This is a genomic window from Kushneria sp. Sum13 (assembly GCF_052692355.1).
This window is the reverse complement of sequence record NZ_CP199847.1, coordinates 3,267,494-3,381,544: the sequence shown is the minus strand read 5'-3', so window position 1 is coordinate 3,381,544 and position 114,051 is coordinate 3,267,494. Positions and strand designations below refer to the sequence as shown.

Genomic DNA, 114,051 nt, shown 5'->3' with positions numbered 1-114,051 from the left:
GTCCCAGCAGCGCAATATCGGCGACTTCGAGGAAGAGTCCCTGCAGGCCGGCGAGCAGCGCCAGACGGTTGCGCCTGAGCGCCTCGTCATCGCTCATCACCATGACCTGATCAAAGAACGCATCCACCGGCGCCTTGAGTTCGGCCAGCGCGTCCAGCGCACTGGCATAGTCGCGTTGGGCGATCAGCGGTGCGGTCTCCTCGCGTTTTCTCGAGACGGCTTCAAACAGCGCCTTCTCGGCCGGTTCGGCAAGATGCGCGGTATCGACTTCGGCCGGCACATCGCCGGACTGCTTGGCGAGGATATTGGCGACACGCTTGTTGGCCGCGGCCAGCGCCTGGGCTTCCTCGCGATGGGTGAAGCCATGAACGGCGCGCAGACGTCGCTCGAAATCAAACGGACGCGTGACAGGGCGGGCTCGCACGGCCAGATAGGTCTCGGCGCTCATGCCGGCCTCCAGCGCCCAGGCGCGGAAACGGTCGAGCATGTAGTCCTGCACCTCATCCACCAGCGCTGTGACGTCAGTGACGCTGTCGTGCTGGCCGGCGGCTACGGTCAGAAGCTCGCGCAGGTCAAGATCCAGCTCGGCCCCCACCATGATGCTGAGCACGCCAATGGCGGCGCGACGCAGGGCAAAGGGGTCGCGCGTGCCGGTCGGGCGCTGACCGATGGCAAAGATCCCGGTCAGGGTATCCAGACGGTCGGCAATGGCCAGTGCCTGCCCGATCGGTCCCGAGGGAATCTCGTCACCGGCAAAGCGGGGCAGGTACTGCTGATAGATGGCGCTGGCGACGGCCTCGTCTTCGCCATCAAAGCGCGCGTAGTAGGCGCCCATGATGCCCTGAAGTTCCGGGAACTCAAGGACCATTTCGGTGACCAGATCGCACTTGGCAAGCGTGGCGGCACGCGCGGCCTGCTCGCCGCTGTCGCCCAGGCTGTCAGCGATGGTGCGCGACAGCACTTCCACGCGCGCGCTCTTGTCAGCCAGCGTGCCCAGCTTTTGCTGAAAGACCACGCTTTCAAGCGATTTGATGCGCGCGGCCAGCGGGCTTTTGCGATCGGTTTCGAAGAAAAACGCGGCATCGGCCAGGCGCGGGCGAATGACGCGCTCGTTGCCCTCGATCACCTGACGCGGGTCGCGGCTTTCGATATTGCTGACGGTGATAAATGCCGGAATCAGGTTGTCCTGCTCATCAAGCAGGTGGAAGTATTTTTGGTTGGCCTTCATCGACGAAATCAGACACTCTGCCGGCACCTCCAGAAAACGCTCGTCAAAACGCCCGGTCAGCGCCACCGGCCATTCAACCAGGCCTGTGACCTCATCCAGCAGAGTGTCTTCGATGACCGCTTTGGCACCGAGTACGCGAGCCTGCTCGCGGACCTGCTCGACGATCATGCTGCGACGCCTGACCATATCGACGATCACGTAACCCGGATTTTCGAGTCTTTCGACATACTCATCGGCATGAGCCAGCTCGATGGGCTGATTGTAATGATAGCGGTGGCCGCGGGTGGTCCTTCCAGACTCAAGCCCCAGCAGTTCACAGGAAACAACCTCGTCACCATAGAGCATGACCAGCCAGTGGACCGGGCGCGAAAATTCGACCCGCGAAGCACCCCAGCGCATGCGCTTGGGTACCGGCAGGGCGTCCACGGCGCGGCGCACGATGTCAGGCAGAAGCGCCGTAGTGGCTTCCCCCGGCTGAGTATAGCGATGGCCCAGGCGCTCGCCCTTGTCGGTTTCAAGGCGCGACAGCTCGCTCACGTCCAGGCCCAGCGAGCCGGCAAAGCCCTGGGCGGCCTTCGTCGGGTTGCCTTCCTTGTCAAAGGCGGCCGCCACGGCCGGGCCAAGACGCTCGATCTGTTGATCGGGCTGGTATTCGGCCAGACGGGTGATGCTGACCGCCAGACGGCGCGGCGTGGCCAGCGGCAGCACTTCGCCGTACTGGACGCCGGCATCAGACAGGGCGTTTTTGACGCCGAGGGCCAGCGCGTCGACCAGCTCGGCCAGTGCGCCAGGCGGCAGCTCTTCACAGCCCAGTTCGATCAGAAGCGTGCGCGTGGGTGCCACAGCGTTGTTGGAGGCCATCGTGTTGTCAAAAGCCATCAGATCACTTCCTTCTGACCGAGAATTTCAGCGCGCACGTCAGGTGAGGCCAGCGGGAAGCCGGCTGCCTCGCGTGAGGCGTAATAGGCATGGGCCACGTCGCGGGCCAGGGTGCGCACGCGCAGGATATAGCGCTGACGCTCGGTCACCGAGATGGCATGACGGGCATCGAGCAGGTTGAAGGTATGCGAGGCCTTGAGCGTCTTTTCATACGCCGGCAGCGGCAGATTGGCCTCCAGCAGCGCCCTGCAGTCGCGCTCAAGGTGGTCGAAATCGGCAAACAGCGTCGGCACGTCGGCATGTTCGAAGTTGAAGGTCGACTGCTCGCGCTCGTTTTGCAGATAGACGTCGCCATAGGTGATCGTCGAGCCGTCGGGGGCGCGGGTCCAGATCAGGTCGTAGACGCTGTCGACGTCCTGCAGGTACATGGCGATGCGCTCGAGCCCGTAGGTCAGCTCGCCCATGACCGGGTAACACTCGATGCCGCCGGCCTGCTGGAAATAGGTGAACTGGGTCACTTCCATGCCGTTGAGCCAGATTTCCCAGCCCAGCCCCCAGGCGCCCAGCGTGGGCGATTCCCAGTTGTCCTCGACAAAGCGGATGTCGTGGATGAGCGGGTCGAGTCCGAGATGGGCAAGCGAGCCCAGATAGAGCTCCTGGAAGTTCTCCGGCGACGGCTTCATCACGACCTGAAACTGGTAGTAATGCTGCAGACGGTTGGGATTTTCCCCGTAGCGGCCGTCGGTCGGACGGCGCGAAGGCTGCACATAGGCCGAGTTCCAGGACTCCGGGCCGATGGCGCGCAGGAAGGTCGCCGGGTGAAAGGTACCCGCGCCGACCTCCATATCCAGCGGCTGCATGATGACGCAACCCTGCTGCGCCCAGTACTGTTGCAGGGCCAGAATCAGGCCCTGAAAGGTTTTTACGTCTGGCGTCGACGCATTCGTGGATGAAACCGTCATCGGGGAACCACCGTTGGCCCATGAATTCAATAGCCCACAAGTATACAATCAGCGCCATGCGGGTTATAGGGCTGCGTCGATTCGGCGATGCCCGGGCCATGGCAGACAGGCCGGATAGAGCGTCCAGAAGACGCTACGCTTGTTACCAACCGACAGGCGTCTTCGGCGCCGCTGCCCCTTGAATTCAATGCAGGAGTACGTTTCATGATCGTCGTTACCGGCGGTGCCGGCTTTATTGGCGCCAATCTGGTCAAGGCACTCAATGCGCGCGGTCGCGAGGATATTGTTGTCGTTGACGACATGACCGAGGGCACAAAATTTCGCAATCTGGCCGACTGCCAGATTCAGGACTATCTCGACAAGGATGACTTCCTTGAGCGGGTCCGACGCGACGCCCGACTGCCGCGCATCGAAGCGATCTTCCACGAGGGGGCCTGTTCGGCCACCACCGAGTGGAACGGCAAGTACATGCTGGAGAACAACTTCGAGTACTCGAAGGTGCTGCTCGATTACTGCCAGACGCATCAGATTCCCTTTCTCTACGCCTCCTCTGCCGCAACCTACGGCGGCAGCGAGGTCTTTGTCGAGGCCCGCGAGCATGAGAAGCCGCTCAACGTGTACGGCTATTCCAAGCTGCTGTTCGATCAGTACGTGCGCGCCCGCTGGGACCAGCTGACCACTCAGGTAGTGGGCTTTCGCTACTTCAACGTCTATGGGCCGCGCGAGCAGCACAAGGGGTCGATGGCAAGCGTGGCCTGGCATCACTACACCCAGGTCATGAACGGCGAAAACCCGAAGCTGTTCGGGGCGTATGACGGCTATGAGGCCGGCATGCAGAGCCGGGATTTCATTCATGTCGATGACGTGGTGGATGTGAACCTGTGGTTTCTCGACCACCCGGATCAATCCGGCATCTTCAACCTGGGTACCGGGCGCGCCGAGCCCTTCAAGACGATTGCCGAGACGGTGATCGAGATGACCGGGCGCGGCGAGATCGAATTCATCGACTTTCCCGAGCACCTCAAGGGGCGCTATCAGAGCTACACCTGCGCCGACATTTCGCGTCTGCGCGAGGCCGGCTATGACCGTGAATTCCGCGGCCTGGCCCAGGGCGTTCAGGACTACATGCACGCGCTTGGCGTGACGGGGAACCGCGATTCGTGAGTGATCTGTCACAACGCGGTGAGCGCATCCTGGTCGTCGGTCCCTCGTGGGTCGGCGACATGGTCATGGCCCAGAGTCTTTTTATCACGCTGAAAGCGCATGACCCTGACTGTGTAATCGATGTCATGGGGCCAAAGTGGTCAGCGCCGATGCTTGAGCGCATGCCGCAGGTGCGCCGGGCCATCGTGCTGGAAACCGGTCACGGTCAGACCGGCCTGCGCACGCGCTGGCGGCTGGGACGGTCACTGAAAGGTGAATATGACCGGGCAATCGTTCTACCACGTTCGCTTAAATCGGCGCTGGTGCCGTTTTTTGCCGGTATCCCCCGGCGGGTCGGTTTTACCGGCGAGCAGCGCTATGTGGTATTGACCGAACGGCGCCGGCTCGACAAGGCGGTGCTGGATCAGACCGTCAAGCGTTTCGTGGCGCTGGGGCTGCCGGTGGAGGGGACTTCCGATGCGATCCCCGAACCGCACCTGCAGGTGGATGCCGCGCGACAGCAGACGCTTCGGGAGGCACATGGTCTCCATCAGACGCTGATTGCGATGATGCCCGGCGCCGAATATGGCCCGGCCAAGCAGTGGCCGCTGGCGTATTTTCGTCAGGTGGCCGAGGCGGTAACCCGCCACGGCTATCAGGTCATCGTGCTGGGTGGGCCAAAGGATACGGAGGCCGGAGAGGAGATCAGTCAGGGACTCGAGGGCGTTTTCAATCTGTGTGGTCAGACCACGCTGACAGATGCCGTCGACCTGCTGGGCGCCTGTGAGCAGGCGGTGAGCAATGATTCCGGGCTGATGCACGTGGCGGCGGCCGTGGGCACCCATATCCAGGCCATCTACGGCTCCTCCACGCCCAACTACACGCCACCGTTGACGCAGGCCCGGGATATCCACTGGCTCAACCTGTCCTGCTCACCGTGCTTTGAGCGCACCTGCCCGCTGGGGCATACGCGCTGTCTCAATGATCTCGAACCGGCACGGATCATTGAGACGCTGGCCGTCGACTGATCAGGTCAGACGTCAGCGGGTCACGGTCAACAGGCGTAGTCCCAGGCCAATAAAGACCGTGCCCAGCAGATGATCCATCCATTTTGTGAGGCGTTGTCGCCGGCGCAGCCAGTCGCACAGCCGCGCCGCGCCCAGAATGATGCCAAGCTCGATCGGAATCGCCACGGCCACCGTCAATGTGCCCAGCGCCAGAAGCTGCGCGGCCACCGGGCCGGCCTCGGGCCGCACGAACTGGGGCAGAAAGGCCATGAAAAAAAGTGCCGTCTTGGGGTTGAGCAGGTCTACCAGCACGCCCTGTCGAAAGGCGCCCCATGCCCCGTGAGCCCGTCCGCTCGTGGCGGGCGCCTGAAACTGGCTGCCGGCGCTGCGGATCGCCTGCACACCGAGATAGAACAGATACAGTGCGCCTGCCAGCTTAACGGCGGTAAACGCCGTGGCGGAGGCCATGACAATGGCGGAAAGCCCCAGCGCGGCGGCCAGCACATGCACCATCGCCCCGCACCAGAGACCGGCGCCGGCGGCCAGCCCCTCGCGTCGGCCGCCGCTGGCACTTCGCGCCATGAGATAGAGCATGTCCGGTCCCGGCGTCAGATTGATCATCAGCGCCGCGCCCAGAAAAAGCCCCCAGTAGGTCATGTCCATGGCCGTCCCCGGTGATGGCCCATCAGGCAGGCCATTGCCTGTTCATGTCTCAGTCGTGGCGGTTGCTGTCCAGCGCCTGATCGCGGGCGTGACGCTCAAGGGCCAGCTCGATCAGGCGCGTGACCAGCGCCGGATAGGCCATGCCGCTGGCCTGCCAGAGCTTGGGGTACATGCTGATGCGGGTAAATCCGGGGAGCGTGTTGACCTCGTTGATGATCACGCGGTTGTCCGGCGTCAAAAACACATCCACGCGGGCCAGACCCTGACACTCCAGCGTTTTGAAGGCCTCCAGCGCGATGCGGCGAATCTCGTCGCTGACGGTGGCGTCAATATCAGCCGGTACGGCAACGGCCGCCCTGGACTCGCTGATGTATTTGGTGTCGTAGGAGTAGAAACCGTCATCGTTGAGCACGATCTCGCCGCACACGCTGGCCTCGGGCGTGTCATTGCCGAGAATGGCGCACTCGATCTCGCGGCCCTGAATGGCCGACTCCACCAGCACCTTGTGGTCAAAGGAGAGCGCCAGTGCCAGCGCCTTTTGCAGCGACTCGGCGCTGTCCACGCGGCTGACCCCGACCGAGGAGCCCTGATTGGCCGGCTTGACGAACAGCGGCGTCCCCAGCTGCTTGCGCAGGGCGTTAAAATCGGCGCTGGCGGCACTCTGGCGGGTGAGGGTGACAAAGGGGGCCACGGCAAGGCCGGCGTCACGCAGCAGACGCTTGGTGACGTCCTTGTCCATGCTGACCGCCGAGCCCAGCACGCCACTGCCGACAAAGGGCAGGTTGGCCATGCGCAACAGCCCCTGCAGCGAGCCGTCTTCGCCGAGCGTGCCGTGCACGATCGGGAAGACCACATCAAGCTGCTCCAGCGCCTTTTGCTGATCGGGCTCGATCAGCTGATCACGCTCGCGACCGGGCATGACCGCCAGATCACGCTGCGAGTGATGCAGTGCGATGCGGGCCGGGTCATCGGCATGGTTCAGGTAGCGGTCGGCGTCATTGACGTGCCACTGCCCCTGCTTGTCGATGCCGATCAGTGTGACGTCAAAGCGCTCGCGATCCAAGGCGTCGACGATATTGCGGGCAGACTGCAGCGACACTTCATGCTCGGCCGATTTGCCGCCAAAGATGACCCCAACCCTGATGTTTTCCATGACCCCTCCCGATAAGCCTTCGTCTTTAGTGCGCGCATGATGCCACGTTCAGGCATCGGTGTGCGTGTTCGGCGCGTGCACGCCGTCTCAGTCCGTGTCGGTGTCGAGCAGCCGCGCATAAAGGGTGCGGTACTGGCTGGCCATGGCCTCGGGGGTAAAGGCTTCCAGCCGCTGACAGGCACCGCGGGTCAGACGCGCGCCACGGCCGGGGTCGTCTTTCATGGCCAGTACCGCGTCATGCAGCGCCTCGGCATCGTTGGGCGCAATCAGTACGCCGCTCTCATTGTCGATGACAATATCGGGAATGCCGTCCACATTGCTGGCAATGATCGGCACCTCGGCGTCCATGACGTCCAGCAGCGTCGAACCCAGCCCTTCGTTGCGTGAGGGGAAGACAAACAGGTCCATCGCGGCCAGATAATCGCCCACGTTGGACTGAAAGCCTTCCCAGATGACGTTGTCGAGTCCCTCGCTTTCACGCTTGAGACGCTGCTCATCCTCACCGCTGCCCAGCAGCAAAAACACGATGTCAGGATGGGTATCGGCCAGCCGGCGGGCGGTGTCGATGATCAGGCTCTGGCCCTTGTGACGATCCACCAGCGCGCCCACATGGCCAACCACGTAGCGCCCTTCAAAGCGCTGACGCAGCGTCTCGACCACGGTCGTATTGCGGGTGAAGTGCGACAGGGCGCTGGGAATCCGCGTGACCGGGCACCAGTGGCGCGTCTTGAGATGCGCCTCGATGGGTGAGGAGATCGCCACCGCCGTCGCCGCGCCTCGATAGGTCTGGCGGTTGAACCACTTGTCCTTGACGGGCTGCGGCACGCGACGGGTCAGAATATAGGGCGTGCCGTTGAGCCTTGCGTGCAGCCAGGCCCAGTGGACGGCGCGTGCCTCGTGGGCGTGTATCAGATCCACTGGCGGCATGCGCCGGTGGCCGACCCACATCTGATCGGCGGCCACCAGGTCGAGGTTTTCAACGCCGGACAGGGCCTGACGCAGGGGGGAGTCCTGGCGGCATACCAGCGTCTGGACAATGTCATGGGCGGCCAGTTGCTCGATCAGCAGCTGAGTCTGGCGCTCGCCGCCGCGAAAGTTGCGCGCCAGATTGACGTGACAGATATGCAAGGGATCACTCACCTGTAAGGAAATCGATGGGCCAAGGGTGGCGCATGAAGGGGCAGCAGGGCCAGTGATGATGCAAAAGTCGACGTCGGCGCGGGGGGGAGCCATCGACGCCGTCATGGGTTTACCAGACCCGGTTGAAGTCCTCACGCTCGCGCACCTGCGGGTCGCGCTGAAACTCCAGAAGCTTGGCGTATTTCAGGTAGGCATTGATGGCGGCCGAGAGCGAGACCGACAGGCCATCCAGCCCCGCCAAAAAGCCGCGCTGAAACAGGTATTTGCGCATGAAGGCGTTGGCACCGTGGATAAACGGTGAGCAGGCGTTCACCTTTTTGCCCTTGAGATACATGATCTTGGCCGCTCGAGTGGAAAAACGGCCGCCGGCCTTGGTGAAAAGCTCGGCAAGGTTTGCAAACGAGTAGTGCTCCAGATCAGCGTCCAGCTCACACGGGGCGCTGGCCTGAACGCTTGAGTGCTGGCGCGAGTCGGAAAAGCCCGTACGCTCGCGGTCAAAGAGTCTGATGCAGTAATCGGGATACCAGCCGCAGCGCTTCACCCAGCGTGAGCCGATAAAATTGCGCCGGCGCAGGGCAAAGCCGTCATGGTCGGTGGTGGCCAGAGGCAATGCCTGCAGGGCGGCGACGGCCTCCTCGGTCAGACGCTCATCGGCGTCCAGCGACAGCACCCAGCGATGGGTAGCGGCCTTTGGGCCCACGTTCTTCTGCGGCCCGTCGCCCAGATAGGGCTGCTCGATCACGCGCGCGCCCGTGGCCCGGGCGAGCGCGCAGGTCTCATCCGTGGAGCCCGAATCCACCACGATCAGCTCATCGCATACGCGCGACAGCGAGGCCAGGCAGGCCTCGATGTTCGCCGCTTCGTTGAGCGTGATCACCACACCGGTGATCGGCGTGCGTGAGGTGGCCTGAGGGGTCATGGGCTCTCCTCGCCATCACCGGGGAGCGTGGAGGTATCGCGTTCGGTCGGATCAACGCTGTCATCGATGGCCGGCCCGTCATTGCGGTCGCGCTGGGTGGCGGCTTCACGGGCCTCGGGCACTGGCGTGGCGGGTTCGCCCATCAGGGCCTGGCTGTCAGTGTCCTTCGAATGAAGGAGCGCGGTCTGATCGGTGTCGGTGGCAATATCGATGCCCACACTGGCGATCAAAAGCGCCGGCATCAGCAGTACCAGACTCCAGACCGGGAACGTGATGCGCCGCGCGCGGGCCATGATGCGCCAGGAGAGCCACAGTTCGACCAGCGCGATCAGTACCACACCACCGCCGGTGATCGCCCACTGGACGATGGACAGCGCCGGCTTGTTGTCACCCGACATATCTGCCAGATGCTCGCCGACGGCGCTAAAGATCTGGGTGTCCATCCACAGCGCACCAAGCCCCAGCGTGCCCAGCACGGCACACGGCCAGATCAGCATGCGACGCTTCAAAAACAGCGACAGCAGTGCCGGCAGCAGCCAGACCGCCACGGCCAGGGTGCCAAAGCCGCCCAGCCAGGCGCAGACCAGCCAGAGGATCCCCAGACCTTCCTGGGGCATCTGGACGATCGGCAGATAGCGTAGCGACAGCAGCCATACGAAAATCAGGTTAAAGAGGGCAAAAAAGGCCGTGGCGCGCAGTCGAAACCGCAGGGAATCTTCACTTGAACGAGGAGGCATGATCTAACTCGATTGGTATCCGTGGTTGATGGGGGCCATGAGGGTTCTGGCCTGTCCGGGCGCAAACTTTTCCAGAGAACGCTCAAGGCGTGCAAGATTGCCTGCCTGCCAGCGGCCTGCACTGCGCAGTCGGCAACGGTCCAGATCGATCAGCCAGGGCGTATCTCGATCATCGATCAGAATATTGCGGGCATTGAGATCAACATGGTCAAGCCCTTCGTCATGAAAACGACGAATCATGCGACCACACGCCGTCAGCAGCGCGTCATGGCGGGCGGCCGCCCTAGGGGCCTGAACCAGCGAGGCCAGCGGTTGCGCGCCCTCGATGCGCCGGGTGATGAGGGCGGCCTGATAGAGTGCTCCGCTGCGCCAAGCACAGGCGCCGATCGGTTGCGGTACCGGCAGTCCGCGCTCAAAAAGCGTGGCCAGCAGCCGACATTCGCGAAAGGCGCGGTTGCGCTCAGGCCCTGTCCAGACATAATGCTCGGCGCTCAGACGTGCAACAAGGCCGCCGCGGCGATAATGACGCAGCACCCATGCCTGATCACCGGCCTGCACGAACAGACTTTCGCCGCGTCCGGGTGCCTGACCGGTGACGGCATGACGCAAGCGCCACCAGTCGCCGGTGAACTGTTCGGGCGTCAGTGCCGGCTGACCGGTTTGTGGGGCCGTTTGAGCATCATATAGAATGTGCGCATTCGCTTTTCGGGACGTAATCATCCGCATGAAGCATCCTTTGCCCGCGCAACCCGCGCATATCTGTGTATTGCGGTTATCCGCACTCGGCGATGTCTGCAATCTCGTGCCGACCGTTCGGGCGTTGCAGCGCCAGTGGCCCGACGCCCGAATCACCTGGATCATCGGTCGGGGGGAGCACAGTTTACTGGCCGGCCTCTCCGGGGTCGAGTTCGTGGTGTATGACAAGTCCACCGGACTCGCCGGCATGCGCGCCATCTGGCGCGAGCTGCGCGAGACGCCCTTTGACGTACTGTTGCACATGCAGCAGTCCATTCGCGCCAGCGTGCTTTCGCTGGGGCTCAAGGCCCGTGTGCGTCTGGGCTACGACCGTGCCCGTGCCAAGGACTGGCAGACCTGGTTTACCAACCGCCAGCTCACGCCACATCCAAAGGCGCACGTGCTCGAGTCCTTCATGGATTTTGCCCGTGAGCTGGGCGTTGACGATGACCGGCTCGAGTGGGGAATCCCGTTGCCGGACGCCGCCCGCGAGGAAGCTCGCCAGTTTCTGGCCGGTCGACCGGCGCTGGTGATCAGCCCGTGTGCCAGCCCGCGTCTGCGCAACTTTCGCAACTGGTCGGCCGAAGGCTACGCCGCCGTGATCGAGCACGCCTGGCGCCACCACGGCCTGACCACCTTCCTGACCGGCGGCACCAGTGCCCAGGAAGTCGAGATGTGCGAGCGCATCGCCGCCGGGCTCAGCGAGGCCGTGCCGGTCAATCTGCTGGGACGCACCTCGCTCAAGGGGCTTTTGGCCATTATTGACGAGGCGCGCATGGTGATTGCGCCCGATTCCGGGCCGGTCCACATGGCCAATGCCATGAACACCCCGGTGCTGGGGCTTTTTGCCACGACCAACCCCGAGCGCGCCGCCCCCTGGTGCTGGCGCGAACACGTCGTCAATCGCTATCCCGATGCCGTGGCCACCTATCTGCACAAGCCTCTGGACGAGATCGTCTGGGGTACCCGCGTACGCCATGAGGATGCGATGTCACTGATTACCCTTGAGGATGTCATCCACCGGCTCGATGCGCTGCTGGCACTGACCGCTGACCATGAAAAGTCGACCCGGGGAGCCTCTCACGATGTTTGATCCTGCCCTGCTGGCCGATGCCCGCGTGATGGTCGTGGGCGATGTCATGCTGGACCGCTACTGGCACGGCCCGACCTCGCGTATCTCGCCCGAAGCGCCGGTACCGGTGGTGCGCGTCGATGACAGCGAGGACCGCCCGGGTGGGGCGGCCAACGTGGCGCTCAACATTGCCGCACTGGGCGCACAGGTCACGCTCTCCGGGCTGATTGGCTGTGATGACAACGCCGCCATTCTGGATGAGCTGCTGGCCCGCGCCGGGATCGCCTCGCGCTTTCAGCGCAGTCCCGAGATTCCGACCATTACCAAGTTGCGGGTGATGAGTCGCAATCAGCAGCTGATCCGGTTGGATTTCGAGTCCTCGCTGGAGGCCGTCAATACCGACGCCATGATGGCGCAGGTCAGCGAGGCGCTCGGTGATACCGACCTGATGATCCTGTCCGATTACGGCAAGGGGACACTGGCGCAGGTGCAGGCGCTGATCGAGGCCGGCCGCCGCGCCGGCAAGCGGGTGTTGATCGACCCCAAGGGCAGCGATTTTCACCGCTATCGGGGCGCGAGCATCATTACCCCCAATTTAAGCGAGTTCGAGACCGTGGTCGGGCGCTGTCACAGCGAGGAAGCGCTGACCTCGCGCGGGGAAGCGTTGCGCGCTGACCTTGAGCTCGAGGCGCTTTTGATTACCCGCAGCGAGCGCGGCATGACGCTGATTCGTGCAGACCATCCGCCGCTGCATCTGCCGACCCGCGCGCAGGAGGTCTTTGACGTGACCGGCGCCGGCGATACGGTGATTGGCGTGCTGGGGCTGGCGCTGGCAGCGGGGCAGAGCCTGCCGGATGCCATGGCGATGGCCAATCTGGCTGCCGGGCTGGTGGTGGCCAAGCCCGGCACCGCCACGGTGTCGGTGGCCGAGATCGAGGCGGCGCTGAGTGCCGATCATGGCGTGGCGGCCGGACACGGCGTGATCGATGTCGATACGCTGACGGCTGCCGTGCGCGCCGCGCAGGTCGGTGGAGAGCGTATCGTCATGACCAACGGCTGCTTCGATCTGCTGCATGCCGGTCATGTCAGCTATCTGGAGCAGGCCCGCGCTCAGGGCGATCGCCTGATTGTGGCCGTCAACGATGATGCCTCGGTCACCCGGCTCAAGGGTGAGGGTCGCCCGATCACGCCGCTGGCACACCGCATGGCGGTGCTGGCTGGCCTGCGCGCCGTGGACTGGGTGGTGGCCTTTGGCGAGGACACGCCGGCCGAGCTGATTGGTACCGTGCTGCCGGATGTGCTGGTCAAGGGCGGTGACTATCGCATCGAGGAGATCGCCGGCGGTGAGGCTGTCATGGCCAACGGCGGCGAGGTGCGGGTGCTGGGCTTTGAAGAAGGGTTGTCCACGACCGGCACCATCAGCGCGATCGTCTCGCGCAGTGCGCGTCGCGGCGAACAGGAGTAGCGCCCTCGTGGGAAGACGTCTCTACTCGGCCCTTTTATACGCCCTGTCTCCACTGATCTGGCGTCGCCTGCGCCGTGAGCGTCTGGAGGGTCATCCTCGCGGCGAGCGGCTGGGACGCATTCCGTCCTATCAGGCAGAGCGTGTGCTGTGGGTACATGCCGCCTCAGTGGGGGAGGTGATTACCGCCCGGCCGCTGATTCGCTCGCTGATCGATGACTACCCCGAACACCGGGTGGTCGTGACTACCATGACGGCCACCGGCGCACGCCAGGTGCAGACGCTGTTTGGTGATCTGGTGACGCACCATTTCGTGGCGCTGGATTTTCCCGGGGCGACCCGACGCTTCGTGCAGCGACTGGCGCCTGAAATCGCCATCATTGTCGAAACCGAAATCTGGCCCAATCTGATTTACGCCTGCGCGATGGCGGGCGTCCCGGTCACCATCGTCAATGCCCGCATTACCGAGCGCGGGTTTGCCCGCTATCAGCGCTTTTCAAAGCTGATGGGGGAAGCAATCCGCCGGCTGGCCTGGGTGGGCGCCAAGTCCGCCGAGGATGCCAAGCGCTTCCGCGCGCTCGGCGTATCGGCCCGCCGGCTCAATGTGACCGGCGCGCTCAAGTATGACCTGCACGTCGACGAGAATATTTTCGATAGGGCCGATGCGCTGCGTGAGCGCATCGGTGATCGCCCGGTCTGGGTGGCGGGCTCGACTCATGAGGGGGAGGAGTCACAGCTTCTGGCCGCCCATGAGCGCGTGCTGGCGCGTTTCCCCGATGCCCTGCTGATACTGGTGCCCCGTCATCCCCAGCGCTTTGATGAGGTCGCCGAGCTGTGTCTTGATCAGGGCATGTCAGTGGTCCGGCGCAGTGAAAGCACGTCCGTCGAACGGGACACCCGAGTGTATCTGGGTGACACCATGGGCGAGCTGATGATGCTCTACGCGGCGGGGGATATTGCCTTTGTGGGTGGCTCACTGGTCGACATTGGCGGGCACAATCTGCTGGAACCGGCTGCGATGGGGCTGCCGGTGGTCAGCGGCCCTTCATTATCGAGTCTGGGCGATGTGGTGGCCACGCTGGATGAGGCCCATGCCCGGGTCGAAGTGAGCAGCGCCGGCATGCTGGGCGAGACACTGGTATCGCTGATGCTCGATGAGACACGCCGTGACACGCTGGGGCGCAATGCCCTGGCGGTGGTGGAGGCTAATCGCGGTGCGCTGGGGCATACCCGGGACTATCTGGGGAAATTGATTCGAGCCCGTGAGCTGCACGAGCCCTGGCCGCTGGCGGATGACCGGCAGCCGGGCAGCGGACGCTAGTGCCGGGGCTGGTGTTTCAGAGCTGAGGCCTGACGCCAGCCGTGCTGCCAGGCGTGGTGACTGAGATATTCGGCCAGCCGGGCACGGTTGCCGCTCATGGGGCGACCGGGGGCGAGGATGGACGTGCGACACATCAGCGTGTACTGGTAACGCTCGACGTTGAACCAGACGCTCATCAGTGGCCTGACCGTTTCGCTGTGGGCCAGTTCGAAATAAAGGGAGTGGTCCGCACCCCTGACCCGTACGCCTTCGATGCCCAGCGCGTCACGGGCGTCCAGCAGCGCGCGGCGCAGCTGATGCAGGGAGGCCGGCGGATTCGACCTGAAGGAAAGATGACTGCTCTGTCGCATGCAAAACCCTCTTTTTATCGTTACACGCTTGAGGTGAGACGCCTTGATGGCCCCCGAGGGTCCGCCATGTCATGACACGTTCACGACAGGTTCACTCAATGTCCCGGCCGGATAGCATTTTGTTAAATGCAGCGTAGCCATGGCGTACAGATAATAGTGATAAACGAGGGTAATATTCTGCGGCTAAAATGTGATCGAGTGTTGTTAAACGGAAATCGGCCGTAAGTTTTCGGTAACTTGCGGCCGGGCAGTGCAGCGATGCGAGAAGCGGTAGGCTCGAGGGCGCTAATGTGAGGGCGTCAGGCGTTGAACACCGTCAGCGGTGCCCAGCAGGAGCAGGTCAGCGCCACGGTGGGCAAACAGGCCATTGGTCACGACCCCCGCAATCTGATTGATCCGGGTTTCAAGGTCCTGCGCGTTATCGATGAGCTGGTCATAGAGGTCAATGATCTGATGACCATTATCGGTCACGACGCCCTGACGATACACGGGGCTAAATCCCAGCTTGACCATTTCACGCGCCACATACGAGCGCGCCATGGGAATGACCTCGATCGGTAGCGGAAAACCGCCCAGCTGGCGGACCAGCTTGGAACCATCTGCAATGCAGATAAACTGTCTGGCGCAGGCCGCCACGATCTTTTCCCGGGTCAGGGCCGCGCCGCCGCCCTTGATCATGGCGAAATCCTTATCGATTTCGTCGGCCCCATCGATATAGACACTCAGCGTGCCGGCCTGATTAAGATCAAACACCTCGATACCGGCGGCCTTCAGGCGGCGTTCGGTTTCCGTGGAACTTGCCACGGCGCCGGCGAACTCGTCGCGAAGCGGTGCCAGGGCTTCGATAAAGAGATTGACGGTCGAGCCCGACCCCACACCCAGTACGATATCGCGGCGCAGGGTCGAACGAATTTCCTGTACGGCTGCCTGTGCCACCGCCTTCTTGAGCTCTGACTGGTCCTGGGATGTCATGGTGTCTCCGAATCTGATGATGTTCTACAGCGGCCCATCAAGCGTATCATGGACAGTACGGCAGGCACTGTCGATTGTCACATGCGCTTTTCCCGCCTCCGGTCTTTTTGTTTCACGTGAAACATCGGGCGCGCGTGCCATGTGACCCGGTGCCCTGCAGCACCGCCCTCAAGTCACTGCCCAGGATATGAGAATGCTGGAAGCCTACGCCAAGAGAATCCTTCAGGCCCGCGTGTATGAAGCGGCTGTTGAAACGCCCCTTTCCGACATGCCGCAGATGTCCAGGCGTCTGGACAACCACGTTCTCCTCAAGCGTGAGGATCTACAGCCGGTCTACTCCTTCAAGATTCGGGGCGCCTACAACTGCATGGCGCAGCTTGATGACGAGCAGCGCGCCAGGGGCGTGATTACCGCCTCGGCCGGCAATCATGCTCAGGGGGTATCGCTGGCGGCCAAACGCATGGGCGTGCACGCAACAATTGTCATGCCGCGCATCACGCCCGAGATCAAGGTGTCGGCCGTGCGTGCCCGGGGGGCGAAGGTGGTGCTCAAGGGGGACTCCTTCAACGATGCCCTCACGCACGCACAGATTCTAATGAAAGAGCACGGTTATACCTGGATTCCGCCCTTTGATCATCCGGATGTGATTGCCGGTCAGGGCACGGTGGCCATGGAGATCCTGCGCCAGCACCAGGGGTCGATTGATGCGGTTTTTGCACCGGTCGGCGGTGGTGGTCTGCTGGCAGGCATGGCGGCCTGGATCAAGTATCTGCGCCCGGACATCCGGGTGATCGGCGTGGAACCCGAAGACGCTGCCTGTCTCAAGGCCGCGCTTGAGGCCGGGGAGCGAGTAACGCTGGATCAGGTCGGGCTCTTTGCCGAGGGTGTGGCCGTCTCCCAGATCGGCGAGGCGCCGTTTGAAATCCTGCGCCATCATGTCGATGAAGTGATCACCGTCAATACCGATGAGATGTGTGCCGCGGTCAAGGATATCTTCGAGGACACTCGCGCCGTCTCCGAGACTTCCGGGGCGCTGTCGCTGGCCGGGCTCAAGAAGTACGCTCAGCGCGAGGGCGTGCGGGACAAGACCCTGATTGCGATCAACTCGGGTGCCAATCTCAACTTTGATCGGCTGCAGCACATTGCCGAGCGTACCGAGCTGGGCGAGCAGCGCGAGGCGATTCTGGCGGTTACCATCCCTGAGCGTCCCGGCAGCTTCAAGGCGTTTTGCAAGGCGCTGGGCCGGCGCATGGTCACCGAGTTCAACTACCGCTACTCCGATGCTGGCCAGGCCCACATCTTTGTCGGCGTGCAGGTGCAGCCCGGTGGCGAGGATCGGCTGGAAGTGGTTCGAAAGCTCGAAGCGGCCGGCTACAGTGTGGAAGACCTTACTGACAACGAGCTGGCCAAGCTGCACATCCGCCATCTAGGGGGAGGGCGACCACAGGAGCCCTTCAGTGAGCGGCTTTATCGCTTCGAATTCCCGGAGCGCCCCGGTGCCCTGATGAACTTCCTGAACCATCTGCCCGGTGGCTGGAACATTTCACTGTTTCACTATCGCAACCACGGGGCCGCCTATGGTCGGGTCCTGATCGGCATGCAGGTCCCGGAGGCAGACTGCGCCACGCTCGAACAACGTCTTGATGAGATTGGCTATCGCTACTGGCATGAAACCGACAATCCGGCCTATCGACTCTTTGTATCTTGAAAAGCAGGTGTCCTGAACAGCAGGTCTCCTGACACGGAATGTCACACGTCAATGACATGAAAATGCAACAGTATGTAATGTCATGGCGTGCGTTATTGTACTGGTTCAGCGGTGCCACTATGATGGCGCCGCTGCGACCTTACCGTGTCGCTCCCTCGTGCGTTTTTCTGTTGTGACGGAGCAGTAATGAGACGTAAACCCGATCTGGTCTTTACCCTGGTACTTATTCTCGGCTTTGGTGTTGTCGCCACGGGTTATGCCCAGACCGTCATGGGGTATTAGTCGTGACGTGATCGCCGGCAGTGCGGTCGCAGGGCGCGGCGCGAGGTTAAGCAAAACGAGGCCGGGCAGAGCTATACGGAAAAGAGAACATCAAAAAAACGCATCCACAGGGATGCGTTTTTTTATGTCAGGGCAGGCGAGATATCCAAGGAATCAGTGACCTGTCGTGCTCGGTCGAAGTACCTGTCGGTCACTGACGATCATGTTGAGGTTCACATCCCACGGCTGATGCGGCAGGCGTTCCACCTGCTGGCAGTGGTGGGCGACCCCGATCAGCGTTGGACGCGGACCATGTTCGCGCCCGGCAAAGGCAAGAGTGCGGTCGTAAAACCCGCCACCCATGCCAAGGCGATGGCCCTGATCATCAAACCCTACCAGCGGCATCAGCACGACATCCATTGCCCAGGGCGCAAGGCGGCGAATGCGATGGCCACTCTGGCGCAGATCGGGCTCTGTAATGTTGAAGCGATTGAGCACCATGCGGGTATCAAAACGCCAGTGGACGAACCACAGACGATTTTCGACCAGCGGGCGCAATACCGGCAGATAGACCTGCGTGCCGCGGCGATGCAGCCAGTCGACCAGTGGCGTTGGGTCAATCTCGCCGTTTTCGGGCAGATACAGGGCCACATGTCGCGCTCGGCGCAGCGAGGTCAGCTGCATCAGCTGACGCACCAGTGCCATCGAGGCCAGACGCTGGGCTCGATCATCAAGCATACGGCGTCGCCTGCGCAGTTCGCGGCGCAGCGCTCGTCGATCATCGGATGTTGGCAGTGGCGCCGGGTTTGATAACACATGACGCGATAGCAGGGGAGAGAAAAAACGTCGCCCGGGGCGAGGGGTGCGCAGGGACAATGCGCGAGGTCTGCGAGTGCGCGGTTGATCCGCGGGAAGTGCGCAGCGCACTGACATGAGGGTTCTCCAGAATGCCGCTGTTGTTCTGGCCCTGAACCTACTGGTTCAAGGTGGGTGACCGCAAGTGGGCCATCAGGCTTTCCGTCGCGCGGACATGCACACAGGCCCACTTATAGTGGCCCCCTGGGTACTGCGCATAGGCTCGAGGGACTATAACAACTGGCAAACACCCCAGAGAACGGATCAATTCTAACAGATATCCCCGGGGGCTGCGCTACCCTGTCCTTCAGGCCCGTCCTTCAGGCGTTCGGCAGATTCTGATCAGGACCTGTTGTTGCGTTCCAGTGCCTTTTGCAGACGCGCGTCGAGTCCGGCAAGCCTTTCTTCAAGCTCCTGACGACGTTTGGTCTCATCGCGCAGCTCATGGGTAATGTTCAGTCCCGCCATCATCGCCACCTTGTCGATACTGATGGTGCGACCGCGGGTCTGTATGCCGGCCATGGCCTTGTCGAAATAGCGGGCCGCTTCATGCAGCGCCTGCTCTTCGCCGGGTGCGCAGCTGACAACAAAATTCTGACCCATCAGGGTGATTTCGGCGGTCTGACGAGGACCTTGCGGCATGACATCACTTCCGATATGGGCCAAGCTCTGGCCGTTACGCTAAGATGGTGGGCAGCCATTCATGGCCTGTCAGTGAGGGTTCAACTCACGACCGGGCCATGGCGCTGCACTCGCAGCACCACTATAGAGAGACGACCGGGGGCGGTCAACGCGCTGCCCCCGGGCGATAGTTCATGATTCCCGCCACGGGAACGACCAGTAAAGGGATGCAGTATGCCGTCCGGTGATAACGCCCTCGACTTCGCCACCATCAGCGATATTTTCCTTGCCCATGGCAGCCTGCAGTCGCCGGCCTTTTTTGACGGCTATCTATGCGCGCGTCTGGCACTTGAAGACATCAGTGCCGAGGACTGGCTGGGTCTGATCTGCGCTGCACTGGGTGTGGAAGAGCCTGCCACCCGCGAAGACGGTGAAACCCTGCTGGCATGGCGAACGCTTGCCAGGGAGCGTCTGGACGCCCAGGAAATGAGTTTTGAGCCGCTGCTGCCCGATGAACTCTTCTCGCTGGCCGAGCGTGCGCAGTCACTGGGCCTGTGGTCTCAGGGCTTTCATGAGGTGGCCGGCGAAGTGGACCATGAACAGCGCAAGGCATGGTCAACGCCGCTTCAGGAAGGTGTGGCCGATATCGAGCAGCTCATGAACATCGATGCCGATATCGAGGACAACAGTGAAAATGAAAACGACCTGTTTGCCCTGACCGAGCATGCTCGAATGACAGCGCTGATGCTGTATGTCGAGCAGCACCCCGGGCGTCCTGACGTCGAAAAGCCGGCGCAGTCGTTTGAAGAGGGCATGAAGGAAGAGGGCCTGAGCGGCGACGGTGAGACACGTCACTGACCACAAGGTATCAGCGACGGACAGACGCCTGAAACAAACGCCATGGAAACAGCGGTTACGGGAGACAGGATTTGGTAGCACAGGCAGAGCAGGAGAGTACGCCGGCCTCCATTACCAGTGAGGCGTACCGAAAGCGCCGGGAACGGCTGATGGCCGAGGTGCCACCGGACAGTGCCATTCTCGTTCCGGCCGCCACGCTTTCGGTGCGCAATCAGGACAGTGAGTATCCGTTTCGCCAGGACAGCGACTTTCACTATCTCTGTGGCTTTCCCGAGCCTCAGGCCTGGCTTTTGCTGTTGCCCGGCCGGGAGGCCGGTGAAAGCGTACTGTTCTGCCTGCCGCGTGACCCGGCTGCCGAAGCCTGGACGGGCCGACGGGTCGGACCGCGCCGCGCCGTCACCCGGTATGGTGTGGATGAGGCCTGGCCGCTGGAGGCACGCGATGAGCAGCTGCTGGATCTGCTGGCAGGGCGTCGGACCATTTACCTGTCGCTGGGTAATGACAGGGCGCTGTCGCTGGCCGGAAAGATGCGCGAGGGGCTCAAGGCGCGTGAACGGCGCGGACCGCCGGCACCATCGGCCTATGCCGACATCGACGTGCTGCTTCACGAGCAGCGTCTGATCAAATCCGAAGACGAGCTGGCCCTGATGCGCAAGGCCGGAAAAATCACTGCCCGCGCTCACGCTCACGCCATGCAGGCTGTCCGGCCCGGCATGTTCGAATATCAGCTGCAGGCCACGCTGGAACACGCCTTTGTCATGGCAGGGGCGCGCGCACCGGCCTATTCCACCATTGTGGGTAGCGGCGCCAATGGCTGCATCCTGCACTATATGGAAAACGATGCGGCGATGGCCGCCGGTGATCTGGTGCTGGTGGATGCCGGCGCCGAATATCATCTTTATGCCGGTGATATCACCCGAACCTTTCCGGTCAGCGGTCGCTTTAGCGAGCCACAGCGCCAGCTCTATGAAATCGTGCTGGGCGCCCAGCAGCGCGCGCTTCGCGCCGTGCGCCCCAGCGCCACGCTCAAGGGCATTCATGACGGCGTGGTGCGTGATCTGACAGCTGGTCTTGTGGCGCTGGGGCTTGTGGAAGGACCGGTTGAAACCGCCGTCGAGCAGGGGTACTACAAGCGCTTTTATCTGCACGGGACGTCTCACTGGCTGGGGCTGGATGTGCACGATGTCGGTGCCTATCAGGTGCAGGGGGCATCACGGGCGCTGGCGCCCGGCATGGTGCTGACCGTCGAGCCCGGGCTCTATATTCCCGATGACCTTGATATTGCCGAGCAGTGGCGCGGCATCGGTATTCGCATCGAAGATAACGTGGTCGTCACGACACAGGGTTGTGAGGTGCTGACCGAGGGCGTGCCCAAACGGGTTCGCGAGATCGAGGCACTGATGGCACAAGGACAGACATGAGCGACACCCCGGTAGACATTGCCATTATCGGCGGCGGGCTGGTCGGTGCCAGCCTCGCCGTGGCGCTGGCGCCGTTGATCGAGCGCCACGGGCTTCGAGTCGCGGTCATCGAGGCCAGCGAATTGAGCGCCACCAGTGCCCAGCCGAGCTTCGACGAGCGCTCCAGCGCCATTTCCTACGGCTCCAGAGCGCACTTTGAGGCCATGGGCATCTGGTCCCGGCTGGCCACCCGTACTGCGCCCATTCATGACATCGAGGTCAGCCAGCGCGGCGCCATGGGGCGCACCCATCTCTCGTGTCGGGAAGTAGGCACGCCGTCGCTGGGCTATGTCCTGCCCAACGCCTTTCTGGGACAGGTGCTTCATGAGCGTCTGGCCAGTATGACGATCGACTGGCACTGCCCGGCGCGGGTTGGGGCCATTGTTCCGACGGTAGACGGTCATCGGCTGACGCTGGACAACGGCTGCGTGCTCCATGCCGGGCTGACCGTGCTGGCCGATGGCGGCCGCTCCGGTCTCAAGGCCTCGCTGGGTATCGACACCGATCGTCGCGACTACGAACAGCACGCGCTGATCGCCAACATTGAAACGGCGAAAGAACATCACGGCTGGGCCTTCGAACGGTTTACCTCGGAAGGCGCCATGGCGCTGCTGCCCTTGCAGGACCGTCGCATGGCGCTGATCTGGACGCGCCCGCCGGAGATGATCGAGACCACGCTGGCACTGGATGATGACGCCTTTCTGCAGGCGCTGCAGTCACGGTTCGGCACGCGGCTGGGGCGTTTTCAGCGCGTGGGCGCACGCCATGTCTATCCCCTGTCGATGTCGCGCGCCCGCGAGCAGAGCCGTCCGCATCTGGCGGTGCTGGGCAACGCGGCACATGCCATCCATCCGGTGGCAGGTCAGGGGTTCAACCTGGCACTTCGCGGCGTCATGGATCTCGAGGCCGCCATTGAGGCGGCGCTCGAGGCCGGGCGAACGCCGGGCGAGGCCCTGACCATGGCGGATTTCGAACAGCGCCGCCAGAGTGATCGAGACCTGATCATGCAGGCCAGCGATACGCTGGTGCGTCTTTTCGGCCTCGAACTGCCCGGCATCGGCAGGGCACGGGGGGCGGCGCTGGGGCTTTTCAATCTTGCCACGCCGCTCAAGCGCGCCCTGATTCGTCGTGCCATGGGCATGGCCCGGCATTAGGCGGGCCCTGTGACACCCATGATCGTCCAATGGAGTATTTCATGAAGCTCGACACCGCACCGTTTGACATGGCCATTGTCGGGGCAGGGCTGGTTGGCGCCACCCTGGCGCTGGCACTGGGCCGGCAGGGACATCGTGTGGCCCTGCTGGACGGTGGCGACCTTCAGGGTACATGGCAGGCCTCGGACATCGATGCCCGCGTCAGTGCCATCACGCCGGTCTCGCAGCAGTTGCTGACCACTCTGGGCGTCTGGTCCGGCATTGTGCGTCGTCGCCTCAGCCCCTATGGCCATATGTCGGTATGGGACGGCGAAGGCACCGGCCATATCGACTTCAGCGCTGCAGAAGTCGGCTGCGAGGTACTGGGACACATCATCGAAAACGGCGTGATTCGCGATGCCCTGCTGGACGCACTGGGCGAGTGTGACCACGTCACCCTCATGTCCAGCGCCCGGGTCACCAGCCTCTCCGGGATGGAACAACACCTTCGCCGCCTCACGCTTGAGGACGGTCGAACGCTTGAGGCCAGCCTTGTGGTCGGTGCCGATGGCGCCAATTCCCGCATTCGTGCGCTGGCAGAGCTGGGCCATCGTGAATATGCCACCGGCCAGCGCGCCGTGGTCGCCACGGTGTGGCATCAGCATGATCACGAGGCCACGGCACGCCAGCGCTTCATGAGTACCGGGCCGCTGGCCTTTTTACCCCTGAGTATCGATGGCCATCAGAAAACGTCTTCCATCGTCTGGTCGGCGGATACCGAGTTTGCCGATGAATTGATGGCCATGACGGATGAGGCGTTCATGCGCGCGCTTGAACGGGATTTCGAGCATCGGTTGGGGCGCGTCGAGCGTGTCAGTCGGCGCCACGATTTTCCATTGATTCAACGTCATGCCAAACGCTACGTCGATGACGGCGTGGCACTGGTGGGCGATGCTGCGCACAATATTCATCCGCTGGCCGGGCAGGGCGTCAATCTGGGGCTGATGGATGTGGCGGTACTGGCCGAGGAGCTGGGACGTGCCGGACGGCGCGGCGCGCCGTTGGGGGATGTTCGCATTCTGTCGCGCTACGCGCGCCGCCGCCGCGGTGACAACACGGTCATGCTGATGGCCATGGACGCCTTTCGTATCGGCTTTGGCGTGACCTGGCCTCTGGTACGGGTGCTGCGCAATCAGGGGCTGACCACCACCGGACGCTGGCCATGGGCGCGGCGACTGCTGATCGAGCAGGCAATGGGGCAGCGCCAGGATCTGCCGCAGAGCATGCGCCCAGCACCGCTCTGACGAACCTCCTGATTCGCTGCAGTGTGTTTCACGTGAAACAGCGCGTCATGATAAAAAAAGGCCCGCCGAAACGGCGGGCCTTTTGTATATCCTGCAGCGATCACTTACATGCCGGACTGGGTATTGCTCGGCATGGTGTCGTTGTTGCTGTCGATGCCACCGCCCGGCGATGTGCCCATGGGGCTGCCATGGGTTGTTCCGGTCGGGGTTTCAGCGGCACCGGACATTGAGCCGGACTGCTGCGAGCCGCTCTGTGTGGTCTGGCCACTTTGTGAGGCACCGCTGTTTTCCGGAGCACCGCCGGAGGAAGAGCAACCTGCTGCCAGCAGAACGGCAGCGGCCAGCGCGCCCATCGTCAATCCTTTCTTCATGTAATGTTTCTCCTTATCAAGGCGGATGGCGTGATTCATATGCCTTCCCAGCGTAGACGCTTTTTACGGGTTTGTGCCATCCGGTGTGTCATCGCCTGGTGTCTGGTCATCATCAGGTGTCTGATCATCACGAGGTGCCGGGTCATCGGGTGAGGTCTGATCATCGTGGCGTCGCATGCCGGACTGCTGAAGCACGTTGATGCCGCGCAGCAGGTTGAGCGCCTCACCCAGCTGATAGTCGTCGGCAGCCACGGGGGAGTCGGGCAGTGACTTCTTGTCCTGCTCGTGCTCGCCGCCTGCATTTAGCAGGTGCCCGCGCAGATTGGACTCACGAATCTCGAACCCGGCCTTTTCAAGGGTCAGCTGGCCGCGCTGCACGGTCACATCCGGTGCGATACCTTCGGCCTGAATGGAACGCCCGCCCGGGGTGTAGTACAGCGCCGTGGTGAGCTTGATGCCGGTATTGTCATCCAGCGGCATGACCGACTGTACCGAGCCCTTGCCGAAGCTTTCGGTACCCAGCAGCACGGCGCGATGATGATCCTGCAGGGCGCCGGCCACGATCTCGGCCGCCGAGGCACTCCCCCCGTTGATCAACACCACCATGGGCGTTTTGGGCAGCGCCGTCTCGGCGTTGGCCTCAAACTGCATGTCAGAGTCCTTGAGACGCCCCTTGGTGTAGACCACCAGACCGCTGTCGAGGAACAGGTCGGACACGTTGACGGCACCTTCCAGCAGCCCGCCGGGGTTGTTGCGCAGATCCAGCACCACACCGGACAGGCCGTCGTCGCCTGCCTGCTTTTTCAATGCCGCGATCGCCTTGCTGGTCTCTTCGGCGGTGTTTTCCTGGAACTGGCTGATGCGCAGATAGCCGTAGCCGGGCGAGAGCATGCGCGAGTTGACGCTGGCGGCCTGGATACTGGCGCGCTCAAGGCTGACATTGATGGGCGCCTCTGCCCCGTCACGCAGCAGGGTCAGGTCGATCTTGCTGCCCGGATCACCGCGCATCATGTCGACCGCTTCTTCCAGCGACATGCCATCCGTGCTCTTGCCGTCGATCTCGATGATCAGATCCCGCGGCTGCAGGCCGGCCTTTGAGGCCGGGGTATCGTCGATCGGCGAGATCACCATCAGCTGGTTGTCTTCCTGACCCACTTCGATACCGATGCCACCGAATTCGCCCTCGGTCATCTCGTGCAGAGTGCGAAAGGCGTCCTCGTCGAGATAGTTCGAATGCGGGTCCAGCCCTTCCAGCATGCCGCGCATAGCGTTGCGCAACAGCGTCTTGTCATCGACATCGTCCACATAGGCCTGCTTGATGCGCTCAAACACCTGGGCCAGCGCCTGAATGTCTTCCAGCGGCAGGCCGCTCTGGGCGGCTGCCTCGCCTTCGCCGTCATTGGCGGCGTCATCGCTGGCGTTGCTGTTACGGCCGCTGGTATCGGCTGGTGTGACAGGGACGCTGTCCGGCGTGCTTTCGGCCGGCGCCTTGTCCGGGGTCGGTTCGGCAGCCGTGGCCGGCAGCGTCAGCAGCAGGGCGGATGACAGGGCAAGCGATAAGGTGACATGGCGCATCAACATGCAAACTCCTTCAGCAGGGTGGGCCGGACGCCACGACGCCCGATACCTTCAATGGGTGATGCGTTTACCGTGCTAGCGCGAGGCCAGCCAGCTCTGTGGATTGATGGTCTTGCCACCACGACGCACCTCGAAATAAAGCGCCGGACGCGACAGACCGCCGGTATCCCCGACATAGCCAAGTGTTGCACCGCGCTCGACCCGATCACCGGGGCTTACGGCAAGGCGCTGCTGGTGAGCATACAGCGACAGTATGCCACCATGATCGATGATCACCAGATAGCCAAAGCCGCGCATCCAGTCGGCAAACACGACCTGCCCCTTCGCCGCGGCATAAATCGGGGTGCCGGCGGGGGCGCTGATCAATACGCCATTCTTGTTCAGACCGTCGCCGCTGCCGTAACCCGAGACCACCGAGCCATTGACCGGCCATTTTGAGCGGCGTGCGCCCCTGTCGGCCTGATGGGTCACCGTCGGACGTGATTCGGCGCGTCGCTCGAGTGCCGGGTCTGCACTGCGAGTCGGTACGCTGTGGGCATTTTTCGGTTTGGCGTTCATCTCGTCGCTGGACAGGCCTTCATCCTCTGCAGCCGTGTCCTGACGTGCCTGCGAGCGCTGCTCAGCCTGTCGGGCCTTTTGTTCGCGCTCGGCTCGTTCGCGCGCCTGACGCTGTTCACGGGCGCGAGCCAGCTGCTGTTCGATCCGGCTGACCATCCTTTCGGCCTCGGCGCGGTCGGACTCAAGTCCCTGCAGGTTGCTTTTTCCGCTTTTGTAACGCGCTTCCACGTGTGCCAGCGCTTTCTCGCGCTCCTGGCGCTGTTCATCGAGGGTCTGCTGGCGGCTCTTGAGCTCGCCCTGCAGTTGATCCAGCGTCTGCTGCTGCTCAAGGGTCTGGGCGCGGTTGTCCTGAAGCTCCTGATTGAGTGACGCAAGGCGGGCAAGCTTTTCGGCCCGGGCCTCGTTGAGCCGGTTGAGATAGTGCTGAAAGCGATCGATTTCGCCGGGGTCCTGATTATCGAGCAACAGCTTCAGACGCGGCTGTTCGCCCAGCTTGTAAAGCGCTCTGACCTGCTCGGCCAGCGCCTGTTGCTGGGCATCGCGCTGCTCGGTCAGGCTTTTCTGGCGTTGATCAAGAGTGCTCAACGCTTCGGTGGTCTGTTTGCGGGCCTGCTGTAGCGTTTCCAGCCGTCGATGGGTCTCGGCCAGCGCCTTTTCAGCCTGCTCGAGCTCCTCTCGGGCATCGCCGCGCTGGGCATCGGTCTTTTCCAGCTGGCGCTGGGTCTGTTCGATGTTCTGGCGAATACTTTCCAGCTCGGCCTTTGAGGCATCCAGGCTGGCGGCGCCGGCAGGCACCGCCAGTCCCAGGCTCAATGCCAGCAGCCAAAACCGGCCCGCAGGCCGGTGTGATGTGAATGACACCAAAAGGCTCCGATCAGCTGTGGTCGATCAGCACGCGACCGGTCATTTCTTCCGGCGGGGTCTGTCCCATCATGGCCAGCAGCGTCGGCGCGATATCGCAAAGGCGCCCGCCTTCCGAGAGCGTTGCCTTGCGCTGACTGACGTAGACCAGCGGCACCTGGAAGGTGGTATGGGCCGTCTGCGGCTTGCCGGTATCGGGATCCACCATCTGCTCGGCGTTGCCGTGATCGGCGGTGACTAGACATTCGCCACCGGCGCGCTCGATCGCCTCGACCACGCGACCCAGACACTCATCGACGGCCTCTATGGCCTTTGTGGCCGCGGCCAGGTCGCCACTGTGGCCGACCATGTCGCCGTTGGCGTAGTTGCACACCACCAGATCAAAGCGGCCGGAATCGATGGCCTCGACCAGTTTGTCGGTCACCTCGAACGCGCTCATTTCCGGCTTTTCATCGTAGGTTTTCACATCGCGCGGTGAATTGACCAGGATGCGCTCTTCACCCTCATAGGTCTCTTCGCGTCCGCCCGAGAAGAAAAATGTCACATGGGCGTATTTCTCGGTTTCGGCGATGCGCAGCTGGGTCAGCCCCTTTGACGAGACATATTCGCCCAGGGTATTGGGCAGATCGCCCGGAGCAAAGGCCACCGGCACGCCCATGTCATCGGAGTACTGGGTCATGGTCACGAAATGCGTTTTCGGGGTGCGATCACGCTTGAAACCGTCAAAGCCCGGCTCGACCAGCGCGTGAGCGATTTCGCGGGCACGGTCGGCGCGGAAATTGGCAAACAACACCGCATCGCCATCCTCGATGGTGACCCGGTCATCATCACCGTCACGCAGGCTGGTGGCCGTCACGAATTCGTCGGTTTCATCGCGATCGTAGGCGGCCTGCAGGGCGCTTTCGACATCGCTTTCAACATGCTCGCCTTCACCGTTGACCATCAGCTGCCAGGCGGCCTGAACACGGTCCCAGCGATTGTCACGGTCCATGGCGTAAAAGCGCCCGATCATCGAGGCGACACGGCCCACGCCCAGTTTGCGCAGCAGGGCATCGGCGCGCTGAAGGCTTTCAAGCGCACTCTGTGGCGCGGTATCACGACCGTCGAGAAACGCATGGATATAGACCCGTTTCGCGCCGCGCGACTGCGCCAGTTCGGCCAGTGCCAAGATGTGGTCTTCATGACTGTGGACGCCGCCCGGTGACAGCAGGCCCAGCACGTGGACAGCACGGTCATCGCTGACGGCCTGGTCGATGGCATCGGTCAGGGCGGTGTTGTCGCCCAGCTCGTTGTCACGAATGGCCTTCGAAATCCGGGTCAGGCTCTGGTAGACGACACGCCCGGCGCCGAGGTTCATGTGGCCGACCTCGGAGTTGCCCATCTGGCCTTCGGGCAGGCCGACGTTTTCACCGTCGGTATTGATCAGGGTATGGGCGTAATCCGCCTGCAGCCGATCCATGACCGGTGTATTGGCGGCGGCCACGGCGTTGTTGGCCGATTCCGGATTATGGCCATAGCCATCGAGAATCAGCAGGGCGACGGGACGTGGTTGCGATGTGGACATGATTTCGCCTCGAGAACACGTACATGTAAGCCCCGATACCGGGTTGCGCTGCTGGCGTGTCGTCACGCAGCGAGGGCGCTATCAGGGCGTCGAAATGGTTGTCATCATAACCCAGCCGGTGCATGCCAGCATTGATCATCGGGGACGGACGACGGCCGGGTGCTTGTGTATACTGGGCGCGCGCCGGATTCCAGCTACCGAGCGGCTTCCCCGAACTCGCAGGGTAGACCAGGCATGACCGCGCGCCGAGCCATTTTAAACAACCAGGGTCAAGATATTTCCATGATCGATCAGCTGCTGGAGTTTGCCCAGAATCACCCCTTGCTGGTAGGCGCCTTTGTGGTGGTATTGCTGGCCTGGCTGGCCTTTGAATCCCGCCGCAGTGCGACCGGCGGTGTCAGCAGCGGTGAGGCGACCAGCCTGATCAACCGCGAGGACGCCATGGTCCTTGATATTCGCGAGATCAAGGAATTCAAGGCCGGCCATATCGCCGGTGCCATCAACGTGCCCGCTGACAAGCTCGACAACAACATGCAGCGCCTTGAAAAGCACAAGGAAAAGCCGATTATCGTGGTGGACAAGATGGGCCAGCACAGCGGCGCCGTGGTCACGAAGCTGCAAAAGGCCGGCTACAGTGGCGCCCGTCGACTCAAGGGCGGTCATTCACAGTGGGTGGCCGACAGCCTGCCTGTTGTGACACGCTGATATCACCTCTTCAAGCGATAGTTATTACCTGTTTAAAGCAGTAGTGATTACTTACTCACAGACCGGGAAACAAGCATGTCAGACAATAACGCCACCAGTGAGCAGGCCAATATCCAGTTCGCGCTGCAGCGCATTTACGTCAAGGACATTTCCTTTGAGGCGCCCAACTCGCCGGCGATCTTTCAGCAGCAGTTCAAGCCGCGGGTCAAGCTCGATGTCGACAACGGCCACAAGCTGATCAGCGAAGGCCTCTATGAAGTCAGCGTGCGGGTGACGGCTCACGTCTACAACGGTGACGAAGAGTCCACGGCATTTCTGGCCGAGGTTCAGCAGGCCGGTCTTTTTGCCATCTCGGGCCTCAGCGATGCCCAGCTTGATCACACGCTCGGCGCCTTCTGCCCCAACGTGCTGTTCCCCTATGCGCGTGAGTGCATCGACAATCTGGTCGGTCGTGGCACCTTCCCGGCACTGATGCTGTCCCCGGTCAACTTTGATGCGATCTACGCCCAGAAGCAGCAGGGCACGCCCCAGGCTGACGCCTGATGCGTCAGGGTCGCGAGTAACCTTATGCGCATTTACGTACCTCAGAAGCTCAGGCCCGGCAACACGCTAAGACTGCCTGACGCCGCAGCCCACCATGTGGCCCGCGTCATGCGCCGCCGTGAAGGCGATGCTCTGGTGCTGTTTGATGGCAAGGGCAGCGAAGTGAATGCTCACATCGTGGCGGTCTCAAAGCGCGGCGATGTGCAGGTCACGCTTGGGCAGCCCCTGCCGGTACTGCCCGAGTCGCCACTGGCCGTGCATCTGGGGCTGGCGGTAGGCAAGGGTGATCGGATGGATTTCGCCATCCAGAAGTCGGTCGAGCTGGGGGTTGCCGCCATCACACCGCTCTACACCGAGTTTGGTGATGTGCGGCTCAAGGTTGAGCGGGCGCAGAAAAAGCGTGATCACTGGCAGGCCGTGGCCGTCAATGCCTGTGAGCAGTGTGGCCGTGCGACCGTGCCCGTCATCCATCCGCCCGTCGCGCTCAATGACTGGCTGGCAGACCGGCAGGAGCCGCTCAGGCTGGTGCTGCATCCCTATGGCGCCACCGAGGCCATGAGTGATGGCGCTTTTGAAGACGCGGCCCTGTTGATCGGCCCTGAAGGGGGCCTGAGCGATCAGGAGGTTGCTGCCGCTCACGCGCATCAATTCACCTCCTGGATCATCGGGCCACGCATCCTGCGCATGGAAACGGCCCCGATTGTGGCCCTGTCACTGCTGCAGGCGCGCTTTGGCGATTTTGCCTGAGCGCTGTTCCTTCCCCTGATGGTGTCTTCATGTTTTCGGGTACGTACCGCAACGGTGCGTACCCGATTCTGTTTTCCGGCCTGCCGCTGGTTTAATCTGCCCTCCATAGCGCCTGTGTATTGGCAGAAATCGCCGTGAGCGTCTGTAATGACGGCCAGGTTTATTGAACCAAAGTTTAACGATCGGCCGGCCGGCGATCGCCATGACATGACGTGTGGCGCGGGCTGCCTGCCGGTTCTGTCAGCCACCACAGGGAGTGTTTCATGGCCGACTATAGTGTTGCCGACATGCTGGTACGCACGCTTTCGCGTGCCGGGGTGGAAAATATCTGGGGTCTGCCGGGAGATTCGCTCAACGGTTTGACCGAAAGCCTGCGCCGGCAGGAGACCATCACCTGGCGCGGCGTGCGCCATGAAGAGGTGGCCGCCCTTGCCGCCAGTGGTGAAGCCGAGGCGCGCAGCGGCCTGACCGTCTGCGCCGGCTCCTGCGGGCCCGGCAACACGCACCTGATCAATGGCCTTTTCGAGGCCAAACGGGCGCACACGCCGATGCTGGCGATCGCCGCTCAGATCCCGTCCAGTGAAGTGGGCCTGGGGTATTTTCAGGAGACCCATCCCGAGCAGCTGTTCAAGGAGTGCAGCGACTACTGCGAGCTGATCTCCAACCCGTCCCAGGCGCAGCGCGTGATCGAAACCGCCATGCGCACGGCGATTCTGGAAAAGAGCGTGGCCGTGATCGTCATCTCGGGAGACGTGGCGCTCTCACCTGCCGTTGAGCAGAAGATGCAGTGGAGCACGCCGGTCGCGCCCGTGACGGTGCCCCCCGAGCCCGAACTCGAGGAGCTGGCCGAACTGCTCAACGACAGCAAAAACGTGGCCATGCTCTGCGGCGCAGGCTGCGCCGGCGCCCACGATGAGGTGATCGCCCTGGCCGAGCGCCTCAAGGCGCCCATCGTGCACGCGCTGCGCGGCAAGTCGCATCTTGAATATGACAATCCCTATGATGTCGGCATGACCGGTCTGATCGGCTTCAGCTCGGGCTATCACGCGCTCAAGGAGTGTGATTTTCTGATCATGCTGGGCACCAGCTTCCCCTACCGGGATTTCTTTCCGGAGCACGGGCGCATCGTGCAGATTGATCTGCGTCCCGGCCATCTGGGCCGGCGCAGCACGTTGCTCAAGGGGCTGGTCGGTGACGTGAAGGCCAGTCTTGAGGCACTGCTGCCCCGCCTTGAGGAGAAAACCGATCGCACCTTCCTCGACAAGGCGCAAAAGCACTATCAAAAGGCGCGTGAAGATCTGGACGAACTGGCCGTGCCGGCTGCCGAGGGCAAGCCGCTGCATCCGCAGTATCTGACCGCTCGCGTCAGTGCGCTGGCCGCCGAAGATGCCTGGTTTACCGCCGAGGTGGGCACGCCCACCGTCTGGGCGGCGCGCTATCTGAAGATGAACGGCAAGCGGCATCTGACCGGCTCGTTCATGCATGGCTCCATGGCCACGGCCATGCCTCAGGCGATGGGGGCTCAGGTTGCCCAGCCGGGGCGTCAGGTGATTTCGCTGTCCGGTGATGGTGGCATCAACATGCTGATGGGCGATCTGATCACGCTTGCCGAGCAGAAGCTGCCGGTCAAGGTCATCATCTACAACAACTCGACGCTGGGCTTTGTGGCCATGGAGATGAAGGCCGCCGGCTACGTGGATGAGGTGACTGATCTGCCCGGCACCGATTATGCCCGTCTGGCCGAGGCGCTCGGGATCAAGGGGCTGACGGTCTCAAGCTCGGAGCAGCTCGATGGCGCGCTCGAGGAAGCCTTTGCCCATGATGGCCCGGTCATTGTCGATGTGAAGGTGGCCAAACAGGAGCTTTCCATGCCGCCGACCATTGAGGCCGCGCAGGCGAAGGGCTTTAGCCTTTATATGTTGCGCGCGGTCATGAGCGGGCGCGGTGATGAGGTGATGGACCTGGCCGATACCAACTGGCTCAGCCGGCTTGGCCGCAAGAAGAAATAGGCATGCATTGCAAGTGAGTACTTGCTCACTTGTTTGCACGTGACAAAAAAAGCCCCGGCATTGCCGGGGCTTTTTGCGTGATCGCCCTCGGGCGATCAGCCCTTCTTGTCGATCAGTTCCTGACGCGCCTTGCGGGCCTGCTCTTCCTCATACGTCGGAAAGTCGACATAGCCGCGCGCATCGCCACCGTAAAAGGTGGACGGATCAAACTCGGCCAGCGGCCAGCCGTTTTTCATGCGCTCGACCAGATCGGGGTTCGAGGTATAGATGCGGCCAAATACTGGCAGATCGATGGTGCCGTCATTGACCAGCTTTTCGGCCTCGGCCTGGTCGAGATTGCCGGCCAGCAGCAGATTGCCCTTATAGGTGTCACGAAACTGCTTGAGATAGTCACGCGGCATCGGCGACATGCCCTGGCCACCCTGATCATGCAGGTGCACGTAGGAAATTCCGCGCTTGTTGAACTCGCGTGCCAGATACAGATAGGTCTCGCCGTTGTCGTCGTACTCCGGCATGTCAAACAGCGTGCCATGCGGTGACAGGCGCACACCGACGCGATGGGCACCGATCAGCGCGCTGACCTCATCGACCACTTCCATCAGCAGGCGACAGCGGTTTTCACGCGAGCCGCCGTACTGGTCATCACGGTCGTTGACGCCGGGATTGAGAAACTGCTCGAAGAGATAGCCGTTGGCCCCGTGAATCTCGACGCCATCAAAGCCTGCCTCGCGCGAATTGACGGCGGCCTGGGCGAAATCGCGCACGATCTCGCGCACCTCAGCAGTTTCAAGCCGGCGCGGGGTGCTGGCCTTGAGCATGTCGGGCGTGCCCTGCTCGTTATAGCCAAAGGCCATGCCGCCGGGCTTGTCACTCGGGCCGACCGGAGCGGCGCCTGCGATCTGTACCGAGGTGTGCGAGACGCGCCCCACGTGCCAGATCTGGGCGAAGAAGACCCCGCCGCGCTCGTGAACGGCACGGGTGGCCTTTTTCCAGCCCTCGATCTGGTCCGGACCATAGATGCCCGGGTTATACAGATAGCCCGTGCCCTGGCGTGATACCGGTGTGCCTTCGGAAATGATCAGCCCGGCGCTGGCGCGCTGGCGGTAATAGGTCGCCCCCAGCTCGGTCGGGATATCTCCCGGTGCGCGCGAGCGGGTCATGGGTGCCATGACAATCCGGTTATCAAGCTGAATGCCGGCGAGGTCAAAGCGTTCAAAAAGTGATGACATAAAATCCTCTCTGCGAAACGGCTGGACGCTGTGTTTAATAAATCAGGTTTAGTAAAACCGCGTTCAGTAAAATCGGGTTTTAACAAAACCGTGTTCCAGCGATGTCCTGTTGTACGAAAGTCTAGTCGATCAATCACGCTGTCCTGATAGTTTTCAACCATGCCTGCGATTGGAAAGAACAACCCGGCCTGCAGGCACCCGGCCGGTTCGGCCATGGTCGAAGGATGAGGCTTGCGTCATACTGGCGCGATTGATGGCCGCCATAACATCACCCGGCCGTGTTCTGGAGTTTTAAATGAGTGAACGTGCATTGAAGATTGCGGTGGTCATGGACCCCATCGCCAATATTGCCTGGAAAAAGGATTCGACGCTGGCCATGCTGTGGGCGGCCAGCCGGCGTGGCCACACGCTTTACTATCTTGAGCCGGGTGATCTTTACCTCAAAAATGGCCGCGCGATGGGGCGTCTGCGCACCCTTGAGGTGTTCGAAAACGACCCCGAGCATTACTACACCCTGGGTGAGGTCGAAGCCGGACCGCTGTCGGAGATGGATGTGATCCTGATGCGTCAGGACCCGCCGGTAGATGTCAATTTCACCAATGCCGTCCACCTTCTGGGCTTTGCCGAGCGTGAAGGCGTGCTGGTGGTCAACCCGACACAGGCGCTTTTGACCTGTAACGAAAAGCTCTATGCCCAGCAGTTTCCTCAGTGTCTGGTGCCCAGCGTCGTCTCCTGCAACGACCGTGTCCTGCGTGAGTTTCATGCCGAGCAGGGCGACACCATCTTCAAGCCGCTGGATGGCATGGGCGGCACCGGCATCTTTCACATCGCCCCTGATGGTCGCAACATCGGTGCGGTAATCGAGCAGCTGACCCAGCGCGGCACCGAACAGATCATGGCGCAGCGCTATATTCCCGAGATCAAAAAGGGTGATACCCGCATCCTGCTGATCGACGGCGAACCAGTGCCCTACGGTCTGGCCCGCATTCCCTCTGCCGGTGAAGTGCGCGGCAATCTGGCCGCCGGTGGCCGTGGAGAGGCGCGTGAACTGACCGCTCGCGACTACTGGCTGGTCGATCAGGTCAAGGACTCCATCAAGTCGCTGGGACTGATCTTTGTCGGCCTGGATGTGATCGGGGATTACATCACCGAAATCAACGTCACCAGCCCCACCTGTGTGCGTGAAATTGATGCCCAGAAGGGCACCGATATCGCCGGTCTGCTGATGGATGCCATCGAGCGCCGCTTCCCCTCGTGAGGTGTTGACGTCACGCCGGCCTGCCAGTGTTACCATGCATCCATTCACCGCCGCCGGCGAACAGATAACGGCGGCGGCCGTCATCTCATGACTCACCTGATGCGCGCCTCTGCCTTCCAGCAGGGGCGCGTGGCTGCGTTACTTTTCTGGAGGCCCATGCAAGGCTTACGCGATCACTTTCTCATGGCGATGCCCCATCTCGAAGATGAAAACTTTGCGGGCTCGCTGACCTACATCTGCGACCACGATGATAACGGCACGCTGGGGCTTAAACTCAATCAGCCCATGGAGCTGACGCTGGAAGCGCTTTTCGAGCAGCTCGAAATCGATGCCAGCGAGTGCACGTCGCTGGATACGCCAGTACTCGATGGCGGTCCGGTACATCGCGAACGCGGTTTTATTCTGCACTCGGGCAGCCCCGAGCACTGGGATTCCAGCATTCGCACCGGTGAAAATCGGGCGCTGACCACCTCAATGGACATCCTGCATGCCATTGCGGCCGGCAAGGGTCCCGAGCAGTTTCTGGTCTGTCTGGGATGCGTGGGCTGGGAGCCCGAACAGCTGGCCCAGGAGATCAAGGACAATACCTGGCTGACCGTGGAAGGCAGCGATGAGGTGCTCTTTCGCACGCCCGCGCCGGCGCGTCTTGAAACCGCTGCGGGGCATCTGGGAGTTGATCTGAATCTGCTCTCGCGTGAGGCCGGGCATGGCTGAAACGCCCGGCCAGCGACTGGTGCTGGCGTTTGATTTTGGGGTGCGGCGCATTGGTGTGGCCGTCGGCAATGAGCTGCTGGGCTCGGCCACGGCGCTGGACCCGTTGATGGCGCGTGACGGCATGCCTGACTGGAACGTGATCGCACGTCTGATCAAGGAATGGCAGCCCGACGTTTTCGTGGTCGGGCTGCCGCTCAACATGGACGATACCGAGTCCGAGATGAGCCTGCGGGCGCGCAAGTTCGGCAAGCGGCTGCACGGACGCTTTGGCAAACCGCTGGAGATGTTCGATGAGCGCGGCACGACCCGGGCGGCCAAGGCCATTGCCCGTGAAGAGGGCCATCGCGGCAACTATCGCGAGCACGGTGTCGACGGCATCGCCGCCGAACTGATCCTCACCGGCTGGTTTGAGCAGCAGGCCGGTGTTGCCCGCCTCGAAATGCCCAGACCCCGCCAGTAAGCGTCCTGCCGCCCGGGCAGGGCAGATTTACCCCTTCTGGCCGTGCGGCCCGCTTGTCAGCAGCGCATCATCGACCCCCACCTGGTGCGGCGGCTTCCAGCCCACGTCCCTGAGACCCCGGTCAAAGGTGTCCTCCACGCCCATGAGCGTGGCAAAGATCGCCATGCGCACCGGAATGCCGTTGTCGGTCTGGCGAAAGATGGCCAGTCGCGGGTCGCCGTTAAGATCCACGTTGAGGTCATTGGCGCCGGGGCGGCTGTCGCGCGGCAGCGGATGCATCGCGATGGTATGGGTGCTGCAGCGCTGATCCAGAAAGGCGCGGTCGACACTGAAATCGCTCGACAGACTGAAGCCTTCCACCATCTCCTGGGTAAAGCGCTCCTTTTGAATCCGCGTGGCATAGACCACGTCAACGTCGCTGTAATCGGCCTGCAGGGTATCGCGCTGTTGCACCCGGTGACCGGCATTCTCGGCCCGGTCGATCAGCTCGAACGGCATTTCGAGGCCCGGCGGGGACACCAGCGTGATCTGCATCGGCGGATAAAGGGCCAAAAGCTTCAGCAGAGAGTGCACGGTACGCCCGTACTTCAGATCGCCGGTCAGCAGCAGGTGCGCGCCGGGCAGTGCCTTGCCGATCCGCTCGAACTCCTTGTTGATGGTGTAGAGATCCAGCAGCGCCTGGCTTGGGTGTTCGCCCGGGCCATCGCCGCCGTTGATGACCGGCACATGGGTCGCCGCGGCAAATTCTGCCACCGAGCCGAGATCGGGGTGGCGCATGACAATGGCATCGACATAGCCGCTGATCACGCGGCTGGTGTCATAGAGAGACTCGCCCTTGGCCATCGAGGAGAAGGTGAAGCCGGTGGTGTCACAGACGCTGCCGCCCAGGCGACTGAAGGCCGAGTGAAAGCTCATGCGCGTGCGGGTACTGGCCTCGAAAAAGAGATTGCCCAGCACGGCCCCCTCCAGTACCCGGGTAATCTTCTGGCGCTGGGCGATGGGCTCCATGCGCCGCGCCACGTGAAAGAGATGATCGACGTAGTCGCGGGACAAATTATCAACGGACAACAGATGGGCACTCATGGCACTCGCCTCTGGCTGGGAGGGACAAAGCCGCCACAGCAGCCGCTGTGGGGCGTCAACGCGCGCTAGTGTAGCGCGACAGGCCCTTGCCCTTCATCGGGGTCAGGCAGGGCAATGACGCTTTTTGAGCTCGCTGGCCGGATGTGACACGACAGGATGGGCGCGAACCGGCCGGCGCGATACACTGCGCTCGCTTTTTCCACCAGGGCGACAGCCCGGCGTCAGGACGGTCATGACACATGCAGGCACTGCTGGAATCCATTCTCGATGAGGTGCGCCCGCTGCTCGGTCAGGGGCACGTGGCAAGTTATATCCCGGCGCTGTCAGGCGTTGATCCCCATCAGCTCGGCATTGCCATGCTCGGCACCGATGGCGCGCTCTATCAGGCGGGTGACGCCGAAACGCCCTTCTCGATTCAGAGCATTTCCAAGGTGTTCAGTCTGGTGCAGGCCATCTCGCATGCCGGAGAAAACCTCTGGGAGCGGCTGGGGCACGAACCCTCGGGGCAGGCGTTCAACTCGATGGTACAGCTCGAGTTCGAGAAGGGGCGCCCACGCAATCCCTTTATCAATGCCGGCGCGCTGGTGATCGCCGACATCAATCAGTCGCGCTACGCCGCCCCGATTCTGTCCATGCGGGATCTGGTGCGTCGGCTGACCGACAATGTTCAGATCATCTCTGACCGGGCCGTGGCCGACTCCGAATATCAGTATCGGGCGCGCAATGCGGCCATGGCCTATCTCATGCAGTCCTTTGGCAACTTTCACAATGACGTGGACGAAGTGCTCAAAAGCTATTTCCACCACTGCGCGCTGAGTGCCAGCTGCGTGGATCTGGTGCGCGGCTTTTCCTTTCTGGCCAATAGCGGGCGCTGCCTGCACAGTGGCGAATCCATCCTGACGCCACGCCAGGCCCAGCAGGTCAATGCCATCATGGCCACCAGTGGGCTTTATGACGAGGCGGGCAACTTTGCCTATCGCGTGGGCCTGCCCGGCAAAAGCGGAGTGGGCGGCGGGATTGTGGCTGTGGTGCCGGGGCGCTACAGCATCTGCGTGTGGTCCCCGGCACTCAATGCCAGCGGCAATTCGCTGGTGGGCATGGCGGTGCTGGAAAAGCTCAGTGAACGTATCGGCTGGTCGGTGTTTTCACCGCTTTCCTGTTGAGTCACTTCTGAAAGACCCGATGTCCATGGATGGCTCCGAGTCTTTTCTCAAACCCTTCTTGAACGCTTCACAGGGCGCTCTACGCTTGGAGAGACGCGCGCCGGGCCGTGCCCGGCGAAAAGATTGATCCATGTTTCAAAAGGAGTTTGAACAGTGGCCAATTCAACCGAGGCACCCCAGTCACAGCCGGGTGATGAATACCGCATGGACCCGAAGCCCGAATATATTCGGGCCGGTTATCAGGGCACCGGCAAGCTCAAGGGCAAGGTCGCCCTGATAACCGGCGGCGACAGCGGCATCGGTCGCGCGGTGGCCGTGCATTACGCCCGCGAAGGCGCCGATGTGGCGATTGCCTACCTTGAAGAAGACCGCGACGCCGAGGATACCCGGGCGCTGGTCGAGGCCGAAGGGCAGCGCTGCGTGGTCATGAAAGGGGATGTCGGCAGCCCCGAGTTCTGCCGCGAGATCGTGGAAAAGACGGTCACTGAGCTGGGCGGGCTCAACATCCTGGTCAACAACGCCGCCGAACAGCACGACTGGGACGATATCACCCAGATTCCCGATGAGCAGATCGAGCGCACCTTTCGCACCAACATCTTCAGCCACTTCTATACGGTCAAGCAGGCACTGGCGCACATGGAGGCGGGCGATAGCATTATCGAGACGTCATCGATCAATGCCTTCAAGGGCAACGACACGCTGATCGACTACACCGCCACCAAGGGGGCCATTCAGGGCTTCATGCGCTCGATGGCCATGTCGCTGGTCGAACGCGGCATTCGCGTCAATGCCGTCGCCCCCGGGCCGGTCTGGACACCGTTGATTCCAGCCACCATGGATGAAGAAAAGGTGAAAGGTTTTGGCGGACAGGTCCCCATGAACCGTGTGGGCCAGCCCAGCGAGATGGCACCGGCGTATGTCTATCTGGCCTGTGAGGAATCTTCCTACATGAATGGCCAGACCATCCACCTCAATGGCGGCGTTATCCTTAATACGTAACGATATTACATAAATTACGTTAAATGGCCTCAGGCTCGCGCTATTTCCCATGGCGCGGGCTTTTTTACGCCGTATGCTAGCGCTCTCTTTTCTGTATTACGGATACGTTCCTGCCCATTGAATGATGTGTCCGTCAGCATGTTTCGGTCGATCTGAACGACAATATTGTCGTTCACTTCGCAGACGATGGCGTTTTTATCTGTCATAGGCATTTCCAGTTCAAAAATGCTGTGCCAGCCATTTAGCCAGACACTGTTTTTCCTGACGAATCTTTTTGGCATTCCATAAATCGAAAGAACTGCTTGTTTTTTGTTCAGATCAAATTTTGACCAATCAAGATTTTATCAAATAGATATATTATTACGTAATTTATTTGATAATGGTTTCGGAGCAGGCCGACCTGGTGCGCTGCCATCGCTGCTCTTGCAGCGACCATCACGATCTGGCGGCTTCGGCCCTCATCTGGTGACCCGGTGAGTCAGAGGCCAAACAGCCTGCGGGTATTGCCTCGGATGGTGTCGGCAATCTCTTCGGGAGACTCCCTGCGAATCTCGCACAGGCACTGCCAGATGTTATGGATCCGTTCGGGCCGATTGGGCTCGCCCTGAAACCCCTGTACGGGCATGTCCGGTGAATCCGTTTCCAGCAGCAGCGAAGAGAGCGGCAGGCGCGCCAGGGTGCGGCGGGTCTTTGAAGCACGCTCGTAGGTCATTGTCCCGCCCACGCCAATGAAGTACCCCGCCTTGATAAAGGCCAGTGCCTGCTGTTCGCTGCCGGCAAAACCATGGACCACACCACGCCTGGGCAGGTCGAGGCGTCTCAGATGCATGGCAAGCTTGTCGTGGGTGCGGCGCGAATGCAGGATCACCGGCAGGTCATGGCGGCGGGCGAGGCGCAGCTGGGCCTCCAGCAGAGCCTCCTGTCGATCAAATTGAGGGTTATCGATAAAGAGATCCAGACCGATTTCGCCGATGGCCACCAGCTTGTCGGGACGTTTTTCAAGCCAGGCCTCCAGCTGCTCTAGATGCTCGTTTTCGAACTCATGAATGGCCATGGGATGCACGCCGAGGGCGGCATATACCGGCGCATGATGCTCGGCCAGCGCCATCACGCCTTCAAAGCGCTCCGCCGTAACACCAACAGCGATAATTTTTTCCACACCGGCCGCCTCCGCCTGCTTCAGGCTTTGCGCCTCATTGCCGCAAAAGGGCGGAAAATCAAAGTGGCAGTGGGTATCCACGAACCCTGGGGTCATGTCATCGCTCCAGTCGTCGGTTCATTCGTGCCTGGCGTTGATTCCAGGACCCTGTCATGGCGCAGTGTAGCGCCCTGTGGCGAAGGATGAATTGCACGGTGTGCAGAGGCGTCTACGCTTTAGACATTCGTCGCAATACGCTGATCGCAGGACGCTGATGAGCGTGTTCACATTTGGACGCGTGGCTTTGACCACTTTAATGACAGGGAGCGTGACCGTCATGGCAAAACAGATTCCCCCGCAGAAGCAGAACCGTCAGCCCGGCGTTGAAGGCGAAATGACGCCGCCGGCCGAGTTCATGCATCCCGACTATCGCGGCAGCGGCAAGATGCAGGACCTGGTGGCCATCATTACCGGCGGTGATAGCGGTATCGGTCGCGCCGCAGCCGTGCATTTCGCCCGCGAAGGCGCCGATGTGGCCATCATGTACCTTGATGAGCACGAGGACGCCAAAGCCACGAAGAAGATGATTGAAGCTGAAGGCCGCCGGGCGCTGCTGATCGCCGGTGACGTGGCCGATGCCGATTTTTGCCGCAGCGCGGTGCAGCAGACCGTTGATACCTTCGGCAAGCTGGATGTGCTGGTCAACAATGCCGCTCAGCAGGTGCTGCATGACCGCCCCGAAGAGACCTCGGATGAAGAATGGCGGCGCACCTTCGACGTCAATATTCACGGCTACTTCTACATGGCCAAGGCCGCCCTCCCGCATCTGCGTGAGACGAAGGGTGCGGTCATCAATACCACCTCCGTCAACGCCTTTGCCGGTAATGCCAACCTGCTGGCCTACACCACCACCAAGGGCGCCAATGCAGGCTTTACCCGCGCACTGTCAAAAATGTGTGTCGGTGACGGCATTCGCGTCAATCAGGTCGCGCCCGGCCCGATCTGGACGCCTCTGATTCCCTCCACCATGGGCCAGTTTGACGAGAGTCTGGTCGAGGACTTTGGCAGCCAGTCGCCCATGGGGCGCGCCGGCCAGCCGGCCGAGCTGGGCCCGGCCTATGTCTATCTGGCCTGTCGCGACAGCAGCTATGTGACCGGCCAGACCATCCACGTCAACGGCGGCATGATCGTCAACGGTTGATCGCGCACCCTGCAGGTCTTGTGGACCTTCTCTTTTAGAGTACCTGGAGTTTCAGAGAACCTGAGTTTCACAGTACGTAGTGTGTGTTCCCTCACGGGCCGTCGCGAACAGCCCCCACCTGCCGGCAGACGAGCCTCGTGTCTGCCGGTGGCGTGCCATCTGAAAAAGGAGATTTCGAACATGGCAGATCAGTTTCCGGCACAGTCACAGGATCGTCAGCCCGGCCTTGAGCATAAGATGACGCCGGCACCCGAGATCATTCGTGCCGACTACCGCGGCAGCGGCAAGCTTGAAGGTAAAAAGGCGATTATTACCGGCGGTGACAGCGGTATCGGTCGCAGCGCCGCGGTGCATTTTGCCCGCGAAGGTGCCGATGTGGCCGTGATGTATCTTGATGAGCATGACGACGCCAAAGAGACAAAACGCCTGATCGAAGCCGAAGGTCGCCAGGCGCTGTTGATCAGCGGCGACGTGCGCGACAGCGACTTTTGCCAGCAGGCCGTCGAACAGGTGTTAAAGGCCTTTGGCGAGATCAATATTCTGGTCAACAACGCCGCCGTACAGGTGGTGCGTCAGGATATTGCCGATATCCCGGATGATGAGTGGCGTGAAACGTTTGACGTTAACATCCACGGCTACTTCTACATGGCAAAGGCCGTGCGCCCGCATCTCAAGGCCGGGGACAGCATTATCAATACGACCTCGATCAATCCCTTCATCGGTAACGCCATGCTGATGGCCTACACCTCGACCAAGGGCGCGATCACCGGGTTCACCCGCTCGCTGTCAGAGTCGCTGATCAAGGAGGGCATTCGGGTCAACGAAGTGGCCCCCGGTCCGATCTGGACGCCGATTCAGCCCTCTACCATGGGCCGTTTTGATCCGACCCTCATGGAAACGCTGGGTGAGAAAATGCCGATGGGGCGTGCCGGTCAACCCAGCGAGCTTGGGCCCGCCTATGTCTTTCTGGCCTCAAAGGACGCCTCCTATATCAGCGGCCATTCGCTGCACATCAACGGCGGCGCGATCATTAACTAGAGCGCCTTTGTCCACCAGGGTGCTGCGCTGCAGACGTTAAAAACCGCCTCCGGCCTGGCCGGAGGCGGTTTTTTTATGCCATATCATTTCGACGTTAGAGCGAGCCGTGCGATGTTGAATCGCTGGTCGCCACGCGCTGTTCCTGCGGTTTTGCGGCCGGCGCCGGTTCGGGCGCCAGTGGCGGCATTGCTACCACGCCGGCCGGCAGTGTCACCTGGCGTGTCTCATCGATGTCGGTGGCCGAATCGGCCAGCGCGACCTGATAGTCCCCGCCCTCAAGATGCCACTGACGCTCGCCGCTGTCATAGCGGGCAAGCTGGCGCGGATCGATCGCGAGGCGCACCTCCCTTGATTCGCCCGGCGAGAGTTCAAGACTCTGCCAGCCGCCCAGGCGGGCCGGCGAGCCATCGGGGGCATGTACATAGAGCTGCGGTGTGGTGCGGCCCTTGCGATCACCGGTATTGGTGACCGTGAAGTGCGCGGTTACCTGCTGCCCGTGTTGCTCAAGCGTCAGGTCATGGCGCTTAAAGGTGGTATAGGAGAGCCCGTGGCCGAAGGCATACAGCGGTGTCTTGCCCTCGCGCTCGAACCAGCGATAGCCGACATCGGCGCCTTCGCGGTTGTAGTCGACATCAAAAAAGGCGCTGTTGCCGATGGTCAGCCCCGGCACCTGCGGACGCGGCAGCTGCTCGTCATCCTGCGGAAAGGTCACCGGCAGCCGGCCCGAGGGGTTTTTCTGCCCGAAGAGCACGTTGGCAATCGCCTCACCGCCGCGCTGACCCGGATACCAGGCCTCGACAATGGCGGCAACGTCATCGCGCCAGGGCATGGCCACCGGCCCGCCGGTTTCGAGCACCACCACCGTGCGCGGATTGGCTTTCGCTACCGCCTCGATCAGGTCATTTTGCCTGTCTTCCAGCGCCAGACTCTGCATGTCCATGGTTTCCGAAGTCCATTGCTGGGCAAAGACCACGGCCACATCGCTGTCACGTGCCTGGCGTACCGCTTCATCAATGTCGTCGCCCGAGCTGAAGGTGACGCTTGAATCCGGCGCGTGCAGGCCGATCGCCCCCAGCGGTGAGGATCTGGGATAAAGGCGCTGGGTGTTGACGCCTTTGGGCGGGTTCAGGTCGGGCAGGGCATCACCATCCATCGGCACCACCGCGGCCGAGCCGCCGCCGGCGATCACGGCACGGTCGGCATGGGCCCCGGTCACACTGATGCGTTTGTCCTGCGCGCCATCCAGTGGCAGCACGCCCTGATCATTTTTCAACAGCACCATGGCGTTTTCGGCGATGCGCTGGGCTACGTCAGCGTTGGCCTTTTTGTCGATTGGCTCACGCGTGGGCGGATGATCGACGATGCCGGAAGCAAAGTAGCTGCGCAGGATGCGATGGGCCATGTCGTCGATGCGCTCGCGGGGCACCTCGCCACGTTCGACTGCCTTTTCCAGCGGCGCGCCAAAATAGACCACGCCGTCAAAGTCCTCGGCGGCGGACTGCTGATCCAGCCCTGCGTTGGCCGATGGGGCGCTGGAATAGACCGCCCCCCAGTCGGACATCACAAAGCCCGGGTAGCCCCATTCCTTCTTGAGCACCTGATTGAGCAGGTAGCCGTTTTGACAGGCATAGTCGCCATTGACCCGGTTATAGGCGCACATGGCCGCGCCCGGATGGCTGTGTTCGAGGGCGTAGCGAAACGACAGCAGATCGGATTCCTGCAGCGCCTGGTCGCTGATATCGGCACTGAGCTTGTGGCGTCCGGTTTCCTGAGCGTTCATCGCGAAGTGCTTGATGGTCGACATTACGTGCTGGCTTTCGATGCCGTTGATCTTGGCCGCCGTTGTCAGCCCCGACAGCAGCGGATCTTCCCCCGGCATCTCGTAGTTGCGCCCGGCGCGCGGGTCGCGCACCAGCCCGGCCGTGCCGCCCAGCAGCACATTGAAACCGTAGTGACGGGCCTCGCGGGCGATCATCTCCCCGCCCTGGCGGGAGAGCTCGGGCTGCCAGGTGGCGGCGGCGGCCAGTACCGAAGGCAGCGCCGTCGCCTGTCGATTCGGGTCGATCCAGCCCGGATTGGTCACGCCAAGATCGGCATCGGTCTGCTGCTGGGCAGGAATGCCCAGCCGGCTGATGCCGGGCACAAATCCGGCCGAGCCGATGGCGCCGCGCACGCGCTGTGACGGGTCCATCGGCGCGGCAAAATCCCCGACCAGCAGCTGCATTTTCTCGGTCGTGGTCATCTCGTTTAACGCCGCGCTCGCGCGCTCGTCAGCCGAACGGCTCTGATCCATCCAGGGCGCCTGTGCCAGTCGATCACTCAGGCTTTGTTCAGCCTGCGCCAGCCGGCCAGGGCGTTGATCCGGTACCGGGGGCATCTGCGTGGCCAGCACCTGAGCGCTGAAAACAGCAGACAGCGTGATCACGGGCAAAAGAAAGCGTTGGCGCATGCGTAAGGTGTCTCCGGAGGATCAGGATGCCGGGCCCGAATCAAGGCGATTTTTGGGCGCGGAACAGTCAACAAGCGGACTACCTTAGTCGTATTCGGTGTGCCGTGCTGTGTCAAAACGTCAGCTTTTGCCAGCGAGTGACAGCAATCATGAGCGAGTGTGAGCCGGCGTCAGTGCGCGCAACCGAAAAGCCGCGGGCCGCTGGCAGGGCGGCAGCGGCCCGGGTGTCTCAGAGCAGTTTGAGGTGCCGGCGTCCTCGAGTTCTGGCAAGGGCGCAGGGTTTAAAAGAACGTCGGCTCAACGGCAGTCACCGACAGATTTTCATCCACCCATAGCCCCTGACGCCATTTGTCGAAGGTCAGACACGGATGGGAGGCGCCAAAGGCGATGATGTCCTCGATGCCAATCTCGGCGTCTTCCGGCACGCGCAGGAAGGTGTGCTGATCCATGATGTGAACGACCTGCCAGTCGGTGACATCGCGCACGTATTGACCGTCCCGATACAGGCGCAGCGCCATGGGCAAATCCGGGTCGCAGGAGATATCGCGCTTGCCCATCGACACGATCGCAAGCCCGGGCTCGGGCAGTGACTGCACCTGGGCGAACACTTCCAGTGCCGGCTCAAGCGCGCCTTCAAGCTCGGGGCGGCGTTCGCTGACGGCTTCCATGGCCTCGCGATAAAGGCGGTGATCGTGGGCAACATAACAGCCCGGGCGCAGTACCGGCGTGTAGTGCTCGCGCAGTTCGGCCTGATCGAAGGCCTCGGCGATCAGGTCAAACCATTTCGAGCCGGAGGCGGTCACGATCGGCGCCGGTGTGGCCAGCACGCCACTGTCATGAAAGTGTCTGACGGTGTCGACCAGCCGGGCACCATAGGCGCGCACATCTTCCAGCGCACTGTCGCCGCCGATCATGCCTTCATACCCTTCGATGCCGGCCAGCTTCAGGGCCGGCGCCTGCCGGATGGCCTCCACCAGCGCGGCCAGTTCCTCGGCGTTACGCACGCCACACCGACCGCCAGGGACGCCCAGCTCGATCAGTACCTGCAGGCGTTGACCGCGGGCCGTAAAGACATCGTTGAGCGTACGCACGTTATCGGTGTGATCCACCGTGCAGTAATAGTCCAGCCCGCCTTCGATCATGTCGCAGACCAGCGCCATGTTGGCCTGCCCGATCAACTGATTGGCCATGATGAGTCGACGCACGCCCTGTTCAAATGCTGCCGCACACTGAGTCGCTGTCGCCAGGGTGATGCCCCAGGCGCCGGCCTCCATCTGGCGCCGAAACAGCGCCGGCATCATGGTGGTCTTGCCGTGCGGTGCCAGGCGGGCATGGTGGTGATCGGCAAAGCGCTGCATCCAGGCAATGTTGTGCTCCAGCACCTTCTGATGCAGCACCATCGCCGGCAGGCTCACGCCTGTCAGCAGACTGTCGCCCAGCACCGGGCTGCCCTTTTGAAGGGGCTGGCCATCGGTAGGCGAGAGCGAAGAGGTTGGCATGATATAGCGCTCCTGACGGGATGTTGATGTTGTTGTCACCAGGCGCTGGTCGCAGCGCCTTTAGTGTCCGTAAAGCGTTCTGGCCGCCTGTTTCAGCGCCTTTAGCAGTTCGTCGCGGCGTGCGGTAGTTGCATCGCGGCCGATGGTGAAGCACAGCGTGGCGTGCGCGTGGCCACCCTGGTCCAGCACCGGTACGGCCAGGCAGCAGGCAAAGCTGTCGGCCAGCCCCTCGGTAACGGCGTGGCCCTGGGCGCGGGCACGGTCGATCTCGGCGAAAAAATCCTCGCGGGCGATCTCGCGTCCGTCCGGCAGGATGAAATCCTCTGCCGGGATGAAATCGGCAATCGCCTCAAACGTCATGTCGCCCAGCAGTACCCGCCCCGATGCCGTCCAGGGAATCGGAATGCGCACGCCCGTGTCAGCGCTGATGCGAAAGGGACGGGTGCCGTTGTCATCCAGCACCACGGTGTACTTGTTGCCCTCCAGCATGCAGAACTGGCTGGTTTCGTTGAACTCGGCGGCCAGCTGACGCAGCACGCCGCGTGCCCGGCTGATCAGATCGTTGTGGTGGGCGTAATCCAGACCGAACAGGTGCATGGCGCGCCCAAAAAAGATGCGCCCGTCACGGTCTACCTCCAGCCAGCCGGCCTCGCTCAAAATACTGACCAGTTCATAGACGCTCGAGCGCGGTGCGCCGGTGGCCGCAACCAGTTCGCGCGGCGTCATGGGCGTCTTGTGGCGATGCAGCTGGGTACACAGATCGATAACGCGATCAACGCCTCGGGCGCGCTTGCCGCCGGCTGTCGCAGGGGCATCCGGCACATGAGAAGTATCCGACATGAAGGCTCGCTCTTGATTCAACGGTAGTCCGGTCATCGTGCACCGGATGACGCCATTTGACGACTTGCATTCGGTCTCAATGTGGGAGCAGGATAAGCCTGTCCAGCAAAACAGACAAGTGTCCGATATATCGGACGAACCAACAATAACGACGATTGTCCGGAGTCACACATGTCCTCATCACATCATTTCGATGTTCTGATTCGCGGCGCACGAGTGCTGGATGGCACTGGCGCGCCGGCTTTGGAAGCCGATGTCGCCATCAGCGGTGAGCGCATTGCTGCGCTGGGCAATCTTGATGGCGCCAGCGCCGGGCAGGTGATCGACGCACACGGATGCTATCTCGCGCCCGGCTTTATCGATGTCCATACCCACGACGATACCAACGTGATTCGCACCCCCGAGATGCTGCCCAAGCTCACTCAGGGGGTGACCACCGTCATTGTGGGCAACTGCGGCATCAGCGCCTCGCCGGTACGTCTTCGCAGCAGCGCTGTCCCCGATCCGATGAACCTGCTCGGGCATCGGGAAGACTTTGTCTATCCGAGCTTTGCCAACTATGCCGAGGCGGTAAATGCGGCCGGGCCTGCCGTTAACGTGGCGGCACTGGTGGGGCACACTGCGTTGCGCGCCAACCTGATGGATGCGTTTGACCGCCCGGCAACGCGTGATGAGATCGAGTCGATGCGCAGTGCGCTTAAGCAGGCGCTGGATGAGGGCGCCATCGGCATGAGTTCGGGGCTGGCGTACAAAAATGCCCGCCACGCCCCACTTGAAGAGATGCACGCGCTGGTCGATGAGGTGGGCCGGCGTGGGGCGCTGTACACCACCCATCTGCGTGATGAGTTTGCAGGTCTCCCGGAGGCGATGGAGGAGGCCTTTGCCACTGCCCGTCACGGTGGCGCTGAACTTGTCATCTCGCATCTGAAGTGTGCCGGCGTAGGCAACTGGGGCAACGCACCGCTGGCGCTCGAGCGCCTTGAGCAGGCAGCACTGAGCCAGACCTGTCACTGCGATTGCTACCCCTACACCGCCGGTTCTTCGACGCTGGATCTGGGTCAGGTGACCGACGAGATCAACATCTTCATTACCTGGTCAGAGCCGCATCCGGAGATGGCACGTCAGCCGCTGGATGAGATCGCACGTGTCTGGGCCGTGTCGCTGATGGAGGCCGCCATGCGGCTGCAGCCGGCCGGCGCGGTTTATCACAACATGTCGGAAGCCGACATGACCCGTATTCTCTCCCACCCGCTGACCATGGTGGGCTCCGACGGTCTGCCCAACGACCCGCACCCGCATCCACGCCTGTGGGGCGCCTTTCCGCGCGTGATCGCTCACTACTGCCGCGACGAGAAGCTGTTTGAGCTGCCGGAAGCCATCCGCAAGATGACCAGTCTTTCGGCGCGCAACTTCGGCCTGACCGATCGCGGCGAGATTCGCGAAGGCGCCTTTGCTGATCTGACGCTCTTTGATCTGGCAACGCTTGAAGACGTTGCCACCTTTAGTGATCCGATCGCCCCGGCCCGTGGCATCGAGCTGGTGATGGTCAACGGGCGCATCGCCTATCAGGGCGGTGTGCCTGTAGAGCGCGCCGGTCGGCTGCTGTATCGCGGTGCAGTCTGACCCTCTTCTAACGATTACCGACAGCGGTTCGTTTTATCGACACGTTTTATTTTTTCAACAGGAGCAGCACATGAGCATCAAGCGTTATGGCACCGGCAGCGGTATCGGCACCGGCGGCCAAAAACTGCCGTTTGCGAAGGCCACCGAGGCCGATGGCTGGCTGTTTGTTTCGGGCCAGACCCCGATGACCGACGGCGAAGTGGTCGAGGGCGGCATCATCGAGCAGTCGCGACTCGCGTTCGAAAACTGTCTGGCGATCATGAAAGACGCCGGCTACGGCGTGGAAGATGTGGTGCATGTCACGGCGGTGCTGACGGATGCGCGCTATTTCAGCTCGTTCAACAAGGTGTTTGCCGAGATCTTCGGGGATCACCCGCCGGCCCGTATCTGCAGCGTCCAGGACCTGGTGGTCGATTGCAGGGTCGAGGTCGACATGAAGTGCTTCCGGGCCGATCGCAAAGGCTGAACTGTCCCTGCCGGAGTGGAAGTGTCTGTCGGGTCAGGGCGTGCTCGCTGACCCGGCAACCCTCACATATCAGCATCATGGCGTTAAAAGACCTGCCCAATAACCACAAGAGGTCCTCCCATGCATACCACCTTCTTTCTGATCGGATTTTTTGCCTTTTTGCTGGCCATGATCGTTTTTGGCAGCGTGATGTCGCGCCGTCATCGCGGTGATGGAGACAACTTTCTGCTGGGCGGGCGTGGCGTGCCCGTCTTTTTGACCATCGGCACGACCGTGGCGACCATGGTGGGCACCGGCTCCAGCATGGGCGCGGTAGGCTTTGGCTATAACAATGGCTGGGGTGGGGCGCTTTACGGTATCGGTGGTGCGATCGGCATCCTGCTGCTGGCCTGGTGGTTTGCCCCCATGCGTCGGCTTCGTTTCATGACCATGAGCGAGGAGCTTGCCTATTACGTGGGGGGCAGCCGGCTGGTGCGCAATGTGGTGGCGGTGCTGATCTATGTGGCCAGTATCGGCTGGCTGGGGGCACACATTCTGGGCGGCGGCATGTACCTGTCCTGGATTGCCGGTATTGACCTGAGTCTGGCCAAGATCATCGTGGCGATCGGGTTCGGGCTTTACTGCGTGATCGGCGGCTACATGGCGGTGGTCTGGACCGATACCGTCCAGGCCGTGCTGCTCTTTCTGGGATTTATCGCCATGGCGGTGTTTGCCCTGATCGATATCGATGGATTTTCCCATCTGGGCGATAACATGGCACCGGGCGCGGCCGAGAGCTGGTTTGGCGTGGCGCAGCTGGGGCTGGTGCCGGCGCTGTCGCTGGCGGTCGTCGTAGGCGTTGGGGTGCTGGCCACGCCCTCGTATCGCCAGCGCATCTATTCGGCGCAGTCGGTGAATAGCGTGCGGCGCTCCTTTGTGTTTACCGGCGTGCTCTATCTGGCCTTTTCCATCATTCCGGCGATTGTCGGCATGGCGGCCCATACGCTGGCGCCGGACCTTGAGAACAGCAACTACGCCTTTCCCTATCTGGCCACCCAGGTGCTGCCGATGGGACTGGGCATGCTGGTGCTGATTGCCGGGCTTTCCGCCACCATGTCGAGCGCCAGCTCCGATGCGCTGGCGGGCGTAGCGATCATGATGCGCGATCTGTGGGTCATGACGACCGGACGGACACCGGCGCCGGAGAAGGTGGTCTTTTTCTCGCGTATCGCACTGGTGGTGACCATCGGACTGGCGCTGGCCTTTGCGCTGATTACCGACAACGTTATTACCTATATCACCACGATGATTGCCACTGTCATGTCGGGGCTTTTTGTCTGCGGTCTGCTGGGGCGCTTCTGGACGCGCTACAACTGGCAGGGGGCAGTGGCCACCCTGGTCGCCGCCTCGGCCACCTCACTGATGGTCACGGCAAGCGATGCCATGAAGGCCTTCTGGGGCAACCCCAGTATTCCGGCCGTGGTGGTGGCGATGATCGCCGGTGTCACGGTGACGCTCATGACGCCTCGCTCCAGTGTGACTCGCGAGCAGGCCCTCATGATTCTGGATGAGGAGCGCGCGCGTATGGAAATGCCTGCTGCCGCCAAACCTTGAGAAAAGTGGCCTATAGAAAAGGAGCGCTCCCGATCATCGGAAGCGCTCCTTTCACATGAGCTTTAATGCGCAGATATCTCGAACAGGTCAGCTCAGAACATCACGCGCAGCAGGCCCCCGACCAGCTCTCGAGGATCTTCTCCAAGGGTTGCCATGATATAGCAGCCAATGAAGGTCAACGGATAAAACCACTGTGGGTGGGACTGGCTGTACCCGGTGAGATACTTGCCTATGGATTGAAAGGGCGGCAGCAGCGCGACCTGAACCGTCAGAATGGCCAGCGCACCGCCGCCGATAATGTCAGCGATGAAGTGATAGCCCAGATAAATTCGGGTAAAGCAGAGCAGTGCCGCCAGGGCGATCGCAACAGTGCCAAGCCTGCGGTGCAGACGCCAGATCACGTAGGCCAGCCCGACATATACTGCGGCGTGATCGCTGGGAAACGAGCTGAAATCGTGCAGGGTCTGAGCATCGACGCCGGTGGGCGGCGTGAAATCGAGGGACGGGTCCTGCAATGGGCGTACATGTGGCGGGGTCAGAAACTGTATGGTGCGACTGACCGCCGAGGAGCAAAACGCTGCAATGCCACAGGTCAGCAGCTCTGCACGACGAGGGATCAGGGCAGGCATGAACCATAGACCCCAGATCATTGCGATCAACACGATGCCCGAAATCAGATTCTGATAGGACAGGGCATGCATGATGAAATCAAACAGGGCGCTTTCGCGGGCCATTTGATTGATGCCGAGCATGATCCGGTCTTCCATGCCCAGTGGCATGATAAAGGTGATGAGCGCGGTGAGCGCCAGCAGTGCCAGTGCCACCAGAGCCACAAGACTTTCGCGAATCATGGGGGAGAGAGGAGTCCTGCCGTCATACCGAGCGGATGAGGTCGTCATGAGCTGCCAGATTAAAGTTAAGTTAATGTGACGGCAGTATGAATGTTTGCGAATGCATGAGTTGTGTCACTTCGTGCATGGTTTGTTGCTGAACGGTTCCAGAGGACCCGAATGCCCACATTCGAGCCCTGATTCAATGTTCAACAGACGGAATTAGCCGTGTTGTCGACGCAGGTAGTCATGCACGGCGGCGATGTCCTGTTCGCCAAGGCCTGCCTCGACCGCGTCACGCCAGATCTCGCTGATACGTGCCAGTCCCGGCAGGTCAGTATCACCAGCGGCATCGAGTGCGAGCAGGGCATCCTTGAGCCCCCACTCCAGCGCCATCTGAGCGCTGTACTCATCACCGCCGATCTTGTCGAGCTTGGCCTTCACGTAGGGCGCGGCCAGCGGACCACCGTCGAGCACCGACCAGAACTCCTCGGTAGAAAAGCCCAGCGTCTGCGCCAGGCGTGCGCTTTCGGCAATGCCCTGCATCATGTGGATCAGCCAGGCGTTGACGACAAGCTTCATGCGCGAGCCGCGCCCGGCATCTCCCAGCCAGACCACGCGTTTGGAGATGGCGTTGAAGACTGCATCAATGCCGTCGGCAGCCTTTTGGTCACCGCTGGCCAGCACCGAGATGGTGGCCTGTTCGGCTGGGGCCTTGGTGCCGGACACCGGCGCATCGATAAAGACCACGTCTGGGCGGGCCGTTTTGATCTCGCGAATCAGTGTTTCGGTGTGTTCCACGCCGATGGTGCCCATCTGGATCACCACGCCCCTTTCGGGCAAATGTTCCAGCGCGCCGCCATCACCCAGTAGAACGTCACGGGTGGTGTCAAAATCCGGCAGCATGGTGATGACAAACCGGGCACCGCTGACGGCGTCAATGGCGCTGTCGGCATTGAAGGCGCCCTGTTCGGCCAGATCGTCTCCACGCGAGCGGGTGCGGTTCCAGACCCGTACCGGCAGATCATTTGTCAACAGGTTGGCGGCAAAGGCGTGGCCCATGGCGCCCAGGCCGAGGACGGCAACGGTCGTGTCATGTGACATGAGGCAGTGCTCCATTAAGGATGGCAAACAGGTCGCATCAGCGTAGCGCGACGAGCTTCAAAGGAAAACGCAATAACGCCCCGACAGGGCGGGGCGTTAGGGTGATGGCGCAGAAGATCTTACGGCGTCAGCACGATCTTGCGGCAGTCATCTTCCTTGGCATCAAACAGGCGATAGGCCTCGGCAGCCTGATCGAGTTTCATGCGGTGGCTGATGATCGCCTCGGGCTTGAGTCTGCCCTGGTCGATGGCCTCCATCAGGGTCGGCAGATAATCGTGAACGTGGGTCTGGCCACCTTTCATGGTCAGCCCCTTGTCGAAGAAGTCACCGATCAAAAAGCCGTTCACGGCACCGGCATAGACGCCCGGAATGCTGATGCTGCCCCCGCGACGAACGGCGGCCATGCACTGATGCAGGGCGATATCGCTGCTTTCGACCTCGAAGTTGTTCATGGCCGGCATTTTGCCGCCGTGCCCCTTGGCTTCGTAACCTACCGCATCGATCACGGCGTCCACGCCACGACGGCCTTCACTCATTTGAATGATGGCTTCGGCCACATCCTCGACCTGATCGAAGTTGAGGGTCTCGACGCCATAGGTCTTCTGTGCGAAATCAAGGCGATACTGCTGGTTGTCGACCATGATGATCTGCTCGGCGCCTTCCATGCGTGCACACGCCGCTGACATCAGGCCCACCGGGCCGGCCCCGAAAATGGCCAGGCTCGAGCCCTTTGTGACGCCGGCGTTAAGCACGGCCTGATAGCCGGTCGGCAGGATGTCCGACATGAACAGCACCTGCTCGTCGTCCATGCCGTCCGGGATGGCATAGGGGCCGGCATTGGCGTTTGGCACGCGCACGTACTCGGCCTGACCGCCGGGAATGCCGCCGTACATGTGTGAAAAGCCAAACAGCGCCGCCGGCGCCGGAATCGACTTCTTGTTCAGCGCCGCGCCCTCGTTGGGGTTGGTGGCCTCACACGCCGCATACAGCGAATGCTGGCAGAAAAAGCAGCTGCCGCAGGCAATCACGAACGGCACGACCACGCGATCTCCCTTCTTGACGCTGGTGACGGCAGGGCCGGCCTCTTCAACGATGCCCATGAACTCGTGACCAAAGATGTCGCCGGGCTCGGTGGCCGGCATCGAGCCGCGGTAAAGGTGAAGGTCAGAGCCACAGATGGCCGTCGAGGTCACGCGCAGAACAATGTCATCGTCCTGCTGGAGCGTGGGTTCGGGAACGTTTTCAACGCGCACGTCGTTGCTGCCCTGATAAACCAGTGCCTTCATGATGTTTCCTCCGTGAAATCTTCGGTCAGCGTGGTGACCGACAATATGGGCGATGATCGACATCCTGCCGACCCGGAAAGAAGGATAGAAAGCAAAGTGATAGTCTGCTAACGATTTATCGATACGTGATGTAAACGGGTGGGTCTGTCTATCTATCAGACGGACAGTGATGGTTGCCCGTCATGAGAAGGCAAGGGAGGGGACGATGACAGCGCTGACATGACAACGGGCGCCTCCTGAAGAAGGCGCCCGTTGATGGCCCGTGGTGGCTTGCCTGTCAGTCGCTAGGCCAGCGCTGCAAAGACAAAAAACAGCACCAGTACGATGCCTGCCACGATCACGATCAAAAGCCGCGGGTCCTTCATGGCATCATCCTCTTTGGACCGGTCGGCCATGGATTACTCACTGTCGGCCTGAGAGTAGAGCACGCGCGTACGCAGGGTATGGTTGACCTCGCGCAGGGCATTGAGCGCCTGTTCACCATAGGCCTTGTCGACATCGATGACCACGTAGCCGACTTCTTCATTGGTCTGAAGAAACTGCGCGGAGATGTTGATGCCTTCGTTGCCCAGCACGCGGTTGATCTCGGAAAGCACCCCCGGCACGTTGGCATGAATGTGCAAAAGACGGTGCTTGTCCGGGTGCGACGGCAGGGCGACTTCGGGGAAGTTGACCGAGGTAATGGTCGTGCCGTTGTCGGAAAAGGTAATGAGCTTTTCAGAGACTTCGACACCGATGTTTTCCTGCGCCTCGACGGTGGAGCCGCCAATGTGCGGGGTCAGGATCACGTTATCGAATTTGCGCAGCGGCGAGATGAATTCCTCGTCATTACCCTTGGGCTCGACCGGGAAAACGTCGATGGCAGCGCCCAGCAGCTTGCCGGATTCCAGCACTTCCGCCAGGGCTTCGATGTCGACGACCTTGCCGCGCGAGGCATTGATCAGGTAACTGCCCTGTTTCATCAGTGCCAGCTCGTCACGACCGATCATCCAGGTGGTCGAGCGTGTTTCGGGAACGTGCAGGGTGACGATGTCGGCGCGCGCCATCAGCTCCTGCAGGCTGCCGACCTGGCGGGCGTTACCCATGCCCAGCTTGGTGATGGTGTCGTAATAGATGACGTTCAGGCCTACCGACTCGGCCAGTACCGACAGCTGGGCACCGATGCTGCCGTAGCCGACGATGCCCAGTGTCTTGCCGCGGGCCTCAAACGAGTTGCTGGCGGACTTCAGCCAGCCACCGTCATGGGCGCGAGCGTTTTTCTCGGGGATGCCGCGCAGCATCATGATGGTCTCGGCCAGTACCAGCTCGGCGACCGAGCGGGTATTGGAGTAGGGCGCATTGAACACCGGGATGCCGAGCTTGAGGGCTGCCGGCAGATCCACCTGATTGGTGCCGATGCAGAAACAGCCGATGGCCACCAGGCGCTCGGCGGCGCTCAACACACGTTCGTTCAATTGCGTGCGCGAGCGAATACCGATGAAATGGGCGTCGCGGATCTTCTCGATCAGATCCTCTTCGCTCAGCGACGTCGTCAGACGCTCGATATTGCTGTAACCGGCATTTTGAAAGTTGTCCACGGCGGACTGGTGGACGCCCTCGAGCAGCAGAACCTTGATCTTGCTCTTGTCCAGAGACGTTTTAGCCATGTGCGCATCAACCCTTTAATCGGCTGGCCTGAGGGAAAGTCGGAATACGGATAGCGGGCGCGGCCCGATATCGGCCGAAATCAATCGGGCATCGATGTGGCAGCGGGAGAAGCTGCCCGGATGGCCCGGCTCGGCGGGGCGGTTATCCTAGCATGGTGGCGGTCATGGTGCATGGCCTGCCCCTGCGCGCCTCGTTGAAACTTCCGCATTTTGCAGATGAATCCGCTGCAGGCAGGGGTTTTTCAAAGCGGGTTGTGTGATGCCCTGATCCGTGGGCCGGGCGGCGTCAAAAGCGTAGCGGATGTGTATACTTGGAGGCTGTCGGTGCCTGACCGTTGCCGACACCTTTATCTCAAGCCATGTACCGGCGTTCACAGGATTACGCATGACACCAGGGCCCGAGTCCGCGCAATTGAATGATCAGACCGCTGCAGCGTCATCGACGCCGGCGGCGCAGACCCCGTCCGATTTCGCCGGGGCCCTGACCGCGCTTGAAGCTCTGGTCAGACGCCTGGAATCGGGAGATTTAAGCCTTGAAGCCTCGCTTGAGGATTTCGAGCACGGCATCGCGCTGGTTCGTGACGCGCGCACGCGCCTTGAACAGGCCGAACTGCGAGTACAGCAGCTGCTGGAGCAGGGTGACGGCTCACTGATGTCACCACCGCTGGATGAACAATCGCGAGACAACGACGCATGATGGGTGAGACATGACGGTGGACACGGCTGGGGTGAATGTTGGCGCCCTGATGACGACGCTGCGTGACAGGATCGAGGCGCAACTGGGCGCGGTGCTGGAAAACGCAGCGCCTGCGCAGGCTTCCCGGCTTGAAGAGGCCATGCGCTACAGCGTGCTGGGCGGTGGCAAGCGACTGCGCGCCATTCTGGTCTACGCCGCCGGTCAGGCACTGGCGGCAGACGACGCGGCACTGGATGCTCCGGCCGTGGCGCTTGAGCTGATTCATGCCTACTCGCTCGTTCATGACGATCTGCCCTGCATGGATGATGACGACCTGCGTCGTGGTCGACCCACCTGCCACCGCGCCTTTGACGAGGCCACGGCTCTGCTGGCAGGCGATGCCCTGCAGACCCTGGCCTTTGAAGTGCTGGCCGGGACCGGCCAGCCGCGGGCCGCCGAGATGGTGGCAACGCTGGCCCGCTGTGCCGGCCGCGCCGGCATGGCCGGGGGGCAGGCGCTGGATCTGGACGCCGTGGGTCGCCAGCTGGATGTCGAGGCCCTGATGGCCATTCATCATCACAAGACCGGTGCCCTGATTGAGGCGGCACTGTCGCTGGGCGCGCTGGCCGCACCCAGTGTCCAGCCGGCGCATCTACAGGCGCTAAGTGAATATGCCCGCGCCATTGGCCTGGCCTTCCAGATTCAGGACGACATTCTGGATGTGACCGGCTCGACCGAGGTGCTGGGCAAGACCCAGGGCGCCGATGCGCTGCGTGACAAGCCGACCTATCCGGCGCTGCTGGGGCTGGAAGAAGCACAGCGCCGGGCCCGTGCACTGTTTGATCAGGCGTTGGCAGCCCTGACCCCGCTGGGCGAGCGCGGCGAGATGCTGGCCGCCATTGCCCGTTACATGATCGAGCGCGATCACTGACACGGCCGCGCGTCGGACAAGACACTTATTGATGTCCCGGGGTTATACAGGACCAGGGACGGGATCCTGACAGGCCATTGAGGCGCTATGAAGCTGTTTGACAATATACCGACCACAAGACCGGCCACGCCGCTGCTGGACCGCATCGAGGCGCCTTCGGATCTGCGCAGTCTCGATGAGCAGCAGCTTCTGCGCCTGGCCGACGAACTCAGGGCTTTCCTGCTCTATAGCGTCGGCTGCACAGGAGGCCACTTTGGCGCCGGCCTTGGGGTCATCGAGCTGACCATTGCGCTGCATCAGCAGTACAACACGCCACACGACCGCCTGGTCTGGGACGTGGGTCATCAGACCTATCCGCACAAGATCCTGACCGGGCGACGCGAGGCGATGGAGAGCATGCGCCGCTATCAGGGTCTGGGTGCCTTCCCGCGTCGCGATGAGTCGCCCTATGACACCTTTGGCGTGGGCCATTCCAGTACCTCCATCTCGGCGGCACTGGGCATGGCGCTGGCAGCGCGTACCCGCGGTGACAATCGCCGCGTATGCGCCGTGATCGGTGACGGTGCGCTGACGGCCGGCATGGCCTTTGAGGCGCTGGCGCATGCCGGCCACGTCGATGCCAACATGCTGGTGGTGCTCAATGACAACGAGATGTCGATCTCGGAAAACGTTGGCGGCATGGCCACCTATCTGGCCCGTATTCTCAACAGCGGTCCCTATGTGGCGGCCCGCGAGGGCAGCAAGCGGGTGCTGTCGCATCTGCCCGGCGCGCTGGACATTGCCCGACGTACCGAAGAGCACGTCAAGGGCATGCTCACGCCGGCCACGCTCTTTGAAGAAATGGGTTTTAACTACGTCGGCCCCATCGACGGTCACGATCTGCCGCTGTTGATTCGCACCCTGCGCGAGCTGAAAAACCGCAAGGGGCCTCAGTTTCTGCACATCGTGACCCGCAAGGGCAAGGGCTTCGAGCCGGCCGAGGGCGATCCGATCGGCTATCACGCGATCACCAAGCTCGAGAAGGACAAGAGCGAGGTACCACCGGTGCCTGCGCCCAAAAAGTTCAAGTTCTGCAACGTCTTCGGTCAGTGGCTGTGCGATACCGCCGAACGCGATCCGCGCCTGGTGGGCATCACGCCGGCCATGCGTGAAGGCTCCGACATGATCCGCTTTTCAAAGGAATATCCGGCGCGTTACTACGACGTGGCGATTGCCGAGCAGCATGCGGTTACGCTGGCCGCCGGCATGGCCTGTGAAGACGTCAAGCCGGTGGTGGCGATCTACTCCACCTTCCTGCAGCGCGGCTACGATCAGCTGGTCCACGATGTCGCCGTGCAGGGACTCGATGTGACCTTTGCCATCGACCGCGCCGGTCTGGTCGGTGAGGACGGCGCGACCCATCACGGCACGCTGGATCTTTCCTATCTGCGCTGCGTGCCGGGCATGGTGGTCATGGCGCCCAGTGATGAGCGCGAGTGCTATCGCATGCTGACCACGGCCTATCAGTACGAAGGGCCGGCGGCAGTGCGTTATCCGCGTGGCACCGGACCGGGCACGGCCTTTGAACCGGGGCTTGAACCGCTGGAGATCGGTCGTGCCGATCTGCGACGGGAAGGTCAAAAGGGCGAGCAGGGTGTGGCGCTGCTGGTCTTTGGCAGCTTGCTGACGCAGGCGCTCAAGGTGGCCGAGCGGCTCGATGCCACGGTGTATGACATGCGTTTTGTGAAACCGCTGGACCGTGAGGCCATTCTGGCCGCGTCGGCAGAGCACGGTCTGGTCGTGACCCTTGAGGAGAACGTGATTGCCGGTGGAGCAGGCAGTGGCGTGGGGGAACTGCTGGCGGCTGAAAACGTGCGCATTTCTCTTTTGCATTTGGGCATCCCCGATCACTTCATCGAGCACGGTACGCCAGGTGAACTGCTGGCCGAGTGCGGGCTGGATGCCGAGGGCATCGAGGCCTCGATTCGCCATCGCCTGGGTCGCTGACGCCCTTCAATCAACCGGAAACAGAATCATCTCATGCTGATTGTTACCTTTATTGCCGCCATGATCGGCTATGCCATCGGCCGGCTGCCCGGGCTCCTGATTGGTGCCCTTGTAGGCTACGCGCTGGTGCGCTGGCTGCGCGTCAAGCTGATCGGCAAGCTGGCCGAGCGTCAGACCCGCTTTCTCTCTGCCACCTTTGCAGTGATGGGCGCCATGAGTCGTGCCGATGGCGAGGTGTCCGAGCGTGAGCGTCAAAGCGCCGAGGCCGTGTTTGACCGGCTGAACCTTAACGGTGAGCAGCGTGAGAAGGCGCGCGCCGATTTCGAGCGTGGTCAGCAGGACCACTTTGATCTTGAAGGGGAGCTTGCCGGGCTGCGCCAGATTGTCGGAGCGCAGCGCGGGCTGTTACAGGTCTTTTTCCAGGTACAGCTTGTAGCGCTGGCCGCCGATGGCAAGGTCGAACAATCCGAGCGCGACATGCTGATGCGGGTGGCTAAAGGACTGGGCTGCTCGCAGGAGGAGCTTTCACGTCTTGAGGCGATGCTTAACGGTGCTGCCAATGCCGGTGGCACTCAGGAAAGTGCCCAGCCGCTGGAAGAAGCCTATCGAGTACTGGGGGTGTCAGCTGATGCCACCGACGCCGAGATCAAGCGCGCCTACCGCAAGCTGATGAGTCAGAACCATCCCGACAAGCTCGCCGGCAAGGGCATGCCCGACAGCATGCGGCGCATGGCCGAACAGCGTACCAGCGAGATCAGCAACGCCTACGAGCGGATCACGCAGGCGCGCGGACAGGGCTGAGTCTGGTCCCGGCGGCGCCCGCCGCCGGGGTTTATTGAGCGCTTTTGGTCTCTCGGATCTCGCTAAAGCGCTGCTCCATCTCGCGCCGCAGTTCGCGGCGTCTCAGGCCGGATTCAAAACGCTGGCGCTCAACGTCAGTGGCGGGCTCGATCTGCGGTACTTCCACCGATTTGCCGTCATCGCCGACGGCCACCATGGTGAAATAGCAGCTGTTGGTATGGCGGACCACGCCGGCGCGGATGTCCTCGGCAATCACCTTGATGCCGATTTCCATCGAGGAGCGTCCGGTATAGTTGACCGAGCCCAGAAAGGTGACCAGTTCGCCGACATGGATGGGCTGGCGAAACATGACCTGATCCACTGACAGCGTGACCACGTAGTGCCCGGCCCAGCGGCTGGCACAGGCGTAGGCGACCTCATCAAGATATTTCAGCAGTGTGCCGCCGTGGACCTTGCCGGAAAAGTTGGCCATGTCCGGGGTCATCAAAACGGTCATGGTGATCTGGTGGCGCGGTGTGTCCATTCCCTCTCTCGCTTCTCATCGTGTTGTTATGGTCGGACCTTCGACGTCGAGCATAACCCATCGACCTTGGCCTGCGGGTGCTATCGTCATGGCAAATTCGCCCGGGGATGACTAGCATGGCCTCGCCGCTGTCGATATCGGCTGCGGCGTTCGCCATTCATTCACCGGGGAGTGTCATGAAGGTCACCGAGGCAGGATTTGAGCAACCCACCGCGCGCTATCTATGGCTGTATGTGCTGATCGTGTGGGTCGGACTCAATCTTCGCCCCTCGATTGCCGCCGTGGGCCCCCTGCTGGATCGGATTCAAAACGAGCTGTCGGTGAGCTACACCACGGCTTCCCTTCTGACCACGCTGCCGTTTCTGGCCATGGGGCTGGCCTGTTTTCAGGGCATGCAGCTGATTCGGCGCTGGGATCGACACCGCATCGTCATGGGGTCACTGACGCTGATCGGGCTGGCCTCGCTGGTACGCCTTGGCGGCGATAGCTTCATGCTGCTGGCCCTTTCGGCGATTGCGATCGGCGCGGGCATCGCCCTGATCCAGGCGCTGATGCCGGCCCTGATCAAGGTCACACTGCCCAACACGGTCGAAACCGCCACCGGGCTTTATATCGGCGCCATTATTGGCGGCGGGGCGCTGGCCTCGGGTCTGGCGCCCTGGTTTGCATCGATGGGCGGGTGGCGTCTGGGGCTGGCCGGCTGGGCCATTCTGGTGCCCGTGGCGCTTTTGCTGTGGCATCGCCTGGGCAGCCAGATGCTCACGCCGGTACCGCGTGAGCGCTCTGCCGAGGCCACGCCGCTGTCGCGTATTCCGCGAGCCTGGACGCTGGCGCTCTTTTTTGGCTTCGGCACGGCCGGCTATGCCTGCGTCATGGCGTGGCTGCCACCGTACTATCTGGCGCTGGGCTGGAGTGCCGGGGATGCCGGGCTGCTGCTGGGCTATGTGACCCTTTTGCAGGTGATCGCCAGCGTCGGTGCGCCCTTTCTGGTGCGCTACAGTCTGGACCGGCGTCGGGCCCTGTATCTGACGGTGGGAATGTCCCTGATCGGCTTTGTCGGACTGTGTTTAAAACCCGACGGCGTGGCCTTTGCCGTGCTGTGGGGCACGCTGCTGGGACTGGGCATTGGCGCGCTCTTTTCGCTCTCGGTACTGGTGCCGATGGACCATCACCGTGACCCCGCCCGAGTGGGCGACCTGGCCGCCTTCGTGCAGGGGCATGGCTATCTGGTCGCGGGGGCCGCCACGCTGCTCTCCGGCATGGCGCGTGACATGCTCTCAAGCTTTGCGACCGCCTGGATGGCGCTGGCCGTGCTGTTTGCCGCCATGCTGGTGATGAGCTGGCGCTTTGATCCGCACTACTATCCGCGCCATATCGACTGATGCATCCTCCGGGCGCTCGACAGGGCGCCCGGGGAGTGACACGCCTGATTCAGGGGTGCTCGCGGTCGACGTCACTGGCCGCTTCAAACTCATCGAGTGCCATCATGTGGCCCAGCTTGCCAACCTTGGTCGACAGGTACTGCTCGTTATGGGCATTGAGCCCGGTAGTGAGCGGTACGCGCTCGCTGATTTCGATGCCGGCCTTTTGCAGGGCGATCACTTTGCGCGGGTTGTTGGTCATCAGCCGCAGTCGGGAGATGCCGAGCTGTTCAAGCATCGGAATGCAGATGTCGTAGCGGCGCATGTCGGCTTCAAAACCAAGCGCTTCGTTGGCCTCGACCGTGTCGGCACCGCCATCCTGCAGGTGGTAAGCCCGAATCTTGTTCATCAGGCCAATGCCACGACCTTCCTGACGCAGGTACAAAAGGGCGCCGCGGCCCTCTTCGGCAATGCGCTTGAGCGCAGCCTGCAGCTGATAGCCACAGTCACATCGCATTGAAAAGAGCGCGTCACCGGTCAGGCACTCGGAGTGCACGCGACCGAGCACGGGCTCACCATCGGCGACATCGCCCAGCGTCAGGACAACATGATCCTTGCCGGTCTCGTCATCTTCAAAGCCATGCATGGTGAACGTGGCCCAGGGCATGGGGAGACGCGAACTGGCGATAAATCTGATCGTCACGGTAACCTCAATATTGTTGGCAAGCCGTCCTGTCGACTGTAGCCGCTATCCTGGCAGCGCAGGTGGCGTTTAGCTACATGTCCCACAAGGGTGCCCGGGTGATGCTCAAAAGAAGGAACTAGCCCTACATATTGCACCATGATGGCCTCTCCTGCAGCACGGCTGTCTGAGCTACAATGAAGCGACATTTTTCTGTCGGATGATCTTGTCTGCATGACTCTCCAAAATGATCGCTTTTTGCGCGCCCTGGCGCGGCAGGACGTTGACCGCACACCGGTCTGGATGATGCGCCAGGCAGGCCGCTATCTGCCTGAATATCTCAGGGTTCGAAAGCAGGCGGGCAGCTTCATGGACCTGTGCCGCAACCGCGACATGGCCTGTGAAGTGACCCTGCAGCCGCTGGAGCGCTTTGACCTGGATGCGGCGATCCTGTTTTCCGACATCCTCACCATTCCCGATGCGATGGATCTGGGGCTTTACTTCGTGCAGGGCGAAGGGCCGATGTTCAAGCGTCCGGTCCGGGACGCGGCGGCCATCAATGCCCTCAAGGCCCCCGATGCCGAGCGTGATCTTGACTATGTCATGAACGCCGTCTCGACGATTCGTCACGAACTCAACGGCCGCGTGCCGCTGATCGGCTTTTCGGGCAGCCCCTGGACGCTGGCTACCTACATGGTGGAAGGCGGACCCAGCAAGGACTTTAGACACGTCAAGGGCCTGCTCTACGGCGACCCCGCAGCGCTGCACCAGCTGCTGGACACGCTGGCCACGGCCGTGACCGACTATCTCAACGCCCAGATTCGTGCCGGTGCTCAGGCCGTGCAGATCTTTGATACCTGGGGTGGGGCGCTCTCCACGCCGGCCTACAAGGCCTTCTCGCTGGCCTACATGGAAAAGATCGTGCGGGGTCTGATTCGTGAGCATGACGGCCGCCGCGTGCCGGTGATTGTCTTTACCAAAAACGGCGGTCAGTGGCTTGAAAGCATCGCCGACATCGGTGCCGACGGCGTCGGACTGGACTGGACCACCGAAATGAGCGATGCCCGCGCCCGCGTGGGGGACAAGGTCGCCCTGCAGGGCAATCTCGACCCTTCGGCGCTGTTCGGGTCACCGAAGGTCATTCGTGATGAGGTGGCGCGCATTCTGGAAAGCTATGGTCCCGGCAATGGCCACGTGTTCAATCTGGGCCACGGCATCTCCCAGTTCACGCCGATCGAGAACGTGCAGGTCTTTATCGAGGCGTTACATGAACTCAGTCCCCAGTATCACCGAAAATAGCACCAACGCGGATAGCACCAACGCGGATAGCACCAACGCGCACTAACGCAGATAGCACCAACGCAGATAGCACCACCGCAGATAGCACCACCGCGGATAAGCCCGATGCTTCGCCTGCTGACCCGGACTGGCCGGGTCAGCTGGTGGTCTTTGACGGCGACTGTCCGCTATGTCGCCGTTCGGTGCATGCCATTGTGGCCCATGAGGCATGGACCATGACGGGTCTTGTAACCCTGCAGTCCGCGCTGGGACATCAGTTGGGAGACCATTTCGGCGAGGATGCCGAGGATCTGGACAGCATGTGGCTGATTCGTGACGGTGCCCTTTATCGCGACAGCGACGGGCTCTGGCGCACGGCGCAGTCGCTGACGCCGCCCTGGTCGGCGGCCGCCGGTCTGCGCTGGTTGCCCGTACCGCTGCGTGACGGCTGCTATCGGATGGTCGGGCGCTATCGCAAAAAACTGGCCACCGACCCCGGCATGGGCGGCGCCGTCCAGTCGCGGCTGCTGACAAGACTTACAAGGGCGCAGTGTGATCGTCTTTCCCTGCCTGCCACACTCGCCGAGACCTGATGGCGAACGTGTCCGGGCGGCATCATTATGGTGCGACGCCCCGGGCGCCGGCGCCATTATGGGACAACGCTGCTGATCAGTGGGCAGCCGTCCTGTCTTCCGGGGCTCTATAAAGCCTTCCTCTCTTCTTTAAAAACAGCGCCCTGGCGCTGTTTTTTTACATTCTGGAACACTCCTTGCAATACCGTCATGGACGTCGCGGGTCTACGCCCTCGCGTCGCATCATTCAACAACCCGGAGTGTTGCAATGAACATGACAACAAAAAAACCATGGACCTGGGCGAGTGCGGCAGGGTTGGCGCTGCTGGCCACACTGGGGCCGTCGACCTCTTTTGCGGCCACGCTTGATGATGTGAAAAGCCGTGGTCAGCTGCGCTGCGGGGTCAGCGATGGGCTGGCCGGATTCTCCTCTCCCAATGCTCAGGGGCAGTGGCAGGGCATCGATGTAGATTTCTGTCGCGCCGTGGCCGCGGCCGTGTTCGGTGATCCCGACAAGGTGAGCTTTGCCGCGCTGACGGCCAAGGAGCGCTTTACCGCGCTGCAGTCCGGTGAAGTCGATCTGCTCTCACGTAACTCGACCTGGACGGCCTCGCGGGATAACGCGATGGGTCTGACCTTTGCCGGCGTCACTTTCTATGACGGTCAGGGCATGATGGTGCGCAAGGATCTCGGGGTCTCGAGTGCGAAGGAGCTCGATGGTGCTTCGGTCTGTGTCATCTCCGGGACCACCACCGAACTTAATCTGGCGGACTATTTTCGCGCCAACGATATGGATTACAACGGCGTCAGCTTTGATGAGACCGATCAGTCGGCGGCCGGTTTTGACAGCGGGCGCTGCGATGTCCTGACCTCGGATTCTTCCCAGCTGGCTGCGCTGAGGCTGCAGCTTGCCGACCCGGAAAGCGCCGTGATTCTGCCTGAGCGCATTTCCAAGGAGCCGCTGGGCCCTGCGGTGCGCCAGGGCGACGAGCAGTGGATGAAGGTGGTGCGCTGGACGCTCTACGCCATGCTCAATGCCGAGGAGTCCGGCATTACCAGTGCCAACGTCGACGAGATGCGCGACAGCCCCAAAACGCCGGATGATGCGCGCCTGCTGGGCCGCGACGGCAACTTTGGCGAGCAGATGGGACTTTCCAATGATTGGGCCTATAACATCATCAAGGGCGTGGGCAACTACGGCGAAATCTTTGAGCGCAATGTCGGCATGGATTCGCCGCTGAAACTTGAGCGAAGCGAAAACGCGCTGTGGAACGACGGCGGGCTGCAATACGGGATGCCGGTGCGATAGAGCACCAGTGACGCGCGCCATTCGGCGCGCGCTGTCCCTGATGCGGGGTCGGTCGCAGGGGCCGGCCATCATGCCACTGGAGAATACTGCTCATGTTGCGTCCCTCCGTTTCCATCCCGCGCCGCGGTCGCGGGCCGCTTTGGCGTGACCCGGCGGTGCGGGCCCTTTTCTTTCAGGTGCTGTTACTGGCGATGGTGCTGGGCACCATTGGTTTTTTGATCCACAACACCATGGCGAACCTGGACGCCCGGGGCATTCGCACCGGGTTTGAATTTCTTGATCATCGGGCCGGCTTTCCTGTTTCCCAGACCCTGATCGACTATTCCAGCAACACCAGTACCTATGGGCGCACCTTTCTGGTCGGGCTTGCCAATACACTGCTGGTCTCCGCACTGGGTATCGTTGTCGCCACGATCATTGGATTTCTGGTCGGCCTGGCAAGGCTCTCTCCCAACTGGCTGCTGGCGCGGCTGGCCGGGGCTTACGTCGAGATCTTTCGCAATATTCCGCTGCTGTTACAGATCCTGTTCTGGTACTTCGCGGTGCTGCGCACTCTGCCCTCGCCGCGTCAGAGCCTCTCGCTGCTGGACAGTTTTTATCTCAACGTGCGCGGGCTGATCATGCCTGCCCCCGAGGCGCAGGCCGGCTTCATGGCAACACCGCTGGCACTGGCGGCCGCGGTGGTGGGCGTGATCGTGCTGGTGATCATCGCGCGTCGGCGTCAGGCGGCGACCGGACAGCAGTGGCCGGTATTGCCCCTGAGCCTTTTGATGTTGATCGGCCTGCCGCTGGCGACGTTCTGGATGACCGGTGCGCCGCTTGAGTGGTCGGTGCCCGAGCTTTCCGGCTTCAATTTTCGCGGCGGCATGCAGGTGTTGCCGGAGCTGGTGGCGCTGTGGATGGCGCTGTCGATCTATACCGCGGCCTTTATCGCCGAGATCGTGCGCTCGGGCATTCAGTCGGTGCCGCATGGCCAGACCGAGGCGGCGCGCTCGTTGTCGCTGCCCGGCAGACTGACCATGCGCCGAATCGTCATTCCCCAGGCCATGCGGGTGATGGTGCCGCAGGTGACCAGCCAGTATCTCAATTTGATCAAGAACTCATCATTGGCCACGGCCATCGGTTATCCCGATCTGGTCGCGGTCTTTGCCGGCACCACGCTCAATCAGACCGGGCAGGCCATCGAGGTCATGACCATGACGATGCTGGTTTATCTGAGCATCTCGCTGATCGTGTCGGTGCTCATGAATCTCTACAACGCGCGCATGTCGCTCAAGGAGCGTTGAGATGGCTGCCATATCTTCTGACAGTGAAGAGAGGCTCATCGCCTCACGCCCGCCACCCACGCCACAGGGTGGGGTGGTGCACTGGCTGCGCACGCGGCTGTTCTCGGGGCCGATCAATAGTGTGGTCTCGATCGTGACGCTACTGCTGGTGGTGCGCCTGGTGTGGCCGGTCATCGACTGGGCGCTGATTCAGGCCGACTGGGTGGGCAGTTCGCGCGCCGACTGCACCAGTGACGGCGCCTGCTGGGTGTTCATTTCCACCCGCTGGAGTCAGATCGTCTACGGCTTTTACCCGCTGGCCGAGCGCTGGCGGGTGGATATTGTGCTGGGACTTTTTTTTACGCTGATCGCCTGGCTGGTGCTGCCACGTCTGCCGGGCAAGAGAACGGCGGCGCTGATGGCGCTGGTGGGCCTGCCGATCATCGCCTGGGTGTTGCTGCTCGGCGGCATGTTCGGATTGTCTCACGTGCCGACCCGGGCCTGGGGCGGGCTGATGCTGACGCTGACCATTGCCACGGTGGGCATCGTGGGCTCGCTGCCGCTGGGTGTCCTGCTGGCACTGGGGCGGCGCTCGAAGATGCCCCTGGTGCGGGCCATCTGCGTGATCTTTATCGAGTTCTGGCGCGGCGTGCCGCTGATTACTGTGCTGTTCATGTCGTCGGTGATGCTGCCGCTGTTTGTGCCGGCCAACGTGGAGTTTGACAAGCTGCTGCGGGCGCTGATCGGCATCATGCTGTTCTGGAGTGCCTACATGGCGGAAGTGGTGCGCAGCGGCCTGCAGGCCATCGACAAGGGGCAGGGTGAGGCCGGTGCCGCGCTGGGGCTGGGCTACTGGCTGCGTATGCGCCTGATCATTCTGCCCCAGGCGCTCAAACTGGTGATCCCGGGCATCGTCAATACGTTCATTGCGCTGTTCAAGGACACCTCGCTGGTACTGATCATCGGGCTTTTCGATGTGCTGTCCATCATTCAGGCGGGACTGACCGACAGCGACTGGCTGGGCTTTGCCATCGAAGGCTATGTCTTCGCGGCGCTGGTGTTCTGGGTGTTCTGCTTTGGCATGTCGCGCTATAGCCAGCACCTGGAGCGTCGTCTCGATACCGGCCATCAACACTAGTGCCAACCACCATCAGCACGGCCCATGAGCGCCGTGTACCGGAGTGTTCTTCATGAGCGATACCCAGCACAGGCCGGCCGCCACGGGGGAAGCCACCCCCATGGTGACGATATCGCGGCTGAATAAATGGTACGGAGACTTTCATGTTCTGCGCGACATCGATCTGAACGTGGCCCGCGGCGAGCGCATTGTCATCTGTGGGCCGTCGGGGTCGGGCAAGTCGACCCTGATTCGCTGTATCAACCATCTGGAGGCGCATCAGCAGGGCGAGATCGTGGTCAATGGCATTCCCATGACCAACGATGTCAAACGCATCGAGCAGATCCGGCGCAATGTCGGCATGGTCTTTCAGCACTTCAATCTCTTTCCCCACCTTACGGTGCTGGAAAACTGCTGTCTCTCGCCCATCTGGGTGCAGAAAAAGCCGCGGCGCGAGGCTGAAAAAAGCGCGATGGAATATCTGGAGCGGGTGCGCATCGCCAATCAGGCACACAAGTATCCGGGACAGCTCTCCGGTGGGCAGCAGCAGCGCGTGGCGATTGCGCGGGCGCTGTGCATGCATCCGGAGGTGATGCTCTTTGACGAGCCGACCTCGGCACTGGACCCGGAGATGATCAAGGAGGTGCTCGACGTCATGATCGAGCTGGCCCATGAAGGCATGACCATGCTGTGCGTCACCCATGAAATGGGCTTTGCCCGGACGGTGGCGGATCGGGTGATCTTCATGGATGAAGGCCAGATCGTGGAGTCCGCCCCGCCCGAAACCTTTTTCAACGAGCCGCGCTCAGCACGCACCCGCGAATTTCTTGGCCAGATCCTGGGGCACTAGCCCTGATGGTCATGGGGCGGTGGCCTGTCTGACTGGTGCATCGTCTGACTGGTGGATTGTCTGACTGATAAATTGTCTGGCCGGTCGAGGCCTGACCGGTTTTTAAGGCCTGTCGGTTTTTTTAATTCCTTTACTCCTTGAGGCTTCGATCTGCTCAAGCCAGGGCCCTGGCGCGTCGTTAATCAGAAACGTTTCTGAGTCATCATAATCAAGGGCCTTGTCCATGCGGCGCTCCATCGGTACCCGTATTCAGCTGATCTGTATTGCCCTGGTGGTCACGGCACTGGTCGTCACCGGTGCCACAATCTATATCGCCAGCCGTGAGGCGCAGCTTGCCAGTGCGCAGCAAAATGCCGCGACGCTTGGCAACAGCGGCGCCGGCGCCATCGGCCAGTGGTTTGAGACCCGACGGGGAATCGTTGAGTCGATCGCGCATCATCTTGATGACGGCGATGTCATGGCGGGCCTTGTGAAGGGCAACGACGCCGGCAAGCTACTGGCCACCTATGTCGCCTGGCAGGACGGCCGGACCCTGTTTTCCGATCAGTGGGAGGCACCTTCCGACTACGTGGCCAGCGAGCGCGAGTGGTATCAAAAGGCCGTGGCCGCCGGCCATACCATCATTACCGAGCCCTACATTGACGCCACCTCCGGTGGCCTGGTGCTCTCCTTTGCCACGCCGGTCATGGACGGTGGTCGTCCCACCGGGGTAGTGGCTGCTGACGCCGTCATTACCCAGGTCAGCGCCCAGACGCTGAAGATCCGACCGACCCCCTCAAGCTTTGTCTTTATCACCGACGGCAATGGCCGAATCCTGGTGCATGCCGATGCCAAACGCATTCTCAAGCCGTCCACCGACCTGTCACCGGCACTGAGCGCCAAGGCGCTGGCCGACATGGGGCGACGCGATGCGCTGACCGATGTCAGCATCAATGGTCGCGACTACCTGATTTCGGCCACCCCCATCCCGGGCGTGGACTGGCAGCTCAATATCGCTCTTGATCGTCATGAGGCCCTTGCGGGGCTGGCCTCGATTCGCAATACCACGCTGGCAGCGCTTTTAATCAGTACGCTGGTGGCGGGCGTTGTGTTGTGGCTGGCGCTCAGGCCGGTGCTGGCCCGTCTTCGCCGGGCACGCGAAGCCATGGAGAATGTGGCCAACGGCGAGGGCGACCTGACCCGGCGCCTGCCGGTCGAGGGCAGCGATGAAATTTCCGCCATTGCGACGGCCTTCAATGCCTTTGCCGATCGCATGAACGATACGCTGATCGAGATTCGCGATGCTTCAAGCCAGGTCCAGAATGCGGCCGGTGAAATCTCCTCCGGCGGGCACGACCTCTCCCGGCGCACCGAGAATACGGCAGCCAGTCTGGAACAATCGGCGGCGGCCATGGAAGAGCTGACCAGCACGGTCGAGCATTCGGCCACTTCCACGAAGGAAGCCAACGGCCTGGCCTTTGATGCCGCCTCCATGGCGCGCGGTGGCGGCGAGCAGATGCAGGTCGTGGTGGCCACCATGTCGCGTATCCGCGAGACGTCTGGAAAAATCGAATCAATTGTCGATGTCATTGATGGCATTGCCTTCCAGACCAATCTGCTGGCACTGAACGCCTCGGTCGAGGCGGCGCGGGCCGGCGAACAGGGCCGCGGATTCGCGGTGGTGGCGCAGGAGGTGCGCAACCTCGCCAACCGCAGTGCCCAGGCGGCCACGGACATCAAGACGCTGATCACCACCTCGAGCCATGAGACGGTCCGCGGTGCGGAACTGGTCAATGCCGCCAGCCAGGCGATGGGCGAGATCGTGGGCAAGGTCGGGCGGGTCAGTACGGTGATCGACGAGCTCAGTCGCGCCACCAGCGAGCAGTCCACCGGCATCGGTCAGGTCAATCAGGCGATTACCCAGCTTGATGACATGACCCAGCAAAACGCTGCGCTGGTCGAGCAGTCGGCCGCCGCCGCCGAGTCGCTCAGCCAGCAGGCGCAGCGGCTGGCCACCACGGTGGGTGCCTTCAGGCTGCGCGAGCGCAGCGTCTACTGACGTTCGATCCCGGCCCGTTTCCGGGCCATCACATCAGGGCCTCGTCACGGTGATGCGTGCCGGGGCCTTTTCGTGGGTCCGGATCATGTTGATCGCTATCGATGCTATAGCCGCAGTATGGGTCGGTCAGGGTCAAGTCGAACGATGCAGGCGCCGTTATGACCTGACAGGTGTTCTGTACACATCAACGACAAGAGACCCGGCCGTGCTGACTTCCATTCGTACCCGAATTCTGGTGTTTTGCCTGGCGATCGTAATGCTGGCTCTGGTGCTGACCGGCATCGCCACTTATTACGTCACCAGTCAGTACAATACCCAATCCATCACCCATTCCCAGGCGGCGGTGGCCGAAGGCTACACCACGGCCATCAGTGAATGGAGCCAGGCCAAAAGGGATGTGGTCGAAGCCACCGGTCGTCAGGCGCTGACCGACGATGCCCTGTCGCGGTTTATCCTGGCTGCGGATGCCGGTGACATGATTACGGTCTATGCCGGCTTCAGTGATGATCGCTACATTACCAGCGACGTCGACTGGGAGATTCCACCGACCTACAAGCCGACCCAGCGCCCCTGGTATCAACAGGCCTTTGCGGCCGGGCATACCATTGCCACGCTGCCCTACCTGGATGCCTCTTCCGGCAAGATGGTGGTCTCCTTTGCCTCGCCCATCGTGCGTGAGGGGCAGACCGTCGGCGTGGTCAGCTCGGATGTGGACATGGACAGTGTCATCGATACCGTCAACGCCGTTGATCCCACGCCGCACAGCTATGCCTTCATGGTCAACTCTGATGGCATCATGATCGCCCATTCCGACAAGTCCTTGATCCTGAAGCCGGCCACCGAGCTGGACGCGGGGCTGACCTCGCAGACCCTGTCACAGATGGCCGGTTCGGACCGGCTGCGTGAGATGACCCTGCGCGGTCAGGATGTGCTGTTGTCGGCAGTGCCGATTGAAGGCACCAGCTGGACGCTGGTCATGGCGCTGGATCGTGGCGAGGCCATGGCCGGCATGGTGAGTCTGGTCAAGACCACTGTGGTGGCCCTGATCGTGGTGGGTATTCTTGCCGCCCTTGTGATCTGGGCACTGCTGACGCCGATTTTCCGCCGCATGCATGAAGTGCGCGATGCGATGCAGGATGTCAGCGCAGGCGAGGGCGATTTGAGCCAGCGGCTGCCGCTGTCGGCCCGCAATGATGAGGTCAACCAGATTGCAGCATCGTTTAACCGGTTCGTTGAGCGCATCGATCATGTCATGAGCGATGTGCGCGACAGCAGCGAGAACGTGCGCATGGCGTCTTCCGAGATCTCGACCGGCAGCATGGACCTGTCACGACGTACCGAGACGACGGCGGCAAGCCTTGAGCAGTCGGCCGCTGCCATGGAGCAGCTGACCAGTACGGTGGCCAACTCTACCGAATCCTCGCGCCACGCCGCCCAGCTGACCGCACAGGCCACAAAGGCGGCCGAAGAGGGCGGGCAGGTGATGACCGAGGTGGTCGGCACCATGAGCGATATCAGCGCCTCATCCAGCGAGATTGCCAATATCATTGGGGTGATCGATTCGATTGCCTTCCAGACCAACCTGCTGGCGCTCAACGCCTCTGTAGAAGCGGCGCGTGCCGGCGAGCAGGGTCGAGGGTTTGCGGTCGTGGCCGCCGAGGTCCGAACCCTGGCCAACCGCAGCACCCAGGCGGCCCGTGACATCAAGCAGCTCATTGATGCCTCGGTGACCAAAACCGTCAACGGCCAGGCGCTGGTGCAAAAGGCCGGTGAGCGCATGGAAGATATCGTCAGCCAGATCAAGCGGGTCAATGGCTTGATCACCGAGGTCACCACCGCTGCCAATGAACAAAATACCGGGATCTCCCAGGTCAATCAGGCGGTCACCCAGCTGGATCAGATGACCCAGGAAAACGCCGCTCTGGTGGAAGAGTCCGCGGCGGCCTCGGATTCGCTTTCCCAGGAAGCACAGCGACTGTCACAGATTATCGGTGTGTTCCGGCTCAGCAAGCGTACGCCCGCCTGATGTCATCTCCTGAAACGGCCCTGCGGGGCCGTTTTTTTGTCCGTTGAAGTACGTCTGTTGATCAGTACGTCTTTTGATTAGTGCGTCTGTTGATCAAGTCCAGCGCTGACGTCGCCGTTATTGCCCTTAACTTCCTGCGTGGCGCCGGCCCGCGTTTGCAACCCATGGTAACGCCTCATGATGCAGTTCAAGTCCATTCGTACCTTTGTGACCATTACGGCAGGCGCCTGTCTGCTGGCGGTGGTTGTCGTGCTGGTGCTGTATTCGCTGGTCGCCATGACCCGAGCCCAGCAGCAGACGGCCAGTCGCACCGAAGCGCAGCTCAACGAGTCGATTGAAGCGCGCCTGCAGGCGATGGGCCGAGCGCAGGCCAGCGAGATCAGCGTCCGCCTTGAAAAGGCGTTGCAGACCGCCGAAGAACTGGCGCAGACCAACGCCATGATGGCCCAGGGTAGTGACGGCGTGGCGGGGCTCTCCATTGATCGCCGCGACATGTCTCGCATCGTGCGCCAGCGCGTGATCGACAATCCCGAACTGCTTGATGCCTTCATCGGCTGGGAGCCCAACGCCTTCGATAACGACGCCGATCATCAGGGCCAGACTGCGCTGGGCTACGGCGAGAATGGCCGCTTCATGCCCTGGTGGTATCGCACAGAGACCGGCAGCGTTGAGGTGCTGGGGCTTGGAGATACCATGGAGAGCACGAAGGCCCAGGCCAACGGCGTCCGTGAGGGCGAATACTACCTGTGTACGCGTGAAACGAAGCGTGCCTGCGTGATCGACCCGGCCCCCTATGACTACAACGGCAACACCATTCTGGTGACTTCATTCAATGCGCCCATCCTGGTCAATGGCACCTTCCGCGGCAGTGCCGGGGTGGATCTGTCGCTGGCCTTCATTCAGGGCATGCTCGTTGAGGCCAATCAAGGCCTCTATAACGGCGCGGGCAGCATCGCGCTGGTCTCGACCAATGGCACCATCGTGGGCTATTCGGGCAACGCGCAAAGCCCCGGCAAGCCGGCCGGCCAGTTCTTCAATGCAGAAACTGCCCAACAGCTGATCAGTGGCAGCGACCGCTCGATCATGACCACCGCCGGTGATGATCTAAGCCTGCAACTGCCGGTCACCATCGGGGATCAGGCGCGCTGGCAGCTGATGCTGCGGGTGCCCAAAAGCGCGGTCTATGCTGATTTTACGGCGCTGCAGCAGGAGCTTGCCGACCAGCAGCGACAGGCATTGCTGGCCATGACGCTGGTGGGCATTTTGATCAGCGCGCTGGGGCTGGGGGCGATCTGGATGGTGGGTCGCCGCATTGCCCGTCCGCTGAAGTTTCTGGCCGAGCGCATGCGCCAGATTGCCAATGGTGACGGTGACCTGACCCAGCGCCTGCCGGTGATGGGGCGTGATGAGCCGGCACAGCTGGCCGAAGCCTTCAACAGTTTTGTCGATCGGATGGAAACGGTGCTGATCGATATTCGTGACTCGAGCCATTCGGTACAGCTGGCGGCGGCTGAAATCTCCTCGGGCAGCCATGATCTCTCCCGGCGCACCGAGAATACGGCCGCCAACCTGGAAGAGTCGGCCGCGGCCATGGAGCAGCTGACCAGCACGGTCGAGCATTCGGCCACCTCCACGAAAGAGGCCAACGGCCTGGCCCATGAAGCGGCCTCGATGGCCCGCGGCGGCGGCAAACAGATGAGCAGTGTGGTCGCCACCATGTCGCGCATTCGCGAGACGTCCGGCAAGATCGAATCGATTGTCGATGTCATTGAGGGCATCGCCTTCCAGACCAACCTGCTGGCGCTGAATGCCTCGGTCGAGGCGGCGCGTGCCGGCGAGCACGGCCGCGGTTTTGCGGTGGTGGCCCAGGAAGTGCGCAACCTCGCCAACCGCAGTGCCCAGGCGGCCACCGACATCAAGACGCTGATCACCACCTCGAGTCATGAAACGGTCAGCGGCGCGGAGCTGGTCAATGCTGCCAGTCAGGCGATGGGCGAGATCGTGGAGCGGGTCGGGCGGGTCAGCACGGTCATTGAGGAACTCAGTCGCGCCACCAGCGAGCAGTCCACCGGCATCGGCCAGGTCAATCAGGCGATTACACAGCTCGATGACATGACCCAGCAAAACGCCGCGCTGGTCGAGCAGTCGGCCGCCGCTGCCGAGTCGCTCAGCCAGCAGGCGCAGCGGCTGTCCAATACGGTAGGTGCCTTCAGACTGCGCGAGCAGGGCGTGTTCTGATCCGCGATGATGCTGTCCTTTCAGCCCCTGTCACGATGCGATCGTGGCGGGGGCTTTGCATTGGCGCCCGCCGTCTGTCACAGCGCTTAAATTGTCTGCCACCTTGGTCGAGTTTGATCAAGATCAATTTTTTCGGGCCGTTATAGCTTTCAGGCACGAACGATGACGCTGTTCCCATCATCTCTCGGACCGATATATCCAAAGGGGTTTTTATCAGCCATTGAGAGCCATGGTGATGCATCATGATGCAGTTCAGATCCATTCGTAACTTTGTCACCGTAACAGCAGGCGCCTGTCTGTTGGCGGTGGTGGTCGTGCTGGTGCTGTATTCGTTGATGGCCATGACCCGAACCCAGCAACAAACGGCCAGCCGTACCGAGGCGCAGCTCAGCGAATCCATTCAGGCCCGCCTGCAGGCGCTTGGGGAGGCTCAGGCCAGCGATATCAGTGCACGCCTTGGCAATGCGCTGCAAACGGCCACGGAACTTGCCAATACCAATGCCATGATGGCGCGCTCAAACACGGGGGAGGCGCTGCTGCCGATCAACCGTCAGGTGATGTCCAACATCGTTCGCCAGCGCGTGATCAACAATCCCGACCTGCTGGATGCCTTCGTGGGCTGGGAGCCCAACGCCTTTGACCGTGACGCCGATTATCAGGGCCAGACCGCGCTGGGCTACGGCGAGGATGGCCGCTTCATGCCCTGGTGGTATCGCACCGAAAGCGGCAGTATCGAAGTGCTGGGGCTGGGCAAGGGCATGGAAAGCGCCAAGGTGATGGATAGCGGCATCCGCGAAGGTGAATACTATCTGTGTACCCGCGAGACCGGCCGTGCCTGTGTCACCGACCCGCATCCCTATGACTACAACGGCAAGACCATTCTGGTTACCTCGTTCAACGTGCCGATCATGGTGGGCGGCACCTTCCGCGGCAGTGCCGGTGTGGATCTGTCGCTGGATTTCATTCAGAGCATTCTCGTTGATGCCAACAAGGGTCTTTATCAAGGCACGGGCAGTATTGCTCTGGTGTCGGATGCCGGAACCATCGTGGGATATTCAGGCGAGGCCGCAAGCCCCGGCAAGCCGGCCGGCCAGTTCTTTAATGCAGAGACGGCCCGGCAGCTGGTCAGTGGTGGTGATCGCTCGATCATGACCACCGCCGGTGATGATCTAAGCCTGCAACTGCCGGTGGATATCGGCGATAACACCCGGTGGCAGCTGATGCTGCGGGTGCCCAAAAGCGCCGTGTATGCCGACTTCAACGCCCTGCAAAACGAGCTTGCCGCTCAGCAGCGCAGCGCACTGGTGACCATGTCGCTGGTCGGGCTTCTGGTCAGCGCGCTGGGGCTGGCAGCGATCTGGATGGTCGGTCGTCGCATCGCCCGTCCGCTGAAGAACATGGCCGAGCGCATGCGCCAGATTGCCAACGGTGACGGGGATCTGACCCAGCGCCTGCCGGTAATGGGGCGCGATGAGCCGGCGCAGCTGGCAGAAGCCTTCAACAGCTTTGTTGATCGCATGGAAACCGTTTTGATCGACATTCGTGACTCGAGCCACTCGGTGCAGCTCGCGGCGGCCGAAATCTCCGCCGGCGGCCATGACCTGTCCCGACGTACCGAAACCACGGCGGCCAATCTGGAAGAATCTGCCGCCGCGATGGAAGAGCTGACCAGTACAGTCGAGCATTCGGCCACCTCAACGAAAGAGGCCAACGGTCTGGCCCATGAAGCGGCTACCATGGCCCGCAGCGGCGGTGACCAGATGCAGCGTGTGGTCGCGACCATGGCCCGCATCCGCGAGACCTCGGGCAAAATCGAATCGATTGTCGATGTGATCGACGGGATCGCGTTTCAGACCAACCTGTTGGCGCTGAATGCCTCGGTTGAGGCTGCACGGGCCGGTGAGCAGGGGCGTGGTTTCGCGGTGGTGGCACAAGAGGTCAGGAATCTGGCCAACCGTAGTGCTCAGGCCGCCACGGACATCAAGTCGCTGATCACCACCTCAAGCAGCGAAACCACCAGCGGCGCCGAGCTTGTCAGCACCACCAGTCATGCGATGGGTGAGATTGTCGAGCGGGTCGGTCGGGTCAGTACGGTCATTGAGGAGCTCAGCCGCGCCACCAACGAGCAGTCCACGGGCATCGGTCAGGTCAATCAGGCGATCACGCAGCTTGATGACATGACCCAGCAAAACGCTGCGCTGGTCGAGGAGTCAGCCGCGGCGGCTGAATCGCTCAGCCAGCAGGCGCAGCGACTGGCCACCACGGTAGGTGCCTTCCGGCTGAGTCATTAAGTTTCGGGGGGAGAGATCAAAAGGCCACACTTCGGTGTGGCCTTTTTTGATGGAGGGGAGGCATTGGCCGTGAGGAAGGCGCGTACGTGCAGTGACGCCCGCGGGCGCAATGTCTAGAATAGGCCCACTTACCCATTGCAAATGCGACCCATTGTCAGGGAGTTCTCCAACGTGTCCAGCAAGTTTGCTACCACCGAAGTCCTGAGCGTTCATCACTGGAACGATTCGCTATTCAGCTTTCGCACCACTCGAGAGGACAGCCTGCGCTTTAAAAACGGCCAGTTCGTGATGATCGGGCTCGAGGCCGACGGCAAGCCGCTGACGCGTGCCTACTCGATCGCCAGCCCCAACTGGGAAGAGCATCTGGAGTTTTTCTCGATCAAGGTGCAGGACGGTCCGCTGACCTCAAGGCTTCAGCACCTCAAGGTCGGCGATTCGCTGCTGGTCAGTCGCAAGCCGACCGGCACGTTGGTGCTCGATGATCTCAAGGAAGGGCGTCATCTCTACATGCTCTCCACCGGTACGGGCCTTGCGCCGTTTTTGAGCCTGATTCAGGACCCGGAAGTCTACGAGCGCTTTGACAAGGTCATTTTGATCCATGGCGTGCGCACTGTCAGTGAACTGGCCTATCAGGCGTTCATCACCCGTGACCTGCCCAACCACGAGCTGCTGGGCGAGGAGATCAGCGAGAAACTGATCTACTACCCGACCGTGACACGCGAGGATTTCCATACCATGGGGCGTCTGACCGATCACATCCGCTCCGGCAGGCTGGCCGCCGATATCGGTCTGCCGCAAATGACTCCCGAACATGACCGCGCCATGATTTGTGGCAGCCCGGCCATGCTCGAGGAGAGTAGTCAGGTCCTCAATGAGCTGGGCTTTACCATCTCGCCGCGCATGGGCGAGCCGGGGGACTACGTGATCGAACGCGCCTTTGTCGAGAAATAGAATCGGGGTCGAGAACCAGAACCGGGGCAAAAATCAGAACCGGGCCGAGAAATAGAACCGGGGTCGAGAAAGCGAACCGGCATTGATAAGTCGTATCGGTTCATGACACCACAAGGCGTCGGGCTTCGGGTCCGGCGCTTTTTTGTGTCCTGAAAACCGACAGGACGCGTCTTTTGATGCATTCGATAAAAACGAATGAAAAGCGGCAATTATTGCGCTTCACCTTCAATTAAATGGGCGTGTAAAGTGGCGCTATTCCGTTCTTCTGCCCACTTTCAAGGATAAAAGCATGTCGAAAGCACTGATTCTCAAATCCAGCATTCTTGGCGAGCATTCCCAGTCCAGCCAGCTGGCGGACTATCTGGGCGATCGGTTTGAAAGTCGTCACGGGGCCGGCAGCGTCACTGTTCGCGATCTGGCCGGTACGCCTGTCGAGGTGCTGGACGCCGAGCTGATGGCCGCCCTGCGGGGTAGCGTGGCCGAGCCGACACCGGCCCAGCAGGATGCGCTGGCGCTTTCGGATACGCTGGTCGAGGAGCTGAAAAGCCACGACACCATCGTCGTCACGGCCCCGATGTATAATTTCAACATCCCGACCCAGCTCAAGACCTGGTGTGATTTCGTGGCACGTGCCGGTGTCACGTTCCGCTATACCGAGCAGGGGCCGGAGGGGTTCATCACCGGCAAGCGCGTGATCGTGCTGACCACGCGTGGCGGCCTGCACCGCGATACCGATCATGATCTGGTCACGCCCTACCTGCGCACCTTCCTGGGCTTTCTGGGCATGACCGATATCGAGTTCGTCTATGCCGAGGGGCTGGGCATGGGCGAAGAAGCGGTCAGTACTGCTCAGGCTTCTGCCCGCGCCGAGATCGATGCGCTGTCGCTGTAAACGCGCTCCCGGACACAAAAAAACCCGCCAATCGGCGGGTTTTTTTGTGTCCGTAGTACTTTGGTATCCATAGTACTTTGATATACGTAGCACCTTGATATCCGAAGTCTCCGGAGCGCTGGTTCAGACGGCGTCCTGGCCGGTTTCGCCGGTACGGATACGGATCACCTGCTCCAGCGGGGCGACAAAGATCTTGCCGTCACCGATCTTGCCGGTGTTGGCCACCGAGGTGATGGCCTCGATGATCTGATCGACCATGGCATCGTCCACGGCCACCTCGATCTTGACCTTGGGCAGGAAGTCGACCACGTACTCGGCGCCGCGATACAGCTCGGTATGGCCTTTCTGACGACCGAAGCCCTTGACCTCCGTCACGGTTATCCCCTGAACGCCAACCTCGGAGAGCGACTCGCGTACGTCATCGAGCTTGAAGGGTTTGATGATGGCAGATACCAGTTTCATCTTTCGTGTCCTCACCTGATCGTCATGGAGTGGGTAGGGCCGCTGCCCTGTGATTCAAGCATACAGTGCCGCTTACCGGTTGAAAAAACATGATTGCCGCCAAAGGTCAGGCGTCGTGTCATGCCGGCATGAATGCTGCGGTCATACATCATGGCCTGGTGCATGAAAAGGGCACCCTTGCCGGGTGCCCGAAACAGTGCGGATCGGACAGGCAATTGCCTAGCGCTTGCCGCCGGTGAACTCAGGATAGGCTTCCAGTCCGCATTCAGCGACATCCACGCCTTCATACTCTTCTTCTGCACTGACGCGTACCCCCATGATGGCCTTGATCGCCAGCCATACGACAAGGCTTGCCACGAACGTCCAGATGAAGATGGTCGCCATGCCCAGAAGCTGAGCGCCAAAGCCGGCATCCCCATCGGTCAGCGGGACGGCCAGAAGGCCCCAGATGCCCACAACGCCATGCACTGAAATGGCGCCGACCGGATCATCGATGCGCAGCTTGTCCAGCGCCACGATCGCAAACACGACCAGCACACCGCCCACGGCACCCACCAGGGTGGCGGCCAGAATGCTCGGTGCCGAAGGGCCGGCCGTGATGGCGACAAGACCTGCCAGCGCGCCGTTGAGGCCCATGGTGAGATCGGCCTTGCGAAACCACAGTCGCGCCAGAATCAGGGCGGCAATCACGCCACCGCAGGCGGCGGCATTGGTGTTGGCAAACACCTGAGCCACGGCATTGGCACTGCTGATATCGGAGAGCTTGAGTTCCGAGCCACCATTAAAGCCCAGCCAGCCCAGCCACAGGATAAAGGTGCCCAGTGTGGCCATTGGCATGTTGGCGCCGGGGATGGCATTGATGGCGCCATTCTTGCCGTACTTGCCCTGCCGCGGACCCAGTACCAGCACGCCAGCCAGTGCCGCGGCCGCACCGCACAGGTGCACGATGCCGGAACCGGCGTAATCGCTGAAACCGGCTGCATCCAGAAAACCACCGCCCCAGGACCAGTAGGCCTGCACCGGGTAGATCAGACCGGTCATGAACACGGCAAACAAAAGAAAGGACCAGAGCTTCATACGCTCGGCCACGGCGCCGGAAACGATCGACATGGCCGTGGCCACGAACACGACCTGAAAGAAGAAGTCCGAGCGGGCGGCGTAATAGGTGTCGCCACCGCTTGAGAGCACGTCATCCATGCTGTGTTCGGCGCCGATCAGAAAGCCGAAGTCGGGCAGAACGCTGCCGCCATCGCCCAGATAGACAATGTGATAGCCGACCAGCATGTACATGGTGCAGGCAATGGCAAACAGCGCCATGTTCTTGGTCAGGATCTCGGTGGTGTTCTTGGCCCGGACCAGCCCGGCTTCCAGCATCGAGAAGCCGGCGGCCATCCAGAGCACCAGCGCACCGCAGATCAGAAAATAAAAGGTATCAAGTGCGTACTGCACTTCTACAAGTTCGTTCATGTGATTATATCCTTGCAGCCGGAGTCTGGACGGCGTCAGTGCCACGTTCGCCGGTACGAATGCAGATGACATCTGTCGATGTCACGAAAGGCTTCTCGCCAATGATCCGATGGTCGTTTTCCGAGGCGCTGCGAACGCCCGGGAGGGCGCGCACGTTGCAGGGCACAAGGGGCTGGATCATGGTCGTGATGCGTGTCATGTGTTATCTCCCCCTGATCAGGGTGACCGACGCCCTCTCATTACATGGCAGGCAATGTGCCATCACGGCAGGAGTGCTTTAAAAACAGATATTTATTAATGATTCGGCCCTTGAGTAAGATCATGTAAGCACCACAATTGCGCATCAACGGCCCCCGGGTGCACTAAAATGATCTGATGAGTACACGGCAATGCGCGCTTTTGGTGCGTTGCGGTTTTTAGGCGTTCCGGCGTCATGTTGCGTATCCTGTAGGCAGGTATTGTTGGCAGGCATCTCGGGTGTGATGCGGCCGACCCTCTCTTTCAGGGAATACAGACAACATCAGAGGAAGGGCAGACATGGCAAAGCACGATATTTTTGGACGACTGGCGCAGCAGGTCGGCGAGCGTCTGCAGGACGTCTCTCGTGGGCCCGAGGAAATCCAGCGTACGGTACAAAGCGCCATGCGCAGCGCCTTTGATCGCATGGAGCTGGTCTCGCGCGAGGATTTCGACGTCATGATGGAGGTGCTTCAGCGCACCCGTTCGCGCGTGGAAGCGCTGGAAAAGCAGGTCACCCGTCTGGAAGCCGCCCTTGATGAGCGTGACGGCAAGCCGGCTGCCGGCGTCACACCTTCCGAGATGAGTGCCGCCGCCGCCCCCGGAGGGGCCAGCACGACCGCCGAGGCCGAGCGTCTGGCCGGTGAGCATGACGCCCCGGCCGCCGCCGTCGGCACTGGCAGCCATGCCACCGATAGCGCCGGCAGCGCCTCGGACACCGCCAAACCCGCCAGCGCCGCGGCTTCAAAGGCCGCCGGCAAGACGACCCGCGGCAGCGGCAAGCGGGCCTCCGGTTCTGATGACCAAAGCGGGCAGGGCACCGCGGATTGAACCCGCCTGACCCCTCTTGCACTGACAGCACCGCCTTTTGGCGGTGCTGTTGTTTTGGGCAATGCTGTTGCTCCAGCAATGCTTTTGTGTCGAGTAGTGCATGAGCAGCCGGCTGCGCCGTATTGACACGAAAGCTCGACGTTTCGCCTGCAAATGAAGTAAAACCCTCCCCCTGCGATTTACCTTAAGGCCCGAAACAGCGTGTCGGGCATTGTCATGGTGCGTGCCAGCGGTTGCGATGGTTGCCCCGAGGCTGCCCGGCCAGCAGGGCGCGTACGCATCAGGAGTGGTTTACATGTCTCATGCCAACGGGCAGACGCTGCCCGAACTGACCCTGCGCGGCATCGTGCTGGGCGCACTGATTACCGTGGTGTTTACCGCCTCCAACGTCTATCTCGGTCTCAAGGTCGGGCTGACCTTTGCCTCCTCGATTCCGGCAGCGGTGATCTCCATGGCGGTGCTGCGCTACTGCCGCAACGCCAATATTCTTGAAAACAACATGGTGCAGACCCAGGCCTCGGCGGCCGGGACGCTGTCAGCGATCATCTTCGTGCTGCCCGGGCTTTTAATGATCGGCTTCTGGGCGGGCTTTCCGTTCTGGCAGGCGTTTTCAATCTGCGCCATCGGCGGCATTCTGGGCGTGCTCTATACCATTCCGCTGCGTCGGGTCATGGTGGTGCAGAGCTCGCTGCCCTACCCGGAAGGGGTGGCCGCGGCCGAGATTCTCAAGGTGGGCGAGAGTAAGACCGGGGGCGACGGCGCCCAGCGCCAGCGCACCGGCGCCGGAGACATTGCCCTGGGGGGCGTGGTGGCCGCGCTCTTTACCCTGCTGGCCAGCGGCTTTCGTGTACTCGCCGACGGCATCAGCCTGTGGTTCAGCGCCGGCCGCGCCGCCTTTCAGCTCTCTACCGGCTTTTCTCTGGCGCTGGTCGGGGCGGGCTATCTGGTCGGGATCGTCGGCGGCATGGCGCTTTTGATCGGTCTGCTGATCGCCTGGGGGGTGGCGGTGCCCTGGCTGACGCTGACCCATGCTCAGGCCCCCGGGCAGTCGCTGAGTGAACTGGGCATGTCACTGTGGTCCAGCGACGTGCGCTTCATGGGCGCCGGCACGATCGCGATTGCCGCGCTCTGGACGCTGGGCACGCTGTCGAAATCGCTGGTTCAGGGCATGCGCCACGCGCTGGCCGGCGCTGCCAGAGCGGACAACAGTGTCATCGAGCGCACCGATCGTGACCTGCCGGGCGTCTGGATTCTGAGCCTGGCCGGCGTACTGCTGATCGCGCTGCTGGCCGTGTTTGCCGTGTTCATTCAGGCCAATGCGCCGGAGCTTTCGTCACAGGCCTTTTGGCTGCTGGTGATCGGCTGTGTGCTCTTTGCGTTTGTCTTCGGTTTTCTGATCGCCGCGGCCTGCGGCTATATGGCGGGGCTGGTCGGCTCTTCCAGCAGCCCCATTTCGGGGATCGGCATCATCGCGGTCATTCTGGTCTCGCTTTTGATCCTGGCGCTTTCCGGCATCAGTACCGACATTGCCGGCGCCGCCGGCGGGCAGTTGGCGGTAGGGCTGGCGCTGTTTACCACCTCGGTGATTCTGGCCATCGCTGCGATCTCCAACGACAACCTGCAGGATCTCAAGACCGGCTACCTGGTCGGCGCCACGCCCTGGCGTCAGCAGCTGGTGCTGATCATCGGCTGTGTGGTGGGGGCACTGATCATCCCGCCAGTGCTGACGCTTTTGTACAACGCCTATGGCTTTACCGGGGCACTGCCGCGCGAGGGCATGGACCCCGCCCAGGCGCTGGCCGCTCCGCAGGCCACGCTGATGTCGCAGATTGCCAGCGGCATCTTCAATCATGATCTTAATACCCACATGCTGCTGATCGGCGTGGCGCTGGGCGCGGTGTTGATCGGCATTGATGAGCTGCTGCGCCGCCGCGGTGGTGTGGCAAGGCTGCCGGTACTGGCAGTGGGGCTGGGCATCTACCTGCCACCGAGTGTGAACATGCCGCTGGTGATCGGGGCGCTGCTGTCGTGGTGTGTGGCGCGTCGCCTGGCACGGACCGATGCCTCCCGGCGCGAACGCTCGCAGCAACGGGGTGTACTGCTCGCCTCGGGGCTGATCGTGGGTGAAAGTCTGATGGGCGTATTGATGGCCGGTGTGATCGGCGTTACCGGCAGCAACGCGCCGCTGGCGCTGGTGGGCAGCGATTTTGCCACCACTGCCCAGTGGCTGGGCCTCGGGTTGTTTGTCGCCGTGTGTCTGGCCTTTTATCAACGGATTACGGCAGCGCGCGCATAAAGGCTGTGCCGTTGATGACCGCGCCCCGCCATTGAGCGGGGCGCGGTCGTTTTAAGCACTGTGTCAGGCGTGACGGCTTATCGCAGCCTTATCGATTCAGGACAGGGGCATGAGACTTCCGGATCATGCCCGGGTCGTTCGTCCGCTATCCTTTGTGCACCCTGTTCGATCAAACGTCCCTGATCCAACGTATTCGACCCAAAACGTCATCGCCCAAAAGAGTTCTGAACCATGTTCCATCTGGTTGCTGCCCTGCCCTGGGGCATTGTCGTGCTTCGTTATTTATTGCCGCTGACGGCGCCGCTCTGGATCAAGCTGGCTCTGGCGCTGGTGCTTCTGATCGTGGCCGAACAGCATCTGATCAGCCGCTGGCTCACCGGGTCGATCTTTTCCCCTGAAACGCCACGCCCCCTGTCGATGATCCTGAACGCCCTGTTTGGCGCGCTGATTCTGCTGGCGGTCTTTCAGCTGCTGCTGGATCTGGTCATGCTCATCACCATGCTGGTCAAGCAGCAGCGCATGGCCGCGCCCACCATGGCACGCTACCTGATCGGCCTGCTGGCGCTGGGTCTGGGCATCTGGGGCGTTCAACAGGCCGCCCGCGTGCCACCGGTCAAGGATATCGAGGTGACGATCCCGGGCCTTGCCCCGGCGTTTGAGGGCTATCAAATCGTGCAGCTCACCGATCTTCACATCAGCGGGCTTTTTCCAGAGGCCTGGACGCGAGCGGTGGTCGAGCGCACCAATGCGCTGGGCGCCGATGCCATCCTGATCACGGGGGATCTGATGGATGGCACGCTTGAAAATCGCCGTGACGATGTCGCGCCCCTGGCCGGGCTTCATGCTGCTGATGGCGTGTTCGTGATCCCCGGTAACCACGAATACTATTTCGGCTATGAGACGTGGATGCAGCACTACGCTTCACTGGGCATGCAAAGGCTGTCCAATTCGCATGCCTTGATCGAGCGTGACGGTGCGCGCCTGGCCATCGCCGGCGTCACGGACCCGGCCGGGCCGAGCCGCGGCCTGCCGGGCCCGGATGTGGCCGCAGCCGTTGAGGGGATTCCCGCCGAGGTGCCGATCATCCTGCTCGATCATCAGCCCAAAAATGCCCGGGAAGCGGCGCGTGAAGGCGTGGCCCTGCAGCTCTCGGGACACACCCATGGCGGCATGATAGTCGGCATGGACCGGATCGTGGCACGTGCCAACAACGGCTTTGTATCCGGGCGCTACGACGTGGACGGCATGACGCTCTACGTCAGCAACGGTACAGCACTGTGGATTGGCTTTGCCCTGCGCCTGGGCCGGTCTTCAGAGCTGACCCGCATCACCCTGCGCCATGAGTGAGAGCTTGCCCTGCCTCGTCAGGGGCGGTGTCGGGCACGCCTGAGTGACCGGTGCGGGTCAGCCACTGGTAATGGGGCTGCATCGGTTTCACAATGATGTTCTGATGTAGCGCCGACACCCGCATGACAGGCACGCCTGCCATGCTCCCTGATGTTCCCGCCGTTGCCCGATGGGTCGATGACTGACCCGCCACATGCGGATGCCGACCTGCCGGAAACGTGCTGATGGACCAGGCCCGCGAGGCGATTGATAGCCGCCTCAATGCGGCGATGCTGTGGAGACTTCAATGACGACCTATCGCCAGACCCTTGATCACCCCACCCTTGAGAGACAACCCGCCGATACCGCCGAGCGCGAACAGTTCATTGCCCGGCTCGAGACGATTGCGGGTCGGGACTTCGTGCTCAGCGATGAGGTCAGTACCCGGCGCTATCGCACCGGTTTTCGCTTTGGCACCGGTCGCGCGCTGGCCGTCGTGCGACCGGGCAGCCTTTTGGAGCAGTGGCAGGTGTTGAAGGCCTGCATGGAAACCGATCGCATCGTGATCACCCAGGCCGCCAATACCGGCCTGACCGGCGGCTCCACACCGGATGGCGACGATTACGACCGCGAGATCGTGATTGTCAGCACCCTGCGGATGAACATCATCCAGCCCATCGATGACGGCCGTCAGGTGATCTGCCTGCCCGGCGCCACGCTGGATCAGCTCGAAAAGACGCTGGCGCCCATGGGGCGCGAGCCGCACTCGGTGATCGGCTCCTCATGTATCGGTGCCTCGGTGTTTGGCGGCGTGTGCAACAACTCCGGCGGCTCGCTGATCAAGCGGGGACCTGCCTATACCGAAATGGCGCTCTATGCGCGCATGAGCAAGGCGGGCGAGCTCGAACTGGTCAACCATCTGGGCATGCGGCTCGGCGACGATCCGGACACCATCCTTGAGCGTCTGCAGCGTGGGGATTACCGCGAATTCGACATCGACAAAAGCGATGCCGCGGCGTCTGATCCGGACTATCACCGACACGTTCGTGACATCGAGGCCGATACCCCGGCGCGTTTCAATGCTGACCCGCGCCGGCTGCATGAGGCGGCCGGTTCCGCCGGTCGGCTGATGGTGTTCGCCCTGCGCCTGGACACCTTCGAGCAGGAGAAAAACCCGAAGGTGTTCTACATCGGTACCAACACGCCCGCAGAGCTGACCGAACTGCGCCGGCAGATATTGTCTGATTTCGAGACGCTGCCGATTGCCGGTGAGTACATGCATCGCGACGCCTATGACATCGCCAAACAGTATGGCAAGGACACCTTCCTCACCATTGAAAAGCTGGGCACCCATCGACTGCCGGCGCTGTGGGATCGCAAGAACCGTATCGATGACGTCTGCAATCGGCTGGGCTTTCTGCCGGACTATGTCACCGACCGCGTACTGCAAACGCTCGGCCGGCTTTTCCCCGATCATCTACCCAAACGCATGAACGACTATCGCGACCTTTTCGAACACCACCTGCTGCTCAAGGTCGGCGAGGAAAACGTGGCGCGTACCCGGGCCCTGCTCGATAAACACTTCGCCACGCGAGAGGGCGAGTACTTCGAGTGCAGTGATGACGAGGGCAAAAAGGCCTTCCTGCACCGCTTTGCCGCAGCCGGCGCTGCCGGGCGCTATCGCATCATTCATGGGGATGAGGTCGAGGACATCGTGGCCCTCGATGTGGCGTTAAAGCGCAACGAGCGTGACTGGCTGGAGGTCCTGCCCGATGACGTCAATGCCCGGATGATCCACAAGCTCTACTACGGCCATTTCTTCTGCCACGTGATGCACCAGGACTACATCGTCAAAAAGGGCACCGACTGTCTGGCGCTTGAGCACCGCATGTGGGCACTGCTGGATGCGCGAGGCGCCGAATACCCGGCTGAACACAATGTGGGCCATCTCTATCACGCCAAGCCGGCTCTGCGCGCGTTCTATCAAAAGCTCGATCCCTGCAACTGCTTCAATCCTGGCATCGGCCAGACCAGCAAGCAGCGTCACTGGGGAGAACAGGACAAGGAGACCGCCTCAACGCGCTGATGGCCGTCTCGGTTAAAGTCTCGGCAGGGCGCAGCCGATGCTAAAGGAATGTCTAATGCACGCCGCGGGAGGCGGCGTGCCGATCCCATTCTGGAGCCCTGCATGCTTGCGATCATTCCCACCCGTGCCAGCGTCGGGCTGGCCGCGCCTGAAGTCGTGGTCGAGGTGCATCTCTCCAACGGACTGCCGGGCCTGGCCATCGTGGGCCTGCCCGAGGCGGCCGTGAAGGAAAGCCGCGAACGGGTGCGCAGTGCGCTCATCAATGCAGGCTTTGAGTTCCCCGCCAAACGCATCACCCTCAATCTGGCCCCGGCCGATTTGCCCAAGGAGGGTGGGCGCTTTGACCTGCCGATTGCGCTGGGCATTCTGGTCGCCTCCGGGCAGATCCCGCAGGAAGCGGTGGGCAACCTTGAGTGCGTGGGAGAACTGGCACTCGATGGTCAGCTGCGCGCCGTGACCGGCGTTCTGCCGGCGGCACTGGCAGTGGCCGATGCCGGGCGTCAGCTGTTATTGCCAACGGCCAATGCCGATGAGGCCGCACTGGCTGGCGATCTGGAAGTGCTGCCGGTGTCCAGCCTGCTGGAAGTGGTAGCGCATTTGACCGGCGAGCGGCGCATCACGCCACATCAGCTGGCCGAGCCGCCCGCAGCCACCGTCGCCGCGGCAGATCTGTGTGACGTACGCGGTCAGCATCAGGCACGTCGCGCGCTGGAAGTCGCCGCGGCTGGAGGCCACAATCTGCTTTTCGCAGGTCCGCCAGGCACCGGCAAGACCATGCTGGCGAGTCGGCTGGCCAGCATTTTGCCGCCGTTGACCGAGAGCGAGAGTCTGGAAGTAGCAGCCATTCGCTCAGTGTGTGGGCTTGATATCCTCGAGCGCTGGGGGCAGCGTCCGTTTCGTGCCCCGCATCACGGCGCCAGCCCCGCTGCCCTGGTGGGTGGCGGTTCCAGGCCCCGCCCCGGCGAGATCTCGCTGGCCCATCAGGGCGTGCTCTTTCTCGATGAACTGCCGGAGTTTGACCGCAAGGTGCTGGAGGCCATGCGCGAGCCGCTGGAATCCGGTCGCGTTCATATCGCCCGTGCCAGTCATCAGCGCGAATACCCGGCCCGGTTTCAACTGGTGGCGGCGATGAACCCTTGCCCCTGTGGTCATCTGGGCGACCCGCGCCAGCAATGCAGCTGCACCCCCAATCAGATTCAACGCTATCAGGCGCGCCTTTCGGGTCCGCTGCTGGATCGCATCGATCTACAGATCGAAGTACCGGCGCTGCCCGCCGAACAGCTCACGGCCAAAACGCAGGGCGAGAATTCCGAGACCGTGCGTGCGCGCGTAATGGCCGCGCGAAAGATCCAATATGCCCGTGGTGGCCTCAACGCCCATCTTTCCACCAGCGAGCTGGAAAGTGCCTGCGCACTGGGCGATGACGAACGTGCCTGGCTCTCCGGCGTGCTGGCACGGCTCAATTTATCGGCGCGGGCCTATCACCGTGTGCTCAAGGTCGCGCGCACCATTGCGGATTTAAACGGTGAGGCAAAAGTCGAGAAGGGCGCCCTGATGGAAGCGATCGGCTATCGCCAGCTCGATCGGATGATGGGACGAGGTGTTTAATTAATTGACGACATGGCCTGATACCTGAGGTATCAGGCGTTGATGGCATTCGCCATGCGGGCAAAGACCGGCGCGCACTGGCCGTGCCAGTAGCTGTCGAAATCGAAGTGGCCCTGTTCATGCTGATACCAGCGGTAGGCATCTGCCTTCAGGTTCTCTGCCTGGCGGCTTTTCATGTTGGCGCCCCGCTGATTGAAGGCCGACTGCAGGATGTTGAACGCCTCTGGTTCAAACCCCTTTTCGGCGCCGGTCACCGCACAGGTATAGATGGCAACTGCCTGGCTGCCGGGGGTGTTGAATTCGTCGCTGATATAGTCCGCGGCCATCGCATCAAGCGAGGCTGTCAGCAAAACGGCGGTCAATAGTAGCGTCTTCATTGTCAGGCCCCTGATGATTGCCATGGTCGGTGGTTGTTACCGTTTATCGACCTTTTAAGCACAAAACTTTACGTATGGTCACTTAATGTGGCGGTGCCCTTCGTCCAATGGCGCATCGCACTTTGATAGGCGTGCGCTAATATGAAATCGGCCCTGCGAGGTCGTTTTGAGGCGCCCGGGCGTTGACCGGGCTGGCGCGGGCAAAGGAATGAAGGGGACGAACATGCAGGCAGGAGTATTCAGACACACGCTGCAGCGTGGAGTGACAGGGCTTGCGCTGCTTGCCCTGTTGGCTGGCTGTGCCAGCAGTGGCGGTGCGGGCGGTGATCCCAAAACCTCGGCGCAATCCCCTGACCGCGCCTGGTGGCCGGTAATGGAAGCCATCTCCAGAGCGGACTTGTATGAGGATGAAAAAACGGTGGTGGATCTGATCCCCCGTCGTGATCCGAGCCTGATTGTGGCGGACTATCAGACGCGCACCGCCAGCGGGCCGCTCTCCCGGGCGGCGCTTGAAACCTTCGTCAACGACAACTTCAACGAGCCGCCTGGAAATGCCTCGCGCCTGTCCGAGGATGCCGGCACGCCCATCGATGAGCACATCAAGCATCTCTGGCCCTATCTGACGCGAGACCCTGCCGCCACCGATGAGGGGCAGTGGAGCAGTCTGGTAGTATTGCCACACCACTATGTGGTGCCAGGCGGTCGCTTCAACGAGATGTTCTACTGGGACAGCTTTTTCACCATGCTGGGGCTGGCCCACAGTGACCGCCATGATCTGGTGCGTGACATGGTGGACAACTTTGCCTGGCTGATCGATCAGTACGGCTTTATTCCCAACGGCACCCGCACCTATTTCCTGACCCGCAGTCAGCCGCCGTTTTTTGCCTCGATGGTCGGACTGCTGGCCGAGCATGATGGTGACCGGGTCTATCAGCGCTATCTGCCCGAGCTTTCGCGGGAATATGACTACTGGATGCGTGGCGCCGAGTCTCTGGCACCGGGCCAGGCCAGTGAACATGTGGTCAGACTGGAAGACGGTACGCTGCTCAACCGCTACCACGGCAGTGAAAACACGCCGCGTCCGGAATCGTATGCCGGGGAAATTGCGCTGGCGGAAAAGGCATCCAATCGACCGGCCGCGGAAGTGTATGGCGATCTGCGCGCCGCTGCCGAAAGCGGCTGGGATTTCAGCTCACGCTGGATGCGTGACGGCAGCCAGCAGACCACCATTGCCACCCGGGACTTTCTGCCGGTGGATCTCAACGCCCTCCTGTTCCATCTGGAAAAAACGCTGGCCCACGCCTGGCAGCTTGAAGGCAACCAGGCGCGCGCCGAACAGTTCGACAAACTGGCCGAGACGCGCCGCGAGGCGATCAATCGGGTCTTCTGGGACGCCGATCGTGGCCTTTATACCGACTACAACTGGCGTGATCAGCACCTGAGCCAGGTGGTCTCCACCGCCACGGTCTATCCGCTGACCTTTGGGGTGGCCGATCAGGGTCGCGCTGATGCCACGGCCGGTGCCATCGAACGCGAACTCCTGCGGCCCGGCGGCCTGGTCACCACCAATCGCCATACCGGCGAGCAGTGGGATGCGCCCAACGGCTGGGCGCCGCTACAGTGGCTGGCGGTGGAAGGGCTGTCCCGCTATGGCCAGACGCGACTGGCCGGCACCATCGCCCGGCGCTGGATCGACACCAATCAGCGCGTCTATGACCAGACCGGCAAGCTGGTGGAAAAATATAACGTGGAAAACCCGGGCGTGGGCGGTGGCGGCGAGTATGAGGTCGTCGACGGCTTTGGCTGGACCAACGGCGTGCTGCTGGATCTGATGGCGCGCTATCCGCAGGCCGATACCACGCCCTGAATCGACACCGGGTTATCCACACCCGCTCTCATGAATGCCCGCGCCGGCGCCTGTGGACAGACAGGCGCCGGTTCGGGGCAGCATCCCCCTCGTCGGTACGCTATCCTGCACGATCCGTTGACAGGGTACGGAGGCGTTTCGATGCAGCTGATTCATCTTCAGGGCGCGCAGATTCGACAGTGGCTTGACGCGCTGGCGGCGCTGCGCATCCGGGTCTTTCGTGAGTTCCCCTATCTCTATGATGGCTCGCTCGACTACGAGCGTGACTATCTGGAAACCTACGCGCAAAGCGATGACAGTCTCTGTGTGCTGGTGCTCGATGGTGAACAGGTCGTGGGCATGAGCACGGCCCTGCCGCTGGCCCATGAGGATGAGGCGTTCAGGCGTCCCTTTATCGAACAGGGCATCGAGGTTGAGACCGTCTGCTATTTCGGCGAATCCATTTTGTTGCCCGAGTATCGCGGCCAGGGGCTGGGGGTGCGCTTTTTCGAGGTGCGCGAGGCCCATGCCAGAGCGCTTGCCGGCGTACGTCATACGGCCTTCTGCGCGGTAGAGCGCCCTGTCGATCATCCGCTGCGCCCGGCGGGTTATCAGCCATTGGACGCCTTCTGGCAGCGGCGCGGTTATACGCACCGCCCCGAACTCTACGCCCGCTATGAGTGGCAGGACATCGACGCCACGGCGCCGGACCACAAAACGCTGCGTTTCTGGCTCAAGACGCTCGACTGAGGTCGCCGCGACCTCCGGGGCGTCCGCCCCCGATTTTCCCTTTTATCAAGGAGTGCCCATGCATCTGGCCCTGTGTCAGTACGCCATCGAGCTGTTTGAACACCCGCATGAGTATCGAGAACATCTCGAGTCACTCATTGAACAGGCGGCCCGCCGCGGTGCCGAGCTTCTGGTCATGCCGGAATATTCAAGCCTGGTCATGACCGGCCAGATGCCGCCGGACGTGCGCGGTGATCTGCATGCCTCCATTGCGGCCCTGCAGCCGATGCTGCCGGCCTGGCTTGAACAGTGTGAAGCGCTGGCGAAGCGTTTCGGGATCCATCTGGTGCCGGGCAGCGCGCCGGTGCTGGACGATGACGGCGTCTATCGCAACCGTGCCTGGATGTTTGGCCCCAGTGGACTGATCGGTACCCAGGACAAGTTGATCATGACGCGCTTTGAGCGCGAGCACTGGGGCATTGAAGGCGGCAGCGGCCTGCAGGTGTTTGATACGGCGCTTGGCAGGCTCGGCATTCTGATCTGCTACGACAACGAGTTTCCCATGGCCGCGCGCTTACTGGCCGAGCAGGGCGTGGACCTGATCGTCTCACCGAGCTGCACCGATACCGAGTCCGGTTATTACCGGGTACGCACCGGCGCGCGGGCCAGGGCGCTGGAAAACCAGATTGCCGTGGCCGTATCGCCTACGGTAGGCGAGGCGGCCTGGTCGCAGGCACTGGATTACAACTACGGGCGTGCCGGGCTCTACGTACCGGCTGATATCGGCATGCCGGCCAACGGCGTGGTAGCACAAAGTGAAAACATTACGATCGATCGCAGCTCGTGGCTGCATGTCGAGCTGGACCTTTCTGCCATCGCCGCCCTGCGCGACGACGGCCAGGTGCTGCTGCGCCGTGACTGGCCGGAGCAATTCGATCCCGAGCGGATGTATGTCATCGAGAAGTGATCCGGTCCTGTGGCTGGCAGTCGGCTTCACGATCATCGGCATAAAACGTGACCCGCGTCACGGCGTTATATAGACAGCCATGATCGTTCCAGATCATGCTGTCCGGCTGTTCATGGCCGCGGTCGTCACGGGCGCGTACCTGCAAAACATGGCGGCCGGCGTCGAGCTGGCAGGTCAGTGACCAGCAGACCCAGGCGCCGGCGATGTTGGGGGTGTGCAGGGTGGCGTTCTGCCACGCGCCGTCATCAAGACGGCATTCCACCGCGGTGATCTGCCCCTCACCCGACAGGGCGCGCCCACGCAGAATCGCGTCTCCGGCGCCGAATCGGGCATCGTCTTCAAGATCCACCAGACTCATGACCGGCATGGTGGTGATGGGCACACCGTCGGCCTCGCCTTCGGCCGGATAATCGGGGCCGGCCAGGGTGTAGTCCTGCGTGTTCCAGTACGTGTTGAGCGCATCACGCGACACCTCAAGGCGACCCAGCCATTTGACGCTGGCCGCGCCCAGCCAGCCGGAGACGACCAGTCGCGCCGGAAATCCGTGGTCGATCGGTAGCGGTTCGCCGTTCATGGCCAGTGCCACGATCGTGTCATCGGCGAGTGCCTTGTCGATCGGCAGTGGACGGGCAAAGCGGCCGCTGTCGAGCCCTTCCGGCAGCACATGAAAGGCGTCGTCTTCAAGGCCTGCCAGGGCCAGCACGTCGCGCAGACGCACGCCGCTCCATTCCGCCACCCCGACCGCGCCCTGGCCCCACTGGGCGCCTTCGGCGGCCGTGCCGAAGTCGCGGGCAAAGCAGGCGCGCGCATTGCCGGCACATTCGATGGCGCGAATGACACTGACGCGCGGGAGTCGCTCGAGATCGGCAAGACTCACAGACTGTTCGCGTGACAGGGCATTCCCGGTCAGCGTCAGCCGCCAGTCAGCGGCCTCAAGCTCGGGGATATCGAAATGGCTGCGCACAAAGAACTGACAGTTGGGGGTGAGATAGCCCGGCAGTCGGGACAGGCGTGTCTCGACGTTGGTGGCTCCCCCTTCTTCGGGGTGGCGGAAGTATTCGGCAGGCAGTGGCTTGAAAATGCCGGGGTGGTGACTCATGACGGGGCGCTCCAGACAGACCAGTGATGGCAACTCTCTAGAGCGTAGCGGCTTTTAGCGCCAGGTCAGGCCGGCCAGGGGCATCAGTGGCCGGAATAGGCCGGTACTTCATCTGCCATGGCCGGGTGATCCTGCGCCCAGACAATGACGGGTACGTCCGCATTCTTTTTTGAGGCGCGCACGCACTTCTCCAGCGCCGGGCCATCAATATTGACGCAAGGGGCGGTGACCAGCTTGCGACGGGACAGACTCTTGCTCAGCCGATAGCGCAGGGACAGGGCCAGCAGGGTATCGGTGGTCTCGTTCACACCGTCTGCGCCGGCAATACGGCGCTGCATGGCGCGTGCCTGGGCATAGCGTGTGGCAAGATCTGCTTCGTCACGACCGTAGAGTTCACGCAGCATCTTGCCGATCTGAAGCGCCGTGGACACGGCCGGCTGAGTAACCCGCGTCTCCATTTTGGCGCAGTCGATGGCGCGCAGAGGCGCTTCTCCATCCTGTGTCGACACCATCAGGTTGCCGTTATTAATGTCCAGATGGCAGATCCGGGCGTCATGCATGGCCTTGAGCAGGGCTTCCATGCGATACAAAAGCGAACGGCGCCCGTGCTCGTCAGCCGCCTGGAAGGCATCCCCCAGATTGATCCAGCCTTCAAGCCAGGGCTGGATCAGAAGCTGACGCGTTGGCAGGCCGGCGCGCAAACGCTCGCCCAGACACAGGACCTCGTGGCCCTGATGGGTCCGGTCATTGAGTGTCAGCGTATTGTCGACTTCGGCACTGCCGTGGTCGTAGCCGAAAAGCCGGTTCTGGAGGCCAAAAAAAGCGCCAAAACACTTTCGCGACGGTCTCAGGGCAATTTCCTTGGCAAAGAAATCCCCCTGCTCGGACTGGATGCGAAAGATGCTGCGTCCCTTGCGCTCACGCAGGGTGGTCACGGTCTTCGTGTCACCCGCGCGCAGATGCCGATCTATGCGCTCGGCAGCGTCACGGGCAGCATCATCATCGGCCAGCCACCACTGCCAGTCGGAACCGGGAAAGCGGATGGGGCCATGAAAATGGCGTTGAAGGACGTCGGGGCGTCCCAGGCGGCGACCTGTCGCTGTCGTGAACATCATGAAAATGAACCTGCCCGACCTGAATATAGAAAAGCCGATTCCAGAGAGGTCAGCCCCCTCGAATCAAGCACAAGCCCTGTTGCTTAACAGGCTAACGATGCAATTCGGCAAGAATAGAAACAATGTTTTCTTACGTCCAGACAATTTTAATATTTTTTTAATAAAATCTGTGCAGACCTTCTGTCTGGCAAGCCATACCTGGCCGAAAAGTACCTTGGGGAAAGGGCGAGAAAACAGAGAGAGGAAAGGCAGCGGGAAAGAGGAAAATAACAAAAGCCATCGCTGAAAGAGACAGCCCGCAAGACGGCATCGAGATTACAATGAAGACGGAATAACGCAATCCACATCGTGCTCCGGCATCTGAAGATCCTGCCAGTTTATAAGAGGCATATCCCTGTTTTTATAGGTACGCCGTGCCCTGGCTTCCAGCTTTCTACCCTCGATAGTGTTGAAGGGTGATATGAGCAGCCGACGTCGCGAGATGGTTTTACTCATTCTGTAGCGTAGTGAGACGGCCAACAGGGCATCTACTTCCTCGCTGAGCTCAACCTTGCCGGTGATACGGCGCTGCATGTGTCGTGCAAGTGATAGCTGTCTGAGGAAATGCTCGGGCTCACGTCCTTCCAGCTCACGCAACAGCTTGCCAATGTGAAGGGCTGTTGCCAGCTCTGGCCGGGCAACGTCGACCACCATCTTGTCACAATCGATAGCATGCAGGGTTGATGTCGCATCATCAGGGTCGATCATGATATTGCCGTGATGCAGGTCCATATGGAAAAGGCGCGCGCCATGCAATGAGGCAAGAAGTTCTTCGACTCGCAGCAGCAGCTGTTGACGATGGCAGGAAGAGGTCGAATGCCACAGCTCACCAAGGCCTATAGTGCCATCAAGCCACGGCTGGATCAGAAGCTGCTGATGGGGAACACCGTAGCTCAGGCGCTCGCCCATACAAAACACCGGAAGCCCATGAGAAGTGCGCTCATGCATTGCTAGGGCATTGGTAACCTCGGCACTGCCATGATCAAAACCCAGGAGAGAATTTTGATGGCCTGTCAGGGCGCCAAACCGTTTTCGAAGGGTCAGCAGCGGAATGCGTTTGGCAAAGGCGTCACCATGTTCGCCGTGAATGCGATAGGTGCTGCGCCCCTTGAAGGTTCGTAAGGTTTCAACATCGTGACCGTCCTGCCCCTGATTCAAAAAGGCATCCATACGACGAGCAAAGGTTTCGGCGTACCTGTCGTGGCTGATCCACCATTGCCATGGCGAATTTCCAAAGGAGATCGGCTTTTTAAAATCCTGTCGCAGTCGACGAGGGCGCCATCGATGGGGAAGCACGACAGAAGGCATGACAGGCGTCCGGTAAAGGCATCAGAACAGCGTGTGTCTCAGGCACAATTGAAGCAGTGCTCACCTTGCAGTAAAGCCGCCGACCACACGCTGGTAAATGATGTTGATGAGAGTGTTACTGTTGGTAAATGTAAGAAATGAACTACTCCCTTGTCCAGAAAATTTTAATAAAACCTTCATGAATGTGTAGTAGTAGATGAACACCGAAGAGCCATGGTCATTGCGATCGACCTGACACCGCGATGCAGGATAATCACTGAATTATTTAACCAAGGCGTTTTGCAGGGCACTCAGGCGACCCGGCACCAAAGCGTCTTCGACGGCTGAAATACGCAGGATATCGCCGAGCGCCGGGTGTGGCGGGCGGTGAACAATCACGCCGTCTGCCAGCAGTGCCTGCTGTACTTCAAGAGCGCTTTCGGGCCCGGGCATGCGAATGGCCACGAAGTTGGTGGCCGAGGGCAGCACCTCGGCGCCCCATGCCTGTAGTTGCTCGGCCAGTTGCTCGCGTCGTTCAATCACGCTCTGGACGTGGCGCTCAACCTCCTCAACGTGAGTCAGTACCACGGCTGCGGCCGCCTGCGCCACCGAGGAGACGGCGTAGTGAATGCGTACCTTGTACATCACCTCCAGCAGCTCGGGGTCGGCGATGGCGTAACCGATGCGAAGACCGGCCAGCCCGTGAGCCTTGGAGAAGGTGCGAAGGCGCACGACACCCGCTAAAGGCGTGTTGTCGCCCTGGTCGGGGCGAAATTCATGATAGGCCTCATCCAGCAGGAGATGGCAGGTCGGTGGCAGATTGTCGACGAGACAGGCGATATCGGTGGCGTTCAGACAGTGACCGCCGGGGTTGTCCGGGTTGGCCAGATAGACAAGCCTTGCGTGATGCAGCCAAGCGGCCTGAATCAGGGCGTCAACATCGGGCGCCAGCCTACCTGGGGCCTGCTGATAGGCCACCTCGACCAGACGACAGCCATGGCCCTCGGCAAAGTAGCGAAAGGTGGGATAGGTGCCGGCACTGGTGATCACGGTCGAGCCGGTATCGCACAGGGCGCGCAGGGTCAGGGCGATCAGGCTGTCAGCGCCGGCATCCACCAGCAGGGTGTCACGTGGGGTGCCCAGCTGTTTGGCCAGCTGCTGGCGCAGTTCAAAGGCCTGAGCATCCCCGTAGGTGCGTGCCAGCTCGGCCACCGGTGCACCCAGCGCCTCGGTCAGCGCGCGATGCGGCATGTCCAGACCTTCGTTGGAGCCCAGCTGATGAGGCAGCGCATGGCCCAGACGTCGCTCCAGTGCCTGACGTCCCGGGAAGGGGTTGGTCGGCCCTTCGCGATCAAGATGAGATGCACGCACGAAAACACACTCCACGTCATGAATGTAGGAAATCAGGCCGGTGAGAGCAGATCAGGGCGCCGGCGTCATGGCGGCTTCCGACAGGGGCAGGCCCAGCGCATCAAGGGCGCCGTCGATCTCCTTTTGCCACCAGATATCGTCACTGTCGCCGCGCCTGAGCGTCAACGTTAGTGTATAGGGATAAAGCTTTCGATCCGACAGGGTGATGGCCCCCAGCGGTGCCTGCAGGCGCGAGGAGAGTCGCCATTGATTGGCAGGCGCATCGGGCTGCGCCGGTGCCTCGCTCACGGACAGTACCTGTGGCGCCTGCCGGGCGCTGAGCAGTCGACGCGTCAGGGCATCATTGAAGCGGGCATCAGCCCGGGTCCCGAAGTCGGCATCGGCCTGAACCGGCGTGACAAGAATGACGCGACTGTCCGTGCCATCCGGCCAGGGCGGGGCCTTTAGCACGTCGGCCGCCGCAGTCTGGCCCAGATTTTCAAGGGGCGTACGATGACGGGCGGTATCGCTGTCCATTCCGGCGCAGCCTGCCATCAGCAGGGTCAAAAGCGCCACGCAAATCCATCGCATCATGACGGTGGTCCGGGCATATCGGCAGTGGCAGTGCATGGGCCTTCGGTCTGTGTGATCAGAAAATGGTGCAGATCCCTGAAAAGGGCCTGGCGAATATCCGGTGACTCGTTGACCAGATGATGTCGGGCGTCTGGATGATAGACGATTCGGGCCGCCGGCAGCAGCCGACGCAGCACCTTGAGGTTCCACTGCCAGTCCACGGTGGCATCCTGTTGTCCCTGCAAAATCAGCACCGGCAGCGTGCAGGGCGGCAGCCCTCGGACATGGGCCATCCAGTCGCGCATGGCCGCGACCCAGACCAGCGGCAGAGCCCTGGCCTGCAGCGGATCCCTTTGATGCAAAAACGCCGTAAAGTCGAGATTGGTCGTATTGGGCCGGTAATGGCGCGGAATACTGCGGATAAAGGGTGTGGCCAGGCGGTGCATCAGATGAGAACGATGCCACTTGCAGGGCCGTACCAGCGGCGCCAGCAGTACCAGCGCCTGCCAGGGATGACGCTCAGGGCGCTCCAGAACATCGGTGGTGACGATGGCGGCGCCGGTACTCTGTCCTAGCCCGATCAACGGTGGCTGTACAAGGCCCTTGTCACCCAGCTGCGTGAGCAGCGCCCGCAGGCACTGAGTGTAGGTGGCAAAGTCATCGATGGCGGCACGCTCGCCGCTGGACAGTCCGTGCCCCGGCAGATCCCAGAGCACGACGCGAAATCCGCTGTCCAGCAACAGTCGCAGCAGATGGCCATAAAGGCCCAGATGATCGAAATAGCCGTGTACGACCATGATCGTGCCGCGCAGCGAAACACGCGGCGTCCAGACCTGGGTCCAGAGGCGAAACTCGCCGACCTGCACGTGGCCCGACTCGATGTCACTGACCTGCGTGATCAGCGTGTCCAGTCCGTAATGACGAAAATACTGGTCCATCACGCCGGAGGGCGGCAGGGACAGGGGGGCCAGCGGGCCAGCCTCCAGCAGATCGGAAAAATCGGGTAAGGACATTGTCATGAACGCTCATGTTCACGCCACGCCGGTCGCGCAGCCCGGGATCATTATGAGGGCTCGGGGCGTCGGCGCAAGGCAGTGACGGCCAGCATGGCCCAGCCGGCCATCATCGCAAGACCTCCCAGCGGCGTGATCGGCCCCAGCAGGGCCGGGCCGCCCAGTGCCAGCAGATACAGCGAACCGCTAAACAGCACAACACCTGCCCCCCAGAGCATCAGCACGATACGCTGCCCCTTGAGGGCCACGACCTCACGCCAGATCAGAATCATCATGAAGGCCAGCGTATGCCAGGCCTGATAGCGTACACCGGTATGCCAGGCGTTGAGGGCGCGGGCGTCCAGCCGGTCCGCCAGGCCATGGGCGCCCCATGCACCCAGCACCACAACGCCCAGTCCCGACAGGGCCGCAACAAGCCAGAGAAGGCGTGATGGCATCGGGTATACTCCTATCGAATCGGGCATTCGCCCTTGAATCCGTGTATGGTCGCACGCACGCGCCCGAGCCACCAGGTAGCGCGTGTGGGTCGGTGGCTCTGATCAATAACACACCACAAGAGTAATGCCTCTGTGACAGCGAGGCATGGCGGGGATTTCCCATGGAATTTATCACTACCGTTGAAAATGCCATTTATGCCGTAACGAACCCGATCAGCGGTTTTATCTGGTCGTTCATACTGGTTTATCTACTGCTTGGCGCCGGCATCATCTTTACTGTCGCAACCCGGTTCATGCAGTTTCGTCTGATAGGCCATATGGCTCGCGTGACCTTTACCAGCCGGGGCAGCGGTGAGGGCGTCAGTGCCTTCCAGGCCTTTGCGACCTCACTGGCCGCGCGCGTGGGCACCGGTAACCTGGCCGGTGTCGCCCTGGCACTGTGGGTCGGCGGCCCTGGCGCCATCTTCTGGATGTGGATGACCGCCATCATCGGTCTGGCCACGGCCTTTATCGAATCTACTCTTGGGCAGGTCTACAAGGTCGAGCACAAGGATGGCGTCTTTCGCGGTGGCCCGGCCTATTACATCGAGCGAGGGCTTGGCCAACGCTGGATGGGCTGTCTGTTCGCCATCTTTTTGATTATTGCCTTTGGTCTGGCCTTTTGTGGGGCGCAGTCCAATACCATCGCCCAGGCCGTCGACAGCGCCTTTGCCGTGCCGACCTGGATTACGGGGGTCGTACTGGTCGCCCTGACTGCACTGGTCATCTACGGCGGGATTCGCTCGGTGGCACGCGCGGCCGAAAAGATCGTACCGCTCATGGCGATTGCCTATCTGCTGGTCGCGCTCTATGTCCTTTTCACCAACCTTGGTGACGTACCGGAAATGCTGGCACTGATCGTCAAGAGTGCCTTCGGGTTTGGTCCGGCCATTGGTGGTGCAGCGGGCTACTCCATCAAGGTGGCGATGGAAAACGGCATCAAGCGCGGACTGTTCTCCAACGAGGCCGGCATGGGCTCGGCGCCCAACGCGGCGGCCACGGCCACCGTCAAACATCCGGCGGCGCAGGGTCTGGTGCAGTCCTTTGGTGTGGTCATTGATACCCTGATCATCTGCACCTGTACGGCCGTGGTGATTCTGCTTTCCGGTGTGTATGACACGCTGATGACGACCTCGCCCGGTCAGTCCATCGAGGGGATTACCCTGACTCAGGAAGCGATGGTCGATCACCTGGGCAGCTTCGGTGAAATCTTCATTGCCATTGCGATCTTCTTTTTTGCCTTCACCTCGATTCTGGCCAACTTCGCCTACAGCGCGGTCAACGTCGAGTATCTGTTCCCGCGCCACGGTGATCGGGCAGTATCGATTATCCGTCTCATGATTCTCGCCATGGTCATGATCGGTGCGGTGGCCAACCTGACGTTTGTGTGGAACTTTGCCGATCTCGCGATGGGCCTGATGGCGACCACCAACCTGATCGCCATGCTGCTGCTGGCGCCGGTAGCGCTGCGCGTGTTGAAGGACTACGAGCGCCAGCGCAAAAACGGGGTCAGGGAGCCGGTATTTGATCCCTCCGTGCTCAAGCATCCCGAGCAGCTGGCAAAAGGTGTCTGGACGCCTTCGGAAAACGCCGCGAAGCAGTAGGAGTGCCTCCGGCCTCGACGTTATAATGCGTCGTCCCTGACGACAACGCAGGATGTGACATGCAGCTATACATCAACGGGGAGGTGCGGCGGGTCGACCGGATCGAAAGTGTTGCCGATCTGGTCGAGTCGCTTGGGCTGACCGGGCGGCGCATTGCCGTGGAAGTCAATGAGGCCATTGTGGCGCGCACTCGCCATGCGACAACGACGCTCAACGAGGGCGATCGTGTCGAGATCGTTCATGCCATCGGCGGCGGCTGAGACGCCCGCGCCGACAATGACTGGATCAGAACCCGTGCGTCGGGTTCGAGGAGAACATCATGAGCACCGATTCCCGGTGGGATACCCCCTTGCAGATTGCCGGGCGAACCTTCGCTTCGCGTTTGCTGGTCGGTACCGGCAAGTATCGAGACCTTGAAGAAACCGGCGCCGCCGTTGCGGCCAGCGGCGCTGAAATCGTGACGGTGGCCGTGCGCCGCTCCAACATCGGCCAGAATCCGGATGAGCCCAATCTGCTCGATGTCATCTCTCCCGAGCGCTATACCATCCTGCCCAACACGGCCGGCTGCTATAACGCGCGTGACGCAGTACGCACCTGTCAGCTCGCCCGCGAGCTGCTTGATGGTCACAACCTCGTCAAGCTGGAAGTGCTGGGCAACGACCATACGCTCTATCCCAATGTGATGGAGACCCTCAGCGCGGCGCGTACGCTCGTCGAGGATGGCTTTGATGTCATGGTGTATACCAGTGACGACCCGATCGTGGCCGCCGAGCTTGAGTCGATCGGCTGCTGTGCGGTCATGCCGCTGGGGTCGCTGATTGGCTCCGGTCACGGCCTGCTCAATCCGCATGCCCTGTCACTGATCATCGACAACGCCCGCGTACCGGTACTGGTCGATGCCGGTATCGGCACGCCGTCCGATGCGGCCATGGCCATGGAGCTAGGCTGCGACGGGGTACTGGTCAACTCGGCCATCGCCCACGCCCGTCAGCCTATCCTGATGGCCAGTGCCATGAAAAAGGCCGTTGAAGCCGGGCGTGAAGCCCGCCTGGCCGAGCGCATGGGCAGAAAAACCTATGCCGCCAGCCCTTCATCGCCCACGGAAGGCCTGATCACCGGCTGATCCGGGGCATGACCCGTTCCACCGTTTTTGACGATATTTGTGATGACAGAAGACACCGCGCCGGCTCCCGAGTCCGGCGAAGACACGCCGCATCGCGGCATCAAGAGTTATGTGGTTCGCAGCGGGCGCATGACCCTGGCCCAGCGTCGCGGTCTGGAAGACGTTTTTCCGCGCCTGGGACTGACACTCGCTCACGGGCGGCTGGATCTGGAAGCGCTGTTCGGGCGCCGGGCGCCGTGTGTGGTCGAGATCGGCTTTGGCATGGGGAGCTCGCTGCTCGAGCAGGCCATGGCCAACCCGGACACCGACTTTATCGGCATCGAGGTCCATCCACCGGGGGTGGGCAAGCTGCTCGATGATGTCGACAAGGCAGGATTGTCCAACGTGCGGGTGTATCGCGAGGATGCACTCAAGGTGCTCGATGACTGCCTGCCGGCCGAATCGGTCAATACGCTGCAGCTCTTCTTCCCTGATCCCTGGCCCAAAAAACGCCATCACAAGCGTCGAATCCTGCAGCCGGCCTTCATTGAGCGGGTGCGTCGCGTGCTCGAGCCGCAAGGCCGCTTCCACATGGCGACCGACTGGCAGCCCTACGCTGAATACATGGTCGAGACCATGAACGAGGCGCCCGGGTTCGTGACGCTGGCACCTGAGGGAGATTACGTTCCGCGCCCGGACTTTCGTCCCCTGACCAAGTTTGAAACCCGCGGTGAGCGGCTGGGTCATGGCGTCTGGGATCTGATCTATCAGCGCAGTGACTGATCCAGCCGGCATCACGGGCGGTGTCCAGGGTTCGATGTCGGAAGGTCTTCATGGCCGACGTAAAAAAGCCGCCCAATCGGGCGGCTCAAGGACCGTGACTAGCTTGATGAGGAGATGAACCACTCGATACCTGACATATCGGGTTGTTCATGTGGTGACTGGCGATCACCACATCTCAAAGATAACCATTCTCATTTGGCCGGTCAAGACAAATGAGAATATTTTTTAAATGAATGCCTGCTGTTATTGGCGCCCGGCTTCATGACTGCTGCCGGGCGTTGTCCAACGCCTGCTCGATCACCGGACGCTCCATGTCGATACCCGATTCTCCTGCTCGAATCCCCTCGCTTCGCTGGCTCAACACGCTGGTGGTGGTCACATTGATGACGGTTACCGTGGCCATCGCCTATCTGGGTTATTACTACGTCGGGGCCGGCAATCGATCGCAGGTGACCTGGTTTGCGCCCGAACTTGACTGTCAACCGCTGGAGGAGCGCTGTTTTACGGCTCTGGGGCGATTCGGTGATATGCAGACGCAGTGGAACTATCAGAAAGGGCAGCTGAGCGTAGAGATGGTGCTCACCGGGTTGAAGGCGGAAGAGGTGAGGATGCAGCTTGAAGAAACCGGCAGTCGCTGGCGTCAGACAGCCATGACTCTGGATGCCGTATCGGCGGGTCACTACCGCGGTACGTTTGATATTCCGCTGTGTGGAACCGACACCCACCGTGCAAGAGGCAGTCTTGTGGTGACCACCCCCAGGGGACTTTTGGGCAGCTGGTACGATCTGTCACTACCGTGTCACTGATGCACAATGTCACGCGATCTGAAACATGAATTTCCCTATTAATTATCCACACGGCGTTGGGAATTTTTGCTTGACAGAAAGCAAAGCCACCCAAAGTGGATAATTTCACTCCGTTGACTCATGTTTTTCTAAATAATGATGAGAAACAAAGTGTTATGAGTTTTATGTCATTTTTCTTTGCAGGAAGTGCCATAAGGTGGAAAGGGAAGTGCGACATTTATGCACAGGTGCTGCGGTAGTCATTATAGAGAACCTCACAACCTTATCCACAGGGTGTTCGAGCAGGGTTTATCCACCGTCTGTAACAGGTTGTCAGGCACTAAAAAACCACCGGGCGATCAGGCCCGGTGGTTAAGAAAGCGCCCCGTATTGCCGGCCTGGCTGGCCTATTGGGCTTTGGTGCCTTCTGCCTGATCAACGCTGGCATCGTCTGCCTGATCGGCACTGGTGTCATCGCTGTCTGCGCTGGTGGCATCATCGCCCACGCCAAGCAGCTCTACCTTGAAGATCAGGGTCTGGTTCGGACCGATCGGGCCGGTGCCCGCTTCGCCGTAGGCCAGATCGGACGGCACGTAGATTTCCCACTTGTCGCCCGGGTGCATCATCTTCAGCGCTTCCTGCCAGCCGGGAATGACCTGATCGACCTGGAAGGTCACCGGCTCGCCACGCTCATAGGAGCTGTCAAAGACGTTGCCATCAATGGTGCGGCCTTCGTAATTGACGCGAACCTGATCTTCATCGCCGGGCTGTGTGGCGCTGTCGTCACCTTCATCCATGACGCGATACTGAAGGCCGGAGTCAGTGGTCTTGACGCCTTCCTTGCCAGCGTTTTCTTCCAGGAACTGCTTGCCGGTCTGGGCGTTTTTATCAGCCTCCTGCTTCATCTGCTTTTGCTGGTCGGCCACCATCTGCTGCTGATACTGCTGCAGGGCATCGCCAATCTGCTGATCGCTGAGACGGATATCGCTGCCGTCGTAGACGTCCTTGATGCCACTGGTGAAGTTATCAACATCCAGATCCTTCATGTCTTCATGAAGGTTGCGCGCAAGCGTGACGCCAACGGCATAGGCCAGCCGTGCCTGATCGGACTTGAAGTCATCCTTTTTCTGGGCGCTATCGTCGCCGCCCTTTTGCTGGGCCTGTTCCTGCGTTGCCTGCTTGTCGGCGTTCTTGTCCTTGCCGTCGTCAGCATCGGAACAGCCGGTCAGTATGATCAACGTGCTCAGAGTGACCGCGCTCAACAGTTTATTCATGAAATCTCCTTGTACACATGGTTATCAAGGGATGTTGGACAACACCCGATGAAAAAAATCACGCCAATCCCTGAAGGAATGTTGGCTGTCTTTCCACAAACGATCTTTAACGAACTATCAGCACGATGTGGGCGCCATATTCTCACTTTCAAGCCGTAGATGGGAAATCAGCTGGTGATGACGCGCGTTGAGCTCGCCAGTCAGTGGCCTTAAAAGGACTTCAAACGGCAGGTGTACAGGGCGGGTCTGGGTGGCTGACGCGGCCAGTGCCTCGAGCTGGCGCAGCGTTTCACGCTCGCTTTGAAGTTCGGCCTTTTTGATGTGGGTGCGCATCTGCTCAAGTTCCGGACGGTCTGCGGCCTGCGCCTTGAGGTCGCGTCTGAGCTGGCGCAGCGGCTGCGTATAGTGCTGCTGCCACTGGCGTACGGGCGCCAGCATCGAGTCCAGGTCTGCCACCGGTGCCCGGTCATGTGCCAGCAGCCACAGACCCCAGAGCAGTTCGCAGACATCAAGGCCTGCCTCATCCTGAAGCTCGAGCAGGGCGTCGCTGACGCCGGGACACTCATAAAGCGCCAGCGCCCAGGGCCAAAGCGCCGGGAGATTTCGGTTAGAATGGGAACCCATTGACTTGTTCATTCGACCACTTATCGGCAACCGGCCGGACAGGATACTGCATGATCGCATTTCGCCAGCTCGAGCTCCAACGCGGCGGGGTCCCGCTGATCGAGTCCGCAGACTTCATGCTCTCGATGGGGCACCACGCCGGTATCGTGGGCGCCAACGGCACGGGCAAATCGAGCCTTTTCCAGTTGATTCTGGGGCAACTGACGCCCGAACGCGGCGAGATAGCGCTCAATGGCGGGGTGCGCATTGCCCACATGAGTCAGGAGATCGTGACGCTTTCCCGCAGCCTGACCGATTTCGTGCTCGATGGCGATCACGCCCTGCGCGAAACACAGGCGGCGCTGGAAGCCGCCCGCGAAACTGGCGAGCACCACCGTGAGGCCGAGTTGCATGGCGCCATCGAGTCACTTGATGGCTATACGGCCAAAGCCCGAGCCGAGCAGCTGCTGGTCGGTCTTGGCTTTGCCCAGCGCGATCTTGAGCGGCCGCTGTCGGATTTCTCGGGGGGCTGGCGCATGCGCGCCAATCTGGCGCAGACGCTGTTCAAGCCGTCCGATCTGATGCTGCTCGATGAGCCGACCAACCACCTGGATCTGGACGCGTTGCTGTGGCTTGAGCAGTGGCTGGTGCGCTATCCCGGCACGCTGCTTTTGATCTCGCACGACCGGGACTTTCTCGATGCCGTGTGCGATCACATCGTGCACTTTGATCAGCGCCACGTGCAGCTCTATCGCGGTAACTTCACGACCTTTGAGCGTACGCGCGCCGAGCGACTGGCCCAGCGCGAGGCCGAGCGCGAGAAACAGCAGGCCCGTCGCGCCGAGATCGAGGACTTCGTGCGCCGCTTTCGCGCCAAGGCGACCAAGGCCAGGCAGGCCCAGAGTCGGCTCAAGATGCTCGAGCGCATGGAAGACATTGCGCCGCTGCGTGCCGAATCGCCGTTTCGTTTTCGACTGCCCTGTTCCGACAAGGTTTCTCACCCGCTGCTGTCGATCGATCACGCCGCCATCGGCTATGGCGAGGCGCCGATCGTTGAAAATGTGCGCCTGTCACTGGCTCCCGGCAGTCGTATCGGCCTTTTAGGTCCCAATGGGGCGGGTAAATCAACGCTGATCAAGGCGCTGACCGGAGAGCTGGCCCTGCTCAAGGGCGAGCGTACCGAGGGGGAGCATCTTGCGGTCGGCTACTTTGCCCAGCATCAGCTGGACGCACTGGATCTCAATGCCAGTGCCTTCACGCATGTTCAGCGCCTGTCACCGCAGGCTTCCGAGCAGGTCATTCGCGATTTTCTGGGCGGTTTTGGTTTCCGTGGGGATGATGCCTTCGAGGTGATCACTCGCTTCTCGGGCGGAGAGAAGGCGCGTCTGGCGCTGGCCCTGATTGCCTGGCAAAAGCCCAACCTGCTGCTGCTCGATGAGCCGACCAACCACCTGGATCTGGACATGCGTGATGCGCTGACGGAGGCGCTGGCCGCCTTTGACGGTGCAGTCCTGATCGTTTCGCACGATCGCCACCTGCTGCGCGCCAGCGTCGATGAGTTCTGGTGCGTGGCCGATGGTCGGGTCGCGGCCTTTGACGGCACGCTGGACGACTACCGAGTGTGGCTGAAAAACCGCCTCACTGGCGCTGCGCGTGCGTCGACGGATGAGATCGAAGAGGGCGCAGCACCCAAAGAGGATCGGCGGGCCACGCGCCGCGCGGCGGCTGAACTTCGCGAACAGCTCAAGCCCTTGAAGAAAAAGCGTGACGCTGTGGAGAAGTCGATGGAAAAGGCCCAGAAAGCGCTCGAGGCGGTCGAGGAAAAGCTCTCGGACCCGGCGATTTACGAAGCCGATCAGAAGGCCCGGCTGACAGAGCTTCTACGCGAGCAGGGCGAATGGAAGACGCAGCTGGAAAGCGATGAACAGGCCTGGATGGAGGCCGAAGAGGCGCTCGAGGAGATGCAGGCGCAGCTCACCGCCTCCTGAAGCATCGGTTGGCAGCGACGGTCATCGGTCTACACTGAACGGGTATTGATTGTAATCGGCAGATTTCAGGGAGGAGAGATGCCCTACGACCATCGTGATGACATTCCCGATAGCGCCCGCAAGGTGCTGCCGCCGCATGCCCGTACCATCTACAAGGAAGCCTTCAACAGTGCCTGGGAGGAGTACAACAGTCCCTCCGATCGCCGCGGAAATTCGTCCCGTGAAGAGACGGCTCACGCCGTGGCCTGGAAGGCCGTCGCGTCGAAGTATCACAAGGGCGATGATGGCAAGTGGCATCCGAAGCATTGATTCGGGCCACATAAACACTGATCCGGGCCGTCACTCTTGTGGCGGCCCGTTTTGTGTCCGGCTATCCGGTTTTGATTATTCGGCGTAGATCATTTTGCGGGTCATGCCGCCATCGACGGGAAAGTGCTGGCCGGTGATGAAGCCGGCCTCCGGACCTGCCAGAAAGGCCACGAGTGCTGCGATGTCATCGGGATGGCCCACGCGGCCGACCGGATGCTGCTGGCGGTCGGTCTCATCATGGGAGGGCGTCTTTCGATTGGCGGCCTTTTGATGCTCGCCGGTCTCGATCCAGCCGGGGCAGATGGCATTGACGCGAATGTCCGGGCCAAGGCTTGTTGCCATCGCATGGGTCAGCGCCAGCAGGCCGCCCTTGCTGGCCGCATAGCCTTCGCTTTCAGGCTCGGACTGCAGGGCCCGGGTCGAGGCCATGTGAATGATGGACCCCTGCGTCGGGCGCAGCAGTGGAATTGCGGCACGTGAGCAGAGAAAGGCGCCTGTCAGGTGATTGTCCAGCCAGTGATGCCAGCGTTCAAGCGACAGCGATTCCAGCGGTCCGCAATACGGGTCGGCCGGGCCTGCGTTATTGATCAGAAGGTCCAGTCGGCCCTGCCATTGTGTGATGCGCTCGAAGGCTTCATTCACCGCGCTTTCATCGCTGACGCTGGCGGCGATGGCCAGCAGCGTCTCGGCGTCGTGGCGCGTGCGCATTTCCTCGATGGCTTCCTCATCGATATCGATGATCGCGACACACCAGTCACGGGCGATGAGATAGTCGGTAATGCCGCGTCCGATCCCCTGCGCGCCGCCGGTGATCAACGCCACACGAGTCCCGGGAGAAGAAGAGGTGTTCATGAGGCCTGCCTTTGTGAGAGTTCGAAGGGGTCGGCTTTCCAGCAGTCAGCTTTCCAGCATGAAGGTGACGGGCCCGTCATTGATCAGCGAGACCTGCATGTCGGCACCAAAGCGGCCGGTCTCGACGTTTGCGTGAGCCTTGCGGGCGAGCTCGACCAGATGATTGAACAGCCGCTCACCGTCGGCCGGGGACGCGCCGTTGGAAAACCCCGGGCGCAGTCCCTTGCGGGTATCGGCCACCAGGGTGAACTGGGAGACCAGCAGCAGGCCACCTTCGACCGTTGAAAGCCCCAGATTCATGCGGCCCTGATCATCGCTGAAAATGCGATAGTTGAGCATCTTGTGCAAAAGCTTTTCGGCGCGCTCCGGGGTGTCATCGCGCTCGACACCGATCAGGGCCAGCAGCCCCTGATCGATGGCGCCAATGCGTTTGCCTTCCACCTGAACGCTTGCCTGGCTTACCCGTTGAATCAGGGCTCGCATGGTCTCTCCATCGTCAATATTGTCATCGGAGCGCGCCGCATCGGCTACCAGGTGCGACAGAGCATCAGATCGCCGCGGGTCTCGGTCAGCAGTCGCTCCAGCAGACTGTCGGTAGAGCGTCCGATGCCAACGCGAATATGGCTGCCCAGCGCCAGCAGGTCGGGCGGCTGCTGGCGCAATCGATCCAGCAGGACCTGAGAGGGGTCGCCCTGCTGCAGAACCAGCTCCAAGTCGGGTTTGGCGTGCAGGTCACTCATCAATCGCTCGGTTTCAAGTTCTAGCTGCTGTCGCAGGCGCTGACGCTCAAGATCGCGCCAGTGCTGGTAGTTGGTGCCTTTGCAAAGCTCCATCGCGACCGGCATGTCCCAGGCGTGCAACAGCGTCAGGCGCACGTTGGGAAAGCGCATCAGCACTTCCTTGAGGGTGTGACGTGAGGCGAGTGAAAAGTCGACCGGCACCAGAATGTCCTGCCAGTCCGGCTCGCCATCATGCGGGATACTGACCACCGGACAGGGCGCCCGGCGCATGACGCGGGACAGGGTGGTGCCACCGATCAGGTCCGGCTGACCCTGCTTGCGGTGGGTGCCCATGATAATCATCGAGGCGCTGCGTTCGTAGGCTTCGCGGATGATTTCGGCATAGGGCACGCCGCTGACAATATGAATCTCGGTGGCCGCCGGGCGCTTTAATTCGTGATGTTCGCACAGCCTGTTGAGCGTGCGGTCGATGTCTTCCTCGATGGCATGCACCAGCGCCGGAAGCGTGTGCTCGGGCAGATAGGGGTCCACGACATGCAGGATGTCCAGGCGCGATTGACTGCGCTGCGACAGGTGCAGCGCCCGTACAAGGGCGGCCTCACATTCATGAGAGAGATCAGTGGCCAGTAGCAGCGTCGTATTCATGGCTGAATCCTTGCCCGTTGATAAGGGGGGCGCTTGCAGGTGTCGGTAATGGAGGGGGCACCGCTGAAAGGATAGTGGTTGCCTGTCCCCACAGCTACCACCAGGCGTGAAAGTGATGAGCCGGCCCCTGGCCCTGACCGACTTCCAGTCGATCGGCAGCCTTTAAAGCCCGGGTCATGTAGGCCTTGGCCGCTCTGATCGCTTCGATCGGCGTGTCATGGCGCGGCAGCAGTGCGGCGATGGCAGACGCCAGCGTGCATCCCGAGCCATGCAGCGAGCGTGTCCTGACGCGCTCTGCTTCCAGCCAGTGGGTGCCGTCAGGCGTCAGCACCAGGTCATTACTGACCTCGCCGGCCAGATAGCCGCCCTTGAGCACCACAATGTCGCTGCCCAGTGCGCCGAGCCCGGGCAGTATCGCTTCCATGTCGTCATGGCTGGCGGGGATGTCAGTGTCCAGCAGCACGGCTGCTTCCGGCAAATTGGGCGTGATGACGTCGGCCATTGGAATCAGGACATCGCGTACGGCGTGAAACCCGTCACGATCCACCAGCATGTCGCCACTTTTGGCCACCATGACCGGATCCAGCACGACATGGGCCGGTCGATAGCGTTCGATGAACTCCCGAATCAGCCGCGCCGTGGCGAGATCACTCACCATGCCGATCTTGACGCAATCGATGTCGATATCCTCGAACACGGCGTTCAGCTGAGCGCGAATCAGAGGCTGCGGCAGTGCCATCACCTCGCGCACGCCACAGGTGTTCTGGGCCAGCACGGCTGTCAGGACACTGGTGGTGTAGGCCCCCAGGGCGCTGGCGGTCTTGATATCGGCGGATTGTCCTGCACCCCCGCTGGGATCGGTGCCGGCAATGGAGAGAAAATGGGTCGGGCGCATGAGATGTCCAGAGGTTGTCAACGGCTCGAAAGGTGAGCGCGGAAGGTATCAACGCCCACGATATTGCTGCCCATAGAACTAAAGTCTAATGTGGCATGGCAATATTTTGATTGGATACACGAAGGCTACAGGGGGAACATTCCAAAATCGACATCAAAAAAGCTGATGATGGCATTGGTAAAATCCCTCACCGGCTTCTAATGTAACGAGGGTGATCTCGAGGCTGACCTGACCTTCCGCAGTCGAGAATTTCCTGTCATTCGGACACCACGCTCCGGGTGGTTGAATAACGAAAGCTCTGGTGGATGCAATGTCGCCGGGGCAGACCAAGATGAGTGAGCGTCCATGGATCTGGCAGCGCAACTGGCCCAAAACTGGTCAGTCGGTGTTTTCATTGTCGCCGTACTGGCCCTGTGTACCTTCATGATCACCGCGTCCGCCCTGTTGGGTGGCCGGGCATGGGGACACACCAAGGAAACGCCCTACGAGTCCGGCATTGTGCCGACCGGCAGTGCCCACCAGCGTTTCTCGGTCAAGTTCTACATGGTGGCCATGCTTTTTGTCATCTTCGATGTAGAAGCCCTCTATCTCTTCGGCTGGGCCATTTCCGTGCGTGAAACCGGCTGGACCGGGCTTGTTGGCGCCAGTGTCTTCATCTTTATCCTGCTGGCCGGCCTGATCTATGACAGCCGTGTCGGGGCGCTGGACTGGGTGCCCAAACGCCGCGTGCAGCCGGATCAGGTCCATCAGCCTGCCCAGCGTGATCATGCCGACGACTGAGTGTCAAAAGGCAGCCATGTCTGCCTGAAAGGACCTCAGTACCGATCAATGATGTTTTCCGGGAGGACTCTGGATGTCCTACAAGCTTACGCGCATCGACCCTGATGCTCCCCAGAACAGCCAGTATCCGGTCGGGGAGCGACGCGTTGTTGATGATCCCATGGATGACCAGGTGCATCGCAATGTTTTCATGGGCAAGCTCGAAAACATCATGCACAACGT

The 114,051-nt window shown here is 61.6% G+C and carries 105 protein-coding genes and 1 other RNA gene (2 of these 106 only partly in view); 59 read left to right on the top strand and 47 right to left on the bottom strand.

The features are described from left to right. Together glyS and glyQ are read right to left on the bottom strand one after the other, a co-directional pair. Positions 1-2,107, bottom strand: partial view of a glycine--tRNA ligase subunit beta gene (gene glyS / locus ACUN8C_RS15645; protein WP_445620082.1) — the 5' portion only. 11 nt of this gene lie to the left of the window's left edge; 2,107 of the gene's 2,118 nt are visible here — the first part of the coding sequence; its start codon is at positions 2,105-2,107; its stop codon lies off the left edge, out of view. Continuing rightward, positions 2,107-3,069, bottom strand: coding sequence for a glycine--tRNA ligase subunit alpha (gene glyQ, locus ACUN8C_RS15640; protein WP_445620081.1), 963 nt, complete (start codon positions 3,067-3,069; stop codon positions 2,107-2,109). The genes glyS and glyQ overlap by 1 nt, the downstream gene beginning before the upstream one ends. Positions 3,070-3,273: 204 nt before the next feature. Between glyQ and rfaD the strand changes: the two genes are divergently transcribed. Both rfaD and waaF read left to right on the top strand, forming a co-directional pair. Beyond that, entirely contained in the window at positions 3,274-4,233 is a 960-nt protein-coding gene (gene rfaD, locus ACUN8C_RS15635; RefSeq protein ID WP_445620080.1) for an ADP-glyceromanno-heptose 6-epimerase, read from the top strand. A 5-nt stretch (positions 4,234-4,238) separates the two neighbouring features. Continuing rightward, on the top strand, positions 4,239-5,240 hold the full coding sequence (gene waaF / locus ACUN8C_RS15630) for a lipopolysaccharide heptosyltransferase II (RefSeq protein WP_445621876.1): 1,002 nt from the start codon (positions 4,239-4,241) through the stop codon (positions 5,238-5,240). A gap of 12 nt (positions 5,241-5,252) precedes the next feature. Here the strand turns inward: waaF and ACUN8C_RS15625 are convergent, their stop codons facing one another. The 6 genes from ACUN8C_RS15625 to ACUN8C_RS15600 all read right to left on the bottom strand — a co-directional run bounded on the left by ACUN8C_RS15625 (position 5,253) and on the right by ACUN8C_RS15600 (position 10,557). After that, positions 5,253-5,882: a LysE family translocator gene (locus ACUN8C_RS15625; RefSeq protein WP_445620079.1), complete on the bottom strand. Its 630-nt coding sequence runs from the start codon at positions 5,880-5,882 to the stop codon at positions 5,253-5,255. 49 nt (positions 5,883-5,931) lie between these two features. Further along, complete coding sequence (gene ddlA, locus ACUN8C_RS15620; protein ID WP_445620078.1) at positions 5,932-7,035, bottom strand: D-alanine--D-alanine ligase; 1,104 nt, start codon at positions 7,033-7,035, stop codon at positions 5,932-5,934. Between the two features lie 87 nt (positions 7,036-7,122). Further along, the gene (locus ACUN8C_RS15615; protein ID WP_445620077.1) at positions 7,123-8,163 is read right to left on the bottom strand and encodes a glycosyltransferase family 4 protein; all 1,041 of its coding nucleotides are present in this window, start codon (positions 8,161-8,163) and stop codon (positions 7,123-7,125) included. Between the two features lie 121 nt (positions 8,164-8,284). Beyond that, positions 8,285-9,094, bottom strand: a complete 810-nt coding sequence (locus ACUN8C_RS15610) for a glycosyltransferase family 2 protein (protein ID WP_445620076.1) — start codon at positions 9,092-9,094, stop codon at positions 8,285-8,287. Next, on the bottom strand, positions 9,091-9,831 hold the full coding sequence (locus tag ACUN8C_RS15605; protein ID WP_445620075.1) for a DUF3413 domain-containing protein: 741 nt from the start codon (positions 9,829-9,831) through the stop codon (positions 9,091-9,093). Before ACUN8C_RS15605 ends, ACUN8C_RS15610 begins: the two co-directional genes overlap by 4 nt. 3 nt (positions 9,832-9,834) lie before the next feature. Next, positions 9,835-10,557 (bottom strand): 3-deoxy-D-manno-octulosonic acid kinase, encoded by a 723-nt coding sequence (locus tag ACUN8C_RS15600; protein WP_445620074.1) that lies wholly within the window; start codon positions 10,555-10,557, stop codon positions 9,835-9,837. Between ACUN8C_RS15600 and ACUN8C_RS15595 the strand changes: the two genes are divergently transcribed. Genes ACUN8C_RS15595 through waaA form a run of 3 tightly spaced genes read left to right on the top strand, consistent with a single transcriptional unit; the run spans position 10,556 to position 14,421 of the window. Next, entirely contained in the window at positions 10,556-11,659 is a 1,104-nt protein-coding gene (locus ACUN8C_RS15595; RefSeq protein ID WP_445620073.1) for a glycosyltransferase family 9 protein, read from the top strand. The genes ACUN8C_RS15600 and ACUN8C_RS15595 overlap by 2 nt on opposite strands. Next, positions 11,652-13,103: a bifunctional D-glycero-beta-D-manno-heptose-7-phosphate kinase/D-glycero-beta-D-manno-heptose 1-phosphate adenylyltransferase HldE gene (hldE, locus tag ACUN8C_RS15590; protein ID WP_445620072.1), complete on the top strand. Its 1,452-nt coding sequence runs from the start codon at positions 11,652-11,654 to the stop codon at positions 13,101-13,103. The genes ACUN8C_RS15595 and hldE overlap by 8 nt, the downstream gene beginning before the upstream one ends. A gap of 7 nt (positions 13,104-13,110) precedes the next feature. Beyond that, a complete protein-coding gene (gene waaA / locus ACUN8C_RS15585) occupies positions 13,111-14,421 on the top strand; it encodes a lipid IV(A) 3-deoxy-D-manno-octulosonic acid transferase (protein WP_445620071.1) in 1,311 nt (436 codons plus the stop codon). On the opposite strand, the gene ACUN8C_RS15580 is transcribed toward waaA, so the two are convergent. Further along, positions 14,418-14,771 carry a hypothetical protein gene (locus ACUN8C_RS15580; protein WP_445620070.1) on the bottom strand — a complete coding sequence of 118 codons (354 nt, stop codon included), beginning with the start codon at positions 14,769-14,771 and terminating at the stop codon, positions 14,418-14,420. The two genes, waaA and ACUN8C_RS15580, sit on opposite strands and share 4 nt — an antisense overlap. A gap of 285 nt (positions 14,772-15,056) precedes the next feature. Next, complete coding sequence (rpiA, locus tag ACUN8C_RS15575; RefSeq protein WP_445620069.1) at positions 15,057-15,743, bottom strand: ribose-5-phosphate isomerase RpiA; 687 nt, start codon at positions 15,741-15,743, stop codon at positions 15,057-15,059. Positions 15,744-15,897: 154 nt separating this feature from the next. Here rpiA and ilvA point away from each other — a divergent pair, with 154 nt between their 5' ends. Continuing rightward, a complete protein-coding gene (ilvA, locus tag ACUN8C_RS15570) occupies positions 15,898-17,451 on the top strand; it encodes a threonine ammonia-lyase, biosynthetic (RefSeq protein WP_445621875.1) in 1,554 nt (517 codons plus the stop codon). 435 nt (positions 17,452-17,886) lie between these two features. On the opposite strand, the gene ACUN8C_RS15565 is transcribed toward ilvA, so the two are convergent. The 3 genes from ACUN8C_RS15565 to ACUN8C_RS15555 all read right to left on the bottom strand — a co-directional run bounded on the left by ACUN8C_RS15565 (position 17,887) and on the right by ACUN8C_RS15555 (position 19,209). Then, positions 17,887-18,528 carry a 5-formyltetrahydrofolate cyclo-ligase gene (locus ACUN8C_RS15565; protein ID WP_445621874.1) on the bottom strand — a complete coding sequence of 214 codons (642 nt, stop codon included), beginning with the start codon at positions 18,526-18,528 and terminating at the stop codon, positions 17,887-17,889. A 119-nt stretch (positions 18,529-18,647) separates the two neighbouring features. Further along, positions 18,648-18,829, bottom strand: a non-coding RNA gene (ssrS, locus tag ACUN8C_RS15560) — 6S RNA. 80 nt (positions 18,830-18,909) lie between these two features. Continuing rightward, the gene (locus ACUN8C_RS15555; protein ID WP_108842010.1) at positions 18,910-19,209 is read right to left on the bottom strand and encodes a cell division protein ZapA; all 300 of its coding nucleotides are present in this window, start codon (positions 19,207-19,209) and stop codon (positions 18,910-18,912) included. 213 nt (positions 19,210-19,422) lie between these two features. On the opposite strand from ACUN8C_RS15555, the gene ACUN8C_RS15550 reads away from it, so the two are divergent. The 4 genes from ACUN8C_RS15550 (at position 19,423) to ACUN8C_RS15535 (ending at position 23,943) form a co-directional block, all read left to right on the top strand. After that, positions 19,423-20,046, top strand: a complete 624-nt coding sequence (locus ACUN8C_RS15550) for a UPF0149 family protein (RefSeq protein WP_445620068.1) — start codon at positions 19,423-19,425, stop codon at positions 20,044-20,046. A 71-nt stretch (positions 20,047-20,117) separates the two neighbouring features. Continuing rightward, complete coding sequence (gene pepP / locus ACUN8C_RS15545) at positions 20,118-21,467, top strand: Xaa-Pro aminopeptidase (RefSeq protein WP_445620067.1); 1,350 nt, start codon at positions 20,118-20,120, stop codon at positions 21,465-21,467. Beyond that, positions 21,464-22,660, top strand: a complete 1,197-nt coding sequence (gene ubiH, locus ACUN8C_RS15540; protein ID WP_445620066.1) for a 2-octaprenyl-6-methoxyphenyl hydroxylase — start codon at positions 21,464-21,466, stop codon at positions 22,658-22,660. Before pepP ends, ubiH begins: the two co-directional genes overlap by 4 nt. A gap of 41 nt (positions 22,661-22,701) precedes the next feature. Further along, the gene (locus ACUN8C_RS15535; protein ID WP_445620065.1) at positions 22,702-23,943 is read left to right on the top strand and encodes a UbiH/UbiF/VisC/COQ6 family ubiquinone biosynthesis hydroxylase; all 1,242 of its coding nucleotides are present in this window, start codon (positions 22,702-22,704) and stop codon (positions 23,941-23,943) included. A 104-nt stretch (positions 23,944-24,047) separates the two neighbouring features. On the opposite strand, the gene ACUN8C_RS15530 is transcribed toward ACUN8C_RS15535, so the two are convergent. The 4 genes from ACUN8C_RS15530 to gpmI form a co-directional block, all read right to left on the bottom strand. Continuing rightward, positions 24,048-24,314: a hypothetical protein gene (locus ACUN8C_RS15530; protein WP_445620064.1), complete on the bottom strand. Its 267-nt coding sequence runs from the start codon at positions 24,312-24,314 to the stop codon at positions 24,048-24,050. A gap of 63 nt (positions 24,315-24,377) precedes the next feature. Continuing rightward, positions 24,378-25,895: a S41 family peptidase gene (locus ACUN8C_RS15525; RefSeq protein WP_445620063.1), complete on the bottom strand. Its 1,518-nt coding sequence runs from the start codon at positions 25,893-25,895 to the stop codon at positions 24,378-24,380. A gap of 72 nt (positions 25,896-25,967) precedes the next feature. Further along, entirely contained in the window at positions 25,968-27,311 is a 1,344-nt protein-coding gene (locus ACUN8C_RS15520) for a peptidoglycan DD-metalloendopeptidase family protein (RefSeq protein ID WP_445620062.1), read from the bottom strand. A gap of 13 nt (positions 27,312-27,324) precedes the next feature. After that, positions 27,325-28,875, bottom strand: a complete 1,551-nt coding sequence (gene gpmI / locus ACUN8C_RS15515; protein WP_445620061.1) for a 2,3-bisphosphoglycerate-independent phosphoglycerate mutase — start codon at positions 28,873-28,875, stop codon at positions 27,325-27,327. Between the two features lie 282 nt (positions 28,876-29,157). Here gpmI and ACUN8C_RS15510 point away from each other — a divergent pair, with 282 nt between their 5' ends. The 4 genes from ACUN8C_RS15510 to poxB all read left to right on the top strand — a co-directional run bounded on the left by ACUN8C_RS15510 (position 29,158) and on the right by poxB (position 32,879). Beyond that, on the top strand, positions 29,158-29,580 hold the full coding sequence (locus ACUN8C_RS15510) for a rhodanese-like domain-containing protein (RefSeq protein ID WP_108842013.1): 423 nt from the start codon (positions 29,158-29,160) through the stop codon (positions 29,578-29,580). A 75-nt stretch (positions 29,581-29,655) separates the two neighbouring features. Continuing rightward, a complete protein-coding gene (secB, locus tag ACUN8C_RS15505) occupies positions 29,656-30,123 on the top strand; it encodes a protein-export chaperone SecB (protein ID WP_108841462.1) in 468 nt (155 codons plus the stop codon). 24 nt (positions 30,124-30,147) lie between these two features. Continuing rightward, a complete protein-coding gene (locus ACUN8C_RS15500) occupies positions 30,148-30,870 on the top strand; it encodes a 16S rRNA (uracil(1498)-N(3))-methyltransferase (RefSeq protein ID WP_445620060.1) in 723 nt (240 codons plus the stop codon). 263 nt (positions 30,871-31,133) lie between these two features. Next, positions 31,134-32,879, top strand: coding sequence for a ubiquinone-dependent pyruvate dehydrogenase (gene poxB, locus ACUN8C_RS15495; protein ID WP_445620059.1), 1,746 nt, complete (start codon positions 31,134-31,136; stop codon positions 32,877-32,879). Positions 32,880-32,974: 95 nt separating this feature from the next. Here the strand turns inward: poxB and ACUN8C_RS15490 are convergent, their stop codons facing one another. Continuing rightward, the gene (locus tag ACUN8C_RS15490) at positions 32,975-34,108 is read right to left on the bottom strand and encodes an alkene reductase (protein WP_445620058.1); all 1,134 of its coding nucleotides are present in this window, start codon (positions 34,106-34,108) and stop codon (positions 32,975-32,977) included. A gap of 295 nt (positions 34,109-34,403) precedes the next feature. On the opposite strand from ACUN8C_RS15490, the gene gshB reads away from it, so the two are divergent. The 3 genes from gshB (at position 34,404) to ruvX (ending at position 36,540) form a co-directional block, all read left to right on the top strand. Further along, a complete protein-coding gene (gene gshB / locus ACUN8C_RS15485) occupies positions 34,404-35,366 on the top strand; it encodes a glutathione synthase (RefSeq protein WP_445620057.1) in 963 nt (320 codons plus the stop codon). Positions 35,367-35,522: 156 nt separating this feature from the next. Next, a complete protein-coding gene (locus ACUN8C_RS15480; RefSeq protein WP_445620056.1) occupies positions 35,523-36,080 on the top strand; it encodes a YqgE/AlgH family protein in 558 nt (185 codons plus the stop codon). Beyond that, entirely contained in the window at positions 36,073-36,540 is a 468-nt protein-coding gene (gene ruvX / locus ACUN8C_RS15475; RefSeq protein ID WP_445620055.1) for a Holliday junction resolvase RuvX, read from the top strand. The genes ACUN8C_RS15480 and ruvX overlap by 8 nt, the downstream gene beginning before the upstream one ends. Before the next feature lie 27 nt (positions 36,541-36,567). Here the strand turns inward: ruvX and pyrB are convergent, their stop codons facing one another. Then, the gene (pyrB, locus tag ACUN8C_RS15470) at positions 36,568-37,623 is read right to left on the bottom strand and encodes an aspartate carbamoyltransferase (RefSeq protein ID WP_445620054.1); all 1,056 of its coding nucleotides are present in this window, start codon (positions 37,621-37,623) and stop codon (positions 36,568-36,570) included. A gap of 239 nt (positions 37,624-37,862) precedes the next feature. On the opposite strand from pyrB, the gene glsB reads away from it, so the two are divergent. Both glsB and ACUN8C_RS15460 read left to right on the top strand, forming a co-directional pair. Beyond that, complete coding sequence (gene glsB, locus ACUN8C_RS15465; RefSeq protein ID WP_445620053.1) at positions 37,863-38,786, top strand: glutaminase B; 924 nt, start codon at positions 37,863-37,865, stop codon at positions 38,784-38,786. 153 nt (positions 38,787-38,939) lie between these two features. Beyond that, positions 38,940-39,785, top strand: a complete 846-nt coding sequence (locus tag ACUN8C_RS15460) for an SDR family oxidoreductase (protein ID WP_445620052.1) — start codon at positions 38,940-38,942, stop codon at positions 39,783-39,785. A gap of 29 nt (positions 39,786-39,814) precedes the next feature. On the opposite strand, the gene ACUN8C_RS15455 is transcribed toward ACUN8C_RS15460, so the two are convergent. Continuing rightward, entirely contained in the window at positions 39,815-39,991 is a 177-nt protein-coding gene (locus ACUN8C_RS15455; RefSeq protein WP_445620051.1) for a hypothetical protein, read from the bottom strand. A 272-nt stretch (positions 39,992-40,263) separates the two neighbouring features. Continuing rightward, positions 40,264-41,040 (bottom strand): TatD family hydrolase, encoded by a 777-nt coding sequence (locus ACUN8C_RS15450; protein ID WP_445620050.1) that lies wholly within the window; start codon positions 41,038-41,040, stop codon positions 40,264-40,266. 220 nt (positions 41,041-41,260) lie between these two features. On the opposite strand from ACUN8C_RS15450, the gene ACUN8C_RS15445 reads away from it, so the two are divergent. Continuing rightward, entirely contained in the window at positions 41,261-42,124 is an 864-nt protein-coding gene (locus ACUN8C_RS15445) for an SDR family oxidoreductase (RefSeq protein ID WP_445620049.1), read from the top strand. A 180-nt stretch (positions 42,125-42,304) separates the two neighbouring features. After that, positions 42,305-43,162, top strand: a complete 858-nt coding sequence (locus ACUN8C_RS15440; protein ID WP_445620048.1) for an SDR family oxidoreductase — start codon at positions 42,305-42,307, stop codon at positions 43,160-43,162. A 94-nt stretch (positions 43,163-43,256) separates the two neighbouring features. Here the strand turns inward: ACUN8C_RS15440 and ACUN8C_RS15435 are convergent, their stop codons facing one another. From ACUN8C_RS15435 to ACUN8C_RS15425, 3 genes are all read right to left on the bottom strand, one after another. Beyond that, positions 43,257-45,611 carry a beta-glucosidase gene (locus ACUN8C_RS15435; RefSeq protein ID WP_445620047.1) on the bottom strand — a complete coding sequence of 785 codons (2,355 nt, stop codon included), beginning with the start codon at positions 45,609-45,611 and terminating at the stop codon, positions 43,257-43,259. 281 nt (positions 45,612-45,892) lie between these two features. Further along, complete coding sequence (locus ACUN8C_RS15430; RefSeq protein ID WP_445620046.1) at positions 45,893-47,110, bottom strand: amino acid deaminase; 1,218 nt, start codon at positions 47,108-47,110, stop codon at positions 45,893-45,895. Between the two features lie 60 nt (positions 47,111-47,170). Next, on the bottom strand, positions 47,171-47,950 hold the full coding sequence (locus ACUN8C_RS15425; RefSeq protein WP_445620045.1) for an IclR family transcriptional regulator: 780 nt from the start codon (positions 47,948-47,950) through the stop codon (positions 47,171-47,173). A 171-nt stretch (positions 47,951-48,121) separates the two neighbouring features. Between ACUN8C_RS15425 and ACUN8C_RS15420 the strand changes: the two genes are divergently transcribed. The 3 genes from ACUN8C_RS15420 to ACUN8C_RS15410 all read left to right on the top strand — a co-directional run bounded on the left by ACUN8C_RS15420 (position 48,122) and on the right by ACUN8C_RS15410 (position 51,632). After that, positions 48,122-49,573 (top strand): N-acyl-D-amino-acid deacylase family protein, encoded by a 1,452-nt coding sequence (locus ACUN8C_RS15420; protein ID WP_445620044.1) that lies wholly within the window; start codon positions 48,122-48,124, stop codon positions 49,571-49,573. A 70-nt stretch (positions 49,574-49,643) separates the two neighbouring features. Beyond that, positions 49,644-50,039: a RidA family protein gene (locus ACUN8C_RS15415; RefSeq protein WP_445620043.1), complete on the top strand. Its 396-nt coding sequence runs from the start codon at positions 49,644-49,646 to the stop codon at positions 50,037-50,039. A 120-nt stretch (positions 50,040-50,159) separates the two neighbouring features. Next, positions 50,160-51,632 carry a sodium:solute symporter family protein gene (locus tag ACUN8C_RS15410; RefSeq protein ID WP_445620042.1) on the top strand — a complete coding sequence of 491 codons (1,473 nt, stop codon included), beginning with the start codon at positions 50,160-50,162 and terminating at the stop codon, positions 51,630-51,632. Between the two features lie 92 nt (positions 51,633-51,724). On the opposite strand, the gene ACUN8C_RS15405 is transcribed toward ACUN8C_RS15410, so the two are convergent. The 4 genes from ACUN8C_RS15405 to serA form a co-directional block, all read right to left on the bottom strand. Continuing rightward, positions 51,725-52,483 carry a phosphatase PAP2 family protein gene (locus ACUN8C_RS15405; RefSeq protein ID WP_445620041.1) on the bottom strand — a complete coding sequence of 253 codons (759 nt, stop codon included), beginning with the start codon at positions 52,481-52,483 and terminating at the stop codon, positions 51,725-51,727. A gap of 201 nt (positions 52,484-52,684) precedes the next feature. Then, positions 52,685-53,566, bottom strand: a complete 882-nt coding sequence (locus ACUN8C_RS15400; protein WP_445620040.1) for an NAD(P)-dependent oxidoreductase — start codon at positions 53,564-53,566, stop codon at positions 52,685-52,687. Positions 53,567-53,685: 119 nt separating this feature from the next. Next, positions 53,686-54,852 (bottom strand): zinc-dependent alcohol dehydrogenase, encoded by a 1,167-nt coding sequence (locus ACUN8C_RS15395; protein WP_445620039.1) that lies wholly within the window; start codon positions 54,850-54,852, stop codon positions 53,686-53,688. A 398-nt stretch (positions 54,853-55,250) separates the two neighbouring features. Next, positions 55,251-56,498 (bottom strand): phosphoglycerate dehydrogenase, encoded by a 1,248-nt coding sequence (gene serA / locus ACUN8C_RS15390; RefSeq protein ID WP_445620038.1) that lies wholly within the window; start codon positions 56,496-56,498, stop codon positions 55,251-55,253. Between the two features lie 385 nt (positions 56,499-56,883). Here serA and xseB point away from each other — a divergent pair, with 385 nt between their 5' ends. The 4 genes from xseB to djlA all read left to right on the top strand — a co-directional run bounded on the left by xseB (position 56,884) and on the right by djlA (position 60,892). Next, positions 56,884-57,195, top strand: coding sequence for an exodeoxyribonuclease VII small subunit (gene xseB, locus ACUN8C_RS15385; protein WP_445620037.1), 312 nt, complete (start codon positions 56,884-56,886; stop codon positions 57,193-57,195). 10 nt (positions 57,196-57,205) lie between these two features. Further along, positions 57,206-58,105: a farnesyl diphosphate synthase gene (locus ACUN8C_RS15380; RefSeq protein WP_445620036.1), complete on the top strand. Its 900-nt coding sequence runs from the start codon at positions 57,206-57,208 to the stop codon at positions 58,103-58,105. Between the two features lie 87 nt (positions 58,106-58,192). Beyond that, complete coding sequence (gene dxs, locus ACUN8C_RS15375; RefSeq protein ID WP_445620035.1) at positions 58,193-60,091, top strand: 1-deoxy-D-xylulose-5-phosphate synthase; 1,899 nt, start codon at positions 58,193-58,195, stop codon at positions 60,089-60,091. A gap of 33 nt (positions 60,092-60,124) precedes the next feature. After that, positions 60,125-60,892, top strand: a complete 768-nt coding sequence (gene djlA, locus ACUN8C_RS15370) for a co-chaperone DjlA (protein ID WP_445620034.1) — start codon at positions 60,125-60,127, stop codon at positions 60,890-60,892. Positions 60,893-60,923: 31 nt separating this feature from the next. Here the strand turns inward: djlA and ACUN8C_RS15365 are convergent, their stop codons facing one another. Then, the gene (locus tag ACUN8C_RS15365) at positions 60,924-61,415 is read right to left on the bottom strand and encodes an acyl-CoA thioesterase (RefSeq protein WP_445620033.1); all 492 of its coding nucleotides are present in this window, start codon (positions 61,413-61,415) and stop codon (positions 60,924-60,926) included. Positions 61,416-61,531: 116 nt separating this feature from the next. On the opposite strand from ACUN8C_RS15365, the gene ACUN8C_RS15360 reads away from it, so the two are divergent. Next, a complete protein-coding gene (locus ACUN8C_RS15360; protein WP_445620032.1) occupies positions 61,532-62,797 on the top strand; it encodes an MFS transporter in 1,266 nt (421 codons plus the stop codon). 49 nt (positions 62,798-62,846) lie between these two features. Here ACUN8C_RS15360 and ribA read toward each other — a convergent pair whose 3' ends face one another. Continuing rightward, positions 62,847-63,479, bottom strand: a complete 633-nt coding sequence (ribA, locus tag ACUN8C_RS15355) for a GTP cyclohydrolase II (RefSeq protein ID WP_445620031.1) — start codon at positions 63,477-63,479, stop codon at positions 62,847-62,849. Positions 63,480-63,692: 213 nt separating this feature from the next. Here ribA and hemE point away from each other — a divergent pair, with 213 nt between their 5' ends. The 12 genes from hemE (at position 63,693) to ACUN8C_RS15295 (ending at position 80,285) form a co-directional block, all read left to right on the top strand. Continuing rightward, positions 63,693-64,757: a uroporphyrinogen decarboxylase gene (gene hemE / locus ACUN8C_RS15350; protein WP_445620030.1), complete on the top strand. Its 1,065-nt coding sequence runs from the start codon at positions 63,693-63,695 to the stop codon at positions 64,755-64,757. A gap of 143 nt (positions 64,758-64,900) precedes the next feature. Continuing rightward, positions 64,901-65,329 (top strand): thiol-disulfide oxidoreductase DCC family protein, encoded by a 429-nt coding sequence (locus tag ACUN8C_RS15345; RefSeq protein ID WP_445620029.1) that lies wholly within the window; start codon positions 64,901-64,903, stop codon positions 65,327-65,329. A 253-nt stretch (positions 65,330-65,582) separates the two neighbouring features. After that, positions 65,583-66,617, top strand: coding sequence for an amino acid ABC transporter substrate-binding protein (locus tag ACUN8C_RS15340; protein WP_445620028.1), 1,035 nt, complete (start codon positions 65,583-65,585; stop codon positions 66,615-66,617). Positions 66,618-66,709: 92 nt separating this feature from the next. Further along, positions 66,710-67,903: an amino acid ABC transporter permease gene (locus ACUN8C_RS15335; RefSeq protein ID WP_445620027.1), complete on the top strand. Its 1,194-nt coding sequence runs from the start codon at positions 66,710-66,712 to the stop codon at positions 67,901-67,903. Between the two features lies 1 nt (position 67,904). After that, complete coding sequence (locus ACUN8C_RS15330; protein WP_445620026.1) at positions 67,905-69,020, top strand: amino acid ABC transporter permease; 1,116 nt, start codon at positions 67,905-67,907, stop codon at positions 69,018-69,020. A 100-nt stretch (positions 69,021-69,120) separates the two neighbouring features. Further along, entirely contained in the window at positions 69,121-69,849 is a 729-nt protein-coding gene (locus ACUN8C_RS15325; RefSeq protein ID WP_445621873.1) for an amino acid ABC transporter ATP-binding protein, read from the top strand. A gap of 223 nt (positions 69,850-70,072) precedes the next feature. After that, positions 70,073-71,887, top strand: coding sequence for a methyl-accepting chemotaxis protein (locus tag ACUN8C_RS15320; protein ID WP_445620025.1), 1,815 nt, complete (start codon positions 70,073-70,075; stop codon positions 71,885-71,887). Between the two features lie 205 nt (positions 71,888-72,092). Then, on the top strand, positions 72,093-73,913 hold the full coding sequence (locus ACUN8C_RS15315) for a methyl-accepting chemotaxis protein (protein ID WP_445620024.1): 1,821 nt from the start codon (positions 72,093-72,095) through the stop codon (positions 73,911-73,913). A 177-nt stretch (positions 73,914-74,090) separates the two neighbouring features. Beyond that, positions 74,091-76,151, top strand: a complete 2,061-nt coding sequence (locus ACUN8C_RS15310) for a methyl-accepting chemotaxis protein (RefSeq protein WP_445620023.1) — start codon at positions 74,091-74,093, stop codon at positions 76,149-76,151. Between the two features lie 242 nt (positions 76,152-76,393). Continuing rightward, entirely contained in the window at positions 76,394-78,442 is a 2,049-nt protein-coding gene (locus ACUN8C_RS15305; protein WP_445620022.1) for a methyl-accepting chemotaxis protein, read from the top strand. A gap of 171 nt (positions 78,443-78,613) precedes the next feature. Then, on the top strand, positions 78,614-79,393 hold the full coding sequence (locus ACUN8C_RS15300) for a ferredoxin--NADP reductase (RefSeq protein ID WP_445620021.1): 780 nt from the start codon (positions 78,614-78,616) through the stop codon (positions 79,391-79,393). 289 nt (positions 79,394-79,682) lie between these two features. Next, complete coding sequence (locus tag ACUN8C_RS15295; protein WP_445620020.1) at positions 79,683-80,285, top strand: FMN-dependent NADH-azoreductase; 603 nt, start codon at positions 79,683-79,685, stop codon at positions 80,283-80,285. Between the two features lie 123 nt (positions 80,286-80,408). On the opposite strand, the gene glnK is transcribed toward ACUN8C_RS15295, so the two are convergent. From glnK to ACUN8C_RS15280, 3 genes are all read right to left on the bottom strand, one after another. Next, positions 80,409-80,747, bottom strand: coding sequence for a P-II family nitrogen regulator (gene glnK / locus ACUN8C_RS15290; RefSeq protein ID WP_086621444.1), 339 nt, complete (start codon positions 80,745-80,747; stop codon positions 80,409-80,411). A 219-nt stretch (positions 80,748-80,966) separates the two neighbouring features. Further along, entirely contained in the window at positions 80,967-82,214 is a 1,248-nt protein-coding gene (locus ACUN8C_RS15285; RefSeq protein WP_445620019.1) for an ammonium transporter, read from the bottom strand. Between the two features lie 4 nt (positions 82,215-82,218). Then, a complete protein-coding gene (locus tag ACUN8C_RS15280; RefSeq protein ID WP_445620018.1) occupies positions 82,219-82,413 on the bottom strand; it encodes a hypothetical protein in 195 nt (64 codons plus the stop codon). A 338-nt stretch (positions 82,414-82,751) separates the two neighbouring features. On the opposite strand from ACUN8C_RS15280, the gene ACUN8C_RS15275 reads away from it, so the two are divergent. The 5 genes from ACUN8C_RS15275 (at position 82,752) to ACUN8C_RS15255 (ending at position 90,598) form a co-directional block, all read left to right on the top strand. Beyond that, a complete protein-coding gene (locus ACUN8C_RS15275; protein ID WP_445620017.1) occupies positions 82,752-83,282 on the top strand; it encodes an accessory factor UbiK family protein in 531 nt (176 codons plus the stop codon). A 295-nt stretch (positions 83,283-83,577) separates the two neighbouring features. After that, a complete protein-coding gene (locus ACUN8C_RS15270) occupies positions 83,578-85,578 on the top strand; it encodes an OPT family oligopeptide transporter (protein WP_445620016.1) in 2,001 nt (666 codons plus the stop codon). Positions 85,579-85,809: 231 nt separating this feature from the next. Next, on the top strand, positions 85,810-86,925 hold the full coding sequence (locus ACUN8C_RS15265; RefSeq protein ID WP_445620015.1) for a metallophosphoesterase: 1,116 nt from the start codon (positions 85,810-85,812) through the stop codon (positions 86,923-86,925). Positions 86,926-87,211: 286 nt separating this feature from the next. Further along, entirely contained in the window at positions 87,212-88,990 is a 1,779-nt protein-coding gene (gene dld / locus ACUN8C_RS15260) for a D-lactate dehydrogenase (protein WP_445620014.1), read from the top strand. Positions 88,991-89,092: 102 nt separating this feature from the next. After that, the gene (locus tag ACUN8C_RS15255) at positions 89,093-90,598 is read left to right on the top strand and encodes a YifB family Mg chelatase-like AAA ATPase (protein ID WP_445620013.1); all 1,506 of its coding nucleotides are present in this window, start codon (positions 89,093-89,095) and stop codon (positions 90,596-90,598) included. A gap of 32 nt (positions 90,599-90,630) precedes the next feature. Here the strand turns inward: ACUN8C_RS15255 and ACUN8C_RS15250 are convergent, their stop codons facing one another. Then, complete coding sequence (locus tag ACUN8C_RS15250) at positions 90,631-90,975, bottom strand: hypothetical protein (RefSeq protein ID WP_445620012.1); 345 nt, start codon at positions 90,973-90,975, stop codon at positions 90,631-90,633. A 223-nt stretch (positions 90,976-91,198) separates the two neighbouring features. On the opposite strand from ACUN8C_RS15250, the gene treA reads away from it, so the two are divergent. The 3 genes from treA to ACUN8C_RS15235 all read left to right on the top strand — a co-directional run bounded on the left by treA (position 91,199) and on the right by ACUN8C_RS15235 (position 94,517). Beyond that, complete coding sequence (gene treA, locus ACUN8C_RS15245) at positions 91,199-92,842, top strand: alpha,alpha-trehalase TreA (RefSeq protein WP_445620011.1); 1,644 nt, start codon at positions 91,199-91,201, stop codon at positions 92,840-92,842. Positions 92,843-92,983: 141 nt separating this feature from the next. Further along, entirely contained in the window at positions 92,984-93,571 is a 588-nt protein-coding gene (locus ACUN8C_RS15240) for a GNAT family N-acetyltransferase (RefSeq protein WP_445620010.1), read from the top strand. A gap of 58 nt (positions 93,572-93,629) precedes the next feature. Continuing rightward, entirely contained in the window at positions 93,630-94,517 is an 888-nt protein-coding gene (locus ACUN8C_RS15235; protein WP_445620009.1) for a carbon-nitrogen hydrolase family protein, read from the top strand. Here the strand turns inward: ACUN8C_RS15235 and ACUN8C_RS15230 are convergent. Then, a complete protein-coding gene (locus ACUN8C_RS15230; RefSeq protein WP_445620008.1) occupies positions 94,504-95,616 on the bottom strand; it encodes a sulfite oxidase in 1,113 nt (370 codons plus the stop codon). The two genes, ACUN8C_RS15235 and ACUN8C_RS15230, sit on opposite strands and share 14 nt — an antisense overlap. A gap of 83 nt (positions 95,617-95,699) precedes the next feature. After that, on the bottom strand, positions 95,700-96,731 hold the full coding sequence (locus ACUN8C_RS15225) for a lipopolysaccharide kinase InaA family protein (RefSeq protein WP_445620007.1): 1,032 nt from the start codon (positions 96,729-96,731) through the stop codon (positions 95,700-95,702). Between ACUN8C_RS15225 and ACUN8C_RS15220 the strand changes: the two genes are divergently transcribed. Beyond that, positions 96,730-97,017 (top strand): hypothetical protein, encoded by a 288-nt coding sequence (locus tag ACUN8C_RS15220; protein ID WP_445620006.1) that lies wholly within the window; start codon positions 96,730-96,732, stop codon positions 97,015-97,017. The genes ACUN8C_RS15225 and ACUN8C_RS15220 overlap by 2 nt on opposite strands. A 29-nt stretch (positions 97,018-97,046) precedes the next feature. Here ACUN8C_RS15220 and ACUN8C_RS15215 read toward each other — a convergent pair whose 3' ends face one another. The 5 genes from ACUN8C_RS15215 to ACUN8C_RS15195 all read right to left on the bottom strand — a co-directional run bounded on the left by ACUN8C_RS15215 (position 97,047) and on the right by ACUN8C_RS15195 (position 101,430). Continuing rightward, positions 97,047-98,078, bottom strand: a complete 1,032-nt coding sequence (locus ACUN8C_RS15215) for a hypothetical protein (protein WP_445620005.1) — start codon at positions 98,076-98,078, stop codon at positions 97,047-97,049. A 261-nt stretch (positions 98,079-98,339) separates the two neighbouring features. After that, entirely contained in the window at positions 98,340-99,428 is a 1,089-nt protein-coding gene (locus ACUN8C_RS15210) for a pyridoxal phosphate-dependent aminotransferase (RefSeq protein ID WP_445620004.1), read from the bottom strand. A 51-nt stretch (positions 99,429-99,479) separates the two neighbouring features. Continuing rightward, positions 99,480-100,001 carry a hypothetical protein gene (locus ACUN8C_RS15205; RefSeq protein WP_445620003.1) on the bottom strand — a complete coding sequence of 174 codons (522 nt, stop codon included), beginning with the start codon at positions 99,999-100,001 and terminating at the stop codon, positions 99,480-99,482. Beyond that, a complete protein-coding gene (locus tag ACUN8C_RS15200; protein WP_445620002.1) occupies positions 99,998-100,999 on the bottom strand; it encodes an alpha/beta hydrolase in 1,002 nt (333 codons plus the stop codon). The genes ACUN8C_RS15205 and ACUN8C_RS15200 overlap by 4 nt, the downstream gene beginning before the upstream one ends. A gap of 44 nt (positions 101,000-101,043) precedes the next feature. Beyond that, positions 101,044-101,430 carry a DUF423 domain-containing protein gene (locus ACUN8C_RS15195; protein ID WP_445620001.1) on the bottom strand — a complete coding sequence of 129 codons (387 nt, stop codon included), beginning with the start codon at positions 101,428-101,430 and terminating at the stop codon, positions 101,044-101,046. A 161-nt stretch (positions 101,431-101,591) separates the two neighbouring features. Here ACUN8C_RS15195 and ACUN8C_RS15190 point away from each other — a divergent pair, with 161 nt between their 5' ends. The 5 genes from ACUN8C_RS15190 (at position 101,592) to ACUN8C_RS15170 (ending at position 105,764) form a co-directional block, all read left to right on the top strand. Then, on the top strand, positions 101,592-103,073 hold the full coding sequence (locus ACUN8C_RS15190; RefSeq protein ID WP_445620000.1) for an alanine/glycine:cation symporter family protein: 1,482 nt from the start codon (positions 101,592-101,594) through the stop codon (positions 103,071-103,073). A gap of 59 nt (positions 103,074-103,132) precedes the next feature. Beyond that, the gene (thiS, locus tag ACUN8C_RS15185; protein ID WP_445619999.1) at positions 103,133-103,333 is read left to right on the top strand and encodes a sulfur carrier protein ThiS; all 201 of its coding nucleotides are present in this window, start codon (positions 103,133-103,135) and stop codon (positions 103,331-103,333) included. Positions 103,334-103,392: 59 nt separating this feature from the next. Then, positions 103,393-104,196 (top strand): thiazole synthase, encoded by an 804-nt coding sequence (locus ACUN8C_RS15180; protein WP_445619998.1) that lies wholly within the window; start codon positions 103,393-103,395, stop codon positions 104,194-104,196. A gap of 42 nt (positions 104,197-104,238) precedes the next feature. After that, a complete protein-coding gene (gene trmB / locus ACUN8C_RS15175) occupies positions 104,239-104,958 on the top strand; it encodes a tRNA (guanosine(46)-N7)-methyltransferase TrmB (RefSeq protein WP_445619997.1) in 720 nt (239 codons plus the stop codon). 311 nt (positions 104,959-105,269) lie between these two features. After that, positions 105,270-105,764, top strand: a complete 495-nt coding sequence (locus ACUN8C_RS15170; protein WP_445619996.1) for a hypothetical protein — start codon at positions 105,270-105,272, stop codon at positions 105,762-105,764. Positions 105,765-106,150: 386 nt separating this feature from the next. On the opposite strand, the gene ACUN8C_RS15165 is transcribed toward ACUN8C_RS15170, so the two are convergent. After that, positions 106,151-107,017 (bottom strand): FKBP-type peptidyl-prolyl cis-trans isomerase, encoded by an 867-nt coding sequence (locus tag ACUN8C_RS15165; protein ID WP_445619995.1) that lies wholly within the window; start codon positions 107,015-107,017, stop codon positions 106,151-106,153. A gap of 117 nt (positions 107,018-107,134) precedes the next feature. Continuing rightward, positions 107,135-107,641 (bottom strand): TIGR02444 family protein, encoded by a 507-nt coding sequence (locus ACUN8C_RS15160; protein WP_445619994.1) that lies wholly within the window; start codon positions 107,639-107,641, stop codon positions 107,135-107,137. A 50-nt stretch (positions 107,642-107,691) separates the two neighbouring features. Between ACUN8C_RS15160 and ACUN8C_RS15155 the strand changes: the two genes are divergently transcribed. Together ACUN8C_RS15155 and ACUN8C_RS15150 are read left to right on the top strand one after the other, a co-directional pair. Next, positions 107,692-109,608: an ABC-F family ATP-binding cassette domain-containing protein gene (locus ACUN8C_RS15155; protein WP_445619993.1), complete on the top strand. Its 1,917-nt coding sequence runs from the start codon at positions 107,692-107,694 to the stop codon at positions 109,606-109,608. Positions 109,609-109,686: 78 nt separating this feature from the next. After that, entirely contained in the window at positions 109,687-109,917 is a 231-nt protein-coding gene (locus tag ACUN8C_RS15150) for a ChaB family protein (RefSeq protein WP_445619992.1), read from the top strand. Between the two features lie 75 nt (positions 109,918-109,992). Here the strand turns inward: ACUN8C_RS15150 and ACUN8C_RS15145 are convergent, their stop codons facing one another. From ACUN8C_RS15145 to thiD, 4 genes are all read right to left on the bottom strand, one after another. Then, positions 109,993-110,769, bottom strand: a complete 777-nt coding sequence (locus tag ACUN8C_RS15145; RefSeq protein WP_445619991.1) for an SDR family oxidoreductase — start codon at positions 110,767-110,769, stop codon at positions 109,993-109,995. Positions 110,770-110,814: 45 nt separating this feature from the next. After that, positions 110,815-111,252: a D-aminoacyl-tRNA deacylase gene (gene dtd / locus ACUN8C_RS15140; RefSeq protein ID WP_445619990.1), complete on the bottom strand. Its 438-nt coding sequence runs from the start codon at positions 111,250-111,252 to the stop codon at positions 110,815-110,817. A gap of 44 nt (positions 111,253-111,296) precedes the next feature. Beyond that, the gene (locus ACUN8C_RS15135; RefSeq protein WP_445619989.1) at positions 111,297-112,154 is read right to left on the bottom strand and encodes a universal stress protein; all 858 of its coding nucleotides are present in this window, start codon (positions 112,152-112,154) and stop codon (positions 111,297-111,299) included. A gap of 94 nt (positions 112,155-112,248) precedes the next feature. Beyond that, complete coding sequence (gene thiD, locus ACUN8C_RS15130; protein WP_445619988.1) at positions 112,249-113,049, bottom strand: bifunctional hydroxymethylpyrimidine kinase/phosphomethylpyrimidine kinase; 801 nt, start codon at positions 113,047-113,049, stop codon at positions 112,249-112,251. A 345-nt stretch (positions 113,050-113,394) separates the two neighbouring features. Between thiD and ACUN8C_RS15125 the strand changes: the two genes are divergently transcribed. Both ACUN8C_RS15125 and ACUN8C_RS15120 read left to right on the top strand, forming a co-directional pair. Then, positions 113,395-113,829: an NADH-quinone oxidoreductase subunit A gene (locus tag ACUN8C_RS15125; protein WP_108841550.1), complete on the top strand. Its 435-nt coding sequence runs from the start codon at positions 113,395-113,397 to the stop codon at positions 113,827-113,829. 73 nt (positions 113,830-113,902) lie between these two features. After that, positions 113,903-114,051, top strand: the 5' end (the start) of a protein-coding gene (locus ACUN8C_RS15120; RefSeq protein WP_108841551.1) for a NuoB/complex I 20 kDa subunit family protein. 529 nt of this gene lie beyond the right edge of the window; the window shows 149 of its 678 coding nt (coding positions 1-149); its start codon is at positions 113,903-113,905; its stop codon lies beyond the right edge, outside the window.

Coding starts and splice junctions, on each gene's coding strand:
- ACUN8C_RS15410 (WP_445620042.1), top strand. CDS start 50,160: ATGCATACCACCTTCTTTCTGATCGGATTTTTTGCCTTTTTGCTGGCC.
- ACUN8C_RS15265 (WP_445620015.1), top strand. CDS start 85,810: ATGTTCCATCTGGTTGCTGCCCTGCCCTGGGGCATTGTCGTGCTTCGT.
- ACUN8C_RS15295 (WP_445620020.1), top strand. CDS start 79,683: ATGTCGAAAGCACTGATTCTCAAATCCAGCATTCTTGGCGAGCATTCC.
- trmB (WP_445619997.1), top strand. CDS start 104,239: ATGACAGAAGACACCGCGCCGGCTCCCGAGTCCGGCGAAGACACGCCG.
- ACUN8C_RS15165 (WP_445619995.1), bottom strand. CDS start 107,017: ATGAATAAACTGTTGAGCGCGGTCACTCTGAGCACGTTGATCATACTG.
- ACUN8C_RS15435 (WP_445620047.1), bottom strand. CDS start 45,611: ATGCGCCAACGCTTTCTTTTGCCCGTGATCACGCTGTCTGCTGTTTTC.
- poxB (WP_445620059.1), top strand. CDS start 31,134: ATGGCCGACTATAGTGTTGCCGACATGCTGGTACGCACGCTTTCGCGT.
- ACUN8C_RS15170 (WP_445619996.1), top strand. CDS start 105,270: ATGTCGATACCCGATTCTCCTGCTCGAATCCCCTCGCTTCGCTGGCTC.
- ACUN8C_RS15580 (WP_445620070.1), bottom strand. CDS start 14,771: ATGCGACAGAGCAGTCATCTTTCCTTCAGGTCGAATCCGCCGGCCTCC.
- ACUN8C_RS15335 (WP_445620027.1), top strand. CDS start 66,710: ATGTTGCGTCCCTCCGTTTCCATCCCGCGCCGCGGTCGCGGGCCGCTT.
- ACUN8C_RS15430 (WP_445620046.1), bottom strand. CDS start 47,110: ATGCCAACCTCTTCGCTCTCGCCTACCGATGGCCAGCCCCTTCAAAAG.
- ACUN8C_RS15530 (WP_445620064.1), bottom strand. CDS start 24,314: ATGAAGAAAGGATTGACGATGGGCGCGCTGGCCGCTGCCGTTCTGCTG.
- ACUN8C_RS15285 (WP_445620019.1), bottom strand. CDS start 82,214: ATGAACGAACTTGTAGAAGTGCAGTACGCACTTGATACCTTTTATTTT.
- ruvX (WP_445620055.1), top strand. CDS start 36,073: ATGGCTGAAACGCCCGGCCAGCGACTGGTGCTGGCGTTTGATTTTGGG.
- ACUN8C_RS15240 (WP_445620010.1), top strand. CDS start 92,984: ATGCAGCTGATTCATCTTCAGGGCGCGCAGATTCGACAGTGGCTTGAC.
- ACUN8C_RS15440 (WP_445620048.1), top strand. CDS start 42,305: ATGGCAGATCAGTTTCCGGCACAGTCACAGGATCGTCAGCCCGGCCTT.
- ACUN8C_RS15480 (WP_445620056.1), top strand. CDS start 35,523: ATGCAAGGCTTACGCGATCACTTTCTCATGGCGATGCCCCATCTCGAA.
- dxs (WP_445620035.1), top strand. CDS start 58,193: ATGAAGCTGTTTGACAATATACCGACCACAAGACCGGCCACGCCGCTG.
- djlA (WP_445620034.1), top strand. CDS start 60,125: ATGCTGATTGTTACCTTTATTGCCGCCATGATCGGCTATGCCATCGGC.
- ACUN8C_RS15330 (WP_445620026.1), top strand. CDS start 67,905: ATGGCTGCCATATCTTCTGACAGTGAAGAGAGGCTCATCGCCTCACGC.
- ACUN8C_RS15535 (WP_445620065.1), top strand. CDS start 22,702: ATGAAGCTCGACACCGCACCGTTTGACATGGCCATTGTCGGGGCAGGG.
- thiS (WP_445619999.1), top strand. CDS start 103,133: ATGCAGCTATACATCAACGGGGAGGTGCGGCGGGTCGACCGGATCGAA.
- gshB (WP_445620057.1), top strand. CDS start 34,404: ATGAGTGAACGTGCATTGAAGATTGCGGTGGTCATGGACCCCATCGCC.
- ACUN8C_RS15450 (WP_445620050.1), bottom strand. CDS start 41,040: ATGACCCCAGGGTTCGTGGATACCCACTGCCACTTTGATTTTCCGCCC.
- ACUN8C_RS15445 (WP_445620049.1), top strand. CDS start 41,261: ATGGCAAAACAGATTCCCCCGCAGAAGCAGAACCGTCAGCCCGGCGTT.
- ACUN8C_RS15190 (WP_445620000.1), top strand. CDS start 101,592: ATGGAATTTATCACTACCGTTGAAAATGCCATTTATGCCGTAACGAAC.
- ddlA (WP_445620078.1), bottom strand. CDS start 7,035: ATGGAAAACATCAGGGTTGGGGTCATCTTTGGCGGCAAATCGGCCGAG.
- serA (WP_445620038.1), bottom strand. CDS start 56,498: ATGGCTAAAACGTCTCTGGACAAGAGCAAGATCAAGGTTCTGCTGCTC.
- ACUN8C_RS15455 (WP_445620051.1), bottom strand. CDS start 39,991: ATGACAGATAAAAACGCCATCGTCTGCGAAGTGAACGACAATATTGTC.
- ACUN8C_RS15555 (WP_108842010.1), bottom strand. CDS start 19,209: ATGCCGCAAGGTCCTCGTCAGACCGCCGAAATCACCCTGATGGGTCAG.
- ACUN8C_RS15425 (WP_445620045.1), bottom strand. CDS start 47,950: ATGTCGGATACTTCTCATGTGCCGGATGCCCCTGCGACAGCCGGCGGC.
- ACUN8C_RS15145 (WP_445619991.1), bottom strand. CDS start 110,769: ATGAACACCTCTTCTTCTCCCGGGACTCGTGTGGCGTTGATCACCGGC.
- ACUN8C_RS15610 (WP_445620076.1), bottom strand. CDS start 9,094: ATGACCCCTCAGGCCACCTCACGCACGCCGATCACCGGTGTGGTGATC.
- ACUN8C_RS15595 (WP_445620073.1), top strand. CDS start 10,556: ATGAAGCATCCTTTGCCCGCGCAACCCGCGCATATCTGTGTATTGCGG.
- ubiH (WP_445620066.1), top strand. CDS start 21,464: ATGAGCGACACCCCGGTAGACATTGCCATTATCGGCGGCGGGCTGGTC.
- ACUN8C_RS15160 (WP_445619994.1), bottom strand. CDS start 107,641: ATGGGTTCCCATTCTAACCGAAATCTCCCGGCGCTTTGGCCCTGGGCG.
- ACUN8C_RS15215 (WP_445620005.1), bottom strand. CDS start 98,078: ATGCCTTCTGTCGTGCTTCCCCATCGATGGCGCCCTCGTCGACTGCGA.
- ACUN8C_RS15255 (WP_445620013.1), top strand. CDS start 89,093: ATGCTTGCGATCATTCCCACCCGTGCCAGCGTCGGGCTGGCCGCGCCT.
- ACUN8C_RS15415 (WP_445620043.1), top strand. CDS start 49,644: ATGAGCATCAAGCGTTATGGCACCGGCAGCGGTATCGGCACCGGCGGC.
- secB (WP_108841462.1), top strand. CDS start 29,656: ATGTCAGACAATAACGCCACCAGTGAGCAGGCCAATATCCAGTTCGCG.
- ACUN8C_RS15320 (WP_445620025.1), top strand. CDS start 70,073: ATGCGGCGCTCCATCGGTACCCGTATTCAGCTGATCTGTATTGCCCTG.
- ACUN8C_RS15340 (WP_445620028.1), top strand. CDS start 65,583: ATGACAACAAAAAAACCATGGACCTGGGCGAGTGCGGCAGGGTTGGCG.
- hemE (WP_445620030.1), top strand. CDS start 63,693: ATGACTCTCCAAAATGATCGCTTTTTGCGCGCCCTGGCGCGGCAGGAC.
- ACUN8C_RS15605 (WP_445620075.1), bottom strand. CDS start 9,831: ATGCCTCCTCGTTCAAGTGAAGATTCCCTGCGGTTTCGACTGCGCGCC.
- ACUN8C_RS15550 (WP_445620068.1), top strand. CDS start 19,423: ATGCCGTCCGGTGATAACGCCCTCGACTTCGCCACCATCAGCGATATT.
- ACUN8C_RS15155 (WP_445619993.1), top strand. CDS start 107,692: ATGATCGCATTTCGCCAGCTCGAGCTCCAACGCGGCGGGGTCCCGCTG.
- ACUN8C_RS15235 (WP_445620009.1), top strand. CDS start 93,630: ATGCATCTGGCCCTGTGTCAGTACGCCATCGAGCTGTTTGAACACCCG.
- gpmI (WP_445620061.1), bottom strand. CDS start 28,875: ATGTCCACATCGCAACCACGTCCCGTCGCCCTGCTGATTCTCGATGGC.
- ACUN8C_RS15220 (WP_445620006.1), top strand. CDS start 96,730: ATGAAAATGAACCTGCCCGACCTGAATATAGAAAAGCCGATTCCAGAG.
- hldE (WP_445620072.1), top strand. CDS start 11,652: ATGTTTGATCCTGCCCTGCTGGCCGATGCCCGCGTGATGGTCGTGGGC.
- ACUN8C_RS15135 (WP_445619989.1), bottom strand. CDS start 112,154: ATGAATACGACGCTGCTACTGGCCACTGATCTCTCTCATGAATGTGAG.
- ACUN8C_RS15420 (WP_445620044.1), top strand. CDS start 48,122: ATGTCCTCATCACATCATTTCGATGTTCTGATTCGCGGCGCACGAGTG.
- ACUN8C_RS15195 (WP_445620001.1), bottom strand. CDS start 101,430: ATGCCATCACGCCTTCTCTGGCTTGTTGCGGCCCTGTCGGGACTGGGC.
- ACUN8C_RS15180 (WP_445619998.1), top strand. CDS start 103,393: ATGAGCACCGATTCCCGGTGGGATACCCCCTTGCAGATTGCCGGGCGA.
- ACUN8C_RS15280 (WP_445620018.1), bottom strand. CDS start 82,413: ATGACACGCATCACGACCATGATCCAGCCCCTTGTGCCCTGCAACGTG.
- ACUN8C_RS15275 (WP_445620017.1), top strand. CDS start 82,752: ATGGCAAAGCACGATATTTTTGGACGACTGGCGCAGCAGGTCGGCGAG.
- ACUN8C_RS15380 (WP_445620036.1), top strand. CDS start 57,206: ATGACGGTGGACACGGCTGGGGTGAATGTTGGCGCCCTGATGACGACG.
- thiD (WP_445619988.1), bottom strand. CDS start 113,049: ATGCGCCCGACCCATTTTCTCTCCATTGCCGGCACCGATCCCAGCGGG.
- pyrB (WP_445620054.1), bottom strand. CDS start 37,623: ATGAGTGCCCATCTGTTGTCCGTTGATAATTTGTCCCGCGACTACGTC.
- treA (WP_445620011.1), top strand. CDS start 91,199: ATGCAGGCAGGAGTATTCAGACACACGCTGCAGCGTGGAGTGACAGGG.
- glnK (WP_086621444.1), bottom strand. CDS start 80,747: ATGAAACTGGTATCTGCCATCATCAAACCCTTCAAGCTCGATGACGTA.
- ACUN8C_RS15365 (WP_445620033.1), bottom strand. CDS start 61,415: ATGGACACACCGCGCCACCAGATCACCATGACCGTTTTGATGACCCCG.
- dtd (WP_445619990.1), bottom strand. CDS start 111,252: ATGCGAGCCCTGATTCAACGGGTAAGCCAGGCAAGCGTTCAGGTGGAA.
- ACUN8C_RS15360 (WP_445620032.1), top strand. CDS start 61,532: ATGGCCTCGCCGCTGTCGATATCGGCTGCGGCGTTCGCCATTCATTCA.
- ACUN8C_RS15400 (WP_445620040.1), bottom strand. CDS start 53,566: ATGTCACATGACACGACCGTTGCCGTCCTCGGCCTGGGCGCCATGGGC.
- rpiA (WP_445620069.1), bottom strand. CDS start 15,743: ATGACATCCCAGGACCAGTCAGAGCTCAAGAAGGCGGTGGCACAGGCA.
- dld (WP_445620014.1), top strand. CDS start 87,212: ATGACGACCTATCGCCAGACCCTTGATCACCCCACCCTTGAGAGACAA.
- ACUN8C_RS15525 (WP_445620063.1), bottom strand. CDS start 25,895: ATGTTGATGCGCCATGTCACCTTATCGCTTGCCCTGTCATCCGCCCTG.
- ACUN8C_RS15510 (WP_108842013.1), top strand. CDS start 29,158: ATGATCGATCAGCTGCTGGAGTTTGCCCAGAATCACCCCTTGCTGGTA.
- ACUN8C_RS15305 (WP_445620022.1), top strand. CDS start 76,394: ATGATGCAGTTCAGATCCATTCGTAACTTTGTCACCGTAACAGCAGGC.
- ACUN8C_RS15500 (WP_445620060.1), top strand. CDS start 30,148: ATGCGCATTTACGTACCTCAGAAGCTCAGGCCCGGCAACACGCTAAGA.
- ACUN8C_RS15200 (WP_445620002.1), bottom strand. CDS start 100,999: ATGACAATGTCCTTACCCGATTTTTCCGATCTGCTGGAGGCTGGCCCG.
- ACUN8C_RS15250 (WP_445620012.1), bottom strand. CDS start 90,975: ATGAAGACGCTACTATTGACCGCCGTTTTGCTGACAGCCTCGCTTGAT.
- rfaD (WP_445620080.1), top strand. CDS start 3,274: ATGATCGTCGTTACCGGCGGTGCCGGCTTTATTGGCGCCAATCTGGTC.
- ACUN8C_RS15270 (WP_445620016.1), top strand. CDS start 83,578: ATGTCTCATGCCAACGGGCAGACGCTGCCCGAACTGACCCTGCGCGGC.
- glyQ (WP_445620081.1), bottom strand. CDS start 3,069: ATGACGGTTTCATCCACGAATGCGTCGACGCCAGACGTAAAAACCTTT.
- glsB (WP_445620053.1), top strand. CDS start 37,863: ATGCAGGCACTGCTGGAATCCATTCTCGATGAGGTGCGCCCGCTGCTC.
- ACUN8C_RS15205 (WP_445620003.1), bottom strand. CDS start 100,001: ATGATGCGATGGATTTGCGTGGCGCTTTTGACCCTGCTGATGGCAGGC.
- ACUN8C_RS15225 (WP_445620007.1), bottom strand. CDS start 96,731: ATGATGTTCACGACAGCGACAGGTCGCCGCCTGGGACGCCCCGACGTC.
- ACUN8C_RS15125 (WP_108841550.1), top strand. CDS start 113,395: ATGGATCTGGCAGCGCAACTGGCCCAAAACTGGTCAGTCGGTGTTTTC.
- ACUN8C_RS15325 (WP_445621873.1), top strand. CDS start 69,121: ATGGTGACGATATCGCGGCTGAATAAATGGTACGGAGACTTTCATGTT.
- ACUN8C_RS15395 (WP_445620039.1), bottom strand. CDS start 54,852: ATGAAGGCACTGGTTTATCAGGGCAGCAACGACGTGCGCGTTGAAAAC.
- xseB (WP_445620037.1), top strand. CDS start 56,884: ATGACACCAGGGCCCGAGTCCGCGCAATTGAATGATCAGACCGCTGCA.
- ACUN8C_RS15405 (WP_445620041.1), bottom strand. CDS start 52,483: ATGATTCGCGAAAGTCTTGTGGCTCTGGTGGCACTGGCACTGCTGGCG.
- ACUN8C_RS15625 (WP_445620079.1), bottom strand. CDS start 5,882: ATGGACATGACCTACTGGGGGCTTTTTCTGGGCGCGGCGCTGATGATC.
- ACUN8C_RS15490 (WP_445620058.1), bottom strand. CDS start 34,108: ATGTCATCACTTTTTGAACGCTTTGACCTCGCCGGCATTCAGCTTGAT.
- ACUN8C_RS15230 (WP_445620008.1), bottom strand. CDS start 95,616: ATGAGTCACCACCCCGGCATTTTCAAGCCACTGCCTGCCGAATACTTC.
- ACUN8C_RS15600 (WP_445620074.1), bottom strand. CDS start 10,557: ATGCGGATGATTACGTCCCGAAAAGCGAATGCGCACATTCTATATGAT.
- ACUN8C_RS15150 (WP_445619992.1), top strand. CDS start 109,687: ATGCCCTACGACCATCGTGATGACATTCCCGATAGCGCCCGCAAGGTG.
- ACUN8C_RS15310 (WP_445620023.1), top strand. CDS start 74,091: ATGATGCAGTTCAAGTCCATTCGTACCTTTGTGACCATTACGGCAGGC.